This window comes from Arthrobacter sp. TWP1-1, from assembly GCF_049897845.1.
Taxonomy (GTDB): Bacteria; Actinomycetota; Actinomycetes; order Actinomycetales; family Micrococcaceae; genus Specibacter.
Genome location: NZ_JAFCXC010000003.1, coordinates 169274 through 284616, shown reverse-complemented (window position 1 = coordinate 284616; position 115343 = coordinate 169274). Strand labels below are relative to the sequence as shown.

Below are 115343 nucleotides of genomic sequence, written 5' to 3'. Positions count from 1 at the left end.
GCCTGAATGGCGGCCAGCGCGTATTCGTCCAGATCAAAGGTTGTCAGGACAACAATTTTCAGCTCTGCAAGCCATGACCCCGCTGGGGCCGCCTTGGTCCGTTCCATGAGCTTGCGCGTGGTTTCCAGTCCGTCCATGCCGGGCATGCGCACGTCCATGAGAATCACATCAGCGGCGGTTGCCGAGAGCCCCGCCAGGGCCTCGATGCCATTGCCGGCCTGCAAGACAACGCTGAGATCCGGCTGGGAATTGATCAGCATGCCCAGGCCCGAGCGGACCAGCTGCTGATCGTCCACGAGGGCGACGCGGATGGGTGAAGAAGATGTCATAAGGGTTAGTTCTCCGTGTAGGGGATGAAGGCCGTGATGCCGAAGCCGCCGCCGGCCAGCGGGCCGGCCGAAAGGCTGCCATCGTAAAGTTTGACTCGCTCAGCCATGCCACGCAGGCCGTTTCCGCCGCCTGCGCTGGACTGCGCGGCATCAGCCTCCGTCGAGACGAGAGTGGCAGGAGTGGTGGCACTCGAGCTTCCACGTCCGGCCGGCAGGGGCACGGTGAGAATGCCCGCCGTCGAAAGGGCTGCGGTGGCTCCGTGGCCGTCGTCTTGGACAGAAACGGTCAGGCCGCGGGCGTTCCAACTGAGGTTGACGCTGGCCTGAACCTTGGGGCCGGCATGCTTCATGACGTTTGTCAGGCCTTCCTGGACGGCGCGGTAGGCGGTCAGCTCAGCGCCCGGCGGGAGCTGACGCCTAGCCTCGCCCGTGACGCTGTAGTCAACGGGCAAGCCCGCGGCCCGGATGCCGAGCAGGAGCTCGTCAAGGTCCGTCAGTCCGGGCAGTGGGCGGGTGGAGGCTTCATCGTCACCGCGCAGCACGCCCAGCAGACGGCGCATTTCCTGCAGTGAGGTTCGGCCCGTGGCAGCGATCGTAGCCAGCGTTTCGGGCGCGATTTCTGGACTGGCCACGGCGGCGTAGCGGGCGCCGTCGGCCTGGGTGATGATGACGGAGAGTGAATGGGCAACAATGTCATGCATTTCGCGGGCAATATGGGCGCGCTCGTCGCTGGCGGCCAGTTGACGCTCATGCTGCGCCTCAATTTCCAGACGGCGGGCGCGGTCGGAAAGGGCTTGTTCACGCAAACGTTTGGTGCGCGTCAGGTCTCCGGCCGTCCAACTGAACAACACCAGCACCCAGACCATGATGATCATGACAATGCCGTAGGGGATGTCGGCCATCGAGAGGGAGGTGAGGTTGTAGAAGTACCGGGTGACCAACATGATCGCGCCAATGAGCGCCAGACCCAGTCCACCCAGACTTGCCCATCGTGGCCCGAAGGCTGCCAGAGCATACACAATGAGCGGAACGGCAATGTTGGCAGGCACCGGTGGTATATGCAGGGCCCACTGAAGAATGGCGACGCCAGCAATTAAACTTCCGGCAGGGACTGTCCGGGTCCGGCGCCAGGCTAGGGGCACAATGAGTGCCGTGGCGAATAAGCCCCTCACCACGTAATTGGAGGTGGTGTCCGTGTAGCCGCCGTCGGTCACGCTAAAAGGCATGGCCGTGAGCCACAGCACCGCCATGAGGACAAAATCCACGGCGAAACGGTGCCGGCGGAACCAGTCGTAGATGGAATGCGTGATCACACCCTTAACCTTAGGGGGCGTGGCGGCCTAGTGCCTCAGGCTGAGGGTGGAGATTCCAGTTTCCGGAGCAGTCCTGAAAGCCGGTGACTAGCGGCGGCCGCCAGCAGCGGCCGTGATCCGGCTGGCCATGCTTTTGAAAATAATCCCGTGGAACGGCAAAACCGCCAGCCAGTACAAGCGGCCCCAGAGTCCGCGCGGGAAAAAGATCGCCCGTTGACGAAATACGCTGCCGACTCCGGCCGCGTCTGGAGTCACCTCAAACTCAAGCCAGGCCCTACCTGGCACTATCATCTCTGCCCGCAGGCGGAGCAGATGGCCGCGCTCTAAGGATTCCACTCGCCACCAGTCCACGGTGTCGTTGAGCTGTAGGCGGTTGGGGCTGCGCCGTCCCCGGGCCAGGCCAGCGCCGCCGGCCAGCTTATCCATCCAGCCACGAACACTCCATGCGAATGGCAACGAGTAGTAGCCGTTTTGGCCCCCAATTCCTTCAACAACATCCCAGACCTGGCTGGCGGGAACATCAGTACTCTTACTGCGTTCATCCGTGAAGACGGTCAATCCGGCCCAATCGGGGTCGCTAGGCAGGGGTTCTGCCGGTGCACTGAGCGCGTGGGCGCCTGCCCAGGTGGTTTCAACCGCGTCAGCCTCGATCTTTTTCAGGGCAAGTTCCACCGCACGCTTGTAGCTTGTTAGTCCGCCGACGGGGTCCGGAATGTAGGCAGCAATGTCCTTTTCGGCGGCCACACATGAATGCTGCAGCGATTCAACCAGTGGTACGGCCAAGCTTCTGGGAACGGGCGTGACCAGATTGACCCATTGGGCCGCAAGCCACGGCGTCAATACGGGGAGCGGGATGATTGTTGGGCGCCGAAATCCCGCCGCTTCGGCATAGCTACGCATCATGTCGGCATAGCGCAGGACCTCCGGTCCGCCAATATCGAAGGTTCGGTTGAGCTCTGGTGGAAGCGTAATGCTACCAACGAGGTAGTGCAGATCGTCTCTAATGGCGATGGGCTGAATTTTATTCATGACCCATTTGGGGGCTGGCATCACGGGAAGAATGTCTGTGAGATGTCGGATCATTTCAAAGCTGGCCGAGCCGGAGCCAATCACCAGACCGGCCTGCAGCACCACCGTAGGAGTCCCCGATGCCATAAGAATCGCGCCGACCTCCGTGCGCGAGGCCAGATGACGGCTGAGTTCGCCTTCGGGATGGAGACCGGATAGATACACCAGGCGTTGGACGCCTTCCTCCCGGGCCGCTTGACCCAAATTGAGGGCGCACAGACGTTCAACTGTCTCGAAGTCTGCCATCGCCTTTTGCCCTCCGGACATGGAATGGATCAGATAGTAGACAACCTCGGCCCCGGTGCACAGCTCATGCGCTGTCTGAACATCCTCCATCGAACCTTCGATGATGGTGACGTGCTCGCTCCACGGAACATCCCGGAGTTTGTCTCGGTGACGGCTCAGGACCGTGACCTCATGTCCCGCCTCCAGCAGCAAGGGAATGAGCCGCCCGCCAATGTATCCGGTAGCTCCTGCAACGGCAATCCTGGTCATGTTCCTAACCTTCCGCTCGACAAAATCTATTTGTTCCACCATTATGTAGTTAGATTTTCTTATTATCAATCCATGGAGAGACGGATGAGCGATCGTCACGAAGTCCCCCAGAGGGGCAAGATGCACCAGGCCTCGGTTCTCGTGCGGCAGGTTCTTGTGCTCAACGAGGAAATGGAATTCATCATGCGCCGCGAGATGGATATCAATGAAACTGACTTTCAGGCCATGCAGCACCTCATGAAGCAACGCACCATGTCGCCTGGCGAATTGGCGAAGTTGCTGCACCTGACCCCGGCGGCCACCACAACCGTGATTGACCGCTTGGTACGCAAGGGGCATGTCCAGCGAGCCCCTCATCCAACCGACAGGCGGCGTTGGCTCATTAGCCCTAGCGAAGACTCTGTTCGCGAGGCCATGGAGAAACTTATGCCGATGATTCTGGAGGTGGATGAAAAAGTCCGCGGCTATGACGACGCTGAACAGGCAGCGATAGTCGACTTCCTTGGCGCCGTGGTTGGCTCCATGAATAGCCGTATCACGGCACTGCAGAACTCCAACCCTGGGCCGGGAGGTCCAACGGAACCCAGCAACGTTGAAAGGTGAGATGCGATGACGTCAACCAAGCAAAGCCACAACCCCCTTCAATCGGAATATCTGACTGAGAACAATTGCAGGCACCGGACTGGGCCTGCCGGTGCGGGGGGCGGCTGCTTGCTCTGCGAGGCTGATCCGGACTGGGAAGCGTTAAGGGATCAGGTTCAGCTAACCCTCGATGAGTACTTTCAGGGCCAAGAGAAACGCGCCCGCAATTACTCGGCGGCTTTTAGCGATTTGTGGGCCAAAATGGCCCGAACCACTAAGGGTGGCAAGTGGATGCGGCCCCGATTGGTGTACATCACGTACTCGGCCTTTGGTGGAGGTGACACGAGGGCGTGTGGGGAGATGGCGGCAGCCTTCGAGATCCTCCACGCTGCCCTTCTGGTGCACGACGACGTTATTGACAGGGACTTCATCCGTCGGGGCGCTGCAACGATTGGTGCCGGATACCGTGACATGGCCTCGACTCTCGGACGAAATCTTGCCGATGCCGAACACGCCGGTTTTTCTGCGTCCATAATTGCTGGCGATCTGCTGCTGACAGGTGCTCTGCGTTTGGCCACGTCGGCATCGATGGGCCATCGCCACAACGTTACGATCCTTGAAACCATGCATGAGGCAATTTTTGCTGCGGCTGCCGGTGAACTTGATGATCTGTTGTTCTCTCTCGGAGACACCAACGCTCAGTTACCCGAGGTCCTGAAGATGGAACGGCTAAAAACGGCCGTGTACTCCTTTGAAATGCCGTTGCGCGCTGGGGCTTTGTTGGCCGGGCAAACACTAGAGACCGCTGACGCGCTGGCGGCAGTCGGGCGCGACATTGGCACTGCCTACCAGATCATCGACGATGTATTGGGAACGTTCGGTGACGCAGCTGAGACCGGGAAATCCATCGATTCGGACCTGAGGGAAGGCAAGCGGACCATTTTGACGACCTTCGCCGCGGAGGCAGAGGAATTCACAGCCGTTGTGGAATCGTTTCGTGGTGGACGTGTGGACGCAGATGCCGTCCGGGATGTCCTGCGCAATTTGGGGGCCGAAAAATTTGCGGTAGGGCTAGCACAATCGCTTGTTTCCGACGCACTGGACAGAGCCCAGGATCTGGCCCTGCCGGCATTGCTATACGCCGAACTTTCCGACATTTGCGATTACGTACTGATGAGGAGGAGCTGACCATGGGAATCGACCCGCTGGGCCACTACTCTGACACCGCCACTCGAAGTGCTGGCGTAGTCATAGGGAGCTATTCGACGTCATTCGGGCTCGCTTGCTGGATTCTAGGAGCCAAAGAGCGTCGACACGTCGAAAATATCTATGCTCTGGTTCGGGTAGCCGATGAGGTGGTTGATGGGGCTGCTGCTGCTGCCGGGCTCGACGCGGACGCAGTCTGCTGGCAGCTCGATAATTTGGAACAGGAGACGGAGCGGGGCATGGAATGTGGGTACAGCACTAACATGGTGGTCCACGCCTTCGCCCTGACTGCCCGCGCAACCGGGATTGACACGAAGCTGACCAAACCATTTTTTGAGTCGATGCGAACTGACGTGCACAAAACCCTACATTCGCCGGAAACACTGACTGAGTACATTTATGGCTCAGCAGAGGTGGTGGGGCTGATGTGCCTACAAGTATTCAAGGTCATGAAAGGCGCCAAAGCAGGCCATGATGCGGAACTAGCCCATTCTGCTCGCAGCTTGGGTGCTGCCTTTCAAAAGGTGAACTTTCTCCGGGATCTTGGTGCCGACAGCGCTGATCTTGGACGATATTATTTCCCTGGACTTGACCCGGCGGCCTTCAACGAAATGCATAAACGGGAACTTCTCGATGAAATTCGTCAGGACCTTTCTGCCGCCCGCGCAGGAATGGTCTATCTGGCCCCGGCTGCTCGACGCGCGGTGCGGCTTGCCCATGATCTGTTTCTTGCACTCGTTGAAAGAATCGAACGAGTTCCTGCCCAGGAACTGGTGCAGGGGCGAGTGCGAGTTCCCGGCTGGCACAAGGCCTACATCGCCTTGAAGGTCTTCACAGGAGCTAGTGCCGGAGGCAACGCACTGCCGAGGGAAGTTCTCCGATGAGTAAAAAGTTGAGCAGAAACGGAACAACGTTCCGGACGTCGAGGCGGGGGCCCAGATCGGAGGAGAACCGGTCCATGGGTCAATCCTGCGTCGTCATTGGTGGTGGAATATCAGGCTTGGCCACGGCTGCATTACTAGCCCAAGATGGGAACACCGTCACCATCTTGGAAAAGGAGCCGCAAGTGGGAGGCCGCGCAGGCCGGTGGGAACGCCATGGCTTCACTTTTGACACCGGTCCCAGCTGGTACCTCATGCCCGAGGTGATCGACCACTGGTTCAAACTCATGGGAACCAGCACCGCAACAGAACTGAAACTGACCCCTCTCGACCCTGCTTACAGGTTGTGGGGTAACGGCGCAGCCCACAATGTCACCGAGGTCCGCACCGGCCGTGGCGACGCCGTCGCACTTTTTGAGTCGCTGCAACAAGGTTCGGGACAGCAACTAGGCCGGTACTTGGATTCAGCGAAGATGGCCTATGACCTCGCGAAGAAACACTTCCTCTATGATCCGTTTGTTACCCTACGCGGCTTCCTCAATCCTGCGGTGCTCCGTCATGCCCCGCGGTTGGCTGCCCTTCTGACCCGGAATCTAGACAGTTTTGTGGCGGCACGTTTCACGCATCCCCTCCAGCAAAAGATCCTGGGCTACCCCGCCGTCTTCCTAGGTACCAGTCCCTACAAGGCCCCTTCGATCTACCACCTCATGAGCCATCTGGACCTGCAGGACGGGGTCCTGTATCCGCAAGGTGGGTTTGCCGCAGTCGTCGATGCCATGGAACGCGTGGCGCGGCGAGCTGGTGTGGAAATCATCACCGGCGCCACGGCAACCCAGATACTCACTGAGTCTTCGGACAGGCGGGACCGCTGTGAGGGTGTCGCATGGCGTGACTCCAACGGCGAACAACACAACATTCCTGCCAGTTTGGTGGTGGGTGCTGCCGATCTGCACCACGTAGAGACGGCACTGCTTCCCGAGCGGTTGCGCATGCACAGTGCCAAGGCTTGGGCCGAAGCGGATCCTGGCATTAGCGCCGTTCTCGTCTGCTTGGGCGTCAAGGGCACGCTGCCCGACTTGGCGCACCACAATCTTTTGTTCACCGAGGACTGGCAGGACAATTTCGCCCGGATTACCGATGGCCGGACGCTGGACAGCACCACGTCTTTGTATGTTTGCAAGCCCAGTGCCACTGATTCCACCGTGGCACCGGAGGGGAGCGAGAATCTCTTCGTGCTGATTCCCGCACCTGCCCTGACGCGGTGGGGGAAGGGCGGGTACGACGGCGCAGGGTCGCCGCAGGTTGAAAAGGTCGCCGACGCGGCTATCGCCCAGGTGGCGGCGTGGACCAATACCCCCGACCTCGCAGAACGCATTGTGGTACGGCGCAGCTATGGCCCCGCCGATTTTCAAGACAATTTTAATGCGTGGCAGGGAAGCGCTTTGGGCTTAGCTCATACCCTGCCCCAGAGCGCATTCCTTCGCCCGGGAAATTCGAACTCGAAGGTTGGTGGGCTCTACTATGCAGGAAGCTCGGTCCGTCCTGGTATTGGTGTGCCCATGTGCATGATCAGCGCCGAGATCGTTCTTAAACTGGTGCGCGGTGACAGCAGTCCTGGACCCTTGCCCGAACCGGAATTCCTCAGTGAGAGTATGGATCCCAGCAATCGCACGTCCGCGGTGGATGCGCCATGATTTATCTGACTATTCTGCTGCTCTTGCTTGGCTGTATGGTTCTGCTCGATGCACGGTGGAAACTTTTCCTTTTTGGCCGTCCGTTGGCAGCCGCGTTGGTTCTGGTTCTTGGCATGGCATTCTTCTTGACCTGGGACGTGGCGGCCATCCAGGCTGGCATCTTCCTGCACCGGGATTCAGAGCTCATGACGGGGATCATGCTTGGACCTCAACTTCCCTTGGAGGAAGGGTTCTTCCTGTTGTTCCTGTGCTACCAAACCATGATTCTCTTCACCGGTGTAGAACGCTTCCTGCGTCAAGACCGCAGACGGGGACGGAAACCAAAGGGGTGGAAGCTGTGAATTTTGCCCAGCTCAACGCCATCTTCCTTGTACTTGCCGCGCTTATCTTTGCCGCCGGCCTCTGGCGCAGCAGAAAACCGTACAACGTGGTGATAGCCGCATCGGTTTCGATCCTGGTTCTAGTGGTGCTGACGGTCATCTTCGACAACGTCATGATTGCCTCGGGACTTTTTGACTACGGAGGGCATACCCTCAATGGGCTTCGACTAGGACTTGCCCCGATCGAGGACTTCGCTTATCCCGTGGGTGGGGCGCTGCTGCTGACCGGCTTCTGGACGATGTTCACCCGGAAAGAGACCCAATGAAAAATCTGTTCATAACTTCCCGCCCGGTGTCCTGGGTGAATACGGCCTATCCCTTCGCGGCAGCATACTTCCTGGCCACGCAGAGAATTGACTGGGTTTTTGTGGTGGGAACATTTTTCTTCCTGATTCCCTACAACCTCTTGATGTACGGCATCAATGACGTCTTCGATTACGAATCGGACCTGCTCAACGCCCGCAAGGGCGGAGTGGAGGGGGCCGTCCTAGATCGCCGCCATCACCGATTTGTCCTGTGGGCCTCAGTGCTCTCCGTGGTCCCCTTCGTAACTGTGCTTGCGACTCAGGGAGGTCTACTGGCGAATGGTGTCTTGGCTGCATCGTTGTTTGCCGTTATCGCCTACAGCGCCCCACATTTGCGCCTCAAGGAGCGCCCCTTCCTTGACTCCTTGACGTCCAGCACCCATTTTGTGTCCCCGGCGCTCTATGGACTCGTGTTGGCTCAGGCCCACTTTTCGATAGGCATGTGGTCGGTGCTACTTGCGTTCTTCATTTGGGGCGTAGCTAGCCATGCCTTTGGGGCCGTTCAGGATATTGTGCCGGATCGTGAAGCAGGAATCGGCTCGATCGGCACAGTCCTGGGAGCTCGGTTAACCGTCTGGATTGCGTTGAGCGCTTACCTCGTTGCGGGAGTTTTGATGCTCTGGACTTCAGTCCCGTTGGCTGGTTTGTTGGTCTTGCCATATGTGGCCAATGCGGCGCCCTTCCTCAGGCTCACTGACACAACCTCGGCCCGAGCCAACACAGGATGGAAGCGCTTCTTGTGGCTGAACTATTTGACTGGATTCCTAGTGACGATGACCTTGATTTGGCTGGTCATGCAGAGGATACCTTGACATACGTCTGGTTTCTGCACAGCTCACGGTCCACACTGATTCACTCGCTCCAATGAAAGGTCACCTCATGAATGCTTCCATTATCTGGTTTCGCGACGACCTGCGCGTGGCCGACAATCCTGCCCTCCTCGCTGCCGCCGCTGACGGTGCGGTCGTGGCCCTCTACGTTCTCGACGAGCAATCTCAAGGGATCCGCCCCCTAGGTGGCGCCGCTAGATGGTGGCTGCATCATGCGTTGGAAGACCTGCGCAGTGACTTGCAGGAACTGGGTATCCCGCTGATCCTGCGCCGCGGGCCCGGGGCGCAAGCAGCAGAGGAACTCATCACCGCGCTGGGGGCAGATGCAATCTATTGGAACCGCCGCTATGGGGGACCGGAGCGGGAGGTCGACGCGGCCGTGAAATCCCGTGCCCTCGAGAACGCCGTTCATGCGGAAAGTTTCCAAGCCAGCCTTCTGCACGAACCCTGGACCGTCACCACCGGCGCCGGCAATCCCTACCAAGTCTTTACGCCCTTCTGGCGCTCAGTCTCCGCCCACGATTTCCGGGCACCGATGGAGCGTCCCGCCGCCGGTCGCGGTTTTACCGGCAAGCTGCCCGACGGCGACATTCTGGAAAGGTGGGCCCTGCTGCCCGTCGAACCCGACTGGGCCGGCGGACTGCGTGAAAGCTGGCGCCCCACGGCTGCTGCAGGGCACGAGTTGCTGGCCGATTTCCTCGAAGGTCCAGTGGGGGAGTACTCCGAGGAACGCGACCGGCCCGATCGCTCAGGCACCAGCCGGCTCTCGCCCTATCTGCGATGGGGACAGCTAAGCCCCTTCCAAGTGTGGGCCGCGCTCGCAGCCAAGCGCCACAGTAACGAGCTCGCCGGATCACCCGGTCCTGCCATCTTTGCCTCGGAACTCGGTTGGCGAGAATTTTGCTGGCACCAGCTCTATCACCACCCGGATCTGGCCACAGCCAATCTGCGTGGGCAGTTCGACAACTTCCCGTGGCGAACAGCCGGCCAGGACGCCTTGGCCGCCGAGCACCTGTCGGCCTGGCAGCAGGGGAGAACCGGAATTCCGTTGGTTGATGCGGGGCAACGCGAACTTTGGCATACCGGCGTCATGCACAACCGGGTGCGCATGGTCGCAGCCAGTTTTCTGATCAAGAATCTTGGCTTCGACTGGAGGATAGGTGAGCAGTGGTTTTGGGACACGTTGGTTGATGCCGACGCCGCCTCCAATCCGGCGAACTGGCAGTGGGTTGCCGGGTCCGGGGCTGACGCCGCACCCTACTTCCGCATCTTCAATCCGCTCACCCAGGCCAAGAAATTCGATCCCTCGGGGAAATACGTTGCCCGCTGGGTTCCGGAGCTTTTGACGCCGCTGTATCCGGATCCCGTCGTCGACCTGCAGGAGAGCCGCCGGACAGCATTGGAGGGTTACGCGTCCATCAAGGCGTGATCTCATAATATGAGATGCTTTGCCCATCATGTGGATGGTTTCGTTAGGCTGAATTCATGAGTGCATCGAATAACACAGCTGTTGTAGACATCGCCGTCATGGACATTGCTGTCATTGCCGGGGACGGCATTGGCCCCGAGGTCACCGCAGAGGCCGTCAAGGTCCTGAAGAAGGTTTCAGCCTCCGAGGGCCTCGGGCTGAAGCTGACCGATTACAAGCTTGGCGCCGAGCACTGGTTGGCCACCGGCGAGACGCTCCCGGACGCCACCATCGAGGCCCTGCGCGGCCACGATGCCATCCTCTTTGGCGCTGTTGGCGCGGCACCCGGGGACACCTCCATCCCGTCCGGTCTGATCGAGCGCGAAATGCTCCTCAAGCTGCGTTTCGCCCTTGATCACTATGTGAACCTGCGGCCCTCGTTCCTGTACGACGGCGTTGCCTCACCCCTGGCGAACCCCGGCACCATCGATTTCATTGTGGTCCGCGAAGGCACCGAGGGGCCATATGTTGGCAACGGTGGCGTGCTGCGCAAGGGCACTCCGCAGGAGATCGCCACGGAGGTTTCTGTAAACACCGCCTACGGCGTTGAGCGCGTGGTGCGTGACGGTTTCCGCCGTGCCAGCGAACGCCCCCGCAAAAAGCTCACCTACGTTCACAAGCACAACGTGCTGGTCTATGCGGGCCACCTCTGGAAGCGCACGGTCGAGGCCGTAGCCGCCGAATTCCCGGACGTCAGCGTTGACTACCTGCACGTGGATGCGGCCATGATCTTCCTCGTCACGGACCCGGCACGCTTCGATGTCATCGTCACTGACAACCTCTTTGGCGACATTGTCACCGACCTGGCTGCGGCTGTTACCGGAGGCATCGGCCTGGCCGCCTCTGGCAACATCAACATGGACCGTACCGCGCCGTCCATGTTTGAGCCGGTCCACGGCTCGGCTCCGGACATTGCCGGCCAGCAAAAAGCAGATCCGACGGCGGCCATCCTTTCGGCCGCGCTGTTGCTGAACCACCTGGGCCACAGCGATGCCGCTGGGAAGATCGAGGCGGCCGTTGCCGCCGATATTTCCACCCGTGACGCCGCGTCACCTCGGGCGACCAGCGCCGTCGGTGACGCAATCGCGGCGGCGCTTTAACGGCGTCGCACATCAATAGAGGACACTCTGGCGCCGCGGCCCGCCAGCCCGGCGATTGGCTGGGCGGCGGCGGGAGTAGGCTTGAGTGTATTGATAATGAGTGCGCGACGGGGCCGATCAATTTCGTGGCCGTTCCGACACTCAACAGGGCATACAAATGTGGAGGAAGCATGACCCAGATCGCCAATGAGCTGAGCTTTTCGCAGACGCTGAACGAGAACCCGACGTCCGTCACCGAGCGGGACGCCATTTTGGCCAACCCGGGCTTTGGCGATTACTTCACGGATCACACGGCCGTCGTGGACTTCAAGGTCGATGCGAACGGTGACGGCGGATGGCAGAACGCTCGCATTGAGCCGTACGGCCCCATCCTCATGGACCCGGCCGCCGCGGTTCTGCACTATGGCCAGGAAATCTTCGAGGGCATGAAGGCTTACCGCCACGCGGACGGTTCCATCTGGACGTTCCGGGCCGATGCCAACGCCGCCCGCCTGAATGCTTCGGCACGCCGCTTGGCCCTGCCCGAACTTCCAGTCGAGACGTTCCTGGAATCACTGCGCCAGCTCGTTTCCATCGACCAGGATTGGGTCCCCACCAACGACGGCGACGCCCTGTACCTGCGCCCGTTCATGATTGCCACGGAGGCGTTCTTGGGTGTCCGCCCGGCCCGCGAGGTGTCCTACCGTGTCATCGCCTCGCCCGCCGGCAACTACTTCGGTGGCGAGCTCAAGCCCGTTTCCATCTGGCTCACCACCACCTTTGCCCGCGCCGGCGAAGGCGGAACCGGTGAGGCCAAGTGCGGCGGCAACTATGCTGCATCGCTCGCGGCTCAGATGGAAGCCGAAGCCAACGGTTGCAAGCAGGTCCTGTTCCTTGACCCGCACAACGACAACGCGGTTGAAGAGCTCGGCGGCATGAACATCTTCTTCGTCTTCAAGGACGGAACGCTGGTCACCCCCGAACTCAACGGCCACATCCTGCACGGCATCACCCGCTCCTCGGTCATGCAGCTCGCGGCCGATCGCGGAATGCAGGTTCAGGAACGCAAGATCACGATCGATGAATGGCGTGAAGGCGTTGCCGCCGGAGACATCACCGAGGTCTTCGCCTGTGGCACCGCCGCTGTCATCACCCCGATCGGCGAGCTCAAGACGGCCGAGGGCACCATCGGCTCGCCCGCCGACGGCATCGGCGAGGTCACGAACGCTATCCGCGAGCAGCTCGTGGGCATCCAGACCGGCGTGGTCGAGGATCTGCACGGCTGGCTGACCCGCCTGGCGTAACTTCTCGGCAGCCGCTGATCGAGATTGTTAGCCGCTGATCGAGCTTGTCGAGATCCGCGCACGTTCCCCCTTTTCGCACCTGTCCGTAGGTGCGCGAAAGGCGGGGACGTGCGCGGATTTGTTTAAGTACGACGGCGGATCGCTCACCAGCCGCTGTGGTCGCCACGGAAATTAGTTTCAGAAAACTGTAACGTATGTCACCAATCCGGAAACTACCCCTGCATAGCGGCCTTTTGACCGTGCGAAGTTATCAAACTGAGCAGCAGGAGGATCAATCATGTGGAAGCGAAAAGCAGTAGCGGGACTTGTATTGGCAGGTGGAATGGTGCTGGCGCAGACCGCGGGGGCGCAGGCGGCCCCGGCGCAGCACCCACTCGAAGGTACCGACCCGCTCACCACGGGCTGCAACGTCGGCGCCTACGTGGTCAAGGCGTGGGACATCTTCAACGTTGTCTATGGCGAGGTTCAGGGCCTGGCCCAGCTGGTTTACTCACCGTCGTGTGGCACCAACTGGGTCAACGTCTACGGGTTTACCGCGGGCAATAACTATTCCGTCGTCATCTCCAACAACTACAACGGCGGTGGATTCGACGCTTCCGCTGGCGGCGGCGGCAGTGCTGCCACGCTCCAGACCTACGCGCCCGGCGACACGTGTGTGACTGTGGACTGGAGTGTGCAGGACATTGCAACAGGCAACGGTGAAGGCAGTGGCCGCAGCCTGATTTGCTGACACGCCTGGCGTAATTCTTGGCAGTCGCCGATCGAGTTTGTCGAGATCCGCGCTCGTCCCCCCTTCGCACATGTTCGTAGCTGCGCGAAAGGCGTGGACGGGCGCGGATTTGTTTAAGCCCGACGGCGGACGCCAACCTCATGCGCCCACGGCGCCATGGAAATTCTTTTCACAAAAATGTAACGTGAGTCACCAATTCGGAAACTACCTGTGTATGGCGGCCTTTTGACCGTGCGAAGTCATAAAACTGAGCAACAGGAGGAAAAATCATGTGGAAGCGAAAAGCAGTAGCGGCACTTGTTTTGGCAGGCGGCATGATGCTGACGCAGACCGTGGGGGCGCAAGCAGCCCCTGCCCAGCACCCGCTCAACGGCACCGACCCCACTGAGACCGGCTGCAACGTCGGCGCCTATGTGGTGAAGTCTTGGGACATGCTTAACCCCGTGTACAACGAGGTGCAGGGAAAGGCGCAGCTGGTTTACTCGCCGAAGTGCGGCACAAACTGGGTCAACGTTTACGGGTTCACGACCGGCTACACCTACACGGTCTTCATGCACGCCAAGGCGGAGGGCAGCTGGTTCTTTGACACTACTGTCGATGCCGGCGACAGCGCCGCGACCTTGCAGACATACGCGCCCGGCAGCACCTGCGTGGAGGTGTCGTGGCACATCAAGAATTCGACCAGCCTGTTCCGCGAAGCGTGGGGCACCAGTACGATCTGCTGAACAAGGGCAATCGGGCTTTTGAACCAGGACTACGGATGGAGGGATCCGGTGACACTGACACGGCAGGACAGCTTTCTAGCTTTGCATGAGGCGTTCAAACCGCGCGTGCTCGGCTATGTCAGGCGCCGGATTTCCTCCGACCAAACGGCGGAGGAAATCGCCGCAGATGTATTCCGCATCGCGTGGCAAAAGAGGGAGAGCGATCCTGATCCCTCCATCGGCTGGCTGCTGAATGTGGCCCGGAACCTGATCGGCAACGAGTACCGGAGCCGGGCCCGCACCGTGCAACTGCAGGACCGGCTCAGAGACAGTGAGGCGGTCAAGTGCCAGGGCGGCGATGACGACGGCGCACGGGGCACCATCGCGGCAGCATTGGGGCGGCTGCGGGAAAAGGACCGGGAGATCCTGCAATTGATGTATTGGGAAGAGCTGACCTTGGCGGAGGTCGCCCAGGTCCTTTCCTGCAAGGAAGCCACCGCAAGGGTCCGGCTGCACCGGGCCCGCAAATCATTTGAAAAGGCGCTGCCTCAGCAGTTACGCCCGACAGGGAAGGACTGAGATGGACCCCATCGAATCGATGCTTCGAAGCATCAATCCTGTTCCCGACGAGTCTGTGAGCATGACGCCTGGGCTGCCACCGGGGCTGGTTCTCGCGGAGGAATCCGATGCCCGCACCGGACACCGGGATTCCGCCGGCACCTCCCGCGCACGTACACCGGTATTCGCCAAGACACGGGCCATGGCCCTCGCAGTAGCCGCCGTGGTCCTCATCGCTGCGGCAGGCATCTTTGGTGTCCTGGCCCAGGGCATGTTGAAGCCGCAGCCTGCCGCTCCAACGCTCCTGCCCTCGCCAAGTTCGACGGCGGAACCCACCCCGACAGTCACACCGCAGCCTTCCCCAACACCTTCGCCAAGCGCGACGTCGGGCCATCCTCCCACCGACCCGACAACCGGAGCGGCCTGCCTGTTCCGCAACGTCTTGACCAGAGGGGTGGCCGGTCAGATACCGCGCAACATGGAAACTTACTCAGGCGACTTCAACGTGCTCGGCTGCACCGACTACATGCTGGCATTTGAACTGACGGACACCGGCTACCAGCGGCTTCTGGCTCAAGGGGAAGGGGAGGGCGCCTTCGGGACTATCTACATTGCTCGGTTCAACGTCGATGGCTACGTCTACGACCCAGAGGTGGCGCTCTCTGGCTGGGCGGCCTTAGAACCCCTCGACGGCACGATGGAGGAAAAGGCAGTAGAAATGGACAGAGTGGTGCTGGAGGAACTGAACGTCATGCCGATCCATCGACCGGCGCTAGTGGGTGGGCCGCCGGCCAGCCCCGACGCAGCCCCCGCAATCTCCTTCCCACCGGCGGATGACCCGAACAGAAGCCCGGCGTGCAGCATCGCACAGATGACAACCGTAGGAGGCTCCGAGGACTGGATCGTGAAGGACCTTGCGGCCCACAAGGAGAATTACCAGGTGGCGCACTGTTTGGGAGGCTGGTTGGCCTTCGAACTCAGCGACACCGGCCACCAGAGTTGGTTCGACGACACCCAGACCAGCGGTCAGGTCCATGAAGGCAGCGATTCTTTCTACTTCGCGGAGTTCAGCGTCAATACCTACGATTTCACGCCGGGGACGTCCGTGCCAGGGTGGGCATCCCGCCAGGGACCCGGTGTCACCCCGGAGTCCATGATCGAATCCATGGAGGCGGACCTGGAGGCGGTGGGAATTCCGGCTAGGTTCCGGCTGGGGTTGGTGGGCGAGCCGCCGGAGTGATTGCTTCTCCGCGGCGGATGGTGGCTTCGAGGCTCGCCAACCGCGACGGAGCCGATACACTGATTCCCATGCGTATAGCCCGATTTGTTGTAGATAATGACCCCATGTACGGCATTGTGGAAGGAGCCCCCGGCAGTGAATTTGTCACTGTTATCAAGGGTGACCCCTTCTTCAACGGAGTAGAACGGACCAGCATCAAGCACGCGCTGGTAGATGTGCGCCTCGTCGCTCCCATCATCCCGCGCAGCAAGGTGATCGGCGTTGGCCGTAACTTCGCAGATCATGCCCGTGAATTGGGTAACGAGGTTCCGGAAAGCCCGTTGCTGTTCCTCAAGCCCAACACCTCCGTGGTCGGTCCCAACGAGCCGATCATCTTGCCCGAGTTCTCCGAGGAAGTCTCCTACGAAGCAGAGCTGTGTGTGGTTATTGGCCGCATCTGCAAGGACGTTCCCGAGTCCCGTGTCGACGAGGTCGTCTTCGGCTACACCTGCGGCAACGACCTCACAGCCCGCGACGTCCAGGCCAGCGACGGCCAGTGGGCCCGCGCCAAGGGCTTTGACACCGCAGCGCCGCTGGGCCCGTGGATCGAAACCGATCTTGACCCCGATGACCTCGACATCAAGGGCTGGCTCAACGGCGAACTTCGCCAGGATGGCAACACCAACCAGATGGTCCGCAGCGTCCGCGAACTCGTCTCTCTCGTCTCGCACGCGTTCACCCTGCTGCCGGGCGACGTCATCATGACCGGCACGCCCGCCGGCGTTGACCTGCTCACCGAAGGCGATCGTTACGACGTCGAAATCGAGGGCATCGGCCGTCTCTCCAACCCGGTCGTCCGCCGCTAATCCCCAGCCGCTCCCAGAACTCGCAAGCTCGTTCCGGGGCCCTCGTGGCCGTGGGCCCAATCCGAAGAGCGGCCCGGGTGCCGCCGTCGTCAGTCCCCACCCGTTCCCTAGCGTTGTTCCTCAGTCAGGGAACCCTGCGGGCGTGGGCCCAGACGGCGGCACAGCAGTTTTACGTTAGATGAGAGTTGGGCCGGGGGAGGGCTGTGCAGAAGTGACAACTTTAGTTGGATGTGGCTGCACCGGGGGGATATTTAGGCTCGAAGCATGAACATAAAAACTTTGCCGATCAGCAGTCATTGGCGCACAGTAGTACTCGTTGTTGTGGTGGCGGCGGCTGATTTCCTGCTCTCAATCATGAACCTTGGCTTCAGCCTGTACATCGGGACCGTGCCTACTGACCCCACCGCCCCCGAATTCATCCGCTACGCAGGGCCACCAGTTCTTGCTGTCTTGGGTGCCGTTGCGCTTATCTGGCGCAACAAGTTTCCCAAAACGGTGGCCGCGGCGGCCGCCGTTCTTGGCGCACTTTCGTTCAGCGGCATTGCGTTCCTGGTGGCGTTCTACCTTCTGGCCAAACGCCGCTTGGACTGGTGGGTCGCCGCGCTAATTGCCCTGTGTATTGGTGCCGAAGCTCTCGTGGGCATAGAGCCGCTCGGTTGGGAAGGCTCGTTGCTTGCCGTGGCCCTGCTCGCAGCCATTGCCGCTTGGGGTGCCTACCGAGGGCAACGGGCCAGAGGCCTTGAAGCGCGCCTGCTCTCGCTTCGGGATCGGGCCGAGCTGGCCGAGACGGAACGCGCCGCCGAAACAGAACGCAGCAAGTTGGCTGAGCGGCACCGGATTGCCCGCGAAATGCACGATACTTTGGCCCATCGGATGTCGCTCGTGGCGGTTCAGGCTGCGGCGTTGCAGGTTGATGCTCCGGACGCTGACACGGCCAATGCTGCCAGGGTGATCCGTGAAACGGCACATGCCGCACTGGGTGAATTGCGTGAGGTGCTTGGAGTTCTTCATGAGGAGGAAACTGCGCAAGGCCCGACGGCGCCGTCCGGCATGGCGGATATCCCCGCCTTGGTGGATGAGTGGCGCCGGGCCGGAGTGGCTGTGGTTTATGCGCCTCAGTCAGGGTTGGCTGACGGCATTCCGGATGCGGTGAGCAGGGCCGCATTCCGTGTGGTTCAGGAAGGGATTACGAATGTGGCCCGCCATGCTCCCGAGGCTAAGGCCACCGTCAGCCTGGAACGGGTCGGCGCCGAACGGCAGAGTGCCGAAACGTCGCGTGCCAAACACGAACTCGGCGTCACCGTTGTGAACGGTCCCAGTGCTCCCGGCGAAGCTGCTCCGGGAGCTGGACTTGGTCTCATTGGGCTGGCCGAACGCGTTCATCTTCTCGGCGGAAGCCTGGAACACGGTCAAAGAGCGTCAGGGTTTGAACTCAAGGCGCGCATCCCCTTCACTTCGCTGGCAGAGCAGCAAGATATCGAGGCAGCCAGTTGATGGAGAAGATCCGGGTCATTGTCGTGGACGATGAGCAACTGGTCCGCGCGGCCTTGGTGAAGATGGTCAACTCCCGCACGGACATGGAGGTGGTGGGTGAAGCTGCCAACGGTCCGCAGGCGGTGAGGTGCGCGCAAACGCAACGCTCCGACGTCGTCCTTATGGATGTGCGGATGCCCGGAGGCGACGGGATTACAGCCACGGCTCAGCTGCGAGCCCTGGCAAGGCCGCCGCAGATACTGGTGCTGACAACGTTTGATGTGGACGATTATGTTTTTGCAGCACTGGAAGCCGGGGCTGCAGGTTTTCTGCTCAAGGACACGGATCCGGACCGCTTGTTCCATGCCATCCGGGCTGTGGCTGCGGGGGAGGGTATGTTGGCTCCGACCGTGACCCGGCGTCTGATAGAGAGGACGCGGGAGCGGGCGGTCGCCTCAAAATCGAAGGTGGCGGTGGCCAGATTGGAGCTGCTGACGGCGCGCGAGGCAGAGGTATTGGATGCTGTGGCTCGGGGTATGAGCAACGATGGCGTGGCGCAGCTGCTGTTCCTGAGCGAGGCCACCGTGAAGACGCATGTCTCGAGAATCCTCGCGAAGCTGGAGCTGGACAACAGGGTCCAGGCCGCGCTGCTTTTTCGCGACGCCCATCACTGAGCCGCGTGATGTTGGAGCTATGTGCCCGATACTCGCGGTTTCGACAAAGTTTTTCGCCGAATTTATGACTTGTCCGCCCGGCGCGGAAACATGCGGAAGAAGGCGTCCAGCCCCGCACATTTTCTGAAATCCCAGACAATGTGCGGAAAATTTGGGCTGTGATTGGCATCACGCACATATTTCGTCGTAGTACGCTTGGTAAGCCCTTTGAGACTGTTTTTGTGGCAAAAGTGCGAATTTTAGACATTTGCAAGTGGGGCGACCCCCGATTAAAGGATCTTGCGTGACAACTGAAGCAACTGACACAGCAACAACGCTTGCCAGCTCAGATAATCTCACCGCCGAGGGATACCAAAAGACGCTCAATCGTCGCCAGGTCACCATGATCGCGATGGGCGGAGCCATTGGTGTTGGCTTGTTCATGGGCGCCGGTGGCCGACTCGCGTCAACCGGACCGGCACTCATCTTCTCCTACGCCATCGCCGGCGTCATTGCCTACCTGCTGATGCGGGCACTGGGTGAGCTCATCATGTACCGCCAGACCTCTGGATCGTTCGTTTCTTATGCTGGTGAACTCTTCGGCAAGAAAGGCGCGTTCCTTTCCGGCTGGATGTACTTCATTAACTGGGCCATGACAGGTGTGGCCGAGCTCATCGCCATCGGCCTGTACTTCCAATACTTCTTCCCAGGCGTTCCCGTTGAAGTGAGCGCCTTCTGTGCCTTGATCTTGCTGGTGGCGGTGAACCTGCTCAGCGTGAAGGCTTTCGGTGAGTTTGAGTTCTGGGCCTCCTGCCTCAAGGTCGGCGCCATCTTGATCTTCCTTGCCGTGGGCGCGTACATGGTCATCACCAACGCCTCCGTTGGCGGCGGGCATGCCAGTGTTGGCAACCTGTTCCACGAACAAGGCGGTATGTTCCCCAAGGGTGGCTTGGTGATGATCCTGGTTCTGAACGCCGTGATCTTTGCCTACAACGCCATTGAACTGGTGGGTATCACCGCCGGCGAGATGAAGAATCCCGAGCGTGAGGTACCCAAGGCGATTCGCGCCGTCGTACTTCGAATTGTGGTCTTCTACGTTGGTTCGGTGACACTGCTGGCCATGATCATGCCGTCGGATCAGTACAAGTCAGGCGAGAGCCCGTTCGTCACCGTCTTCTCCGCAATGGGGCTGGACTGGGTGGGCTCGGTCATGAACTTTGTGGTGATCACGGCGGCACTGTCCTCGTGCAACTCGGGCCTGTACTCGATTGGCCGGATCTTCCGCACCATGGCCAACAACGGCCACGCACCGCGCTGGCTGACAAAGATGTCCTCGCGCCATGTGCCGTACACGGCGATCTTGAGCATCGCGGGAGTGTATGTGGTGGGCGTGCTCGCCAACATTTGGCTCGGCGGCTCGCACGCCTTCGATCTAGCGTTGAACACCGCCTCGATCGGTGTGATCTTCACCTGGGGATCGATCTTCGCCAGCCAGATCATGCTGCGGAATAAAAAGGGCAAGGTCTCCTCGCTGCCCATGCCGGGCTCTCCCTGGACCAGCTGGGTTGGCCTGATTGCCCTGTTCATCATCACGGTGCTGATTGGTTTTGACACCATGACGGCCCCGGATGGCAGCGTCTTCCTGCTTGGCCTGTGGACACTGTGCACCGTCCCGGTCTTTGCCGTGATCTTGTGGTTTGGGTGGCAGTTCGTGAAGAACAACGAACCCAAGAACGAGCTGTTTAGCTGACCCACTAAAGGACGGCGTTCGCGCTTTCGGCCAGAGGTGTACCTGTGGCTGAAAGCGCGAACGCCGTCCCTTTTTCGTGTCTTGCTGGTGAAACTAGTCCCGCCGTATTGAAGCCCGACGGCGGAGCATGATCGTCAGGACGATCGCCACCAGGAGTGCGCCGATGATGGCCAAGATGGGTGCCGGTGATTTGACTGCACCGGCCGGAGTTACTGCCGAAACACCGGAATACAATTCCGAGGTGCCATCGGCGACTTGGCTGTTGCCTGCGGCCAGTGCGTCCGCCCCGTCAGCCATGAGGCTGGCTCCCGTGGCCAAGGCCGAGGAGCCGTCGGCGATTTTGGAATTTCCGTCGGCCAGTGCCGTGTTGCCTGCGGCAAGTTTTCCGGCTCCATCGGCCAGTGCCTTGCTTCCGGCCAACAGACCTGAACCTTCCTGACCCGGTGTCCCGGCGACGCCGTCATTGAGGGCCTGCGTTCCGGTGGCGAGCTTTTCCGTGCCATCTTCCAAGGTCTTGGTTGCGTACAGCAGTCCGGGACGTTCTGGATCCCCGGGCGTGCCGTCCATGCCGAAGACCAACAGCTGAGTGCCGGCGGAGAGCTTCTCCGTGCCCGCTGAGATCTTCGAGCTGCCGGCAGCCAGTGCAGCGGTGCCGTCAATGAGCCCCGTCTTGCCCTCGGCTCCGGTCAGTCCGGCGGCGATTTGTTCGGTGCCGGCGGAGAGCTTGCCGGTGCCGGTGGACAGCTGCGTCGAACCAGCTGCCAATGACTGCACAGCGCTGACCAGGCCAGGCTGAGCAGGATCATTTGGTACACCCTGGAAGCCAACCACTAGCTGCTGACTTCCCGCGTGCAGTGCCGTGGCACCGTCAACGAGTTGCTTGGTTCCGTCGGAAAGTGCGACGGCGCCTGCCGCAAGCTGTTGGTTGCCGGCAACAAGACCGGGCTGTGCGGGATCGTTCGGCACGCCGTTGAGGCCAGCCGAGATTTGCGTTGTTCCGGCGGCAAGTTGCTTGGCACCTGCCGATAGCTGCTGTGCGCCGGCAACAAGACCGGGCTGTGCGGGATCGGTGCTGTTGAGCTTCTGGCCCAACACGCCAAAGCCGGCCTGAAGCTGCTGGGTTCCGCCAGCAAGTTCGTTGCTTCCCGCCGCTGCCTTCTGGGCGCCCGTGTCCAAGGCGGCCAGCTGTTCCAGCATCAGACCTACTGGCGTCAAGGGGTTGGCCTTGGCGTAGGCCAGCAGCTGTGCCGTTCCCTCGCTCAGGGCCCCCATGCCCTCAGCTGGAGTACCGGCAGAGGAGCCGTGTCCTGCCAGCTGGGTTGCTCCTGCTGCCAAGCGGTTCACGCCATCGGCTAGGTTCTGTGGTTCCACACCGGTGGAAGAGGCAGTGAGGCTCGCCGAGAGCTGAGAAGCTCCGGCCGCCAATCCCTGCGCGCCAATGCTTAGCTGCTGGGCTCCGGCGTCTGCCTGTGCGGCACCGGCGCCAAGAGCTGCCGCGCCGGCTGATGCTTTTTCGGCACCGGCGCTCAACTGCTGCGCGCCAGCGTTAAGTTTGCCTGCGCCTACTTCCGCTTCGCCGAGACCCTTGTCCACGGCGGCAATGCCGGGTGCGAGCTTCGTCGTTACGCCGTCGGCCACGGCAGCGGCGCCGGACTGGAGTGCTTTGGATCCGGTGAAGAGTTCCTGTGCGCCGGTGTTGACAGCAAATACGCCCGGGGCGAGCTGGTTCTTGACGCCGTCGGCGATGGTCGAGGCGCCGGTAAACAGATCCGATCCTCCCGCGGCCAATTGATTGGCGCCGTCGTCAACCGAATAGACGCCGGGAGCGAGCTTGTTGCGGACGTCGGTGGCCGTTTTGGCGGCTCCGGCGGACAATGCATGGGCGCCGTCATTGGCGCCTGCTAGTCCTGGGAGCAGCTTTTCCTCAATGCCCTCGCTGAGCGTCGATGCTCCGCTAGAGAGTTTGCCGGCGCCGACACTGGCATCGGTGGCGCCCTTGGCTGCTTTGGCTGCGCCCGCGGATAAGGCGGCTGCGCCTTCGTCCAAATCGGTGGCACCTTGCTGGAGCTTGTTGGCTCCGGCAGAGGTGAGTTTGGTGCCGTCGTTGAGTTGTGAGGCGCCGGTTGCGATCTTGGTTGTGGTCAGCGCAAAGAACACGATCAGCCCAAGAATCAGCAGGCCAAGAACAGCGTGGGCAATGTAATGATTTCTGACGGTCCTGTGCAACGGCGCGCCTGAAGTGCTGCGGGTCATGGGCAGTTCCTCACGAAAGTTGGAAGAATGTGATGTAGCTAACAACTTAAGCTACTGCCGAGTAACATACAGGAGAGAGTGGCCCTTAAGTCAACCGTTACGTAAATGTGACCTTAAAAAGATTGCGCAAGCGGCGCCAGGCGGTGCCAAAAAGGGAGATCTATTCGGCCAAAATGGCGTCGATCTGACCCATGGCCTCGCGCATTCCTTCTTCCATGCCCATAGTCAGCATCTTTTCCATCTGCTCCTCGTTCGCAAATGAGGTGGTGACCGTCATGAGCGTGAGGCCGCCGCGGTCCTCCAGGTCCTCCAGAATCACAGTCATCGTGGCGGAGCCCATTTCGGTGATGGGGTCGCCATTGTCGTCCGCGAAGCCGTCGTTGAGTTCCAGTCCTGTCGGGGCGGAAATTGAGACGAACTTCCACCAGCCGCGGCCCTTGGTGCCGTCCGGGCCGGTCATGTAGTAGGCGGCCATGCCGCCGGGCTGGAAGTCATAGTCTTCGAACGTGGCCGGCCAGGTGGGTGGGCCCCACCAGCGCTCCAGCTGGCGTGGATCCGCCCAGATCTGCCAGACGCGTTCGACGGCGGCGGCAAATTCGGCCGTGATGGCCAGCTGTAGAACCTCGGGGGTCTTGGTGGAGTTGGTTACTGTCATGGCAATGCATCTCCAAGCTGTTCGTTTTCTTCTGCCAAAATATCTGCGATCCGGTCGGAACGCTGCCGCCAGATCGCTTCATACTCATCGAGCAACTGGCGCGCACGCTGCAGACCTTCACGATTTGCCCGCACCACCTGCTCCCTTCCGCGCTTTTCCTTGGTGACCAGGGATGCGCGTTCAAGTACGGCCACATGTTTCTGGACCGCGGCGAAACTCATGGCGTAAAGAGCGGCCAGTCCGGACACCGAGGAGGGTGCACTGCTGACCCTGCGGACTATGTCCCGCCGGGTGGCATCCGAGAACGCCTGAAAGAGGCGGTCGGTGGAGTCTTCGCTGAGCTGATCTACAACCATTTGGTTGTAGATTACTCCCGTTGATTCCACGCCGTCAAGGGGTTGCGGACGCCGCGGCCGCTCGGTGACCGGCCGCAAAAGGTGAGCGGGTCCGGCGTCGTCCGCGCGGCGGGAACATTGGGCAGGGGCTAAACTGAGATTCATCATGACTAAAGCTGCCCTAATCCCCACTGTCACCGCTGAAACTCCTGTCCGGGTGCGTTTTTGCCCGTCACCAACAGGCACGCCCCATGTCGGGCTGATCCGCACGGCCCTGTTCAACTGGGCCTACGCCCGCCACACCGGCGGCAAGATGATTTTCCGCATCGAGGATACTGATGCCAAGCGTGACAGCGAGGAGAGCTACCTGCAGCTGCTCGATGCCCTGAAGTGGCTCGGCATCACCTGGGATGAGGGTGTTGAAGCGGGTGGCCCGCATGAGCCGTACCGCCAGTCGCAGCGCGGGGATATTTACACGGACGTCATTGCGAAGCTGGTTGCTGGTGGCCACGCATATGAGTCCTATTCCACACCCGAAGAGGTGGAGGATCGTCATAAGGCGGCCGGCCGTGACGTTAAGCTTGGATACGACAACTTTGATCGTGACCTCACCCCTGAGCAGATTGCTGCTTTCAAGGCCGAGGGTCGCCAGCCTGCTTTGCGCTTGCGCATGCCGGATGAAGACATCACGTTCAACGACTTGGTCCGGGGCGAGATCACCTTTAAGGCAGGATCAGTCCCGGACTACGCAATTGTCCGTCCTAACGGTGCGCCGCTGTACACGCTGGTAAACCCCGTTGATGATGCCCTCATGGGCGTCACTCACGTGCTGCGCGGCGAGGACCTGCTGTCCTCCACCCCGCGCCAGGTTGCGCTGTACAACGCGTTGTTCGATATTGGCGTTGCCGAGTACATGCCGTTGTTCGGCCACCTGCCTTACGTCATGGGTGCCGGCAACAAGAAGCTCTCCAAGCGCGATCCCGAGTCCAGCCTCTTCCTGCACCGCGATCGTGGCTTCATTCCTGAGGGCCTGTTGAACTACCTGTCCCTGCTGGGCTGGTCGCTCTCCGCCGATGAGGACATTTTCACTGTTGAGCAGCTCGTTGAAAACTTTGACGTCCACGACGTGCTAGGAAACCCGGCCCGCTTCGACATCAAGAAGGCCGAGGCCATCAACGGAACCCACGTGCGCATGCTCGAGGCCACCGATTTCCGCAACCGCTTGGTCCCGTACCTGCAGGCTGCCGGCCTCGTAGGTTCCGAGCTGAGCGACCGTGAGAACGAAATCCTCACCGAGGCTGCCCCGCTCGTCCAGGAACGCATCACGCTGTTGGGTGAAGCTCCCGAGATGATTGCCTTCCTTTTCAAGAAGGACGACGCCGTTGACGTCGCCGAGGATGCGCTCAAGGGCATGCCCGAGAACCTGACCGAGGTCCTGGATGCCGCATTGGTGGCTCTGGAAGCTGAACAGGAATGGACCGCCGAGAATATTCAGACGGCGCTCAAGAGTGCCCTCGTGGAGGGTCTGGGCATCAAGCCCCGCCTCGCCTTCGGTCCCGTGCGCACGGCGCTTTCGGGCCGCAAGGTTTCACCGCCGTTGTTTGAGTCCATGGTGATTCTGGGCAAGGAATCCTCACTGACCCGCCTGCGCGCGTTCAAAGGCTAAATCTTGACGCTCAACGCTTCACAAGACACCGTTGACTCCGCCCCTTTTGCAGGGCGGGTCGGCGGTGTTTTGTTTGATATCGATGAAACCCTCGTAGATCTCGTAGCGGCTATGAAGGATGCCATGGTGTTTGCTTCTTCGGCACTATTGCCGGACTTTACAGCCCCGCAGTGGGATGATTTCTCGGCCCTCTATATGGCGGATCCGCATGCGTATTACGACCGCTACGTGGCTGGCGAATTCACCTTCGGCCAACAGCGCGGCCTGCGGGCCCGGGTAGTTTTTGACAGGTTGGGAGTGGCCTTTGATTCCGCAGCCGAGCAGCAGTGGATCAAGGACTTTGAGCTGGCACAGCCTCGTTCCATCCGGGCGTTTGCTGACGCTGTGCCGTTGCTGGATTCCTTGGACGAGGCTGGCATTCCCTACGGCGCCGTGAGCAACAATGTCCATGACTACCAGCGGGCCAAGCTGGACCAGGCAGGGCTGGCTCGCATCAAGGTGCTGGTGGGCATCGATACCGTCAACGTGGCCAAGCCAGACCCGGCCATCTTCCTCGAGGGTTGCCGCCAGCTGGGTACCACACCGGGGGAGACCGTGTACGTGGGGGACAACTACATGGTCGACGGCGTTGGTTCCGTTTCGGCGGGGCTGCACGGCGTGTGGCTGAACAGGGAAGGCAAGGCAGCGCCGTCGGACGCTGAAGGGGTCATGACCGTCGCGGATCTAGGCGGACTGGCCCAACTGTTGTTCAATCGCTGAGTTGCCCGAAAGTGGGTGTGACGCACACCGCACCCAAAAAGGGCATTCTCGTTTTGGTGTTCTGCAAACTCTCGGGTATAGTTTTATCCCGGCGCGAGAGCCGCTGAAAGCCCGGGGAAACCCGCGGATTTCAAGGCGAAATGCGCAGCCATTGGGATATGGTGTAATTGGCAACACATCGGTTTCTGGTACCGACATTCTAGGTTCGAGTCCTGGTATCCCAGCGCTTGCAAAAGCCGCCTTTCATTTGGCGAGCGAAGCGAAGATCGAGTATTATTCTTGATGTTCGTTGAGCAATAAATGAATGTAACTAGGGCCCCATCGTATAGCGGCCTAGTACGCTGCCCTCTCACGGCGGTAACGCGGGTTCGAATCCCGCTGGGGTCACAAATTGAAGGTCGGGAAGCTGAAAAGCTTCCCGACCTTTTTGCGTTCCCGATGGCCGTGCTCTAGTCCGTTCAGGATCTCGACAAGCTCGATCACCGGAAGTCGAGACCCGGCCTGGAACAAATAAATTCGCCATTCTTTGCACGCCACGCCTTTGCTGCGGGCCACTAGCTGGCATGATGAAGCTGTGAACCCCTCCGAATCGAGTCTTTCAAGCGACAACGGCGCGGCCGCCTTGGTACAAGAGGCAGCCGTTGGGTTGTTGGAAAATGTGCGCACCGAGCTAGCCGCGCTGGAACTTCCCCTTGCCCTGCCCGGGGTGGACGAGGCCCGGTCATCGGCTGCATCCGCCCTAGGCCAGTTGGATGATTACATCCTGCCGAGGTGGCGCAGCCTTGAAGCGCCCCTGCTGGCCGTGGTTGGTGGGTCGACGGGCGCAGGCAAGTCGACCCTCGTCAACGCGTTGGTTGGCCATCCCGTGACGCGTTCCGGTGCCATCCGGCCAACCACGCGCCAGCCGATCTTGCTGCACAACCCCCATGACGCTCCTTGGTTTACCTCAACACGTGTGTTGCCCACGCTTCACCGCGTTCAGGGCGAGCTGGTCAAGGGCAACACCCCCGCGTCCCGGGCCGGCGCCGCTCCCGATGCCAGCGCCATGACGTCCCTGGTGCTTGTGGCTGATACCGCCGTGCCTTCTGGAATTGCCCTCCTTGACGCTCCCGATGTTGACTCCATCTCGGATGACAACCGGCAGCTGGCCGGGCAGCTCCTCGCGGCCGCAGATCTCTGGCTTTTCGTCACCACTGCCAACAGGTACGCCGATGCCGTGCCGTGGAAGCTCCTCCTCGATGCTGCCTCCCGGGACATTATGGTGGCGGTCATCCTTGACCGTGTCCCGCCGGGTGCCGAACAAGAAATCGCCGCAGACCTGCAGGAAATGCTGACGCGAGAAGGCCTATCCGGAGCGCAACTTTTTGTTGTTCCCGAGGCGCCCCTCGACGAGCTGGGCATGCTACCCGCGGACATCGTTGCACCCATCAACAGTTGGTTGGCCAGCATCAGCGAGGACGCCACTGGACGTGCTGAGATCGTCCGCCGCACGCTCAACGGAACTGTTCGTTCCCTTGCTGGCAAGGTAGAAATGCTCTCCGGAGCCGTTCAGGCCCAGCACGACGCCGGTGAGCAGCTTACCGAGGACGTCGAGGCTGCGTTCGCGGACGCCGCGACGCGCATCAACAGGGCCACCAGCGACGGCACGCTCCTTCGCGGCGAGGTGCTGGCCCGTTGGCAGGACTTTGTGGGAACAGGGGAGTTCTTCCGTGCGCTGGAAAACGGGATTGGCCGGTTGCGCGACAGAATTGGTGCGTTCTTCAAGGGCCAACCGCCGCCTGCCGTCAAGGTTGAGGTTGCCATCGAAACTGGATTGCAGGCAGTCATTGTTGACCAGGGTGGCCGCGCTTCCGAGGACGCCGATCAACGGTGGCGGGCCGATCCGGCCGGGCGCCAGCTGCTGGGTATAGATGACCTTTCCGGCGTCAGTGCCGAATTCCCGACCGAGGTCGCCGCAGAAATTCGGGCATGGCAAGGAGAAGTCATGGCGCTCATCCGAGCTGAAGGAGCCGGCAAGCGCTCCCAGGCCCGGTGGCTCTCGCTCGGTGTCAATGGACTTGGCGTTATCTTGATGATCGTGGTCTTCTCCTTTACCGGGGGACTGACAGGCGCAGAGGTCGGCATCGCTGGCGGCACCGCAGTGGTCGGTCAAAAGTTATTGGAAGCCATCTTTGGCGAGGATGCCGTACGGCGCCTTGCCCGCGAGGCAAAAGAAGCGCTCGATCTACGCTGCACAAGTCTCCTCGAACGCCAGAAACGGCGCTTTCTAGACCGGCTTGGCCCAGTGGACAGCGGAACGTTGGTGCAGCGCCTCGATTCATTGGCCGGTCAGTTGGTTGACCTTGGCGGCAAGGAGCCACGCGCATGAGCCGGTATCGTCAGGCGCGCGCCGAATCAACGCTTGAACGCCAACTTGCCGCGCTTGATGACGCCCGCGAACTCGGTGAGGGCCGGCTCGATGATGCCGCGCTGTCCGAGGTATACGCTGTTCTTGAGCGGGCAACATCACGCCGATCCCTGAGTGCCGATCACACAGTGGTTGGGTTCTTTGGGGCCACGGGAAGCGGAAAGTCGTCGCTCTTCAATGCGGTGGCTGGCACGGATGTAGCGCGCGTTGCCGTCCGTCGTCCCACCACCAGCGAGCCGCTCGCCATGGTCTGGGGCCCCGTGGGCAGTTCGCCGCTGTTGGATTGGCTGGAGGTCGCAGATCGTCGTGAGGGCACAGCCGTGCCAGGACTGACGGACGACGACGGTGGGCTGGTTCTGCTCGACTTGCCCGATTTTGATTCAATTCAGTTGAGCAACCGCCGCATTGTGGAGCGTTTGGCCGGCCAGGTTGATGTTTTGGTGTGGGTTGTTGATCCGCAAAAATACGCCGACGCTGCAATTCATAATGATTTCATTCGGCCCTTTTCAACGCATGCCGCCGTGACGCTGGTAGTTCTGAATCAGGTGGACAAGCTGGCCTCCTCCGAGGTGAAGCCGGTGCTGGAATCGTTGTCGTCCATTCTGGATCGCGACGGCCTGGGCAATGTTGCAGTCTCCGGCGTTTCGGCCCTGACTGGCGAGGGTATCCCCGAACTGCGGCGCCGTATTGCCACCGTGGTCAAGGCAAAGGCAGCCAAGTCGGCACGCCTTGCCGCCGATGTTGCCGTGGCCGCACAGCGACTCGCAGTGGTCTCCGGAGACGGCGACGCTGCTGGCGTTCACCAGCACGACCGGAAGTCATTGGCCGCAGGGCTGGCCGGTGCCGTGCACGTTGAAACTGTGGTCTCCGCCGTCCGGACATCGTACAAGCTGGACGCCACAAAACAGACTGGCTGGCCCGTGACGCGGTGGCTTTCGCGGTTCCGCAAGGATCCGCTCCGGCGGCTAAGTCTGCGCCGCGAGGGAACATCTGCGGTCAACAGAACCTCGATGCCACCGGCCGGTCCCGCGGAACTCGCCCAGATTGATTCATCCGTCCGCGATTTTGCTGATGTTGCCAGCGATGGATCCTCCGGTCCGTGGCGGGCATCCATCCGGGCGGCCGCGCGCAGCAGCCGTACCGAGCTGCCTGAAGCTCTCGATCAGGCCGTGGCCAGCACCGACCTCAAGGCCAACACCCGTGCATGGTGGTGGCCGGTGTTCAACGTGATCCAGTGGTTGGCGTTGCTCGTAGCTGTGGGTGGACTGCTCTGGTTGGGTGCACTGGCCGCGCTGGGCTACTTCCAGATGCCCGTGCCCGAGACTCCCAAAGTTGAGGATTGGCCGCTGCCAACGCTCATGGTGATTGCGGGTGTAGTGTTAGGAATCTTCCTTGCCATTACGAGTAAATTCCTCGCCATGGCGGGCGCCGGCGGTCGTGCAACCCAGGCCCGACGGCGTCTGCGTGAGAGTGTCGCCGAGGTGTCAGAGACGCTTGTGGTGACTCCCGTCGAAGCCGAGATTGCCCAGTACCGTGCGTTCCAGGAAGCCCTCGCCGTCGCCGTTGGTTGAGCCTCTCGAATCCGGGGATCAAGCACCGAACTAGCCCATTACAGGGCCAAGGTGTCGCGGCACTTGACGAGCGTGCGCAAGTTGCGGGTCGTCGTCGTACTTTTATAGCGTGGGCGGGCCGAAAGCTTGCTGAACGGGCTGTCAAGGGTGCCACCCGTCGCGGCCGGCCAGGCCAAGGCTTCGGGGCTGAGCCTCGCCAGTTCGACGCCGGCAATCTCGCCACCGTGGCGCGCGAGCTCATCCAAGACCGCGGGATCCGAGGATAGCGTGATGTAGCTGTGGGTGGCCGGGTCATCGGCCGGCCAAGGGCAGGTGTCGATGATGTTTTCGAGCTGCGGCAAATCCATGATGACCACCCACGCCTCGTAGCCAAAGGTTTCACGCAACAAGGCCTCCACCATGGATTTCAGATCCGTGGGGGAGGCCTCTGCCGTGCAGACCACGTTGCCCGAGGCCAGCAGCGTCTTGACGCGGGTCAGGGGGAGTGTGGCAAGTGCTGTGCGAAGATCAGCCATCTTCAAATTGATGCCGCCGACGTTGATTCCACGAAGGAACACAGCGTATTTAGTCATGCCCAAACACTAGCCGAACACCCTCATGCGCCGCTAGATTGTCCCGCCATTAGGCGTTCTTGCGCAGTGCCTCGGTCAGGATGCGGGACGCGTTGCACACGATCTCCGCGTGCAGGCGTCCCGGCTGACGGGTCAGGCGTTCGATCGGGCCGGAAATGGAAACCGCTGCGATGACGCGGCCGGAGGGGCCACGCACGGGAGCGGAAACCGAGGCGACACCGGGCTCACGCTCGCCGAGTGACTGGCCCCAACCGCGACGACGGACACCAGCCAAAACGGTCGGTGTGAAGCGGGCATTGTGCAGGCCCTCGAGCAGGCGCTCGTGGTCTTCCCACGCCAGAAGTACCTGAGCTGCTGAACCGGCCTTCATGGTGAGCTGCGTGCCAACGGGAATGGTGTCGCGCAAACCGATGGGGCGCTCGGCCGAGGCCACGCAAACGCGCGAATCTCCCTGGCGACGGAAAATCTGAGCGCTCTCGCCGGTGGAGTCGCGCAGCTGGAGCAAAACGGGACCGGCTGCGGCGATGAGCCTGTCCTCGCCGGCGGCAGAAGCCAGCTCAACGAGGCGGCTGCCGAGCACAAAACGGCCCTGCATGTCGCGGCTGACGAGCCTGTGATGTACCAAGGCAAGTGCCAACCTGTGCACGGTAGGCCGCGCCAAACCGGTGGCCGCAACAAGCTGAGCCAGGGTGGTCGGGCCGGCCTCCAATGCATCCAGCACAAGAGCCGCTTTATCGATGACGCCAACGCCACTAGAATTGTCCATGTAATGATATTGACGTCTCAGCATGTGAGATGCAAATCGACTGGCTGGCCTAGGTGTTGGGCTGACTGGTTCAGTAAGAGATATACAAACCACCGAGCAAGGGTTCTGGCGCTAATTATACGTCCGGATTCCATGCTCAACAGATGAAGGGAGCTGGCCGTGACCGAGGCAACCACACCCGAAGCACACGACTCAGCACAGGTGCCGACCGTTTCGACATCGACTCCGCGAAAGACCGCGAAGACGCTGGCCGAAAAGGTATGGCGCGACCACGTTGTAAAGCAAGGCGAAGGTGATGGCGACGCTGCCCAGCCTGACCTTCTGTACATCGACCTTCACTTGATCCACGAGGTCACCTCGCCGCAGGCCTTCGAGGGCCTGCGCCTAGCTGGTCGGCCGTTGCGCCGCCCGGACCTGACCATCGCCACGGAGGATCACAACACTCCAACGCTGGCCATCGACAAGCCGATTGCCGATCTCACGAGCCGCACCCAGATCCAGACGCTGCGCAACAACTGCGCCGAGTTCGGTGTCCGCCTGCATTCGCTCGGCGACGCCGAGCAGGGAATTGTTCACGTGGTGGGCCCGCAGCTGGGTCTGACCCAGCCGGGCATGACAGTTGTTTGCGGCGACTCGCACACCTCAACCCACGGTGCAGTTGGCGCCCTGGCATTCGGAATCGGTACCTCCGAGGTTGAGCACGTCATGGCAACCCAGACGTTGCCGCTGAAGCCGTTCAAGACCATGGCCATCAACGTTGAAGGCACACTGCGCCCCGGCGTCACGTCCAAGGACATCATCCTTGCCGTCATCGCCAAGATCGGCACCGGCGGCGGTCAGGGCTACGTGCTCGAATATCGCGGTTCCGCCATCCGTGCACTGTCCATGGACGCCCGCATGACCGTGTGCAACATGTCCATCGAGGCAGGCGCCCGTGCAGGCATGATCGGCCCCGATGAAATCACCTTCGATTACCTCAAGGGCCGCGCCCATGCACCCGAGGGTGACGACTGGGATGCCGCTGTTGAGTACTGGAAGTCCCTGAACACCGAGGCCGACGCCGAATTCGACGCCGAGGTCTTCCTTGACGCCAACACGCTGGATCCCTTCGTTACCTGGGGAACCAACCCGGGCCAGGGTGTTTCCTTGAGCGACAACGTGCCGAACCCGGAGGACTTTGGCGATGAAAACGCCAAGGCCGCTGCCGAACGCGCGTTGGCGTACATGGATCTGGAAGCCGGCACACCGATGAAGGACATCCGTGTTGACACGGTGTTCCTAGGTTCCTGCACCAACTCCCGCATCGAGGACCTCCGCGCAGCAGCGGACATTATCCGCGGCCGCGAAAAGGATCCCAACATCCGCATGCTGGTTGTTCCCGGATCTGCACGCGTCCGTCTGGAAGCAGAGGCTGAAGGCCTCGACAAGGTATTCCTTGACTTCGGTGCAGAATGGCGTTTTGCCGGTTGCTCCATGTGCCTGGGCATGAACCCGGACCAGCTGGAACCGGGCGAACGTTGTGCCTCCACGTCCAACCGTAACTTTGAGGGCCGGCAGGGCAAGGGTGGCCGCACACACCTGGTTTCTCCTGTTGTGGCAGCTGCTACCGCTATCCGCGGAACCCTCAGCTCGCCGTCGGACCTGTCACCTGCAAGCACCGTAGCGTAAGGAGCTAACACCATGGAAAAGTTCTCCACCCACACCGGCATTGGTGTCCCGCTGCGCCAAAGCAACGTTGACACCGACCAGATCATTCCGGCCGTCTACCTCAAGCGGATCACCCGCACCGGCTTCGAGGACGCACTGTTCTCCAGCTGGCGCAAGGATCCGGAATTCATCTTGAACCGCGAGCCCTACGTTGCAGGTTCTGTACTGGTTGCTGGTGCCGATTTCGGTACTGGTTCCTCACGTGAGCATGCAGTTTGGGCCCTCAAGGACTACGGCTTCAAGGCCGTGCTGTCCTCACGATTTGCCGATATTTTCCGCGGCAACTCGGGCAAGCAGGGACTTGTTGCCGCCGAGGTGGCTCAGGATGACATCGAGCTGATCTGGAAGGTCCTGGAAAACGCTCCAGGCACCGAGATCACCGTTGACCTGGTGGCCAAGATGGTTACGGCGGGCACTGTTGTTGCCCCGTTCCAGATTGACGACTACACGCGTTGGCGCCTGCTCGAAGGACTCGATGACATTGGTTTGACGCTGCGCGACGAACCGGCCATCACCGCGTTCGAGGCCACGCGCCCGTCGTACAAGCCCACCACGCTGCCGGTGAAGGTCTAACCGCAGTAGCTTGGCAGCCGGCCCGTCCCTCAAAGGGGCGGGCCGGCTTTGTTGTATGGCGCCCTCAAATGCCCTGAAACTGCTGCGAGGGGGCCGTTGTGGACATCTGCTGGCGGCCTGCCGGGGGCGAAAGACCACCTCGGCCCCCTGAGCTCGTGAGACTGTCCAAAACGATGGCGGAAGTCCACTTTCGTCCCGCCCGTCAGGCATCTATTTCGAGGGCAACCCTGCCTCGTGGAGCAGGGCGATGAGTCTCTGGGGGTACTTGAGATCATCCCAGGTCCAGCGGACCACGTTGTAGCCCAAGGCCCGTAACCTGTTTTCACGATTCTTTTCCTCCACCACCACCTCGGAGGGTGTCTTGCCCTTGAGATACTTCTGGGCGGAGTACTTTTCGTAGCCATCAAATTCGCCGAGAGTCTTGTACTCTTCCCAATCAAAGTCGGGAAAACCGATGCGGCCCCGCCCATCTCTGAATTCCACCTGCAATGTGGGCCGCGGGAAACCGTTAAGGATCATGAATGCTCTGCTAAGGGACTCTCCGGCGGATTGAGATAGTCCGTTGGCGGCCTCCAGAACTCTCATGACGCGGCCACGTTGCGTTTCGTTGGGCAGAAGTGCGACAGAGTCGATAACGTGTTGCTCTGTGAAGGTCAGGTTCATCTGGGGTGGCGAACCAGGAAACACCTTGCCTTGCAGCAGTCTGTCCATCGCGGCCAACGACTTGGTGAGGGGGAGCCTGACGGCCATGTCACGTGCCGTTTGCACAGGCGGGGTGACCAAGAGGCCGAACATTTCCCACGGTTTCGGGTCCCGATCGATCCCGTTCAGACGATGCACGCCATTGCTGCTTTGACCCCCGATCCTGCCCCGAGGAACTATGGTCTGTACATCCTTCGGTGTGCCAATCAAGGGCAAGCCAATGATTTGTGCTGCGGATTCCCGAGCGAAAACCGGCTTGCCGACAGCAGTTTCATGAACCGACTGAATCTTCACTCGGTATTTGTGCCAAGGAGTCAATGAGCTCCAGACGTCGGCGGGTAAATAGAGCCCTCGACGGACTCGAATTAGGGCCCCGGACTTAGCCAGGCGGGACAGCCTGCGGGCCGAATGCTCGTCCTCGTATTTGCTTTCGGCTGTGATGAACGATGGGAGCTCAAAAGTATTCACAGTCCAAGGTTGCGCGTCTCCAGGCCGGATTCGACGTCGGCGGGGTGCAATTGTGGACAACAGGTGCCGCCATTGCCCCTGTGGAGGAGCCGCCGGCACAATCCCTATCGGAAGTCCATGGTTCCGACGTGTCCTCCTGACGCTGCCATTCGTTGTGGGGGCTGTCGCGGTCATTCGACATGGGTCGGCCACAGGCGGATGACCGCACTGGCCCCCGGGGCTCCCGGAACCGTCCAGAACGACGGCGGTTGTCCGGCCCAGCCCCCGGACTCACCTGCGCAAGCTGGCGCCCAACTAGCGCGCGTTCATTTCGGCATACGTAGCGGAGAAACTATGCTTGACGGAGGCTGCCGTGCTTTGCGGATGCTGGAATACAGGTATAGGTGACGATGAGCGGAATTCTGACAGTTCGAGGTGGTGTCCCGCTCAAGGGACGTGTCCAGGTGCGCGGAGCCAAGAACTTGGTTCCCAAGGCCATGGTGGCCGCATTGCTGGGAAATTCCCCATCGACGCTGCGCAATGTCCCTGAGATCAAGGACGTTGAAGTAGTTACCTCGTTGCTGCAGATTCACGGCATCACCGTGGAAAAGGATTCTGTCACCGGAGATCTGACCCTGGACCCGGCCAACGCCAAGAAGGCCTCCAGCTCGGAGATCAACACCCACGCCGGTGACTCCCGCATCCCGATTCTGCTCTGCGGACCGATGATTCACTCCATTGGCCACGCCTTCATCCCTGACCTCGGTGGCTGCAAAATTGGCGACCGCCCCATCGACTATCACCTTGAGGTCCTGCGTAAGTTTGGCGCCGTGGTGGACAAGACCGGTGGCGGAATTCTCATCAGTGCGCCCACAGGTCTTAGGGGCACCAAGATCTCATTGCCGTACCCCAGCGTCGGGGCAACCGAGCAGGTACTTCTCTCGGCCACACGCGCCGAAGGCATCACCGAACTTTCCGGTGCCGCAACCGAACCGGAGATCATTGACTTGATCGCCATCTTGCAAAAGATGGGCGCCATCATCTCTGTGCAGACGGACCGGACCATTCGCATTGAAGGCGTCAGCGAGCTCACCGGTTACGATCACACGGCCCTGCCTGACCGCAACGAATCGGCGTCCTGGGCCTCGGCGGCCTTGGTAACCGGCGGCGACATTTACGTTGAAGGCGCCAGCCAGCGTGACATGATGACGTTCGTGAACACGTTCCGCAAGATCGGCGGCGGCATGGACATTCACGATGACGGCATCCGCTTCTTCCATAAGGGCGGGGCGCTGAAGCCCTTGGTCCTGGAAACCGACGTTCACCCGGGCTTCATGACCGATTGGCAGCAGCCTCTCGTCGTGGCTCTCACGCAGGCCGAGGGCGTCTCAATCGTCCACGAAACCGTTTATGAGAACCGCTTTGGATTCACCAAGGCGTTGACGCGGATGGGTGCCAGCATCCAGCTCCACCGCGAGTGCCTAGGCAGCATCCCGTGCCGTTTTGGCCAGCGCAACTTCATTCACTCCGCCGTCATCTCCGGATCCACCCCGCTCAAGGGTGCCAAAATCAATGTCCCCGACCTGCGCGGTGGCTTCAGCCACATGATTGCCGCACTGGCCGCCGAAGGGACCTCAACGGTGACCGGCATCGACGTGATTAGCCGCGGCTATGAGCGCTTTACTACCAAGCTTCAAGGACTAGGTGCCGATTTCGACGTCCACGACTCCAAAAAGTTTGTAGGGTAAGGACCATGAGCGCTGATCAGTCTGGCAAGTCAACTTTCAAGCGCGCCTTTAAGCCCCAAGGAATGAGCCTTCGGACCAGGCTGTTCTTTGCGCTGCTGGCTGGTGTAGCGCGGTCGCTCATGAACGTTGTCCTTGGCAAGGAATGGTACGGCCTTGACCGCCTGCCCCGTGATGAAGGCTTCATCGTGGTTCCGAATCACTGCACCGAGATCGATCCTATTGTGGTGGGGCACATGCTCTACAACCAGAACATCATGCCGCACTTCCTAGCCAAGGATGGGCTCTTTAAGAACCCGATTCTTGGTGCCGCTTTACGCGGCGCGAACCAGATTCCTGTGGAGCGCAGCGGTGCGGGTGCCGGTAAATCTTTGGTTGCCGCGCAGGAAGTGCTCGACGGCGCCGGCGCGGTTGTCATCTACCCCGAAGGTACGCTCACCCGCGACCCGGAGCTGTGGCCTATGAAGGGGCGCACCGGCGCTGCCAGGCTCGCCCTGGGGACCGGCGCCAAGGTGATCCCCGTGGTCCATTGGGGTGCGCAGGAAGTCTTCCCGCGATACGCCAAGGGCTTCAAGATCTTCCCGCGCAAGAAGGTGAAGGTTGTTGTCGGCAACCCCGTGGACCTGAGCGCTTTTGCGGGAATGCCTGCTGACAAAGAAACGCTTGAGGCTGTCACCGAGGTCATCATGGCTGAACTCACGTCCATGCTGGAAGAACTCCGCGGCGAGCAGGCTCCGGCCGAGCGTTGGAACCCCGCCGCTCATCAGCAGTCGGCTCACGGCCGATTCGTTGAGCGTGGCGCCAAGGGTGACGAGCAGGAACAGACCAAGAACGACGTCGGCACAACAGAAAAAGGTGACCTCCAGTGAGCTATGTGGATGGCAAAGCGCCGGCCAAGATTGCTGTGTTGGGCGCTGGCAGCTGGGGAACCACATTCGCGAAGATCCTCGGTGACGCGGCGGCTGGAACGGACCGCAAGATTGTGTTGTGGGGACGTCGGCAGGAAGTTGTTGACCAGATCAATAATCTCCACCGCAATCCGCGCTACCTTTCCACAATCGAGCTGCCGGCGAACATCACGGCCTCCAGCGACGTGCTGGAAGTGCTGAAGGACGCCGAATTGGTGGTTCTGGCGGTTCCTGCGCAGACTCTTCGTGAGCAGCTGCGGAGCCTGGCCGGGCACCTGGCCAAGGACGCCGTCGTCATTAGTTTGATGAAGGGACTTGAGCTGGGTACTGACCAGCGCATGTCCCAGGTGATCGAGGCCGAACTTGGTTTGAGCCCCGAGCGCGTCGTGGTGATTTCCGGGCCCAACCTCGCCATGGAAATTGCGCGTCAGGAACCAACGGCCTCTGTTGTGGCGTGTTCTGACGAGAACACGGCCAAGTGGGTCGCGACGGTTTGCAAGCCCAAGTATTTCCGCCCGTACACCGTCGATGACGTGGTGGGCGTGGAGATCGGCGGGATCGTGAAAAACGTGATTGCGCTGTGCGTTGGCATCTGCGAGGGCAAGAAGGTTGGCGACAACACGAAGGCTTCCGTCATCACCCGCGGGCTGGCCGAGACCACGCGTTTGGCGCTGGCGTTGGGCGGCAAGGCTGAGACCATGTCAGGTCTGGCCGGTCTGGGAGACCTCGTGGCTACGTGCTCGTCCTCGCTGAGCCGCAACCACACCGCTGGCCGCATGCTCGGCGAAGGCTTGACCCTTGACGAGGTCAACAATCGCATGACGCAGACGGCGGAGGGCATTAAGTCCGGCCGTGCAGTGTCGGAGCTTGCCGCCAAGGTGGGCGTGGATATGCCGATCACCAACGCGGTGGTGGGCGTCCTTGAAGGTAAACTGACTGTCGATGAACTGGGCCCGCTGCTGCTGGCCCGCCAACTGAAATCCGAAGGCGATTAACGCGTGACTACCGATTCCCCTGCCACAACTGCGCCCATTCGCGTTGCCATTCTCTTTGGCGGCCGCTCCAGTGAGCACGCCGTCAGCTGTGTGACTGCCGCCGGTGTGCTGGCTGCCATTGACAGGACCAAGTACGACGTCGTCCCCATCGGTATCGCAAAAAGCGGCCAGTGGGTTTTGGCTGGCGAGGAGATCGAAGGCTGGTCACTTAAGTCGGGTGCCCTGCCGGAGGTTTTGGCGGGGGACAAGACTGTTTCCTTGGCGCACCTGGGCGGTGGGCACCAGCTGGTGGTTTCCGAGGCCAGCTCAGTTCCGCAGGAGTTGGGTTCGGTTGACGTGGTGTTCCCACTGTTGCACGGACCGTGGGGCGAGGATGGAACCGTTCAGGGACTGTTGGAACTCAGCGACACCCGTTATGTTGGCGCCGGCGTATTGGCATCGGCCATCGGCATGGACAAGCACTACATGAAAGTGGTTTTTGAGGCGGCAGGGCTGACCGTCGGCCCGTATGTTGCGGTTACTGACCGCGAATGGACCGTGGATCCGGACAAGGTGCGCACCCGTGTAGAGGCCCTTGGCTTCCCTGTGTTCGTGAAGCCGGCCCGCGCTGGATCGTCCATGGGCATCTCCAAGGTGGATTCCCTGGACGGGCTGGACGCTGCCATCGAAGAGGCGCGCGAGCATGACCTGAAGCTCGTCATTGAGGCCGGTATTGTGGGCCGCGAGATCGAGATCGCGGTCCTAGAGGGCCGGGGGAGTGACGCCCCTCGCGTCTCCTTGCCTGGTGAGATCGCCATGCTGGGCAATGAGCACGCGTTTTACGATTTTGAGGCCAAGTACGTTCAGGGCAGTGCCGTGAACCTCAGCTGCCCGGCCGACATGCCGGACGGCGATGTTGCACGCATTCAGGAGCAAGCGGCTCTGGCGTTCGACGCCGTTGGTGCTGAGGGCTTGTCCCGAGTGGACTTCTTCTACACAGAAGCCGGGGAGCTGATCATCAACGAGATCAACACCATGCCGGGCTTCACGCCCAGCTCCATGTACCCGCAAATGTGGGCAGCAACCGGACTTGCTTACCCGGAGCTGATTGATGAACTCCTGCAGCTGGCACTGAACCGCAAGGTCGGCCTCCGCTAGTCCCTGCTCGCCGCGGGTCGAGACACGCAGCTGGTCGAGCCTGTCGAGACCCTGAGCCTGTTCCCGACTCAGTCGTTGGGCTTCACACCAAGGAGTCCCGTTGTTTTGAACTGATGCACGAGCCGGCGGATTGTCCCGATCAGGCACACCACTCCGCCGCCAACCACGGCAACGAGCAGAACCAGCAGCACCGCCGTGTTTTCGCTGCTGCCTGGAAACATCGGCGTGGCCATTAGTCCGGCGATCCCTGCCACCATGATGAGCCCGCCAATCAGCATGAGTTTCAGGCCGGGGCTAAAGCGTGTTTTCGTCATGGACCGAATATAGCCCCAGCACGCAAATTCCACGCGCTGTACACGGGCTAAACTGGGGCCTTACTGATTTTGCGGAAGCACTAGTCCGCACACTTCGAGGAGCCCCACCACCCATGAGCACCCAGCCACTGCAATCGGAACCTACCCTGAGCTGGACGCAGGCGGACGTCGAGGAGACTGCCCGCTGGTTCTCCGCCAGCGGTGCGTCGGCACCCAAAAAGGTGCAGGCAGTGGATGATTCCCTCACAGCTGATGAAGCTTATCGTCTCGCCGCTCAGGGGACAGCCATGTTGTGGCAGGGCGATTACCACAATGCCCGCCAACTGCTTTCTGCCATGGCCCGGCGCCTGCCCACTTTTGCAAGGAACGACGGCGAAGACGTCGCCAAGGCTTTCTACCGCTACCGCCAGGGGCGCACGCAGCGGGCAAGGATGCTGGGCCAATTACTGGTTCCGTTGGAGCCAGGTCCGGCCGTGGCACTGCGCCGGGCACCGGATGTTTCGCAGGCATGGTTGGCAGCAGCCGGCCCCGTTGAGGAGCCAACGGTTGCAACGCTGCAGGATGTTCTCGGTGCCGTTGGAGCGTACGAATGGCGCCGCAATGGCTTGTTTGTGCAGGAACTCGATGCCGTCATCCACCCGCACTATGGGACGTTTGCGCCCATCCGTAGTGAATATCTTGCGCTCGTGGCGCAGGCAAAGCTTCCGTCAACGGAGTTGGCGTTTGATATCGGCACAGGAACTGGAGTGTTGGCGGCAATTTTGGCCCAGCGCGGCGTGAAGCGCGTCATTGCCACGGACAGTGAACCCCGCGCCATTGCGTGCGCACAGGAAAACCTTCAGGCGTTGGGTTTGGCAGATACGGTAGAGGCAACGCTGACCAACATGTTCCCGGAAGGTCGCGCACCGTTGGTGGTATGTAACCCGCCGTGGCTGCCGGGAACCGCAAATACCTTGCTGGACAACGCTGTCTATGATCCCAAGAGCCGCATGCTCAAGGCGTTCCTCACGGGACTCAAGGGTCATCTGGAACCCGGGGGAGAGGGCTGGCTGATCATCTCCGATTTGGCCGAGCACCTGGGCTTGCGTACCAGGGCAGAGCTTTTGAGCTGGATTGAAAACTCCGGGCTCACGGTCTTGGACAAGCTGGACACACCAGCCCGTCACCCGCGTTCCATGGACAGCAGCGATCCGTTCTTCGACGCCCGATCGCAGGAAGTTACATCCCTGTGGCAGCTGGGCGTCAAGGCCTAAGCCAGGAGCTACCCCGCCGAGGTGCTTGGTGCTGCAGTCTCTACGTCGCCCACGCCCACGCAGCCTCCAGTGGAGGGAATTTTGGAGACGGCTGCGGAGATTTCCGTCAAGACGGTGTCTGAGGGAATCGTGTTTTCTTCCAACACCAGCTCCGTGGCTGGATTGCGTCCGTAAGACGTGATGGTCCAGGTCGTGTTTTTTTGCTTGAGGACCCAGTCCACACCGTTGACCGTGACGCACTTGTCGGTGGTCGGCCCAAGCACCTGAACACCGCAGCGCAGAACCACCAGAGATGGATCGCCCCAGGCCGCGGTCGCCTGACTTGAGGTCGTGCGGCGTTTTGCATCGGCCAATGAATCTGGCAGGGCCACCATCATAGGAGCGCACGCCGGGTTGTTGGCGTCCTTGGCTTCGTTGATGGTTACCGACGGGGAGCAGGCGGTCAAAACAAGCAGTGCGGAGGCGGCAAAAGGCACAGCAATCCGCCAGGACCGAGAATTCAAAGGCATGGAATCAAGCTTATCGGTGAAAGCTGGGAGCATGCCCCAGCAAGTGAGCAAAAGCCAGGGATCAATAGCCGGAAGCGAAACGGGACGTTCAATCTTCGCTGGCATCACGACATGTTGATCCCGAAGGCGCTTTGCGTCTCACCGCTGGTCGAAGCGTTCGGGAGCATTCATCCGCCGATTAGTCCGTCAGGGCACCGCCCGTGACGGTCACGGGCGCCCGGTGCGCTCCGGACCTGCCGCCCACGCCGCAATCAACTCGTTGTGCTGTCCCAACGTTGGTGCGGGGGAGGGCGCAACCGAACCTGTGAGTCGCAAGGGTGAAGCGAGAGTTCTGAACCCGTCGGACTCAGTGGCCACATTGCCACGGTGCTCGGAGTGTTCGCTGGTCAGGGCTTCGTTGACCGAGTAAACCTTAGACACCGGCACCTGATGGGCTGACAGTAACTCGATTGCATCGTCGTCGGTAAAAGGGATCAGGGCCTCCTCCAGTGCGGCCCGGAATTCGATGGGGAACTTGTTGCGGCGGGTTTGCTCCATAAAGCGCTCATCCTCGAGCCACTCCGGCCGGTTCAATGCCTGCGTCAATCGGGGGAACAAGCGGTCTCCAGCAATGGCGATGGCAATGGATCCACGCCCGGTTTGGTAGGTGCTGAACGGGGTGGACATGGCATGGTCATTGCCGCAGGCTACAGGGTCCTCACCGTGAAGGGCGCGCATGCCTACGGACTCCAGCACCGAGACCAAGCTGTCCAGCATCGCAACGTCGATGTGTTGGCCCTTGCCAGTGTTCTGACGTTCATTGATAGCTGCCAGTGCTGCGATGGCGCCGTATAGACCGGGGATCACATCGCCGATGCTGATGCCGACCCGCGTTGCCTCCCCTCCAGGCCAGCCCGTGATGGACATCAGCCCGCTCATAGCCTGGGCGATGAGGTCGTAGGCCGGAGCCGATTGCAGCGGCCCGGTCTGCCCGAAGCCGGAGATGCTTACGATCACCAGCCGAGGATTTTCTTCCATGAGGCGCTCGGCGGAGAGGCCCAGCCGGTCCATGACGCCAGGACGGAAGTTTTCGATGACAATATCCGAGCGGCGAATCAGATCAAGGAGTTGCTCGCGTTCGGCGTCCGCCTTGAGATCCATGGTGACCCCGTACTTGCTGCGGTTGAACAGCCGGTAGTAGGCGGACTCCCCGTTGTACCAGGGGCCGAAGTGGCGGGAATCGTCGCCGTCGGGACTTTCCACCTTGATGACCTCGGCGCCCAAGTCCGCCAGGATCATGGCACAGAACGGTCCCGCCAGTACGCGCGATAGATCCAACACCCGCAGTCCTTCCAAAGATCCGGGCCTATTCAAGGCGGCAGGCTCGGTGGCGAGGTTTGCGGGGCTGGCGGAGGTCATCACAAATACGATCCTTTGGGAGAGAACAGCCCGGCTGTCCCGGGAGGTGTAACTACCATCACAGCATCGAATGCCAGCGATCGGCGGTCTCACCGCTCGGATCACGTCTGTGATCACAGACGTGATCCGGCTAACATAGGGTCATGGGTTCACAGATTCTGCCGCAGGTGCCGGCCGCCAAAAACGTCTTGTCGGTGCTTCGCTACATCGCGTCCCAGGCAGGTCCTGTGGGAGCCGCAGCCATTGCCCGGGATATGGATCTGCCCCGCTCCACCACCTACCATTTGCTAACAGCCCTGATAGATGACGGCTTTGTGGTGCACCTTCCCGAAGAGCGCAAATACGCTCTGGGAGTTACCGCCCACGAGCTCGGCACGGGCTATTCGCGCCAGGTTCCGCTGCAGCGCCTTGCCCGCTTTCCCTTGGCGCAATTGGTGGAGCGGACCAAGCGCACAGCCCACCTGGCCGTCATGCACGGCCGGGAGGTCATCTACGTCATTGAGGAGCGCGCCAAACGGCAAAGTGCTCTGGTGACTAATCCGGGTGTTCGGCTGCCGGCGCACCTGACGGCAAGTGGCAGGGCCATGTTGGCCGCCATGTCTGCTGACCAGCTGGCAGCCCTGTATCCGGGGCCGGAGGCCTTCGCCACACGGTACGAGTCGGGGGTGCAGTCGGTGCCTGCGCTGAATGAGCTTCTGGCGCGGATCCGGGAGCGGGGTTTCTCGTGGGAGCAAGACGAAGTGACAGATGGCTTCTCCAGTTTGGCTGTGGCCGTGCTGGACCGCACCGGCCTGGCCGTTGCCAGCGTGACCTTGACAGTTGCCAATCGACCGCCACTGACACCTGCGGCGGCTGCGAGGAATGCAGCTGAAGGCGTTGTTCAGGAACGAACAGTTCATTTGGAGGAGCTGGCTACCCTATGGTTGCCGGAAGTGACTCGCTGCGCGACGGAAATTTCGCGGCGACTGCGTCCCAGCGGCTAGAGCGGCAAGATTCGTCTGGCAAACCGTCTCGGATCTGAGAATCCATGGGAAGGGCTACTATTCGCCCCATGGAGTGGGTCTTCATGGGTAACGTGGCGATGAAGCCCCGTGCGTGCGTCGCGGTACCGCACCAACATCACGAAGGAAACTCCTACATGAGCGCTCACACTGCCAATCTGAAAACGTCGGTGCTAGAAGACCTCCGGGCATCGCTGGGCAACAAGGTCACCACTGATGACGCCGTCCGATCAGCCCGGGGCCATGACCGCTCCCACTTGCCGTGGGAAGCGCCCCTGGCCGTGGTGCAATGCGCCAGCACCGAGGATGTTTCCGCCACCCTCGCCATTTGTTCACATCACGGTGTCTCCGTTGTGCCGATCGCCGCGGGTACGGGACTTGAAGGCGGGGCCAACAGCACTGCCGGCTCCATTTGTCTAGACATTTCCGGCATGGACAAGATCCTGCGCATTGAGGCTGATGACTTGGATGCCACTGTCCAAGCGGGCGTCATGAAAAGTTCACTCAACGAGGCCTTGGCGCAGCACGGGCTCACGTTTCCTGTAGGTCCCGGAGTGGATGCCAGCGTCGGTGGCATGGCCTCGACAGGTGCCAGCGGAACTACTGCCGTGCGCTATGGAACCATGAAGGAAAACGTCCTTGGCCTGACGGTGGTGCTCGCCGATGGCACTGTCATCAAGACCGGCGGCCGCTCGCGCAAGTCGGCGGCAGGCTACGACCTGACTCACCTGTTCGTGGGGGCCGAAGGAACCCTGGGCATCCTGACAGAGGTGACGCTGCGGGTCTACGGCATCCCACAAGCCAGCAGCGTCGCGATTTGCTCCTTCGCCACCTTGGAAGAGTGCATCGCCGTCGTCCAAGCCACTCTTGAATCAGCAGTGCCCATCTCCAGAGTTGAGCTGCTCGACGACGTCACCGTCGACGCCGTCAATCGCTATAGCAGCCTGGGGCTGCCCGTCATGCCGACGCTGATTTTCGAATTTGAGGGATCTCCTGCCAACATCGCCGAACAAAGTGAAACGGTGCGCGGACTTGTCAGCCAGCACGGCGGAATCGGTTGGGATTATGCCAGCGATCCCGAGCAGATGGCCCGCATTTGGCGAGCCAGGCACGACGCCCTGCCGGCTTACACAGCATTGATCCCCGGCTCGAGCACCTGGTCAACGGACGTTTGCGTGCCCGTCTCCAGACTGGCAGAGTGCATCACCTTGACTAAGGCTGACACCGACAACGAAGGGGTGCTGGCACCTATTGTGGGTCACGTGGGAGACGGCAACTTCCACCTCGCCTTTGTCCTCCCTCCCGGGGACGACGACGTACTGGCCAAGGCTGCGGCCATCAACAACCGACTCGTGGAACGGGCCTTGTCGATGGGCGGGACCTCAACGGGGGAGCATGGCATTGGCTTGGGCAAAACAGCTTCTTTGGTTAAGGAACACGCCACCGCGATTCCTGTCATGATGGCCATCAAAAACGCCCTGGACCCACAGGGCATTCTGAATCCGGGCAAGGTACTAGCCGCCTCCTGACCCAACACAAGAAGGACCGGCACGGAAACTCCGTGCCGGTCCTTCTTGTCGATATCGGTGATGCCAGTGCTACGCCGCTAGCCAACTATCCACGGATCGGAGCACAGCAGCTTCTGCCGCCCGGGACCCGACAGTGACCCGAACACCCTCGCCAGCAAAGCTGCGAACACTCACGCTGTGGGCTAAGCAGGCCGCCTCGAGCGCGCTCGCAGATTCGCCCACGGGAAGCCATAGGAAGTTCCCGCCACTGTCCGGCAGCGCTAAGCCGCGGGCGGCCAGTGCGTTGTGCAGGGTAGCGCGGCCTTCCTGAACCGTTGACACATTCGCTGCCAGCGCCTCAGTGTCATCGAAGGCGGCGACGGCTGCTGCCTCGGCAATGGCGTTCAGTCCAAAGGGAGGCGAGACTGCCCTGACGTGGGCGGCCAGGTCAGGGTGTGCCACCATGTATCCGGCCCGCAACCCCGCCAAACCGTACGCCTTCGAGAAGGTGCGCAGGATGACGAGATTGGGGTGAGCGCCCAGCAAGGCGAGACTGTGCTGGGAGGAGGCCTCGGCGTCGTCCGTGAATTCTACATACGCCTGATCCAAAACCACCACCACATGGGCGGGGATACGAGCCAGAATCTCCGCCAGCTCCTCCGCGCCCAAAACAGTACCCGTGGGGTTGTTGGGACTGCAGAGGATGAGCGCCGCGGTGGTGTCAGTGACGGCCTCGGCCATGGCGGCCAAGTCATGGCGATGATCCGGCCCCAACGGCACCTGAACGTCCCGGGCCCCTGTCTGCCGCACCAGTATGGGGTAGGCCTCATAGCTGCGCCACGCAAAAACCACCTCCGTGCCCGGGCCGGCGAACGCCGTCAGCAGCTGCTGAAGCACGGCGAGTGAGCCAGCACCAGCAACTATCTGTTCCGCGGCGACCCCCAAACCCCGGCTGAGCGCCGCAGTCAGGTGATCTCCCTGAAGGGTGGGGTACTGCTGGCAGTGCTTTGCCGCAGTGTCAATGGCGTCCAGCACTGCCCGGGACGGATGCAAAAAGGACTCGTTCGACGACGCCCGCCAGGTAGGCGGGAGCTGCCCGCCCGCCTTGGAATAGACGGGCAGCGAAGCCACCAAATCCCTTGGCCGGGGAAGGGCGGAGCGCTCAGCAGCGGCGTGGATCGTGTTCAAGGTGAGGTCCTTTGGGTACTGGGTCTCTGTCTCGGTCTCAGGGTCTCTGGCGCAGCTAGCGGACGGTGACGGGATCGGGGGAGATATCGCCGTCGGCCGGGTAGATCATCTCTGCAGGCGGGTGGTTGAAGCGCTTGGCCACCGGGTAGTAGACAAGGGCTGTGATTACTAGGCCCACGATCCAGGAGATGTCGGCACCGCCCAACAGGGGAGTGATGGGGCCGGTGTACATGTGCTGGGCCAGGAACGGGATCTGCACGATGACGCCGAGTACGTAGGTGAGCAGTGCCGGAACATTCCAGGCGCCGTAGCGGCCCTTGGGATCGTAGAGTGCCGGGACGTCCACCTTTTCCTTGGAGGAGAAGTAGAAGTCCACCAGGTTGATGGAGCTCCACGGGATGAAGACCATCAGCAGCAGGAGCACAAAGTTCTTGAAGTTGGAGACGAAGTCATCTGATGCTGCGATGGCGATGATGACAGAGACAGCGATGAAGCCGATGACGTAAGCGAAACGGACCCACGGGGCGAAGCGGAGCTGGCGGGTGAAGGCGCTGACGGAGGTCAGGATCGTCATGTAGCCGCCATAGGCATTGAGTGTGTTCACTGTCAGTTTGCCGACGACAACCACGATGTACATCAGCACGGCGACGGCGCCGCCACCGGCCAGCTCACCGACGAAGGCAACCTGTCCGTCCAGGAACTCGTGACCGGCGGCCATGGGGATAGCTGCGAACAGGGCGCCGAGGGTCATGGACCACTGGGAACCCAAAACCGAACCCGAGAAGCAGGCCAGGAACGTTTTGCGAGCAGGCGTGGTGGCCGGCAAGTACCGGGAGTAATCGGCAACGTAGGGGCCGTAGGTCAGCTGCCAGCCGGCGCTGAGGGAGATGGCGAGTAGGAACGTGGGGAAGGCAAAGCTGCCCACATTCATGACAGCGCCGACGTCGTGCTTGATGAAGAGCTGGATGGCTAGGTACGTGAAGCCGATGATGCCAACGATCGTGGAAATTCGGCCCAGCATGTGTATGTACTTGTAGCCCATGGTGGCCACGATCACTGTCAGGACGCCGAAGACGATCACACCAAAGGCGGGGTTGCCCGTGGGGATGATTTGCTCCACTGCTTGGCCGGCTAGCACGGCGCCGGTGGCTGCGAAGCCGAGGTACATGACAATCACTAGGACCAGCGGGATGACAGCACCCAACACGCCGAACTGGGCACGGCTGGAGATCATCTGCGGCATGCCGAGCTTGGGGCCCTGAGCTGCGTGCAGGGCCATGACGGCGCCACCAAGGATGTTGCCGACGAACAAGCCGATGATGCCCCAGAAGGCGTCGGAGCCAAAGATGACTGCCAAGGCGCCCGTGACGATCGCCGTGATCTGCATGTTGGCCCCAAACCACAGGGTGAACTGTCCGAAGGGCTTTCCGTGGCGCTCGCTGTGCGGCACGAAATCGATGGATCTGCGCTCAATGGCGGGTCCGCTCTTTCTAACCGTTTGAATTCTTGACATGGCATTCCTCCGATGGAATCTGCTTGGCTCAGTGACCTTGTTTCTTCATCTATCTGAGCATGAATGCCCCCGGCCCGAGTGATCTGATTCACCAATGTCGTCTGTGATTCGAGACGAGCTGCCGGTTTGTGTGATCTGACCCACCATCTGGCTTGGGGTCGGGTTATGTTCGAAGGGTGCCGTCCCGACCACCCCTTGGAGGAGATTTCTCTTGACCGCCACCACCGACGCCGCCGCCGCTTCAGCAAAGTCCGCCGCGGCAGCTCAGTCCGAGCTGCCGTACCTTGACGGCGACTTCTTCTTCTTTGAAAGCCTGCTGCCCGCGAATGAGCTAGCCCGGCTCAACGAGATCCGCGACTGGATGGAAGCTAACGTCCGCCCCATTTCCCGCGACTTCTGGAACCGCAGCGAGTTTCCCGTCCACCTGATCCCCAAAGTGGCCGAGCTGGATATGATCAGCCCCGTCCGCCGCCAGGGCCACTCCCACCTGCTGGCCGGCATGATTACTGCCGCGATCCACCGGGTGGACGCCTCCTTCGGAACCTTCTTCAGCGGCCATGACGGTCTGTTCACCGGTTCCATCGAGTTACTGGCCTCCGACGAGCAAAAGGCGGCTTGGCTGCCTGACATTTATGCGCTTCGGAAAACCGGCGTTTTTGCCATCACCGAACCGTTGGCTGGCTCAGACGTTGCCGGTGGCACACAGACCACTGCTGTGCAGACAGGGGATTCATGGATCTTGAACGGGGAGAAGCGTTGGATCGGCAACTCGACGTTCTCCGACTACGTCATTGTCTGGGCCAAGGACGTTGCTGACGACCAGGTCAAGGGCTTCCTCGTGGACACGGCCACCGCCGGCTTCACGGCAACCTTGATTGAAAATCGTATTGCCTTGCGTGCGGTCCAAAACGCCGACATTGTCCTCAAAGATGTGGTGGTTCCTTCCTTCTTTAAGCTCGCCAACGCCAACAGCTTCCGCGATACCAACAAGGTGCTCAAGACCACCCGCGCCACTGTGGGCTGGCAAGCCGTGGGAATTCAATTGGCCGCTTTTGATGTTGCGCGCAAATACGCTGTTGAACGCCACCAGTTCGGCAAGCCGATCGCCAGCTTCCAGCTCATTCAAGAACAGCTGGTCACCATGCTGTCCAACGCGCAGGCGTCCATGGGCATGATGGTGCGGCTGGCCCAGATGGAAGACGAGGGTACTACGCGCAACGAACATTCGGCCATGGCCAAGGCCTTCGTGACCAAGTGCATGCGCGAATCGGTGGCCCTGGGCCGCAGTATCCTGGGCGGCAACGGTATCTCCGTGGACTATGAGATGGCCAAGATCTTCTGCGACGCCGAGGCAATCTACACCTACGAGGGAACCTATGAGATTAACGCCTTGGTGGCCGGGCGCGCGATCACCGGGATTGCGGCCTTCGTCTAAGGGTTACTGAGGCAATAGACGCGGCCTCGATAATCGCCTGCTGCGACTACGACTTCCGCCGCTGCGACGACTTCTTCGGCGGCGGCAATTGTGGCCGCTGTAACCGGACGACAGACCTAGGATCTCAGGCCGCTGTGGATACTGCTGGGCCGTCGTCGGAGGACGTACTGGCACGGACCGGCGCTCAGACAGCACGGCCGCTGGTCGGCGGCGTAGCAGTGTTGATGCTGGGCGGTTTGGCCTTGATGTTCATCCGTCGCGGAAACCACGCGTAGGACTTAACTGCACGAGTCTCTCGCCCCTGGAGGCTGAATTTCGTGGGCGCAAGGCAGCCACAGCGTCCGTGTCACGTACCTACTTGCTGGTGCCCGCCGTCGGCCATCTAGGCGATCCGTATGATATTTGCATGAGCCCTGACACTGAGCAGTTCCACAGCCGGTTGCGCATGAGGATGCGTGCCCGCGCCACCGATGAGCCTCACCGCGCATCGAGCCAGCTAGAGCTGCTGTTCGATCTGACGTTCGTTGTGGCGATCGCCAGCATCACAGCGCAGTTGGCGCACGGCATCACCGACGGGCACGGATTTCAGACAGTCATCCCGTTCCTGCAGGTGTTTTTCGCCATCTGGTGGGCGTGGATGAACTTCACCTGGTTCGCCTCGTCATTCGATACGGACGATGCACCATATCGGGTGTTGACGATGGTGCAAATGGGTGGGGTGCTTGTCCTTGCGGCCGGTGTTCCAGCTGCATTCAACGATGGTGACTTCCTGCTCGTGACGCTTGGCTATCTCCTCATGCGGCTCGGCCTGATCGTCCAGTGGGTCCGTGCGGCCGTGGAAGACCCGGCCAGTAGGAGGACTGCATCACGGTACGCCATTGGCATCGCCGTGGTTCAGCTCGGGTGGATCCTGCGACTGCTTTTGGATCAGGCCGGTCTGCTGCCCAACCTGTGGCAGGTACCGGCGTTCATCGCACTCGCGATGGCCGAACTCCTCGTTCCCATGTGGGCTGAACGCCATCACAGCACCAATTGGCATCCGCATCACATTGCTGAGCGCTACGGACTTTTCGTGATCATTTTGCTCGGTGAGAGCGTTCTGGCTACGTCAACGGGTGTGGCGGCGTCGCTGGATGCTGGGGGAGTCAGCGGGGCATTGGTCACCATCTCGGCGGCAGGACTAGTGATTCTATTTGCGCTCTGGTGGATCTACTTTCTGGAACCCACCGGGAACGGGCTCTCCTCGAATCGCGACAAATCCTATGTCTGGGGATACAGCCACTACGCCATTTTCGCTGTGCTGGCGGCACTGGGAGCGGGACTCGAAGTCGCTGTCGAGCAGACCGGCCACCATCTCGACGTCTCGGCAGCGACTGCTGCGTACGGTGTCTCGATACCCGCCGGCCTGTTTCTGCTGTTGTTCTTGGCTGTCCATCGCCCGATCGTCGAGCACCCTGTGGTTCGCCCGTCAGTGATACTCCCCGCTGCGGTGGTGGTTCTGGCGTTGCCGCTGAGCGTGGGCCTCATCGGTGTTGTTGGCGTCGTTGCGCTGATCGCTGTCATCTGTGCACTGGTAGTAGTGGTGAGCGTTCTTAGACGCACAAGCGTCCACTTTTCGAACTGAACAGGAGCCATGCACGGGTGCTGGATCTAACCAGATAACAGCGTTCTGCCTCAACGACAGTGCGTCCGTCAATCATTTGGACGATACGTCGTGCTATTTCTCGTCCGGCCCGAGGTCGGGGCCAGCCACGAACCGAATGTCAGTGGTGCTGCTGCCGTGTAATTCGAGAATGGCGAGCTCGTTGTCGCCTGTGCGGATCAGTGGACCGGGCACGTATAGGGTGCGCTGCGGTCCCCGGCTCCAATACCGGCCGAGATTGAAACCATTGACGAACGCATTGCCCTTGGTCCATCCGTCAAGACGGAGGAATCTGTCACCTGGGCCGTCCGCCTGAAAAGTACCGAACGACACTGAGGGGCCGGGTATCGCTTCGGAAACGCCGACGGCAACGGAGTCCTGGGCTGCCTCCCGGTACTTGTCCAGTGACCCTAGACCCATGGCCTGAAGGTCCCAATTGAGGAGTTCTGTGCCGTTGAGGATCGCCGGTCCCATGAGACCCTTGGCCTCGCCAATACGTTGCCCGTAGTTCACTCGGCCCTGGTCCTCGAGCAGAATCTGCAGGTGGCCCGCCGCCGGAATGACGATAGAGCGTTCGCCTAGTTCCCGGCTCAGAACGCCCACAGGGGCGCCGTCGAGGAAGAACTGTGCACGGTCCCGAATCTCGTCGAATGAGAGCACCCCGCCCTGGTCCAGGGTGGTTTCGTACAAATAGAATCCGCGGTATTGGCCGGTGACTTCCACCCGCGGCACAGCACCGGGCACCCGGGTTGTTGGCGTGCCGCCAGCGGACAGCAGCGGTACGTAATGAGAAACGGTCACAGCTGCGGTCTCTGCAACGGGGCGCTCAGGCGGCACGTCCGAGGTGACGGGGAAGTGCTTGGCAATGACATCCCGAAACGCAAAGTATTTAGCCGTTGGCTGCCCGTCTTCGGACAGCGGAGCGTCATAGTCGTATGAGGTGATGGTCGGCTCGTAAATGCCCTTGTCATTGGCACCATTGGTGAAGCCGAAATTGGTCCCGCCGTGGAACATATAGATATTGACGGAAGCCCCCGCCGACAGCAGCGCATCAAGTTCTGCCGCGGAGTCAGCGGCGTCGGTGGTGTGGTGATGGGTGCCCCAATTATCGAACCAGCCATTCCAGAACTCAGCACACATCAGCGGACCGGTGGGTTGGCGTTCGCGCAGGAACGCAAGCCGTTCAACCGACCGCGATCCAAACGTGCCGGTCTTGTGCAGCTCCGGCAACGATCCGTCCTCGACCATGGTCCTGAACGGCTGATCACAGCTAAACAGGGGCACATCAATACCTAAGCGCTTGGTGAGGTCCACCAGATGCCGCAGGTAGACCTTGTCGCTGCCGTACGCGCCGTACTCATTCTCAATCTGCACCAGAATGACGGGACCACCATGCGTAATCTGCCGCGTCACTACGATGGGAAGCAAGGCCTCGAAGAATGAGCCGACGGCGGCGAGGTAGCCGGGCTCGCTGCTGCGCACCCCGATGGTGGGGTCAGTAAACAGCCACGCTGGCAGGCCCCCGTTGTCCCATTCGGCACAGATGAACGGGCCTGGCCGCACAATGGCACGCATGCCCTCGGCCGCGACGAGATCGAGGAAGTGGCCCAGATCCAGGTCGCCTGCGGTATCGAAGCGGCCGGGAACCGGCGAGTGCTCGTTCCACGGAACATACGTCTCAATTGTGTTCAGGCCCATGAGCCGGGCCTTGCGGATGCGGTCTGCCCACAGATCCGGATGGACACGAAAATAGTGGATGGCGCCGGAGAGAATCCGGAACGGTTCGCCGTTCAGGAGGAAGTCCTGCTCGCCAATGATGAAGGTGTCCGCGGCGGCTGCATGGGGTTCTAACACAAGCTGGTTCCTGTCAAAGATTGGTATCCGTCAAAAGCTATGGGGCTCGCAATGCCGCATGGAAAGAGTATGAGGCGTTGCTCCAGATTACGAAAAGCAGCGGCGCCGGCGCCAGTGCGACGCCCAGAACGGGCTGCAGCACCGCGGCCGACACGATGATACCCAGCAGGACCAACATGCCCAGGCTGAGATACCAGCGCTGGACCACAAAATACAGGGCGGCCTTCAGAATGCTTTTGAGATGAGTTTCAGGCAGAAGTACGACGCCGGCAATCACCGTCACCGTCAGGCACACCGACACTGCGGCAAGGACGACGAGTAAGGGCATAAGGACTGCCGCCCCCGGCATCGCCTGAACGGCTACCAAGTCCACACCGAGGAACAACAACAGTGCAACGGCAGCCACACCAAGCAGTGCGGTCCGCTTGAAACTACGCTTGTAGCCCTTGAGGAAAGCCGCCACCGGCTTGACCGTTCCGGCGTCGTCATTCAACGCGCGGAAGGAGGCGAAGATACCTCCGAGGGATGGCGCAATGGTGACCGAGAGGAGCAGGAAGAACGGCCACGCAGCTGCCGGATCCGCTACCAAGGCCAGGCAGAACACCAGCGGAGCATTAGCTAGGGCTAGCAGAGCGTTCCCGGCTAGGAAGGTGTAAACAAACGCGAACATGCTCCCAAAGGTTTCAAATCCAGGACCAACCCACCGGCGCTTCCGTGGCTCCGTCATGTGCCCGCTGACGGCACTCATCCTTTCATTCCGCTCGTGGCGATGCCTTGGATGAAGTAGCGCTGACCGATCAGGAAGATGATGAGGATGGGCACCACCGAGATGACCGAGCCGGTCATGATCATGGCGTATTCGGCGTCGAACTGGCCCACAAAGGAGCGCAGACCCAGCTGAACAGTCCACAAGCGGTTGCTGGTGAGGTAAATGAACGGACCCATGTAATCGTTCCAGGTGTTCACGAAGGTCAGCAACGCCAGGCTGGCTAGTGCCGGCTTGGACAGTGGCAGAATCACGCGGGCCCAGATGCCGTACTCGCTCAGGCCGTCAATGCGTGCGGCCTCACACAGTTCGTCCGGGATGGTCATGTAGTACTGGCGCATCAAGAACACGCCAAACGCTCCAAAGGCTTGCAGCAAGATCAGTGAGGTGAAGCTGTTCGTCAGGCCCAGCTTTTGCATCATGATGTACTGCGGCACCATGTAGGCCTGCCACGGCACGGCGATGGTGCCGATGTAGGCCAGGAACAACACATCACGGCCACGGAAACGGACCTTGGAGAAGCCGTAGGCAGCCAGCGAGCCGGTGAGGACTTGCAGAATGGTGATGATGACGGCCAGGTACAGCGAGTTCTGCAGGTACCCCATCATGGGAATCCGGGTCCAGATGTCCGTGTAGTTACTCCACACGAACTCTTGCGGGATCCATTGAATAGGAACTGTGAGAACCTGATTGTTTTCCTTCAGCGAGGAGGAAACCATCCAGAAGAAGGGAACAAGGAGCGCAGCCACCAGCACAACAAGAACACCGTAGATGATCACGTTGGCCATGCGCGATTTCTGTGCTCGCGTTTTGGGCCGGGATGACCTTGTTTTCTGGGGTGCGCCCCGGCCGAGGCGGCCTGTGTGCAGCGCGGAGCCAAGGAGAGGCGCTTCGGCTTTGAGATCTTCTGCCATGTTAGTCATTAGCGTTCCCCTCGCTGTTGGATTTTAAACTGCAGGACGGTCACCGTCAGGACGATGAGGAACAGGACCAGAGAAATCGCCGAGGAGTAGCCAAACTTCCCTTCGCCAATTCCTTCCTGGTAGATCAGCTGGGATAGGACGGTGGTGGACCGGCCGGGGCCGCCGTCGGTCATGACCACGATCAGGTCAAAGACCTTGAAACTGGAAACGGTCAACATCACCAAGACGAAGAAGGTGGTGGGCCGCAGCGACGGGATCGTGACATTCCAGAACCGCTGCCAGGCACTTGCGCCGTCAACTTCGGCGGCTTCATAGAGTTCGCTCGGAACTGCCTGAAGGCCGGCTAAGTACAGGATCATGTAGTAGCCCATGTCGCGCCACACGCTGGTGATAATCACGGCGGGCAGGGCCCAATCGGAGCTGGACGTCCAGCCCGGGGGATTGGCCACGCCCACCGTTTGCAGGAACTGGTTGATGGGGCCTGTCTCCGGGCTAAAGAGCATATTCCAGACGACGGCGACGGCCACCAGCGAGGTGACGTAGGGGAAGAATATTGCCACACGGAAAAAGCCAATGCCTTTGAGCTTGCGGTTGAGCAGCATCGCTAGGGCAAGGGCCAGTCCCATGGTGAGCGGCACATGGCCGAGCGCGTAAAACAGCGTGTTGCGCAGGGCAATCCAGAAGGAGTCGCTGCCGAGCATGCGCTGAAAGTTCTCAAGACCTACCCATTTGGGGGCGCTGAATGAGTCCCACTCCATGAAGGAGAGAGCAAAGGCGGCCAGCACGGGTATGAGTGTGAATGCCAAAAAGCCAAGGAAGTTCGGCAGGATGAACGACCAGCCGATGAGCGTATTGCGCCTAGCCTGTTTCCTGTTGCCACGGCTGAGCACTGGTGCCGTAGCCGGAGTAATTGTTTCAGTAGTCATGATGACCGCTCCCGGGCTGGGAACGTTCCTCCATTTCAGAATCCGGAGTGTTCGGGCCAGATACGGTGCCGCGCTGGGCTGAGAAGCCAAGGCGCGGCACCGTACCGGTGGGAGTGTTACTGGTTGAGAACTTCTTTTTTGACGCGCTTATCCATCTCGGCGATGCCGTCATCAACGGAGGTTTCGCCAACCATGATCAGGTCATGCTCTTGGTTGAGGATGGTGTCCGTGGCAGCTGACTTGTCACTGACGGGCATTTCCAGCGCGGTGGTATCGGGGGCGAAGGCCTTCTTCGACAGATCATCCGTGGGCATGCCGTCCAAGTTGAAGTAGGCCTCGGTCACAGACGAATCCTGCAGCGCAGGCACTACACCAATCGCGGAGATTGCCTTGGCTCCATCGGCACCGGCGGCCCACTCAATGAACTTCTTCGCTTCATCGGAGTGCTTCGCATTCTTGTTCACGGCGAATGCCGTGGGCGAACCAAACGTGGTGATCTCGCCGTCGGCCGTCTTCTGCGGCATGGGGGCCAGACCCCAATTCACATCCGTCTTGCCACCTTTTTTCGCCTCGAGGATTCCGGCGATGTACCAGGTACCCATCGGCATCATGGCGGCCTGTCCGGTCTCAAACATGGTGCGGTAGCTGGTCTTTTGGCTCTTGGCTGTGCCGTATTCGAGGGTGGCGCCGCTCTTCTGGAGATCCAGCGTGGTGTTGTACTGATCCTTCATGAAGGCGTACTCGCCGCTGTTCTGGTCGGCGCCATTCTGGGCCGCTGCAATGGCCTGAACAACTGAACGCCAAGTGTGCTGGTAGGTTCCATAGACCTTTTTGCCGTCCTTGGTTGTGCTCAGCTTCTTGGCTATGTCCGAGTACTGCTCCCACGTCAGGTTGGTGGGGTCGGCAATACCGGCGGCCTTGAACATGTCCTTGTTGTAGTACATGAGCCAGAAATCCTGACGATATGGGGCGGCATAGTATTTGCCGTCCATATCGAAAGCATCGATGCCGGCGAGCTTGTCCTTGCCGACTGCGTCAACTACGCCGTTGATTTCCTGCAGCTGGCCCTTGTTGGCGTAGCGGGAGTAGTCAATGACGTTCTTCATGGTCAGTACGTCCGTGGTGTCACCGCCGGCCAGCATGGTGGTTACCTTCTGTGGGTAATCGTCAGCCAGGATGTCTACCGGTTCAATGTGGATGTTGGGGTTGGCAGCCTCATAAGCAGTGAACAGGGCTTTGAATTCCGGTGTGCCCTCGTAGTTCCAGACGGATACGCTCAGGGTGGTTTTGCCTTCCTGATCGCCACCATTATCGGCGGGACCGGCAGCCCCGGCACAGGCTGAGAGGCTCAGCCCGGCCGTCAGCGCCAGCGCCATTGCGGTGAAAGTTCTGCGCTTCATTGCGTTTCTCCTTGGTGTTTTTCGTGTTGCCGCTGCTGCGGCCTGGTAGATGTTGGTCTTGGCGGAATCATGCGGACGTTCGGGGCGAGCTACGCGCTCAGTGAGAGGTCGTCGTGGAGTACCTGAGCCACAAGGTCCTTGCCTGAGAGGTACCGTTCGAGGTCGTTGAGGGCGGCATCGGACATCCTTCTGGTTTCCGTGCCGAGTGACCCCGCAATATGCGGTGTGAGCATCACATTGGGCAGATCGTAGAGGATGGAGTCCGCCGGGAGGGGCTCCGGGTCGGTGACATCCAGCAATGCTTGGATACGTCCCGTGGCGCATTCAACTTCGAGGGCCTTTGTGTCGACCAGCGCTCCGCGGGCCGTGTTGATCAGCGTCGCGTTGTCCTTCATCATCTGAAGCTCTGCCGTGCTGATCATGTTCCGCGTTTCCGGCAGATCCGGTGCATGGATGGTGACAACATCGGAGTTGCTCAGGAGCTCTTTCAAGGGGACCAGCTTGCCACCGGCAGCCGCCACCAAGAGGGGGTCAACGTGAGGATCGCTGACGAGGCATGTGACATCTTGGAGCTGCTGGACCAACTTGACCACACGGCGTCCGATGCGTGAGAAGCCCACCACTCCGATGACGCGTCCGATGTTGCCCAATTCGCCACGGCCTGAAACGTAGTTCCAGTCTTCACGGAAGGTTCGAGCATCGTTGGCTAGCACCTGAGCCTTTTTGCCTGCCAAGACAATCGAAGCAAACGTGAACTCAGCGACTGGGATGGCATTCGCGTCAGCGCCGTTCGTGACCGTGATGCCCCGGTCCCACAGTTCGTCGGTGACGAAGCTCCGGACGGTTCCGGCGCAGTGGAATACTGCCCGCAGTTTCGGCATGCGCTCTAACCGCTCGGCATTGAGCTGGGGGACACCCCAGCTGGTCAGCAAGATTTCCACATCTTCCAGATGCCCAGACATTTCGGGATCTTCCAGGGAATCAGTCCACGGTTGCGTTCCCAGATCGACTAGCTCTGCCAGCCGTTCGAGCCGTGTGGAATCGAATTGATCGGCAAAGGTTTCGCGATTCATGACCAGCAGGGCGTGAGGCTTTTGCGTCATTGGCGGAGTCTCCCTTCGGGTCGTGGCCGGAATGTTCGACCAGTTATTTATGTGTTGCGTCACATCTAATAATCAGTACATACTGATAAACGAGATTGTTCAATCAAGATAATCGAAGTTGAACTAAAACATTCAAGCTCGAACAATTGAGAGGGAATTGCGATGGCGGAATACCCCGGAACCGCATCCGCAGATGAATTGCATGTGGTGTCATCCGGACCTCTCAGTGCTACTGGACCCCTCGGCGCAATTTGGGGTCGCAAGGCCACTCACGATTCTCTGGAGTCGCTTTTGGCTGGTGCGCGGGATCGGCTCAGCATCCGCCCGGCAGATGATGTCGCCTGGCGAGGGGTGGCTCCGGCTTCGGTTGAGTTGCTGGTTGATCAGGCATCAGCAGAGCGCGGTTCACCGTGGCCGCACCCGCTGGTATCGCACTATTCCCGTTACTTCCGTGACGGAAACCGCACCGCATATGAGGGAATGGTGGGAGCGAGGCAGCAGCGCCTTACACGAGCGGTGGTGATGTCGGCGCTGCACCGCGATGCCGAAGAGTGGCTCGACGAAGTTGTTGACGGCGCCTACCTGTTATGCGAGCAGAGCTCGTGGAGCTGGGCGGCGCACGATGATGTTTTCGCTGTCTCGGGCGATGTTGTTCCCGATCCGGACCGACCTTATGTGGATCTTGGCGCCGGTGAGGTCGCTGCCCAGCTTGCATGGATTGATCTGGTTCTCGGGGATCGATTAGACCAGAGGGCACCAGGCCTGAGGCGGCGTCTTCGCTATGAGACGCAACGCCGGGTGATCCAGCCCTTTGTGGATCGACTCGACTGGCACTGGCTCGGTCTCGACGGCGATGTTCACAACTGGAACCCTTGGATTCATTCGAACATCATCACCGCAGCCCTGCTTCTAGTAGATGACCCGAAGCTCCAGGCGCACACCATTTCCAGGTGTATTGAGGGACTGGACCGTTTTTTGGCATCGATCCCGGACGACGGCGCCATTGATGAAGGCTTCGCCTATTGGTGGAACGGTGCCGGCAGAGCACTGGAAGGACTGGCCGTCCTGGACGAAGCGAGCGGCAGGGTTCTGGCCGCTGATGTCCCGGTAGTCCGGGAAATGGTCGCCTTTCCGCACCGGATGCATCTGGGCGACCGGTGGTTCCTGAATGTGGCCGATGGTCCAGCCCGTGCAGCTGAGGGATTGCCGTGGGACATGCTGTATCGCGCGGCCATCCGCACCGGCGATACACAAGCGGCGCAAAACGCTGGCGCGTTCGTTCGTGAACAAGTGGATTCAAAGGCCGGACTTGGCCGGGTCCTTCATTCCTTGCTCCAGCCTGTGCCCGGGCCTGTGTCAAAAGCTGTGCCTGGGCTCGAACAGCCGGAACGGCTCGAACAGCCGGACGAGCAATCGCCCCAGCCTCCACTTGCTGCGTTCACTTACCTGCCGTCGGTGCAGATCATGGTTGCCCGGCAAATCGCTGGCAGCGCTCGCGGACTGACGCTGACGGCCAAGGGTGGGCACAACGGCGAACACCACAACCACCGCGACGTCGGATCACTTGTGGTGGCAGTCGATGGTGTCCCGTTGCTCGTTGACGCGGGCCAACCCACCTACACCGCTCAAACGTTTGGTCCGGACCGGTACCAGATCCGAGCCATGCAAAGTTCTTGGCATAGCGTTCCGGCACCCTTTGGGCTGGAACAGGGGACGGGTGCGGAATTCGGCGCCACCGTCATCGAGGAACCAACCGCCGCTAGACCAACACTAACCTTGGGACTCGGCACTGCTTACGGGTTCGCCCGGGCTGAGCAATGGATTCGCACGGCGGCCCTGAATCGCGAGGTTGGTTCCATTGTGATCGGGGACCGCTGGGAGTTGCCCACGTCCCCGAACCACCAGGAAACGCACCACCCCGACATCGACATTGCCTACCTCATCGCCGGAACGCTGCAACTCGGTAATGGCGGCACAGGTGAGGACGGCACAGCGACGGTCTGGCCGGAGGGCATACCCGGGATAGACACGAGCGGGGCCGCTCCCGTACCCGGCCACAGCAGTGGCTTGAGGCTGCGCTGGAAGCCAAGGTCCGCCGTCGTACTTGTGGATGAATGGGTACTTGATGACCCGCTTTTGAAAGAGATTTGGGGAACGAAACTGACTCGCCTGCGGTTCCGCCTGCCCGTCGCAACACCCGCCACCGGCGAATTCACTGTGAGCATGGAGGCAACTAATGAGTAACGACTCGAGTCAGCAGGGCGGCGGGAAATCGCTGTTCGCGCTGCAACGCCGTGAACTGGTCATGGACGAACTTCGGGCCCACGGAGCCATCACGGTGCGTGAGATTGCCGTCAAACTCGGCGTCAGTGAATTGACCATCCGGCGCGATGTGAACAGCCTCGCCGACGCCGGCTTAGTCTCCCGGGTCCACGGCGGCGCCACGCTGCGCAGCCCGCTTGACCGGACGGCGGTCGCGGGGAAGCCGTCGGCGCACAGCTATGCGATTGGCATGGTGGTGCCATCGCTGGATTATTACTGGCCGCAGGTCATCAGCGGGGCGAGGGAAGAAGCCGAGGGTCAAAACCTGCGGATCTTGGTGCGCGGATCGGCCTATGATGCCACGGACAATCGCCGCCAGGTTCAGGCGCTGCTCGATACGCAAAACATCGACGGGCTCATTGTGGCTCCGGACATGGAGGGCGCTCCCGGGCGCGACCTGCTGCGCTGGCTCAATGCCCTGCCGATTCCCGTGATCTTGGCCGAACGGCGCACTCCTTCGGACATCCCCGCGCACCGGCTGGAATGGGTGGCAACCGACCACGCGTTTGGCGCCGGCATGGCGGTGCGGCATCTATGGCAGGAAGGCCACCGCGCGATTGGCTGTCTGACGGATTCGAGCAGCCCCACGAGTCCGCACGTCGTTCGCGGATGGGAGCAGGCCATGGTCGCTTTGAACATCCCTATTGAGAATCAGTTCTCCGGTGAATCCGCGAAACTGGGCAATGATGAACGAGCACAGCACTTTGACCATGTTCTAGAACGCTGCCGTGAGACCGGGACGACGGCGCTGCTGGTCCACTCCGATACACAGGCTTTGGCGTTCGTGCAGCACTGCGTGGACAAAGGACTGCAGGTGCCGGGCGATATTGCGATTGTTGGCTACGACGACGAGGTAGCTTATCTTGCCGAGCCTGCCATTTCCGCCGTCAAACCTCCCAAACGCTATGTCGGCAAGGTGGCGGTGCAGCTGATGGCGGCCCGCCTCGCCGAAGGCCGGACGCGACCGGTGCACCGAATTCAGCTGAACCCGGAACTGATTCTGCGAGAGTCCTCAGTTGGGGCTCCGCGCACAACCCAAGAACCCTGAGGAAGCCATGCCGCACACTGTTTTAACTCTTCCTCCGCTTGACCATGACCTGTCCCCGCGCACCGGTCTGACGCGGGAGCATTGGTCGGCCTACGCGGATTTCCTGCTGCGCTCAGCTCAACGGTTCGGCACGGCGGACCACGCGAATCTCCACCTGCCCGGTGCTAACAGTGTTTACGGCCCCCGCAGCGACGCGTTGGAGGCGTTCGCCCGGACCTTCCTGCTGGCGTCTTTCCGCATCGCTGGGGATCCCGAGAGGACCGGCTGGATTGCACAATGGTACGCCGAGGGACTGGACGCCGGGACAAATCCTGCGAACCCCGACCGCTGGCCCACTCCCGGCGAGCTGGGGCAGGCCAAGGTTGAGGCGGCATCACTGGCTGTGGGGCTGGCGCTGACCCGGGACGTGCTCTGGGACAAGCTTCCGCAACGGGTCCAGGAGCAGCTGATCGCCTGGTTCGAGACCGTTATTGGCGAGGAATACCCGCCCATCAACTGGGTGTGGTTTCAGATCGTCGTCGAGACCTTCCTTGCCAGCGTTGGCGGACGATACTCGGTTGCGGACATTGATGCTGGCCTGGCCATCCACGATTCCCTCTACCGCGGGCACGGCTGGTTTGCCGACGGTCCGGAGCGCGCCTATGACCACTACAACGGCTGGGCCTTCCAGGTCTACCCACAGCTGTGGGCGCTGATGGCGCCAACGGATCCGCGGGTACTTGCCCGTTCCGCGGTCGACGGCGAGCGGCTGGCGGACTATCTCGACGACGCCGCCTACCTCGTGGGCGGCAACGGCGCGCCGCTCATTCAGGGGCGCAGCCTTATTTACCGTTTCGCCGCGGCCGCACCTTTCTGGGTGGGCGAGCTGTCCGGTCAAACGAGGCTTTCTCCTGGCGTGGCACGTCGCGCGTCCTCAGGCATGCTTGACTACTTTATCCGTCGCGGCGCCATCAACGACGACGGCCTCCTCACCATTGGTTGGCACGGCGAATTCCCGGGAATGCGGCAGGCCTACTCCGGCGCAGGCTCACCGTATTGGGCAGCTAAGGGATTCCTAGGCTTGGCACTGCCAGCTGCCCACCGTGTCTGGACGGCGGTCGAGGAACCGTTGCCGGTGGAGGTGGCAAATACCCGGCGGTTGATTGCTGCGCCCGGCTGGCAAGTCGACGGCACGGTGGCCGACGGCGTCGTCCGGATCAGGAACCATGGAACTGACCACGCCAATCCCGGTGCGGCCGTGGCGGACTCGCCACTTTACGCGCGGTTGGGCTACTCCACGCACACGTTCCCGGACCTTGAGAGCGAATCTCTGGACAACGCCGTCGTGCTGGTCAACGGTGCTGACGAGTTGACGCACCGGACCGGATTCGAATTCCTTGGCCAGGCCGACATCCTCGGTGAGACCGGCATGGCCGGGGTACTGGCCGGAGCATCACGGGCCACCACCAACTGGATCACTATTAATCCCGACGCCGGGCCGGATCACGGCAGTGGCGTGGAAGGTATGGCTGTTCCTGGCCCGGACGTGACAACTGTGTCGCTGACGCATGGTGCTGTGGAGCTGCGCCTGGTTCGAGTCCGCGGCTGTTCACCGGAGTTGCTGGCCTCCCTGCGGATGGGCGGCTGGCCCATGGATGCTGAGTCAACGCTCATCAGCGAGATTCGCCCCTTGCCGGGTCTGGGTTTCGCGCTTGACGACTCCGGAACGTGGAGCAGGACGTCGCCCCATCCCATGGGGGAGTGCCTGACGATTCCGTGGATTGGTACCGCCGGTCCAGCGGTGGACGGTGACTATGCCGCCGTTGTTGGTCTGGGCGGTGAGGGAACGCGTGCGGAATTGGACGGAGCCCGCTGGGGCGACGACGGACAGTTCCACTTTGCAGATGGCGTTGTCATCGATCTTGCCGCGATCTGGGAGAGGTTCCAGCCCGCGGGTTAGCCGCCGAGTTGTCCGCCGACTGGGGGCCAATGCACGGCCTGCATCCCGAACTCGTCGGGGATTTCTACCTTGTCTCAGATGCGAGGATCTCGAAACCTCGGATGGCAGTCCAATCGAGCTCGCACGCGATTGATCGCATTCGAACCTCAGATGCCTCGCCCGCCGTACTGACGGCAAAACTAGCGGAGGTCGTTTTCACGTGAGTCTCACACCGCTCCGGCGTGGGCATCCCGCAGGAGGTGACGTTCCGCCGTCGTACTTCCGTATTGTCTTGGATCACAGACAGACCAAACAGTGAACCCCTAGGATTGCGCGACCGCCGGGGGTTGGATAAGAACATAAGAACTTTCGCCAGGACTTCCCGTCCTCGGCGATGATCCAACAGCTAAGGAACATCATGGCAACGATGCATGACCCCTCCCGCACCATCCGTGCAGCCCGCGGCACCGAGCTTTCTGCCAAGTCATGGCAGACGGAGGCTCCCTTGCGCATGCTCATGAACAACCTCGATCCGGAGGTTGCCGAGCGCCCCGAGGATCTGGTGGTGTACGGCGGGACCGGCCGCGCTGCCCGTTCCTGGGAAGCCTATGACGCCATTGTCGCCACCCTGAAGACCCTGGACGACGACGAGACCCTCCTCGTGCAGTCGGGCAAGCCGGTTGGCGTGTTCCGCACCAACGTGTGGGCGCCGCGTGTGCTTCTGGCCAACTCGAACCTTGTGGGGGACTGGGCAACGTGGCCCGAGTTCCGCAAGCTCGAGGCCGAGGGGCTGATGATGTACGGCCAGATGACGGCCGGTTCATGGATTTACATTGGCACCCAGGGAATTCTTCAGGGGACCTTTGAAACCTTCGCAGCGATTGCCGAAAAGCGCTTCGGTGGAACGCTGGCCGGAACGCTGACGCTGACCGGCGGCTGCGGTGGCATGGGTGGCGCACAGCCACTGGCCGTCACCCTCAACGGTGGCGCCTGCCTCATCGTGGACGTGTCGGCCGAGCGCCTGCAGCGCCGTGTGGGCAAGCGCTACCTCGATGAGCTGGCTCCTTCCCTCGACGCTGCGCTGGAGCGGGTCCTGGAGGCGAAGGCGTCCAAGACGCCGCTGTCCGTGGGTGTTGTGGGCAATGCCGCCGAAGTGTTCCCGGAGATCCTGCGCCGCCACAAGGCTGGAGAATTCACGGTGGATATTGTTACCGACCAGACAAGTGCGCACGATCCGTTGTCCTACCTGCCCACCGAATACTCCGTGGAGGAGTGGGCTGCCGAATCTGAAGCTGATCCCGAGGGGTTCACGAAGAAGTCCCAGAATGCGATGGCCCGCCACGTACAGGCCATGGTGGAATTCCAGGATGCCGGTGCTGAGGTCTTCGATTACGGCAACTCGATTCGCGACGAGGCTCGCAAGGGCGGCTACGACCGTGCCTTCGAATTCCCCGGCTTTGTTCCGGCCTACATCCGCCCGTTGTTCTGCGAGGGAATGGGCCCGTTCCGCTGGGTTGCGCTCTCCGGTGATCCCGAGGATATCCGCGTCACCGATGAGGCGCTCAAGGAGCTGTTCCCGGAGAATACGCACCTGCACCGTTGGCTCGATGCCGCCGCCGAACATGTTGAGTTTGAAGGCCTGCCGGCCCGCATCTGCTGGCTCGGTTACGGCGAACGCGCCAAGGCTGGCGTGCTGTTCAACGAGCTCGTGGCTTCGGGCAAGGTGTCAGCGCCGATCGTGATTGGCCGCGATCACTTGGATTCGGGTTCTGTTGCATCGCCCTACCGTGAGACCGAATCCATGAAGGATGGCTCCGACGCCATCGCCGATTGGCCTTTGCTGAACGCCATGCTCAACACGGCATCGGGCGCCACCTGGGTCTCCATCCACCACGGCGGCGGTGTGGGCATTGGCCGCTCCATTCACGCCGGGCAGGTATCCGTTGCCGACGGTTCGGCCCTGGCGGGCGAGAAGTTGGCACGGTTGCTGACGAATGACCCGGGCATGGGCGTCATTCGCCACGCCGACGCCGGTTACGAGCGGGCCATTGACGTCGCCGCCGAGCGCGGGGTCCGGATCCCCATGCAGGAGCAGTAGCCTCGTCCCTGACAGTCATGACGCCGATACGGTCATTCGCGCTGGAATTACCAGCGGCGAATGACCGGATCGGCGTCATTTTCATCCTTGACCCCGGTCTGGCCCCAAGTTCATAATCGGGCTACACGCAACATGGCGTTGCGGCGAAGAGCTGAGGGATGGTGCCGCAGGAGCAGAGGAGTCCTCGAATGACGAAGTACTTGATCTCGTTTCCCGGTGAAGCCATGGTGGTCCCGGAGGAAGAATTCGAGGCGGTGGTTGAAACCTCACATGCAGCCATCGAGGAGGCCAAGTCAGCGGGCGTGTACGTCTTTGGCGGCGCCATCAACGATGGCGTAGAGCCGGTGCTCGTTGCCGGAGACGGCACCTTCACCGAGGGGACCTACCCGGGTCACAAGCTGCCCAACGGCGGCTACCTCATTCTTGAGTTACCTTCGAGGGAGGCAGCCCTCGAGTGGGCCGCGAAGATAGCCGTCGCCTGCCGCTGCTCCCAGGAACTCCGGGAGTTTCATTACGACCCCGTCAGCTGACGGCCAAGTTCGGGAGGGGACATCCCGCCGTCGTACTCTAGCGGCGCCAGTTGGAGGGGGTGGTGGTGGAGACCTTCAGCAGCCCTGAGCGTTCCAGAATAGGGCGGGAGTATTCCGTGGAATCGCTGTGGACCAGTTTCTTGCCGGCGGCGAGTGCAGCGCGGGCGCGGCCGGCCGTCAGTGCACGGTAGATGCCACGGCCCCGGTAGGCCTCGAGCGTGGCGCCGCCCCAAATGCCCACGAAGTCCGTGCTCGGGACAGGCTCGAGCCGGCCTGTGCTGACGATCTTGCCGTCAGCCTCGGCAACCCACAGCTCCATGCCATCTTCCCTTGCCAGACGGGCTATAAGTGCATCAGCCGTGCGCGTGCTGGCGGGGTCGCCGAAGGCCTCGTCCGCCATGGCGCTCATGGCCCTGACGTCTGCTTCGGAGGTGACCGTTCGCAGCGTCACGCCGTCGGGCAGTGGGACGTCCTTGGCCAGCGCTTCGAGCGGGCCGATCATGATGGATTCCGGGTCATCGGCCTCGAAACCGTTCGCGAGGAGAGCCTCGTGGAGGCCGGGTGCGTGATCGTGCCCGCGGGATTTCCATTCGACGGCGGTGATCTCCGAATCTGCCTGAAAATGAGCTAGCGCCTGCGGGACCATGGCCGTGATTTCTTCCGCCGTGGCGCCGGCGAGATCTTGGTACGTGATGAATCCGCGGCCGCCAGCGAAGGTGACCAGCCGCAGTGGACCCGATTTAGTCACGCTGAGCGCGCTGGGTGTTTCAGCGTCGGTGCGGAGTTGCTCGTCGTAGGCCCTCAGGTACTGCTCTTGAATTGTCATCGGCCTTAGCCTTTCAGGCCTGGGCGCCCGGTGCAAGTGGCCTGCGCCACCCGAGCCGGCGGTTTCAGCGATGCGGGGATGTCCTGCGAGTAGGGGCGTAGCCTGATCCCATGGGATCAGTGGTGAGGAAGCTGTTGCTAGAAACCGGCATCTCGGTGCCCTGCTTGATCCAGGGTGGTGCAGGGGCAAAGCCGCTGTTGCTGCTGCATGCGTGGGGCGAGTCCCGGCGCAGCTTCGACCGGCTGTTGCCGTGTCTGGACAGTTTCAGGGTCTACGCCCCTGACCTGCGCGGACAGGGCGATGCAGACAAGCCGGAGGGCGGGTATTCCTTGGCCGAACAGGCGGAGGACGCCGCGGCAATTCTGGCCGCCCTCGAGGTGCCCCGGGCCTTTGTGCTGGGATCTTCCAGCGGCGGATATGTGGCGCAGCAACTGGCGCTCATGCACCCGGACCTTGTTGCCGCACTTGTGTTGGTGGGCTCTCCCGCTAGCCTGCAGGGGAGGCCCGCCTTCGCCGCAGAGGTCGAGGCCCTGACGGACCCTGTCGAGGAGGACTGGGTACGGGAGTCGCTGTCCTGGTTTCCCCTGGTGCAGGACGTTCCCCCGTGGTATTTCCAGGACCGTGTGGCCGACGGGGCCAGAATGCCGGCGAACGCGTGGAAACGTATTCTGGCGGGATTGTGTGCAGCGACGCCGCCCACTGCGGCTGGGGACATCCAGGCGCCCACGCTGATTCTGTGGGGCGCTCGCGACAACCTGCTGCCGCGCTGGCAGCAGGACATCCTGGTGGAGCGCATTGACTGTGCAGTCTTGAAGGCCTATCCCGAGGCGGGACACCTGGTGCTCTGGGAATGTCCGGGGCAGGTGGCCATGGATGCCACGGCGTTCCTGCTTGCCCTGGGTTGACGCCAGGCCTCGGGTCGCCAGCACCAGCAATGTCCCACCATGGCGCTACGGTTAAAGCATGACCCTCACCGTGGCCCAACTCTCCGAATCCGAGCTCCTGGCCCGGATTTTCCCGCGCCTGCACGCCGGCAGCTCCATGCTCCTGGGTCCCGGGGACGACGCCGCCATCATCGCCACCCCCGATGGCCGCACCGTCATCTCCATCGACACGCAGGTTCAGGACAAGGATTTCCGCCTTCTCTGGCCCAACGGCAGCACCTCATCCGGGTACGACGTCGGTTGGAAAGCTGCCGCCCAAAACCTCAGTGACATCAACGCCATGGGCGCGGTTGCCACGGCCATGGTCATCAGCCTCACCCTCCCGCGTACGACGCCGGTCACCTGGGTTGAGCAATTGGCCGAGGGCTTGAGCGCGGCAACAGTTGCGCTCGGGGCGCCACAATGTTCCATGGCCGGCGGCGATCTCTCCGGCGGAAGTGAATTGGTCATTACGGTGGCCGTGACAGGATCGTTGGACGGCTTGGCTCCGGTGCTGCGCAGCGGCGCCCAGGTAGGGGACCAGATCGCTGTCTGCGGCAACATGGGTATCTCAGCCGCAGGCTGGGCCCTGCACGAGAGTTCAATTCTCCCGTCTGCGCACACTCCGGCACTGGCCGCCGCAGCAGCACTTTTTGTCCGCCCCGAACCGCCGCTGGCGGCCGGCCCCCTTGCTGCCCGCTCCGGTGCAACGGCCATGATGGACATCTCCGATGGATTATTGCGAGATGCGAGCCGGATCGCCGCGGCCAGTGGCGTCGGCTTGGATTTGGACGGCACCGTGCTGCGCGAGATAGCCCGCGGACTTGAGGAATGCGCCGTCGTACTGGGTGCCGATCCGCTGTCCTGGGTGTTGACAGGAGGGGAGGACCATGGTCTGTTATCCACATTCCCGGCCGGTGCGACACTCCCGGAAGGCTTCGTTGGGATAGGCTCAGTAGTGTCGATGGACGCTGCCGGACCGGCCGTGACCATGGACGGACAGTACTTCAAAAGCGCCGGGGACGGCGCTCTGGGATGGGATCATTTTGCAGTCTAAGATCGCCGCAACTGCGCCCGTAGTTCGCCGATGGTTGGCCATGGCCGAGCAGACGTTGGCCAATCACAGCGACCGGCTGAACGCCATCAACATTTACCCGGTGGCCGATGCCGACACCGGGACAAACCTGTACCACACCATCAGGGCGGCAGCACAGGCCATGGCCGAGCTCGAGCCGTCGGACGTGGGCGTGACCATGGCCGTTGCCGGGCGTGCCGCCATGGAACAAGCCAGAGGAAACTCGGGGACACTGCTGGCGGTTTCCCTCGTTGCTATGGCCGAACCGCTCGCCGGTGCTCAGCGACTCAGTGGACCGCTGTTGAGTGCGGCCCTGCAGCGCGCGCAATTGCGGGCATGGAGTGCCCTGAGTGAGCCCATGCCTGGCACCATGCTTTCCGTGCTTGAAGCCGCGGCGATCGGCGCCAGTTCGGTGGAGGGTGCCCAGCACGGCGATGAATCCAATCTTGCCTTAGCCGAAACCATTGACCAGGCCGTGCGCTCCGCCCGCGAGGCAGTGGTCCTCACCGAGTCCCAGCTTGACGTGCTCAGCAATGCTCATGTGGTGGACGCCGGAGGCGTCGGCCTGCTGCTCATTCTCGACTGCCTCCGTTCGGTCATTGTGGGCGAACCGCTCCAGGAGGACCTGCTGGACGGGCTCTCCGGCTACAAGGTCCAAGACCCCAATATTGCTTTGTCCATGCCCGAGCAGGAAGGCGTTGAGGTCATGTGCACTATTTCCCTGACTCCGCTAGCGGCGGCCGGGCTGCGCATGAAATTGGATGATCTGGGGGAGTCGGTCATCATGAGCGCCGTCTCGGAAGAGGCTGATGAAACCGGAGCCTACCCGTGGCGCCTGCACGTCCACGTCCCATCGGCAGCCGTGGCACTTGATGCCATCCAAGCTGTGGGTGATCCAAGCAATGTGAGTATCTCGGCGTTGTCAGCTCACGTCACCGAAGACGCCCATGGTTTCCTCTGACGCTGGCGTTCCGCAGCCTGCCCAGGCGTACTCCGATCTTGCCCTGGAGCTGTCGCGCTTGGTGGGTGCAGCCACAGCCAAACAGGTAGCCAAAGGGCTCGACATCACCACCGTAGGTCAGATGCTCCACCAGTTCCCCCGCCGTTATATTGCCCGGGGCGATCTTACGGATCTTGACCAACTTCAGGTCGATGAGGATGTCACCATCCTTGCCCGTGTGGTGGACCTGCGGACACGCTACATGCAATCCCGCAAGGGGACCATTAGCGACGTCATTATCACCGACAACTCGGGCCGGCCATCAGCTCTGGTCATCAGTTTCTTCTACGGCTTCAAGGCTAAGCAGGAATTAAAACCGGGCGTATTGGCCATGTTCTCCGGCAAGGTGGGCACCTACGGAGGGAACAAGGTGCTGACCAACCCCGGCTACGTCTTGCTCCCGGATGATGAAATGGCTGAGCTTGAGGTCGAATTCCATGCCTCCAAGCCCGTCCCCGTTTACCCCGCCACGGCCAAGTTTCCCAGCTGGAAAACCCAACATGTCATCGACGTACTCCTTCCGGTTCTAGACCTGAATAAGATTCCCGATCCCGTCCCTGCGGACATAGCTAAACGCGAGAAACTCATGGCTCTCGCCGAGGCCTACGAGGAAATTCACCAGCCTACGAGCATGGACGCCTGGCCACGCGCCCGCAAACGCTTCCGTTTTCAGGAAGCACTGGCGCTGCAGACTTCTCTGGCGCAAAAGCGTTTCGAGGCCATGAGTCTGGATGCCACGGGCCGTGCCCCTGTCCGCGACGGGCTGCTGGATGCCTTCGACGCCCAGCTGCCCTACACGCTGACCGCCGGGCAGCAGGATATTGGCGGTTTGATCTCCTCGGAGATCGCCGCCGGGCACCCCATGCATCGGCTGCTCCAGGGCGAGGTAGGTTCTGGAAAAACTGTCATCGCCCTGCGTGCAATGCTTCAGGTGATCGATGCCGGTGGGCAAGCCGCGTTCCTTGCTCCCACCGAGGTGTTGGCCGCTCAGCACCTGCACTCCATTTCAGCCTTGCTCGGGAGCCTTGGCGCCGGTACGTTGATCGGCGGCCCCCACGCCACTCAGGTGACGCTGTTGACGGGTTCCATGCCGGCCGCTGCCAAGAAGAAGGCTCTTCTGGCCGCGGCTTCCGGTGAAGCGGGCATCGTCATTGGCACGCACGCGCTCCTGTCAGACAACGTCCAATTTGCTGATCTGGGCCTGATTGTTGTCGACGAGCAGCACCGCTTTGGTGTGGAGCAGCGTGATTCCCTCAGGGCCAAGGCCCTCAAACCACCGCACGTGTTGGTCATGACGGCCACCCCCATTCCGCGCACCGTGGCTATGACCGTGTTCGGTGATTTGGAGGTCTCCGAATTGACCGAGCTTCCGTCCGGACGTGCGCCCATCGTCACCCACATTTCGCCCCTTGCCGAGCATCCCGGCTGGGAGCCACGGGTGTGGGCCCGTACGCGTGAAGAGATCGACGCCGGACACCAGGTGTACGTGGTCTGCCCGAAGATCGGCGATGATCCGCACCCGGTCCCAACCCTTGCAAGTTCGGAGCGGGAACCTCACGGGCGTGGGCCCAACGATGAAGGGCTTGAGATCCAGGGCGGTGACGCTCGCCCCATGGCTGGGGTACTCGACGTCGTCCAGTATTTGCGCGGCGTCCCGGCGCTGGCCGGCAAACGCATCGAGGTCCTACACGGGCGCATGGATTCGCCGGACAAGCAGGGCACCATGGCCGCGTTTGCCCGCGGTGAGATTGACGTGCTGGTGTCAACCACCGTCATCGAGGTGGGTGTTGACGTCCACAACGCCACGCTCATGGTTATTCTTGACGCCGACAGGTTTGGTATTTCGCAGCTGCACCAGCTTCGTGGCCGCGTGGGGCGAGGCGGCCTCGATGGTACGTGTCTGTTGGTGACGAACCTTGAAAAGGATCATCCCAGCCGCAAACGCTTGGATGCCGTGGCCGCAACTGTCGATGGATTTGTGTTGGCCAGACAGGATCTGGAGATGCGCCGCGAGGGGGATATTTTGGGTGCACGGCAATCCGGTGGCACCAGTGGGCTGCGCATGCTCAGCGTGCTGCGGGACGAGGACCTGATTGAACGGGCCCGCCAAGACGCCACCGACATTGTTGCTGCGGATCCCGGGCTAAAATATCATCCGGCTCTCAAGCTGGAAATTGATATGTACGTGACCGAGAAGAATGAGGCATTCCTTGAACGTGGCTAGTAAAACCGGGGTTGGCGCATGAGCCGGATTGTTGCCGGCGCGGCAGGTGGCAGCCCGTTGGTTTCGGTTCCTGGAGACGGCACCAGGCCCACCACTGACCGGGTCAAGGAAGCGTTGTTTTCCAGGCTCGAATCCATGAACATGCTCGCCGGCACACGTGTGCTGGATCTGTACGCGGGTTCGGGTTCGCTGGGCGTTGAGAGCGCCAGCCGAGGTGCTAAATCGGTGGAGCTCGTTGAATTCAACGACAAGGCCGCGGCCGTGTGCCAGCGCAACGCTGAGTTGGTCAACAAAGTTGTTGGCTCCAAGGTGGTGCGCGTGCAGCGTTCCAAAGTGGAATCGTTCTTGGAGCGGGCCGCCGAGGCCGGTGTTGACCAGTGGGACCTCGTGTTCATGGATCCGCCGTACCCGCTGACCGAGGATGAGTTGTCCCTGGTTCTGGAACTGTTGGGTCCACAGCTGAGCTCCTTTGCCGTGGTGGTTGTGGAACGGTCGGCGCGATCGCCGGAACCCGTCTGGCCCGAATCCTTGGATCTCCTTTCCGATAAGAAGTACGGCGAAACAAGGCTCTGGTTCGCCGAGCCAGCGGGCGACGAATAGCGGTGACCGAGCTGAGGATTGGCCTCATTGGTGCTGGTGTCATTGCTGGAGTTCACATCGCCGGGTGGCAGCAGCTGGGTGCGCAGATTACCGTCTATTCACGCTCCGGCGCCGCGCACCTAGTCCGTGACCATGGCATCACCGAGGTGGATTCCCTTGAGGCACTGCTTGCTGCCTCGGACCTGGTCAGCATTCTCACGCCTACCGCCACGCATCACGAATACGCCATGGCGGCCATAGCCGCCGGCAAGGACGTGATCTGCGAAAAGCCGCTGGCCGAGAACACGCAGCGGGCGGCGGAGATCGCCAATGCCGCCCACGCTGCCGGGGTCCGTCTGTTTCCCGCCCATGTGGTGCGTTTCTTCCCGGAGTATGTGGCGGCCAAGGAGCAGTTGGCTGGCGAACCGAATCCCGCGGTTCTGCACCTGAGCCGCTCCAGTGCCGCTCCGGCTGCCGGATCCTGGTTCTTCGATGAGGCGCTTGGCGGTGGAATCGTCCCGGACCAGATGATCCACGACATCGATCAGGCCCTCTGGCTGGCCGGCGATGTGCAGCGCGTATTTGCCGTTCAAAACCCGCCAAGCGTTGACGGGATCTTGCCCCGGCCCGTCAATGCCCGAATTGTCCTCATGCACAACAACGGTGTGCTCAGCCGGCTTAGCGGCGAGTGGGGCCCCGACGGTTTGCCGTTCAGCACCAGCATCACCATCGAGGCGCCGGACGGAAGCACCGTGTACTCACGGCCGGACGGTGAGGTTGCCAATGCTCCCGGCGATTACCTGCCCGCACAAACGCCCGCTGATAGCCCTTACACACTACAGATTGCCGAGTTCGCCGCGGCCCGCGCGTCGGGGCAGCCCTCCCGCGTGACCCCGTACGACGGCGTCATGGCAGTTGCGCTGGCAGAGGCGGCTGCCGCGTCCATCAAAACCGGGAAGCCGGTGGAATTTTCAGCGGTAGATGTGGCGGCGCTGCTGGAAGGTGACGGGGCCGGCGTCGAACTTTAACGGGTGCCTTAGCGGTTGAAGAGGAGCGGCTTTAGTGAGGGAGCGAAACGGGATTAAGCCCCAAAGGTGAAGGAGCGTTGAGGGGGTTTAGCCGTTCTAGCCGGTGAGATCGTCCAGCTCCACTCCCGTGAGGACTGTTGCCGGGTGCGGGCCTGCCGCAACCAGTTGCTTCGCCCAACCCTCCGGCCACGGGCTGTTCTTGCCCAGCAGGATGATGTTTCCGGGGTAGCGACGGCTAAACAGCATGCTCGTGCCATATGCGGCCACATGGCCCATGGCCTCCTGCAATGCCTTGCATTGGCTCGTGACCAAGGTGAAGCCGGGCTCGTCGCCGACGTTGATCGCCAGGATTCCGTATGGAGCCAACAATGCCGCTGCCTCTTGGTAAAAGTCTGAGCAGGCCAGATGGGCCGGTGCCTCCGGACCACTGAAAATGTCCAAAATGATCACATCGAAATGTATGCCCTCGGGCAGTTCGGTGAGGGCCTCGCGGGCATCCCCCACATGACTGGTCAGAAGAGTCCCGGCGGGCATGGGCAGCTGATCGAGGACAAAGTCCAGGAGTTCGCGTTCCAGTTCGACGGCGTGCTGAACTGATCCGGGGCGCGTGGCTTGGATATACCGGGCCAGCGTCAGCGCACCAGCACCTAGATGCAGAGCCGTGATGGGCTCGCCGGCCGGCTTGAGGAGATCAATGGCGTTGGCGATGCGGCGCAGATATTCGTAAAACACCTCCCGAGGCTGTGCCACATTCACGTGCGACTGCTCCGCGCCGTCAATACTCAACACAAACGCGTTGGTATGCCACGGATCAGGCTCAACGGTGGCGTGCACTCCGCTGGTCCGCAGGAATCGGCTGGACATCAAAGTTTATCCTGCAACGTTGAGAGCCGTTCGGCGGCCTGCTCGAGCAGAGGGACCTGCTTGCAGAACGCGAACCGCAGCAGCGACCGTGTGCGCTGGGCACCCTCGGGATGGCAGAACACCGGGACGGGGATGGCGGCCACGCCGATGAGTTCCGGCAACCGGCGGGCCAAGGCTGTGGCGTCCGTGATGCCCATCTTCGAAGTGTCCGCATTGATGAAGTAGGTGCCCTGCGGCAGGTAAACATCGAACCCCGCTGCGCGCAGGCCCTCGCCCAGGATGTCCCGTTTGCGGGCCAACGTTGCAGCAGCGTCGGTGAAGTAACTGGCATCCATCCGCAATCCTGCGGCGATGGCACCTTGGAACGGGGTTCCGGAGGAGTAACTCAGGAACTGCTTGACGGTGCGGGCCGCGGCGACGAGCTCCGCCGGTCCCGACAGCCAACCGATCTTCCAGCCCGTGAAGGAGAAGGTCTTGCCTGCTGAGGAGATGGTGAGCGTGCGCCCGGCGGCACCCGGAAGCGTGGCCACGGGTATGTGCCGGGGACCAAACGTCAGGTGCTCATAAACCTCATCGGTGAGGATGACGGCGTCGAACTTGATGGCGAGGCGGACGATCTCGGTGAGCACGGTCTCGGGAAACATGGCCCCGGTGGGATTGTGCGGATTGTTGATGATGACCATCTTGGTGCGCGGGCTGAAGCTGTTCTCCAACGTGCTCAGATCCGGCATGAAGTCAGGAGCGAGCAGCGCGGCCGTGGTGTGCTTGGCGCCGCTGAGCGCGATCATGGCGCCATAGGCATCGTAGAACGGCTCGAAGGTGAGTACCTCATCGCCCGGTCCCGTCAGCGCCAGCACGGCCGCGGCGATGGCCTCGGTGGCGCCGGTGGTGATGATTACTTCATTTTCCGGGTCCAGAGCGATGCCATAAAAGCGATCCTGGTGCTCGGCCACGGCACGGCGCAGATCCAGAATTCCCTTGCCGGGTGCGTACTGGTTATGGCCGGCGGCGATGGCCTCCTGAGCTAGGCGGCTGAGTTCCGCCGGGCCGTCCTCATCAGGGAATCCCTGGCCCAAGTTGATTGCCTGGTGGTGGTTGGCGAGGGTGGTGATCTCCTCGAAGATCGTGACGCCGAGGGAGCCATCCGGGCCCATCAGGTTTGCTCCGTGGGCTGTCCGCTGCCAGGGCGTGCTCATTATTGCTCCTTCGTTGCGTGCATGTCTGTTGGCTACGTTACCGGCCGCGGCGGCCTTCGCCCTAGCGGGTGGGATGTGCCATGGGGCTGCTACTTGTCGGTAATTGCCGGTAAACCTTGAAATGTGACAGTACGGGGCCAAATCATTGGCCACGTGAGGGGAATCTGGACTAGATTCTCTTGTATGCGACGCGCCGTATGCCCCGGATCCTTTGACCCCATTCACAAGGGCCACATTGAGGTGATCGCCCGGGCCGCGGGACTTTTTGACGAAGTTATCGTTGCGGTCTCCACCAACTACGCCAAGAAATACCGGTTCTCACTCAATGAGCGGCTGGAAATGGCGAAGAATACTTTCTCCGCACTATCGGGCATTGTGGTTGAACCCATGGGGGAGGGGCTGCTCTCGGAGTATTGTCACGCCCGCGGCGTCTCAGCGATCGTGAAGGGGCTGCGGTCCTCATCTGATTTTGACTACGAACTGCCCATGGCCACCATGAACCGTCAGCTGTCCGGCGTCGAAACCGTCTTTCTGCCAGGCGACAGCAGGTACCTCCACCTTTCCTCGACCTTGATCAAGGAAGTCCACACCCTAGGCGGAGACGTGGCGGATTACGTTCCCCGGGCTGTATTACGCAGGCTCCAAGGTGATGTTGGGCCGGATACCCGGCCGGTTCCGGTGGTGCCGCCGAGGCGATAGCCTCCTTGCCCAGCGCAAGCCAGCCGTCCGACGTCGGGCATCCCTAAAGTAGCCACAAAAGCGGCCACAAAAGTAGTTGAGAGTTACATCACGCACGGCACACGCAAATGGGGTCGCCTTGAGTGGGGCAACTGTCGTAGACTGGATAAGGCCGATTTGGTCTGGTACCGCTCGTTTTGATGCCCGTGAGCTTTCGGGCTAAGATAGTGCGTCGGTCATATGTTCTTTACAGGAGTTCTCATTAGCGAAACCACGTTGGGCAATAAGTCCAACCATGGCACGCCCCTCAACGTAAGTGTGAGGGAGCTTGGGCGCAGCCCCGGCAGCATGTGGAAGTTCGAAGAACATATACCTGTGCCGGAAGCATTTGGCACTCCGCTCATTGGCGCGACGCCTGGATCCAATTTGGATCTGGAACTCCGTTTTGAGGCCGTCCATGAAGGAATTCTGGTGTCGGGTAATGTATTTGTCGAAGTAACTGGCGAATGCTCCCGCTGCTTGGAGACTTTCGAGGATGACCTTGAAGTCGATGTGCAAGAACTTTTCTTCTACGAGGAGCCGTCCGCGGAATTCCTTGAACAAGAAGAAGATCAGCAACGTTGGGTCGAGCACGATTCTATCGATCTTGAACCGGTGTTGCGGGACGCAGTGGTAACCGCCCTGCCGTTCCAGCCGGTGTGCCGGGAAGACTGCGAGGGTCTGTGTTCCGAATGCGGAATACACCTTGCGGATGAGCCGGGGCACCATCACGAGATCCTAGATTCTCGGTGGGCTGCCCTACAGGGCTTAACCGGCGAAGAAAACTAGCAAATAAGTTTTTACTTGTGGGCACATGCCTGTGAGTTATCGAGAGAAAAGAGTTTGCCGTGGCTGTTCCGAAGCGGAAGATGTCCCGTGCCAATACGCGCGCACGCCGTTCCCAGTGGAAGGCCACCGCGCCTGCTCTGGTAAAGACCATTGAAAATGGAGAGGTTGTTTACAGCCTCCCGCACCAGGCCAAGGTCGTTACCGACTCAGCCGGTACCGCACTGTTCTTGGAATACAAGGGCCGTAAGGTTGCTGACGTCTAAAGACGTCCGTGCGGCCAATTGGTCCGTTCGAATTAATTAATATTTAGCAGGAGTGTCATGTCCGCAGAAATTCCATCACCGGAACTCACGGACGGACACAAACTGCTTTTGAAGCGTCTCGGTGTCAGTATTGATGCCGGGACGCTTCGTCTTGCCCTCACACATAGGTCTTACGCCTATGAAAACGGTGGCCTCCCGACCAACGAGCGCCTCGAGTTTCTCGGCGATTCAATCCTTGGATTCTCCGTCACCGACGCGCTATACCGCGATAACCCGCTGTTGCCTGAAGGGGATCTGGCCAAGCGCCGCTCCTCTGTGGTCTCCACGCGGGCCCTCGCCTCGATTGGCCGCTCCCTAGGTATTGGTGAATTCATTTACCTTGGCCAGGGTGAACGGCTCACCAAGGGCCGCAACAAGTCCTCCATCCTGGCTGACACCATGGAGGCCCTCATCGGCGCCACCTACCTGACGCACGGCATTGAAGTTGCCCGCCAGCTGGTCATGCGCCTAGTAGGTCCACTGCTGGCCGATTCCGCCGTTCTCGGCGCCGGCACCGACTGGAAAACCAACATCCAGGAAATCTCGGCCGCCAAGCACCTCGGCACCATTGCTTACGACATCACCGGCGTTGGCCCCGACCACGACCGTTCCTTCACCGCGCGCCTGATCATTGGCGGAGAGCATTACGGCACCGGCACGGGTCCCTCCAAGAAGGAAGCCGAGCGCACCGCTGCTGCTGAGGCCTGGATTGAACTGCAGAAGCGCTTCGGTCCGGAGTCTTCCTCCGCTACTTCCGCCGCTGAATAATGCCCGAGCTGCCTGAGGTTGAGGTAGTTCGCCGCGGTCTGGAACGCTGGATCGCAGGACGAAGCATCACGGATGTCTCCGTTCCCGATCCACGATCGATCCGCCGGCATACTTTAGGCCTTGAAGATTTCCGCGGGAATCTTATGGGTGCCACCGTATTGGACGTTGTCCGGCGCGGAAAGTTTCTCTGGATGCCCCTCAGCGATGACGCGTCATCTTCTTCCACCCCGCACACAGCACTTGTGGCCCACCTTGGCATGAGTGGACAGCTTCTGGTGGAATCGCCGGAGCAGCCCCACGAAAAACATCTCAAGGTACGCTTATCCTTTTCTCCGCGGGCCGATGCTCCCGAGGAACTACGCTTCGTTGATCAGCGGATCTTCGGCGGCATGTTTGTCACCTCCCTGGTTCCCACTGCCGATGGCCTGCCGGGTGGCTGCGGCATGGTGACTGATGGTGGCCTCGCGCTCATCCCGGAGGAAGCTGCCCATATTGGCCGTGACCCCTTGGATCAGTTCTTTGACATGGAGGCTCTCCATCAAAAGCTGCGTGCCCGCAAGACTGGGCTGAAGCGAGCCTTGCTGGACCAAGCCTTTGTTTCTGGAATCGGCAATATTTACGCTGATGAGGCGCTCTGGGCTGCCAAGATGCATTATGCCCGGCCCACCGAGACCATGCGCCGGCCCGATACCGAGCGGATCATTCATGCGGCCCGTGACGTCATGGAGCGGGCACTTGACGCTGGCGGGACCAGTTTTGACTCGCTGTACGTGAACGTCAACGGCGCTTCAGGGTACTTTTCCCGTTCACTGAATGCTTACGGTCGCGACGGCCAGCCGTGCCCGCGCTGTGGCACGTTGATGAAGCGTGAGACCTTCATGAACCGTGGCTCGCACTTCTGCCCGCTGTGCCAGTCGAAGCCACACAACGCCCGGCTGTAGCCCCAAATCCGTTTGGTAGGTAGTTAGTCGCAGAAATCGCTGGCTAACTACCTACCATGCGACGTGCACCAGCACACGTGAGCTGAGCAGGCGGAATTGCCGCAGATGTTATCCACAGATTTCCCGATTTCAGGATTTTGGCCTTGAATCAGCGGACTGAAATTTCGAGAATCAGATCATGGAACGTACACAAGTCGAGGCCCTCTTTGATCAGTTGTGGCCGCCTGATCGTCGCATTGCCACCACGGCGCAACTGCACAAAGCTGGTCTGGATGGCAGAACGATAGCCTATGGGGTCAAGCGTGGTTTGCTTCACCACCTGCGCCGCGGCGTCTACATGCCAATGCGTGGTTGGCAGGGGAGCAAGCCCTGGATTCGGGAGGAGCTAGTCCTACAGGGACATATTGCTGCTGCCAACGGCACAGTAATCTACTCTCATTTCAGTGCTGCCCGGCTGCACAAGCTTCGGCTCTGGAACTGTCCGCAACGGATACACATCAGTAGCGGTTACCGTTCGTCCACGCTGAAGGGCGCCCGGGACGTTGTACAGCACGCAAGAACAATTGATCCGCAACATCTTGTGCGCGCCGTTGTGCCGGGTGTTGGTGTGGCCGTCTTTACCGATCTGGCCCATACAGTTTTGGAATGTTCAATGTCGGCACCCTTTGAGCAGGCCGTGATCATAGGGGATTCAGCCCTCAATAGTGGGCTGACAATGGAGGCTTTACGGGAGCTTCTGGAGTCTTCCGCCGGCCGCAGGGGAGTCAAGAAGGCGCGAATGGCGGTGGAAGGGCTCAATGGCTTGTCCGAATCGGCCGGGGAAACCCGCACCAGGCTCATTGTTGCCGAGCTGCCCATCGAGCAGCCAGAACTTCAGATCACCATCAGCACACGCGGTGGTGCGTACAGGGTCGATTTCGCCTGGCCGGGTATCCGCCTGATTCTGGAATTCGATGGTGATACCAAATACTTTGACTATGGAGTGACTACCGAACAGGCCCTGATCAATGAACGCGTTAGGGAGAACGCCCTGATCGAAGAGGGGTGGAGGTTCATCAGGGTGAAGTGGAGCGATCTGAACGCTCCCGAAATGCTCAAGGCCCGGATCATGAAGGCCTACTGGGCGGCCGGCCGCGCCGCCGCCTGAGCGAGTCAGGCAGCGTTTGTGCTGGTGTTAGCCGCTTGGTAGGTAGTTAGAACGGCGAATTTGCCACTAACTACCTACCGGGCGTTGGATGCTCCTGGTAATGCTTGGCCAGCAGGGAGAGACCTTCGTCCAAGGACACTGCGGGTGTCCAGTCGAGGACGGCCTGCGTGTGGCGCTGATCAAACCAATGGGCCGTGGAGAGCTGCTCGGCCAGGAAACGGGTCATGGGTGGTTCGTCGTGGACCCAGCCGCGCGAACCGGCAGCCGTCCACGCCTTCTCAATGACGGATCCGGCGCCTCGCGCCAGCCACCCCGGCACCGAATAGCCCGGCGCCTTCACGCCGGCGGCGGCACAAATTCCGGCAATCAGTTCGCCCACAGGTCGCGGCTCGCCATTCGTGACCACGAGGGCCTGGCCGTGAGCGTAATCCATGCGTTCGAGCCCTCGCACAATGGCCTCGGCGGCGTTGTCTACATAGGTGGTGTCGATGAGTGCCCGGCCGCCGTCGAGCAGTGGCAGCCGGCCAGCTCGGGCACGCTCCACCACACGCTCGACCAGCTGCGTATCGCCGGGGCCCCACACAATGTGCGGACGGATGGCCGTGACTCGGAATTCGGGGGAGTCCGCGGCCAGCGCGATCTCCTCGGCAGCTGCCTTGGACCGTGCGTAGTGACCGCGGGCCAGCGCAGGATTCGCAGATCCCGCGGAAGCGCCAACAATGGAGGAACCAAAGTGAGCTACGGACGGTGACGAGACAAACACAAAGTCCCGCACACCCTCATGCTGCGCGGCGGAAATAAGCTGACGCGTGCCCACAATATTGGTGGAGACAAATTCGCTCCACTCGCCGGTGAAGGAAACTTTTGCAGCCAAATGCACTACGGCGTCCACACCGGCCACGGCACGGGCTGCCACATCCGGATCCACCACGGAACCCTGAATGGAGTCCCACGGAGAATCCACGGCCCGGCGCTGCAGAGTCCGCACCTTGAAGCCGCGGTCATGGAGCAGTTGTGCAACGGCTCTGCCTAAAAGCCCGCTGGTGCCTGTTACCAAGACCGTGGAGCTCATGGCTTGCCGGCCTTCTTGCCTGCCAACATGAGCCCAGCCCATTGGGAGAGCTTGGCGCGGTCGATCTTCGAGTTGTGCCTAACATCAGTGGGCATGGCGTCAATGACCAATACAGAGGAGAGCTGCAAACCCAGGGAACGTGCTGCCGCGCGCACATCAGCGGCAAGCGCCATGGGAGCCAGGCCCGAACGCTTCACGGCGGGCAACGTCTCAACAATGGCCACCGCCGCCTGTGTACCGGCCGGGCCAACACCAACAATGGCGGCACGAGACACGGAGGAGACGAGTTCCACGGCCTGCTCAGCAGCAACCGGCGTCTTGACGCCGTCGGACGTGGTCAGGATGTGTTCCATCCGACCCTCAACCCACAAGCGTCCCTCGGCGTCCAGATGCCCAACATCGCCGCTGCGGTGCCATCCTGGAATCGAAACGCTGCGTTGTTGTGTGATCCACAAACGGTCGTAGCGATCTTTGACATGCGGAGCGCGAATCAAAATCTCACCCGTGATACCAGCGGCCGTGCTCGGCTCGGGCACCACAACACCATCGGGTTCGACGGGCGCAATGGCCACCGTGGCGCCGCTGACGGGCGTGCCAACGCAGACGCCATTGCCCACGCCCGCGTCACGAATGCCCGGCAGGTCAATGTCCGTCACGGGCAAGGCTTCGGTCATGCCATACGGGGTGTGCAGGGCAGCGTTGGGGGCCAGCTGCTGAACCCGCTCAAGCAGCGGCAGAGCCAGTGGCGCGCCCGCGGACAAGACAAGTCCGACGTCGGCCAGCGCCTTTTGCTGTGCAGCCGAAAGTTCCGCCGCGGTCGCAACAACGTTGACCAGCGCCGCCGGGGAGGCAAAAACAACAGTTGCGCTGATTGCAGCCGCCGCATCGGCGAGAGCCCTAGCCGTCAGTGTCCGGGGCGCCGTGACATCCATGTCGGGGGTGACGGTGGTGGCGCCCAAGGCCGGGCCCAACAAGGCGAACGGTGCGAAGCCTGCGACAAGAGCTGTCCCCGCTTCCAGATGGTAGCTCGCCTTCAGGGTGTCCCGCATGGCGGCCAGGCGGCGGTTCGTGTAGACAACGCCCTTGGCCGGCCCCGTGGACCCTGAGGTGAACAAGACGGCTGCATCAGTGTCCGGGGCGGGCGCGACGAAGGCCGCGACATGGCCGGCAATGCGTGCCACTCGACCGTTGGCCATGAGCTGTGGAATCGTGGCCGCAACATCAAGAAGTGCCTTCTTGGCCCTTGCTGAGGACGGTGTGAAATCGTCGGCGGCGATCCGAATACCGGGCCAGTTGTAGATCCGCGCACCGGCCAATGCCCGTTCGATTCCGATCAAGTAATCGGGGCCAGCACCCTTGATGGCGCGGCTCATGCCGGCTGTACCGAGACCAGCATCGGCCACCACAATGATGGCACCGAGACGCAGGCAGGCGTAGATCAAGGTTGTCAGGTTGATGCCTGGCGGAACCAGAAGGCTCACCCGGTCGCCAGCCTTGACGCCGAGTTCGCGGAGTCCGGTGGCAAGGTCGTCGACATCGCGGGCCAACTGCGCCCATGAGAGTTCGCGTGTTCCCTGGCCAGCGGGCAGCATGTCCACGATAGCCGTCGAGGTGTCCTCGCGGCGGGAATCAAGCTCGCTGAGCATCGATGTGTCGTCGGTGGTCGCGGCGACGCCCGTGGTCGAGCCTGTCGAGACCTCGTCAATGGGGCTCGAGAACTCGGAACCAAGCACGTTCTGCGCCAACCACGCAAACGTCGGGGTGGCGATGTCACGGTCTTCTTGGACCAGATGGCTGGCACCTTCGAAGCGGTGCACATCGGCCTGGGGGAGACGAGTCAACAAATCGCGCAAATAGCGGTCCGAGAACACGGGGTCCTTGGGGCCCCACATCATGAATGCGGGCACGCCAAGGGTGCGGATGTCCTCGGAAACTGCATCCAGGGTGGGTCGCGAGGGGTGGTCGGCCGTGAACGGAATATCCGCCACAAAATTGCCAACGCCAGCCCGGCGAGTAACGGACTTGTAGGGCGCCATGAACGCGTCACGGACGTCGTCTGCCAAGGAGGGCTGGCCCAAACCGTGCGTGATGCGCAAGAAGGCGGACGACGTCGTCGTACCCCACTTGTGAACGGCGGGGTGCAGTGCCAGTTTCAGGGCAGGGGGCAGGGCGAAACCTGCCGGGTGCACTGCCGTGTTGGTCAGGACCACGGCCGCGAGCTGTTCGCGGTGGCGGGTGGCCCAGCCGAGGGAGATGAGGCCGCCCCAGTCGTGCCCGACGCTGACCACGGGGCCGGTGAGGGCAAGCGCGTCGGTGAAGTCGGAGAGGTCGTTGATGCGATCGGCCAAGCGGCGGAAAGTGCCGGTGCGCTCGGAGAAGCCCATGTCCAGCTGGTCAACGGCAATCACTCGCCACGGGCCACCCGCCGCGAGGGTGGCGGTGGAGGTGGCGCCGGCCAAAAGGGTGCGCCACAGGTAGGACCAGGTGGGGTTGCCGTGTACACAGAGCAGCGTGCCAACCGGCTCTTGGCCCGTCGCGAGGACGTCGGACTCGTTGTCCAAGTAATGCCACTGGCGGTTGGTGCCTGCGGGATCAACGGCGGAGGTCGAGGGAACCGAAAGGGTCCGCTGCCATTCCGCCTGGACGCCGGGCCACGGTGCGGGAACTTCAATGTCTGGCGACACCACTGCTACCACGCAATTTCCATCATGGCGGTGTTCAACCCCGAGCCGACGCCCATGCACAGTACACGGTCGCCGGGGTTGAGGCTCTGGGATTCCTGGGCCAGCGTCATGGGAAGTGATGCCGGGCCAACGTTGCCCCACTTGGGGAAGGTGATGGGTACACGGTTCTTGACAAGGTTCACGGCCTTGATGATGGCGTTCGTGTAGGAGTTGGAGACCTGGTGGGTGACGTAGCGGTCCATGGAGCGCCAATCCCAGCCGTCGGTGTGGGCTTCATGCCACGCGTCGGTGACTAGTTCAAGACCGTTGTCCAGCAAACCCTTGGTGTCCGTGAACATGCCGTCCGGGCCACCAACGCACAGTTCGTGGTGCTGGGTGCCGGCACGGGAGACGCCGCCCAAGATGCGGTGTCCGCCGGGGTGCAGATCGGCCGGGCCGATCACAGCAGCCGCAGCGCCGGAGCCAAGGGTCAGTGTTGCAAATTCCTTCAGGTAGTCCTCGCGCGTTGACGTCTCGGCGTTCAAACGGCGGAACGTGGTTTCCTGCGTAGCCTGGGCGTCCTCGCCAGCCACGATGAGCGCGTACTTGATCTGGCCCGAATCAATCATGTTGGCGGCCAGCGTCATGCCATTAACAAAGCCGAGGCAGGCATTGGCCACGTCAAAGTTCATGGCCGAGGAGGGCAATCCCAGACCGTTGTGAACCTTTACGGCAACGGAGGGTTCAAGGTTGCGGCGCGTCACGGAGGTGTTGATCAGCAAACCAACCTGGCCAGCTTCAATTCCGGCCTCGGCAAGTGCCTTGGCGCCTGCCTCGATGGCGGCGTCGTCAAAGTCGGTTCCGGGGGCCCACCAGCGGCGTTCCTCCACACCAGCCACACGCTCCAAAAGACGCTTGGAGAGTTTCAACCGCTTCAGGCTTGGGGCCAGCCGGGCGTCAAAGTCGCTGGATTTAACCACCACCGGTGCCTCAATGCTGGAGACCGCAAGCAAGGCGGTGTTGTGGTGACGAAACGTAGCGTTGCCGATCAAGAGCCAGCCTTTATCTTGGGGTGTTCGGTGTCAGATGGCACTGAAAAACCAGTGACCTGGCCTGGATTTGCGCAGGTCCAGCCTAGATTGGCCCCCCGCGCTGATCAAGACCCAACCTTAACTATGCACCTTTAAGGGGTCATCACGCACATGCACCGCGGTGCATACACGCGCCCGGGATGGGCCGGTGCCCGGGTGACTGGGTCGATTTCACGGTAGATTGGCATCTGGGAAATCATCGTGCGCAGGAGAAGAAAACAGTTTGCATCTAAAAAGTCTTTCCGTGCGCGGATTCAAGTCATTCGCCTCGGCCACCACCTTTGACTTTGAACCGGGCGTCACGGCCGTCGTGGGCCCCAACGGTTCGGGCAAGTCAAACGTGGTTGATGCGCTCGCCTGGGTCATGGGCGAACAAGGCGCTAAGACCCTGCGCGGCGGCAAAATGGAAGACGTCATCTTTGCCGGCACCTCCGGCCGTCCGCCCCTTGGCCGCGCCCATGTTGCCCTCACTATTGACAACGCCGACGGCGCCCTGCCGATCGACTACGCCGAGGTCACCATTTCCCGCACCCTCTTTAGGGCTGGCGGATCCGAGTACGCCATCAATGGCACCTCCTGCCGCTTGCTGGATATTCAGGAGCTTCTCTCCGATTCCGGATTGGGCCGGGAGATGCATGTCATAGTGGGCCAGGGCCAGCTGGACAAGATTCTGCACGCAACACCGGAGGATCGCCGCGGCTTTATTGAGGAGGCTGCCGGCATTCTGAAGCACCGGCGTCGAAAAGAAAAGACGCTGCGCAAGCTCGATGCCATGGGTGCAAACCTAGCCAGGCTTTCAGACCTCACGGCGGAGATCCGCCGCCAGTTGACCCCCTTGGGGAAGCAAGCCGCCGTGGCCAGGCGCGCCCAGTCCGTGCAATTCGACGTCCGGGACGCTCGGGCCCGCCTGTTGGCCGATGACATCGTGAGCCTGAGCACCGCCGTCGAACGTGACGAGGCCGCCGAATTGGCGTTGAAGAACCGACGCGAGCTGGTGGAAAAGCAGCTCCAGGCCGGCCGGGAGCAGCAGGCCGGGTTGGAACAAGCTGCGGCTGCCGCAACGCCCGTGCTTAATGCTGCGCGGGACAACTGGTATCAGCTGTGCGCCGCCCGTGATCAGTTCAAGGCGCTCGGTGTCCTGGCCGCCGAACGCCAACGCCATTTGGGTGCACCGGACGCCACCCCGGATCCCAGCCGCGACCCGGACCGGCTCGCCGAGCAGGCCGCCCGGCTGCGCGTTGAGGAAGCCGAGCTGGATCTGGCCCTCGAGGAACGGCGCTACGGGCTGGAAACGGCCATGGAGATTAAGGAAGATGCGGAAGCGGCCGTCCGCGCCGAGGAACAGCGGGTCCGTGAGCAGATGCGGGCAACGGCCGATCGCCGTGAGGGACTGGCGCGTTTGGCCGGGAAGGTTGCCTCTGCCCGTTCCCGCGTGGAGTCAGCCGAATCGGAAATCGGCCGCCTCCACGAGGGCAAAGCCGCCGGAGCCGATCGCCATAGCGCCGCGGCCCAGGAGTTTGCTGCGCTGGAATCCCAAGTAGCCGGTGTGGAGGCCGGTGAGGCGCGCCTTGACGCCGACTATGAGGTTGCCGCCGAGGCGCTGGCCGAGTTGGACGCCAAGATTCAGGCCGTGACCGAGGACCAGCTCGCCGCCGAACGTGAACGCGATTCGCTCACTGCCCGCCGCGACGCTCTTGCCGTTGGCCTGCTGCGCAAGGATGGCAGCGCCCATCTGCTCGAGGCCCGTCCCGACGGTGTAATGGCCTCCATGGCGCAGCTCATTCAGGTGGTCCCGAGCCACGAAACGGCCATCGCCGCAGCCCTGGACGCCGCAGCCGAGGGTGTTGCCGTGACGGATGCGGCCGCCGCGCTCAGCGCGCTGGAACTTGTCAAGGAGAACGACGGCGGCCGCGTCACCCTGGTGGTGGCGGGCACGACTCCCAGCTCCGGCAGCGACGCCGTCGCCAAGCAGGCCGCGGCGGTTGTGGCGGCCGGCGCGGTGGCGGGTGCCGCCGTGGGACGTTCACAGGTGAAGGGGCCGGCGGAACTTGAGGACGCACTCGATGCCTTGTTGGCGGGCGTTGTGCTGGTTGCCGATCTGGACGGTGCGCGGCAAGTCCTTGCACACGATTCGCGGCTGACCGCCGTGACGGCCCAGGGCGATGTCATCACCACGTTTTACGTCAAGGGCGGATCCGCCACGGCGCCGTCGTTGTTGGAGTTGCAGGCCGCCGTTGATGAGACCGAATCGGCGCTGCGGGCTGCCACGGCGCGTGGCGAGCAGTCACGGTTTGCTTTGGCCGGATTGCAGGGTCGGCGCGGGGACCTGGCTGCGGCCGAGGCGGATGCGCTGGCTTCCCTTCACGAGTCCGACGCGCGCTTGGCGGCAGTTGCCGAACGGCTGGGATCGCTGGGGGCGACCTTGCGGTCGGCGGCGGGGGAGTCGGAACGGCATGCTCAGACGTTGAACGCGGCCACGGAAAATCTTGCCCGGGAGCAGCAGGCCTTGACAGAGATTGCCGCGCGGTTGGCGAAGGCCCAGGAGGCTCCGGCGGAGGTGGAGCCCTCCATGGAGGAGCGCGACACCTTGGCGGCCGCGGCAACTGCGGCCCGTACCGTGGAGATGGAAACGCGGCTGTCGTTGCGCAGCACGGAGGAGGCGCTGAATACCGCAAGGACCCGGGCGGCTGCCTTGGAGCGTGCCGCGGCAACTGAGCGGATGGCCCGGGAACAGGCCGCTCAGCGGGCCAACCGCAGGTTGTTCCAGGCGAAGAAGGCCGCGGCGGTGTCGCAGGCAACCAAGCACATTTTGGGGTTCGTGGAAGTGTCCATCGAGTTGGCTGAACATGCCCGGGATGAGGCCGAGGAACAGCGGGCCACCCGGGAGGTCGAACTCATGGCTGTCCGGGCCGCAACCGTGGAGGCCGAGAAGGAACTGGCACGGCTCACCGACACAGTCCACAAGGATGAGATGGCCCGGGCTGCCCAACGCCTGCGGATTGAGACGCTTGAGAACAAGTCGATCGAGGAACTTGGTCTGAGCGTTGACCACCTCATTCGTGAATACGGCCCCGAGACGCTCGTGCCGCTAGGCCCTGGCGTTGTCACCGACAAGTGGGCGGCGTTGCGCGTCGAGGTGGATGATTCCGGTTCGGAAATCCGTGAGGGAACGCCCTTTGTCCGCGAGGAGCAGGAGAAGCGGCTCAAACGTGCCGAACGCGATCTGGCCGCATTGGGCAAGGTGAACCCGTTGGCGTTGGAGGAATTTGCCGCGCTCGAAGAACGCCACCAATTCCTGTCCTCGCAGCTGGAAGATTTGAAGTCCAGCCGCAAGGACCTGATGGACATCATCAAGGAAGTGGACCAGCGCGTGGAGGAAGTCTTCACTGCCGCCTATGCCGACACCGCCGTGCAATTTGAGCGCGTGTTCGGCAGGCTCTTCCCTGGCGGTGAAGGCAAGCTCATCCTGACCGACCCCACCGACATGCTGACCACAGGCATCGAGGTAGAGGCCAGGCCCGCAGGCAAGAAGATCAAGCGTCTGTCCCTGCTTTCCGGTGGCGAACGCTCGCTGACCGCCGTGGCCCTGCTTGTGGCGATCTTCAAGGCCCGGCCCTCGCCGTTCTACGTCATGGATGAGGTAGAAGCCGCGCTGGATGACACGAACCTTGGCCGGCTCATCACCATCTTTGAGGAGCTGCGCGAATCAAGCCAGCTCATCATCATCACGCACCAGAAGCGCACCATGGACGTGGCCGACGCCCTCTACGGCGTGTCCATGAGGGGCGACGGCGTCTCCACAGTCATCAGCCAGCGGATGGACCGCGCCGAAACGCTCGCGTAACCCGCCCCCGGCACGGGCTAAAAAGTGACAACCACCTTATCCGCAGCACCAGGCGTCGCGGCCAAGGTGAGCGCTTCCTGCACGCGATCAAAGGGAAGGGTGTCGCTGATGATCAGCGCATAGCGTTCCCATGCCGCGATGATGTCGGTGGTGACCTCGAAAATTTCCGTGGGATAGCCGCGCGAAAGAGAGATGGTCAATTCCGTTGACAGCAAGGCGCCGAAGTCGACCTCGACAGGCTTCTTGTGCACGGCCGGGATGCTCAGCCGCGCCCCGTGCTTGGCGATCTTCTGAACGGTGTCGATGACGGCAGGCACCCCGGCGGCGTCAATATAGATGTCTGTTCCGGGCCGTGAGTCACCGGGGCGCAGAGGTGCGTCGCCGTGAAGTTCAAGGAGCCGGGCCGCCACATCCTCCTCCGCGGAGTTGATGACTGCGCTGGCGCCTACGGCCAGAGCCTTAGCTAGGCGCTTGGGCTGAATGTCCACCACCACCACGTCCACTCCTCGAAGCGAGAGGTCGATCACCGCGCCCAAGCCGATGGGTCCGGCACCAAAGACAACGGCTTTTTCGCCCGACGTCGGATTGGCGCGGTTTACAGCATGCCTCGCTACCGCCATTGGCTCGTTGAGAGCGGCCACTTCCCAAGGGATGTGCTTGGGCATGATGGCGAGGCTTTCGCCTACCGTGACGTTTTCCACGAGGAGGAAGTTGGCGAGTCCGCCAGTGGAACCGCCATTACCGATGATGCCGGTGGGGGCGCCCATGGGATTGATGACCACGTGGTCCCCGATGGCCAAGCCGGTGACATTCGCGCCGAGTTCGAGAACTTCACCGGCAATTTCGTGGCCTAGGGGAGTGTAGCCCTGGCGAGGGGGAATGCCGCCGATGTGGATGTAGAACGCATCCGAACCGCAGAGGCCGCAGGCTTTTACTGCCACGAGGGCGTCGGTTGGCCCAACCGTGGGCGCCTCGACGTCCAACACGCTCACCTGCTCGGCTCCGGTCACAACAACTGACTTCATGGTGGACATGGACTGCTCCTTTTGCGCCAAGCCATAGGGTATATTTTAAGTAGTCGCTCGGCTAGTTAAAGGATCTTACACGATGACTGAAACAACACAAGCTGCCCCCAGGCGTCGCAGTCCGCGGGGGCAGGGCAAGGCAAAGGTTGTTGAGGCTGCAGCACAGCTGTTTGCCGAATACGGCGTTAGCGGGACGTCGTTGCAGGCGATTGCCGGAAAAATGGGTGTGACCAAGGCTGCCGTCTTTCACCAGTTCGCCTCCAAGGAAGACATCGTCCTGGCTGTGGCTGCTCCCGTCATCGCTGTCTTGACGTCCATAGCCGACACTGCCCAGGCTCTGCCGGCGGAACAGGCCCGAGCGGCCGTGGTCGCTGGGTTGGTTGACCTTGCCCTTTCAGAACGGGGCACGGCGGCAATCATCAAGCGGGATCCAATCATGGCCCAAACCCTGGATGCCCATAAGCCCTACACGGAGCAGATCGCCCGCATCGATACGTTGCTACTGGGCCCAAACCCTTCGGTGGAGCGGCGTATTGCCATGATGTTCACCGGTGGCGGCATCATGGCACTGGGCGCACTGCCTGAACTCGATGTGCCGCCGGAGCAGTTGCGGATGGGCCTCATCGCCGCCATGTCGCGGGCCCTGGACGCTGGAGCGGCGCCCTTTCTAGCGAACGACGGCGGCTGAACTGTCAGCCGTGTGACGGGAGCGGCAGGTCCTTGCTGAACGCTAAAAAGGGGAGCGACTCGGGCGCTGCGTCAACGTCGAAATGGGCTTCATAGCCGGTATTGAGGTACAGGCCCCTAGCTTCGGGCTGACGAGGCCCGGTGGTCAGATACACGCGGCGGTATCCGAGTTCAACAGCTTTGGCCTCCAGTTCGGTCATGACACGGCGTGCAAGCCCACGGCGGCGATGCTGCGAATGAGTCCAGATGCGTTTAAATTCGGCGGTGTCGGGGGAGTAGCGACGGAAGGCACCACCGGCAACGGAGACACCATTTTCTTGAATGATGAGCACGGCGCCGTCGGGGGCGGCAAATTCCTCGGCCGGGTATCTGTTGAGCTCGGCGGCTGCGTTGCCTGCGCCAAATAGATCTGCATAGCGCGTCTCATATTCCACGGCGAGTTCATCCAGGAGCGGGCGGACTCGAGGGTCATCCAACGGAAGAGATAAGACGGTGATGCCCTCGGTGTCTACTGTTGTGCTCATGACTGGGTCCTTCCAATAAGCGTGAGATCGGCTTTTTCTGCCAGGGTGTGTAGAACCAACCGCGCCAGGGCATCGTTGTCCCTAAATGGGGCCGCGTTGCTGTGAGGGCGGGCAAATGCTCCGGAGGCCCAAGCTGAAGTCCCAGGGCCGACGGCGAAAAGTGTCTCGTGCCGCTCGCCCCGCGACCCCACGAGCTGGTGGGTTTCTGTCACCAACAACCTTCCGGTGGACACTGTACCGTCGGCGGTCAGCAAATGCTGTTCGGAGCCGCCGCCACTTGCATGAAGGCTAGCCAACACCGGATTGGCGGAGTTGGCCACGGTAGGGGCAGGCAGCCGGGCTTCGATGAACGCCGCAGCCTTGACCCCAGAGACGCCCCGCGCGGCCGCAGCAACGAACAAGCCGCTTGCTTCCTCAGTTGTCACGGTGAGATCGGGGCCCAAGAATTCCAGGAGCCCGGCCCGGTGGAGGGCCAGAATCTGGCGCAATCTGTGCGGCGGTGGCCCCGAATCAACGTAGCTGAAGAAGCCATGCCACCAACCGTGGACCGCCGCATGCGATCCGGCCGTCAACCGTTCCGCGGGAACAATCGAAGCAAAATTCATATAGGCCCTCAGTAGTCCAAGGAACAGGGCCAAGGTTTCCGGGTTTTCTGAGCCGTCGCGTAATTTAAGGTCCTCGGCAATATGTGAGGCCACGGCCTCAGCAATCGAGGCACTGTCGGTGAAAACGACCCCAGCCAAGGGCTGATCCAACGCTTCAAAGTCCAGCCACAGAGAGCGATCCGGAACGGCGGCGGCGACGAGTTCTGCTCTTGCGGGACTGTACCAATCCAACCCACCAAAAGCGGCCGAGAAATCCGCCCAATTCGTCCTCACCCGAGCCGGGCTGCCGGTGAACAATTCTTGGTAGTACGCATGTGCCGTGTCCTTGGCGATGAGCGGCCACAGATGAGTTCGGAAATCGAGTTCATGGTGTTCAGCCAGCAGCTGCTCAACGGCTGCGGCCGTGAAGAACGGCGCCAGCCCGGGAGCCTCGCCGCGCAAACGCGTCGAAATTTTTGAATGGTACGGAACTCCGCGGCGCGAGCCCGCCCACAACCTCGGTTCCCGGCCGGAGGGCACATAGGCAAGTTCGCCGTCGTCCTTGTCCGTGAACCGGCCGCCCCGCCCCTCCATGAGCAAGACGACCAGGTCAACGAACGCCAAGCCCATGCCCGAGACGATGACGTCCTGACCCGGAGCCAGCGCGGAATAGTCCACATCTGTGGTGTAGGAAGGCGCGGCATGGAACCCACCATGGCGGGCGGCGAAGGTGGCGAATTCGGCTGAACGGCCGTGCACCCGGGCATCCGTGTGACCAACGGCAAGCACGACGGCGTCGGCCCGCAACTGAGTGCCGCCGGCGAGAGCGACCACGTGGCCGTCCTCGCCGGCGGCAACAAGCTCGATTGCGGTGTCGCGATGGATCGTGACTGTGGCGTGCGGGGCAAGCGCGGCCACGGCACGCCGGAAGAACCACTCCAGATAGGCGCTGTGGAGCTGGCGGGTGGGGAAGGATTCACGGGTCAGTGCCGCAGCCTGCACCGCCAAGTTGTGTGGCAGTTCAGGCGCATCGTCCAATGTTCCAGCCGTGATCGCGGAAGCCCATTGCGCCAGATCGGGCCCATCCGCGGTGGGACCCGTGCACACCACGGATGAGTCGGTAAACATGGTCACATCCCCAGCCATGGAATTGAGCATGAGTCCGGGGTCTTGGTCGAGGCGCCAGATCCGTCCGGAACCGGCTTGAAACGGCTCCACGACATGGATGGTCAACGGATCCGTAAGGAGTTCCGGCGCATTGGCGCCGAGACGCTCCAGCACACCGGCTGTGCGCGGACCCCCGCCAATGAAGGCGAGGGTCGTATCGTGGCGAGGCATTGGGACTCCTGTTTCTGGCTTCGCTGGCCTAGCCGGCCTGGGCTTCGTGGACTGGCCTACGGAGCACCTCCGTGGGATGGGTAGATGCCTCATGTTATGGCGCCGTGAAGGGCCCAAAAAAGGCGGCTGTCACGTCGGTTCACGGCCGTTCACAGTGCGTCATTGTGCGTTCATGAAAGGACATGTGACGCAGTGCGTCCGATCATGAAGCAGTGCAACGGGGGCCTTGGAAGACGCTCGCAAACGCGCCTAGATTTGCAGCCATCGAGGAAGTAAATCTTCAATCAACCACGGGAAGAATCGAGGTGGCGCATGAGCACCGCACCGACCGAGGTGGAGCAACCGGCCACCCAGACACATGAGCCCACACAGGCTAAGTACGACGCCGGAACTGCCGGAAGCGATGACGGCACCACCGTGCCGCCGCGCGCAGTTGCCGACTACTCCGGCTACAAACTGGTGGCCGCCAAACACCCATGGCGGTGGGTTGGCACGGCAGTGGTGGCCCTAGGCCTTGCTGCGGTTCTGTGGTCCCTGGCCACCAACCCGCGCTGGGAATGGGATGTGGTGGCGCAGTGGTTTACGGCCGAATCCGTGATTCGCGGGTTGGGGGAAACCTTGAAGCTGACGGTCATCGCCGGAGCCCTTGGATTTGTGTTGGGTTTCATTCTGGCGCTGATGCGGCTTTCGGCCTCCCCGTTGCTGGTCTCGGTGTCATGGACGTTCTCGTGGATCTTCCGCTCCACGCCTCTGCTGGTGCAGATGCTGCTCTGGTACAACCTCGGGTACCTCTACGAGAAGGTCAGCCTTGGTATTCCTTTCACCAGCGTGACGTTCTTCGAGGTCCAGACCACCACCCTGATCAGCCAGTTTGCCGCGGCCATCCTTGGCTTGACCCTGAACCAGGCGGCGTACTCTGCGGAGATCATTCGCGGCGGCATTCTTTCCGTGGATCAGGGCCAGTTGGAGGCGGCGTCGGCGCTGGGCATTCCGGCGTGGCGCAGATCCACGCGGATCGTTTTGCCCCAGGCCATGCGTTCCATCTTGCCGACGGCGTTCAACGAGATCATCGGGCTGGTCAAGGGCACCTCCATTGTGTATGTCCTGGCGTACTCGGAACTGTTCTACACCGTGCAGGTCATTTACAACCGCACGCAACAGGTTCTGCCGCTGCTGCTGGTTGCAACCCTCTGGTACATCGTGATCACGTCTGTGCTGAGTGTTTTCCAGTACTACATCGAACGGCACTATGCCAAGGGTGCTGTACGCACCCTGCCGCTGACGCCGTTACAAAAGGCCAAGAAGTTCTTCACTCTCCGCACTACCGCTAAGGACTTGCGATGACCATCACCGAAACACCCGCCCCTGCCCTGCCCTCGACGCGAGGTTTGGTGGAAATCACCGACGTTCACAAGAGCTTTGGCGCATTGCACGTGCTCAAGGGCGTGTCCCTGACGGTTGAGCCTGGCGGCGTTACAGCCATCCTCGGTCCGTCAGGATCAGGAAAGTCAACGCTGTTGCGCACCATCAACCACCTGGAAAAGGTGGATTCCGGTTACATCGCCATTGACGGATCCCTAGTGGGTTACAAGAAACGCGGACACACCCTGCATGAACTCCGTGAAAAGGAGATCCTCAAGCAGCGCACCGAGATCGGCATGGTGTTTCAAAACTTCAACCTCTTTGGTCATCTCACAGCACTGGAAAACGTGGCGGAAGCACCCGTCGTGGCGCAGGGCAAGACCAAGGTCGAGGCCCGCCGTCGTGGTTTGGAATTGCTGGAACGGGTGGGCTTGGGCGATAAAGCCGAAACCTATCCCCGTCAACTGTCCGGCGGTCAGCAACAGCGCGTGGCCATCGCCCGGGCGCTGGCCCTTGACCCGAAGATCCTACTTTTCGACGAGCCCACCAGCGCCCTGGACCCGGAACTCGTCAACGAAGTCCTAGACGTCATTAGGGAACTGGCCACCTCCGGCACCACATTGATCATCGTCACGCACGAGATGGGGTTTGCCCGCGACGTGGCAGACACCGTGGTGTTCATGGATCAGGGCCAGATTGTGGAACGTGGCACCCCGGCGGAGATCTTCGCCAACCCCCAGCAGGAGCGCACCAAGAGCTTCTTCTCCAAAATCATCGAACCAGCCTTCAACATCTAAGGAATCCCTCATGTCACAGTCTTCCCCACGCCTTCGCACCCTCGCCGTGCTCCCCGCCGTCGTCCTTGCCGGCATGGCGATGCTGACCGGCTGCTCCGATCCCGGGGCACAGGCCGCGAGCGGAGATTCGACGACGGCGGCCGCCAACGGTGTGATTTACAACAGTTCCCCGGAGCAAAACCGGATCCGCGCCGAGAAGGACGCCGCCCTTGTGGCTGAGGTGCCAGCTGCCATCGCCAAGGATGGAAAGCTCACGGTCGGGACCACGGCCGGGGCGGTGCCGCTAAGTTTCTATGCCACGGACAATAAGACGCCCGTCGGCTCGGAAATGGATATTGCCCAGTTGGTGGCAGACAAGCTCGGCCTGGAATTGGATGTTCAGGTGACGGCCTGGGAGAACTGGCCGCTAAAGACGCAATCAGGTGATCTGGAGGCTGTGTTCTCCAACGTGGGTATCAATGCCGACCGTGTGAAGCTCTTCGACTTTTCCACCTACCGGGCCGCATTCATGGCCTTCGAAGCCAAGAGCACCTCCAGCTATGACATCAAGGACTCCGACAACATCTCCGGGTTGAAGATCTCCGTAGGATCAGGCACCAACCAGGAAAAGATCCTGCTCGCCTGGAACAAGGAGCTTGTTGCCAAGGGCAAGGCACCTGCGGAACTGCAGTACTACTCCTCGGATGCGGACACCATCCTGGCCTTGGGCTCAGGACGCACCGATGTCAACATCACGCCCTACCCCTCCGCCGTGTACCGCACCAACACCCGCGATGATCTGAAGATTGTGGGCAAGGTCAACGCGGGCTGGCCCAATGAAACCCTCGTGGCAGCTACCACCCTCAAGGACAACGGCCTGGCACCTGCCATCACCGACGCCCTGAACGCCGTGATCAAGGACGGCTCCTATGGAAAGGTCCTGGCCCGCTGGGGTCTGTCGGAGGAAGCCCTTCCTGCCGCCGAAACCATCACGGCGTCCAACTACAAGGCAGGTGCCAAGTGAAATTTCAGGTCCTTGACATCATTCCCCACCTGAAGAATCCGGTGACGGGTGACATAGTCTCCACAGCAGAGCGGCTCAACCAGGTTGTGCAGACCGCGCAACTGGCCGAGGAGCTTGGCTATGACAGCTTCTCCGTGGGTGAGCGGCACGCAGGGGAGTTCATCTCCTCATCACCCACCACGGTGCTTGCCGCCATCGCCGCGGTGACCTCAACCATTCGGCTGCAGAGCGGTGTCACGGTGCTCTCTGTCCTTGACCCTGTCAGGGTTGCCGAGGACTATGCCACGATCGACCAGCTCAGCAGGGGACGCCTGGAATTAGTCATCGGCAAAGGCAACGAGGCGCTCCAATATCCGCTCTTTGGCTTGTCTCTGGATAACCAGTGGGACCTGCTTGAGGAAAAGTACGCCCTGTTGCGCCGGCTGTGGCGTGAGGAAGATGTCACCTGGTACGGACACTTCCGTTCTCCGCTGACCGATCCAACAACCACCACGCCGCGCCCCTTTGCCGGCGCACCCCGCGTGTGGCACGGCTCGGCCACGTCACTGGCGTCTGCCGCGCTCGCCGCGCAATGGGGAGATCCGTTGTTTACGGCGAACGCCATCCAACCACGCGAAAACTACAAGGGACTCATTGATCACTACCGTGAGGAATATGCGCGGCACGGCCACGATCCGCAGCACCAATACCTAGGATCTGGCAGTGGCGCCGGGGGAGTGTTCCTCGCGGACACCACCCAGGAGGCCAAACGTCAGTATGGCCCCGTCTATGAGGCGCTGACCGTTGGACGCAATGTACCCGGTAACAACTCGCCGTACCGGGACATAGACCACGCAGTTGCCGAAGGACCCGCGCTTGTGGGCAGCCCGGAACAGGTCATTGACAAGATCCTGAGCTACCACGAGCTCTATGGCCATGATCTGCAATCCATCTCACTGCCAACCACCCTGCCGTTCGAGCAACAGCTGGAGCTGCTGGCACGCTTCGCCACAGAGGTCATTCCCGCTGTCAAGGCAGCGGCGCCAACAACGCTCTGGGAAACGAGTGATCCCTACGCCGGACGTCCGGCCTTCGCCGGTGCCCACGTCAGCGACGCCGCCACCATCATCTCCGCAGACCACCTCACCCACAGGAGCAACCATGTCTACAGCAGCCACTGAAACCCGCAAAACTGCTTTCAACACCGACTGGCAGCAATGGCACGAGGCCCACGAAAAACTTCGCAGCGATCCCCATGGATTCCTTGCCGTCACCGAGCTGCACTGGCTCACCGCTGACGCAACAGCGCTCGCAGGGGCGCCCGGGACATGGCGCGTTGAGGACGACGCCGTTCATCTCACCTTGGAGTCTGGCATCAGCCTGCTCCGTGACGGCGCCGAACTGAACACCCCTGAGGGATTGAATGCGAACGGGGAACTCGTGTTCGGTCCCATCGCCGAACGTGACGGCATCAACCTCAGCTATGGCGACACCGTTCTGGAGCTGGCCAAGCGCGGGGGCGAATACGTGCTCCGGCCGCGGAACCCCAGCAATGCTTTACTCCGCGAATACCATGGCACGCCCGCTTACACGCCGACCCTGTCGTTTGCGCTCGCAGCACAGTACGTCCCGTTCCGCCGGCCAAGAGAGACGACCGTTGGCGCCGCCGTCGAAGGTATCCAGCACGTCTATCAGGCACCAGGGACGGTGAAGTTCAGGATCGACGGCCGGGAGCTGGAACTCACGGCGTTCAATGGATCGGCGCCGGGCACGTTCCTGGTGCTGTTCACTGATGAAACCTCCGGGGACACCACCTATGTGGCCAACCGGTCCCTGACATTTTCTGCCCCGGAGGCAGGAGGCGCGGCAACCCTTGATTTCAACCGAGCCGTGAACTTGCCGTGCGCCTACACGGATTTGGCCACCTGCCCCTTACCCCCGGCCGAAAACCATTTGCCCGTGGCCATTGCCGCCGGCGAGAAGACACCCTTTGAACGAGAGGCCGCCAAATGAGCGCCGCAGATCAGCATCGACCCGGTTTCCTGGCCCTTGAGCTCGACGGCGACGGGGCGCACCCGGCCGCGTGGCGGGCTGCCCGGCACACACCCGCGGAACTCTTGAGCGGTGAAAGAATCCGCTCCACGGTCCTTGCGGCTGAATCGGCCGGGTTTCACATTGCAACGTTTTCCGATGGGCCATTGGGCGGCGGAGAAGACATTGGGGGTCGGCTCGATGCCGTCCAGCGGGCAGCTTTTGCCGGTCCAATAACCCACAGCATCATCCTGGTTCCCGAGGTGGACACCGTCTACACGGAGCCTTTCCATGTGGCGACTCAGTTGGCCAGCCTTGACTATGTTTCCGGCGGACGGTCCGGCTGGCTCGTCGCCGCCGAAGGCACTGAGCGCGAAGGGGCCGCCGTAGGACGAGGAGCAATTGAGGGTGATGCGCGTGCTTTGGAGGCCGCCGCCTCTGTGGAGGTAGGCCGCCGGCTTTGGGACAGCTGGGAGGATGACGCCGTGATCCGCGACGTTAACTCCGGCCGGTACTTGGATGTCGACAAACTTCACTATGCCGATTTTGAGACTGGCCCCGATTTTCCCGGTCCGGGATATTCGGTCAAGGGGCCGGCCATCATTCCGCGTCCCCTACAAGGACAACTGCCGGTTCTGGCTCCCGCGGAATTGGTAGCAGACGGCCTGCCCTTGGGTGGCCCCGAGTCCGGAATCGATGCCGTGCTGGTGACGGCTGCCTCCGCGGAGCAACTGCCCGCAGCGGCAGCGCAGGTTCGTGAACGCTCTCAAGGCGCCGTGGCCGTCATCGCCGAGCTGGACGTGGTGCTCGATGCCCGGGGCCAGTGCGCCGCGGAACGCGTTGCCCACCTCGATGCCCACACGCCGTGGATCAGCAGCCGCGCCCGGTATGCCGGTGGGGCCGAAGGCCTGGTGGAACTGCTGACCGAGATTCTGGCAACGGCCGATGGCGTCCGGCTACACCCGGCCGTATTGGACGTAGACCTCGATGAACTGTCCCGGCTGGTGCTCCCAGTTCTGCGCCGCAAGGGCGTGCTGGTCCCGATTGAAGCGGACGCGACCTTCCGGGACTTGCTGGGGCTTGGCCGTGCGGCCAACCGCTATGAAACCGTTGGAAACTAAGGAGAGACCATGAGTGAAAACAGCGAGATCGGCAACGGATTCATCCCCACCGGGCAGCTACAATTTGGCGTCTTCTTTCAAGGCGTCAATTCCGGCACCATTTGGAAAGCCGAGGAATCCGGATCGCAAACGGATTTTGATTCATTCCGGCATCTGGCACAGACGGCAGAGCGCGGGCTTTTTGCGGCGTTCTTCCTCGGCGAAGGCCTGCGGCTAAGGGAGCACCTGGGGCGCCCCCACGCGCTCGATGTGGCGGGGCGGCCCGACGCCCAAACCATGCTGGCTGCCCTGGCGGGTGTGACCAACAAGATTGGGCTCGTGGCCACCCAAAACACCACCTATAACGATCCCGCCCATCTGGCACACCGGCTCTCTTCCCTGGACCTGCTTTCGGGCGGCCGGGCTGCGTGGAACGTTGTCACAACCGACAATGCGTGGACGGGGGAGAATTTCCGTCGCGGCGGGTACCTGGACCATGCCGACAGGTACCGTCATGCGGAAGCTTTCGTGACGACGGCAAAGCGGATCTGGGACAGTTGGGAAGACAGTGCCATCGCCGAATCCGAAACTGAACCTGCATGGGCGAATCCGGGCTCTGTGCGGCAGGTTCGGCACGAGGGTCAGCACTACTCGGTTGACTATGCGCCGCGCCTGCCCCGCAGCAGCCAGTACCGGCCGGTGTTGTTCCAAGCCGGCGATTCTCCTGAAGGGCGTGACTTTGCGGCCCGCCAGGCCGACGTTATCTTCTCCGCCCACCCGGCCTACGCGGCTGCCCTAGAGTTCCGTCGTGACATCGTTTCCCGAAGCGTCAACGCAGGCCGTGGACCGAACGATGTCCAGATTATGCCAGCAAGCGAGTTCATCCTTGCCGCCACGGCGCAGGAAGCCAACGACAAAAAGGAATGGGTCCGTAGCTTGCAGATTGGTCCGCAACAGGCCATTGCCTATCTGGAACAGTTCTGGGGACGGGAGCTCTCAGAGTACGATCCCGACGGGCCGCTGCCGGAGATCGATCCCGTGGTTGCCGAAACGTCCGAGACCCGGGGCAGCGGTTTTCACGGCGCCAAGGCCCGCCAACTGGCGGACCAGTGGCGGGCCGAGAGCAAGGATAAGGGGCTGTCCATCCGGCAGTTCGTTTCCGGCAAGACCAGCAGAGTTGATGCCACCTTCACGGGTTCCTACACTGACGTAGCGGACACTCTTGCCCGCTATGCCGCCACGGGTGCGGTCGACGGATTCAACATCTCACCGTGGCTGGTCCCCACCGGGCTCGATGACATCGTCAATCACCTTGTCCCCGAACTGCAGGCCCGAGGCGTCTACCCCACGGAGTATGCCGGAACCACGCTGCGTGACCATCTGGGCCTGCCCGTGCCCAAACGCCCGGAGGCTGCACAAGGCGACAGCTACGGTGATCCTTCCAGTGAGATAAGGCTGGAACTGGCCGCCCGCCAGCTCCACCTCTAGCAACGCTCGCTCACTTACGGGGCACTTTCGGGCAACGCTCGCTCACCAGGTGCAGGAGGGTTCCGGATAATGGCCCCATAAGTGAGCGAGCGTCTGGGTGGGTGCGCTTAACGGACGACGGCGGGAGGTTCCCTTTCATTCGAAAGGGAACCTCCCGCCGTCGTACTGTGATGTGGAGGTGTGGAGGTGTGGACTTAGCTTGCCGGCAAGCCGGGCGGGTTCAGCTCGGACTCCTTGACGGCCTCGCTGGACAGTCCCCACTTCTCCAGGATCTTGGCGTAGCTGCCATCGGCGATGAGATGGTTCAGACCCGCCTGCGCCGCAGCTGCCAGACCGTTGCCCTTCAACGTGGTGGCGGCGATGCTCGCTTTCAAGGGCCAACCGCCGTCCACGAGTCCAACAAGCTTGGTCTTACCGTCGGTGGCTGCCTTGTAGGCGGACGTTGCATTGGGGCCGAAGGTGAGATCTGCACGGCCGGATTGCAGGGCCAAAGTCGATGCGGAATCATCGTCGTAGTACTGGAAATCCACGGGCGCCAGCCCATTGGCAACGTTGGTCTTGTTCCACGCGAGCAAGATGGACTCTTGGTTGGTGCCGGAACCGACAATGACTTTCTTGCCGGCGACGTCGGGTGCAGATTCCACCTTCGTGATGGTGCTGTCTTCCTTGGCATAGAAGCCGAGCTTGTCTTCACGGTAGCTGGCGAAGTCGAACTTGAGCTTGCGTTCCTCGGTAACTGTCACATTCGTGAGGGCGGCCTCGTACTTGCCGGAGGCCACGCCCAGGGGCCAGTCTGCCCAGGCGGTGGGGACGATCTCAGCCTCCAAACCCAGAGTCTGGGCCAGGGCAACGGCGATGTCCACCTCGTTGCCTACCGGGGTCTTATTGTCCGTGGCGTACACGGCCAGGGGAGCCGCGAACGGGCTGACGGCAACAGTGAGCTTGCCGTCTTTCTTGATCTCGGCGGGGACAAGTGCGGCCGCTGCCGGGTCCTCGGCAACGGAGACCCGCTCCTGATTTGGCGTCAAGTTGAACGTCTTAACTGCCGTGCCATTTGCAGCGGCTGCGCCCGCGGCCGGTGCCGCACTGGCGCCCGGATCTGAGCACGCTGTCAGGCCAAGGAGCGCCGAGGCGGCGACAGCGATGGAAAGAGCTGACTGGGTGATGGGATGCTTCATGTTTTCCTCTGCCAATTGATGATGGATTGTTGTGGTGACAGCAACTATCCGGCAGCCTGTAGAGCAGTTCCAAAGCGCAGGAAATGCGCGGATACACGGGTTCACGGTGCGTCGTGGGGCGTCTCATCGGGACATGCGAAGGTGCCGCAGAAGCCCGCAATGTCAGGGATTTCTCCCCGAGGAAGCCGGCGAATATTACGTTGTGCAACATGGTCACCGCGGGCTTGTGAAACGCTCTAGACACGAAGCTGCCAGCCGTCCCGGCCAAAGATGCACGGGACCGGCGTTCCTCACCGCCCCAGTAGAAAGACACCATGAAGAACATCGACGCACCTCAGGCCGGATTCACTCCAACGGGCCAACTCCATTTCGGGGTGAGTTTGTTGGGGCCGGCCGCAGAAATGAGTTTCGATGAGCTCCGCACCCTGGCACAGACGGCCGAACGTGGCTTGTTCTCGCTCCTGACCTTGGATGAACGGTATTGGCTCCGCGAAGATCCCGGAGCTGTATCGGCGACGGATCCGTCCGGCAGTAACGATGTTTCGACGCTGCTGGCAGCCCTAGCGGCCGTGACCACAAATATTGGGTTGGTTGCGGCAGCGGCTCCAAACTATGACGACCCCGCGGACCTCACCCACCGAATCGCGTCCTTGGACAAGATTTCCGCCGGACGCGCTGCGTGGCACATCCTCGCCAATGGCGCCGTATACGGGGAGATAGCCCTCGAATCGGATGAGGAAGGAATCGCCTCTGCTGACGGGCGACACGGTCTGATTGAATCCACACAGCGAGCCTGGGAAACGCTGAACAGGGCTGAGCCCCGCGGTCCGGTGGAAACGCTGGGCGCCTTCGAGCGTGGCGGCCAGCTCTACAGTGTTGGCCTTGGTGCGCTCCGCCAGCCGGAAGTGCGTCGCGGTCCAGTCGTGATCCACGAGGCTGAATCTACTGACGATGTCACCAAGGCTGTCGGGTCTGCCGATGTGTTCATCTCCGCAGCCGCGAGTCTCGAGGAGGCACTGGCGTTCAGGCGGGATGTGGTTACGCGCAGCTTGGATGCCGGACGGGGCGCTAACGATGTGAAAATCATCCAGGCCGCTACCTTCGTTCTGGCCCCCACCGCCGAAGAGGCAGCCGAAAAGGCGGACTGGATGCGCGGGCAATTGCCTGAATCGGTGTGGGACGGGCGGGCGTTCGTCGGCTCTTATGCGGGCGTTGCAGATCTGCTGCTGGACTTTGCCCGCTCCGGGGCTGTGGATGGATTTACGCTCATGCCTTGGCTGTTCGCGGATGAACTTGCCGACATCGTGAACCACCTGGTGCCGGAGTTGCAGGCCCGCGCCGCCTATCCCAGTGACTATGCCGCCAGCACGCTGCGAGGCAATTTGGGCCTGCCGGAACACGGGACGGGTGCATCGGCGAAGGCCACCCACGCCCTTCCTGTCATCGAGGTGGGGGATCTTGACGATGTCCGCCTGGATCTCGATTTGCGCATGGAATTGATAGTGCAAAAACTGTAGCTCTGGCGGGGGCGGGTTTGTTACGCCCCGTCACGTCATGTTGAGTGTCGTTGAGCAGTGTTGCCGAGAATGTCAGCGGTATTGGCCGCGGCCTCGCCAAGGTGATGTTGTAGCAGGACAGCCACGAAAGGAAGCGCCATGACACCCCAACCGTCCGTCACACCACACCAGCTGCGCAACGTACTGGGCCACTTCGCCACAGGACTGACCATCATCACCGCAGCGACTCCGGAGGGGCCTGCCGGCTTCACCTGCCAGTCCTTTGCCTCGCTGTCACTTGATCCGGCGCTCGTGACGTTCAGCCCGGCCCGCACCTCCTCCACCTGGCCGCTGCTGCGCGCTACCGGCCGCTTCACCATCAACATCCTGCCGGCCGAGCACCAGCACCTCTCGGCACAATTTGCCCGCTCCGGCGCCGACAAATTCGCTGGGGTTGGCTACACCGATTCGCCCCTGGGTAACCCCGTGTTGGACCAGGCGCTGGCCTGGGTCGACTGCGAGCTCCACCAGGAGTACGACGGCGGGGATCACACCATTGTGGTGGGTTCCGTGCACGCCTTGGAGGCTAGGACTGAAGCCGAACCCCTGCTGTTCTATAAAGGAGCGTATGCAAGGGTCCAGTCGGCTCCGGCACTCGTTGGGGCTCGCGCATGATCGTTGTGGGCATCGATGGCAGCCCTTATGGGCCAGGCAAGACCGCGGCCGCAGTCACGGCAGTCCTGGCCGGTGCGGCAGACCGCGGCCGCAGTCACGGCAGTCCTGGCCGGTGCGGCAGGCCGCGGAGCAGAAACGGAGCTGATCCGTCACGACCACCCGGACGTTGTGGCCCGCATTGCCGAGGCGGACGCCGTCGTGCTTGGAAGTCCAACATACCGGGCTACCCACACCGCGGCGTTGCGGACCTTGCTGGAAAAGATCGGTAGAAAGCCCGGCTCAGAGCCGCTGGCTGGAACTCCTGTGGCCGTTGTCATGACGGGAGCCTCAGGGGAGCATTTTCTGGGGACACGTGAGCTGTCCGCAACGCTGGCCGGGTTCTTTGGCACACAGGTTTTGGCCCCTGATCTGTACTTCCATGGCAGCGATTTCGACGACACGGGGCCGCCGACCGGCAGGGCCGCCGAACTGTCCTTACGGCATGGGGAAGCGCTGGTGGATCTGGCGGCCGCCGTCAAGGGATCGGCTGCGCTCGGGGCGTTGCGGCCGCTCGTCTAAGCGGAACCGGTCAATTTCGTATCCTTGGCCGGTAGCCAGAACAAGAAACTGATGAGCGCGACGGCGGTGGCCATGAGGAACGCCGGCCCGTAGGAGAACGCGTCCACCAGGAAACCGGCGGCGATGGGGCCGATAATGGCGCCAAGGTCCGAGCTCATTTGGAATGTAGCCAGGACCTTGCCGCCGGAGCGGTCGTTGCCGATCACGTCAGCCACGGTGGCTTGTTGGGCTGGGCCCATGAGTCCGCTGCCGAGACCGGCAATGGCTGAGACAACGAAGAACCAAAATTCGTTGCCGGTGAATCCTAGGACGCCCATGGCAATGCCGTTGACGGCCAAGCCTGCAAGGATCATGGGCTTGCGACCCAATGAGTCCGTCAGCTTGCCGGAGAAGGTCAGGGCCACACCGGTTCCGATGGCAAAAACAGCCAGGGAAATACCGGCAACTTCCGGTCCCGCTCCCAGAGCTGCCGTGGCGAACAACGGGACGAGCGCCATGCGGATTCCGAATGCTGACCAGCCATTGGCGAATCCCGACGTCAACACGGCACGGTAGGCCGGCAGGGCCAGGGCTGTGCGCAGTGGCAGGATTTCCTTGACGGCCGTGGACCGCGCCTTGGACGGGACAACGGCCGGCAGCATGGTGGCAACAAGGATCGCAACCAGGACCAGCGCGGCTGCGTAGACCAAGAACGGCAGGTGCAGGCCAAGCCCGGCCAACAATCCGCCCACGGCGGGTCCGGCAATGTTGCCCAACAGGAATGATCCGGCGTACAGGCTGGAAATCCGTCCCCTGGCCTGCGGGGGAGCCAATCTGATGAGCAACCCCATGGCAGCGACGGTGAACATGGTGGAGCCGATGCCGCCAAGACCGCGGTACAGCAGCAGCTGCCAGTAGTTTTGGGCAAAAGCACACGCGGCAGATGACGCCGCAACAATCAGGATGCCCAATATATAGGTGCGCCGTTCGCCCATCCGCTCCACGAGCCAGCCACTGAGCGGTGCAAACATCAGCCGTGTGAAGGCGAATGCGCTGACCACCACGGCAGCGGCGGTGACGCTGACATCAAAGCTTTGGGCGAATTGCGGCAGCACGGGTGCCACAATGCCAAAGCCGATGGCGATCATGAAGGCGGCTGCAACCAGCACCTTGATCTCGCGGGGAAGTTTCACCGGAGCCGGTTTGGCGGAACTGGGGGAAGCGGAGCTAGTTAGTGACATCAGCTAAGAGTTTGTCACAAGGTGACAGAATCCGGTGCCCCGCAGCCGTCGTGAGAGACTGGGGGTGTGAACGATCTTCTCCCCATCATCCTGTCCATTGTTGTTGGGCTCGCCGTCATTGGCGGGCTCATTCCGGTCTTCCTGAAGAGCCGCCGCAGCAGTCAGAACTACACTGGTCCGCGCGATGCCAATGACCCGGCCCCGCTGGATACTGCCGACGCCCAAGGCGGCGGCACCCTGGTGGCGGACCGCCCGGAAACCCAGGTCCCGCCGTCGGACATTGAAGACCTTGAAGCAGTCGAGGTAATCCCGGAAGCACCGTCGCTGGAAACTCCGCTTCCCGTTGAAGGCCGTCTGGTACGCCTGCGTGCGCGCCTTTCCAAGTCAAACAACGCGCTGGGCAAGGGCCTGCTGGCGCTGCTTTCGCGCGACACGATCGATGAAAACGTGTGGGACGAGGTCGAGGAGACGCTGCTGCTGGCGGACATCGGCACGGATTCCACCATGGAGCTTGTGGATACGCTGCGCGATCGCGTGAAGGTATTGGGGGTGCGGAGCCCTGAACATGTGCAGGCGATGCTGCGCGAGGAACTCATCAAGCTGATCGATCCCACCATGGACCGCACGCTGAATATTGAGCGCCACGAGGACCGTCCGGCCGTGCTGATGGTTGTTGGCGTCAATGGCGTGGGCAAGACCACCACGGTTGGCAAGCTGGCCCGCGTGCTGGTCGCCGAGGAAAAGGACGTGCTCCTCGGTGCCGCGGATACTTTCCGTGCCGCCGCCGCCGAGCAGTTGGCCACGTGGGGTGCGCGCGTGGGTGTGCCCACTGTGAAGTCCGACGTCGATGGTGCAGACCCGGCGTCCGTCGCCTTTGAGGCCGTGAAGGCAGGCATCGACCAGGAGGTGGATGTTGTCATGATTGACACCGCCGGGCGCCTGCAGAACAAGGTCGGCTTGATGGACGAGCTCGGCAAGGTCAAGCGCGTCATCGAAAAGCAGGCCACGGTTGATGAGGTGCTGCTGGTGCTCGATGCCACCACGGGACAGAACGGCTTGACCCAGGCAAAGGTCTTTGCCGAGGTCGTCAACATCACCGGAATCGTCCTGACCAAGCTTGACGGAACTGCAAAGGGTGGCATCGTTGTTGCCATTCAGAAGACGCTGGGCGTTCCTGTAAAGCTGGTTGGCCTCGGTGAAGGCGCCGACGATCTGGCCCCGTTTGATGCAGAGAGCTTTGTGGACGCACTTTTGACCTAAAAGCGCTGCTTAGCTGGTGTTATGAAGGGTGTCCGCTTCGGCGGGCACCCTTTTGTGCAAGGAACTCCGAGCCGGTTCGGGCTCGTGAAACACGCCCGAAACATGGGTGTCGTTTGACCTTAACAAAGAGGCCAATAATGTAACGTGCTGGAAATCTAGTGAGCTTCACCATGAAACATCAAGGACCCAACATTGTAAGAGTCCACATTGCACGGGCCCAAAGAGGCGGCCGGCAGTAACTCTCGCAAAGAAAGGCCAGCTGATGAATACTGGCGATACAGCTTGGGTCCTAGTCTCCGCATCCTTGGTGCTGTTGATGACTCCCGGACTCGCATTTTTTTACGGTGGCATGACCCGGGCCAAGGGTGTGCTGAACATGATGATGATGAGCTTCGGCGCCATCGCCGTGGTCGGCGTCATTTGGATCCTGTTCGGCTACTCGGCAACATTCGGTAGCGATGTTGGCGGCGGCCTCCTGGGCAACCCGTTCGAAAAGTTCGGTCTCCAGGGAGTCCTTGATACCGGCGACACCATGCCGCTGGTGGGCACCATCCCTGAGATCGCCTTCGTGGGCTTCCAGGGAGTGTTTGCCATCATCACCGTCGCCCTTATTACGGGCGCAATTGCAGACCGTGCCAAGTTCGGCGCCTGGATGCTTTTCGCAGCCATCTGGGTCACCGTTGTCTACTTCCCTGTGGCTCACTGGGTCTTCTCCTTTACCGAGGACGCTGACGGCAACCCCACAGGCGGTTGGATCGGCCAGGGCCTTGGCGTTATTGACTTTGCCGGTGGTACCGCCGTTCACATCAATGCCGGTGCAGCTGCACTTGCACTGGCCCTGATCTTGGGCAAGCGCAAGGGCTTCGGCAAGGATCCGAGCCACCGCCCGCACAACCTTCCCTTCGTAATGCTCGGCGCTGGCCTGCTCTGGTTCGGCTGGTTCGGATTCAACGCTGGTTCCGCACTGGGCGCCAACGGGGTTGCCAGTTACGCCTGGATCAACACGCTTGCCGCACCGGCTGCTGCAATCTTGGGTTGGCTCTTGGTTGAGAAGCTTCGCGACGGTCACGCCACCTCACTTGGTGCCGCCTCGGGTGCCGTAGCCGGTTTGGTTGCCATCACCCCCGCATGCTCCGCCCTGACCCCTGTGTGGTCGTTGGTTCTCGGCCTGATCGCCGGCATGGTCTGCGCCTTGGCCGTTGGCCTGAAGTACCGCTTTGGCATTGACGATTCGCTTGATGTTGTAGGTGTTCACCTCGTCGGCGGTATTGTCGGCACCTTGTTCATCGGCCTTGCGGCCGACGAAAACTCACCGGCAGGCGGCCAGGGTCTCTTCTACGGCGGCGGCTTGGAACTCCTGGGTAAGCAGGCCATCGGCGCATTCGCTGTTATGATCTACTCCTTCGTGATCGCGTTCATCATCGGTTGGATTATCAACAAGACCATGGGCTTCCGTATCTCCAGCGAACATGAAGCAGACGGGATTGACGTCGCAATTCATGCAGAATCAGCCTATGACCTGGGTGGCCGCAACTCCGGCAGCTTCTCACCCCTCCTTGAAAAACTCCCCAAGGCTTCAGGGTCCAAGGAATCGAACACCGTGGAAGCGAAGGTAGACGCATGAAACTTATTACGGCGATCATCCGACCGGAACAACTAGACGATGTCCGTAACGCGCTGGAAAGCTACGGCGTCCAGGGCCTAACGGTCAGCGGGGCTCACGGCTACGGACGCCAGCGCGGCCACACCGAGGTTTATCGCGGTGCCGAATACACGGTCGACCTTCACCCGAAGATCAGGATCGAGGTCCTCGCCAGCGATGAGCAGGCCTACGATCTCATGGACATCATCGTCGCCAGCTCCAACACCGGCACCGCCGGCGATGGCAAGGTCTGGATGATCGAAGTGTATGAAGCTGTCCGCGTACGGACCGGCGAACGCGGCGTAGCCGCGATCTAAAGTACTTCAACGGACGACGGCGGCCCCTGAGGTGAGAAATCTTCTCACCTCAGGGGCCGCCGTCGTTCGTCTGCAGTTAATCGTTACTGGTGGCCCAGGTCTCCGGGCCCATGGACCCGGCGGCGTATTCCTCCATGGGGACCTCGTTGGCCTTCCATGCGGCAAAGGTGGGTTCGACGATGCGCCAGCATTCCTCGGCCGTGTCGCCGCGGACGGAGAGGAGCGGATCCGCGCTGAGCACGCCGTCGAGCACTTCACCGTAAGGCAGCAGAGGATCGCTGGACAGCTTGGCATTCAGCTGAACCCGGTCGAGCGTGAAGAGGTCACCTGGGCCATTGACGTCCAGATCCAGGGTTAGCGTCTCCGGGCCAAATCCAATGTGCAATCGGGTGGGGGAGTCAGTCCCCTTGAAGCCGATGGGGAGATGCGGGACCGGCTTGAAGGTCACAACAGCCTCCTTGCGGGCACGGCCCAAGGCCTTGCCAGATCGCAGGATGAACGGCACCCCGGCCCAACGCCAATTGTTGACGAAGACTTCAACCTCCGCCAATGTCTCGGTGCCATTGGCCGGATCCACGCCCTCCTCGTCCAGATAGTTGGGCACGGCACGCTCGGCAATAGCCCCGGCGGTGTAGCGGGCCCGACGGGTGTGCTGAGCCAGGTCGCCGTCACGGCCAACGCTGCTGGCCCGAAGGACAGCGGCAATGCTGGAGCGGACATCGTGCTCGTCGAGCGTGGCCGGCGGTTCCATGGCCATGATGGCCATGATTTGCAGCAGATGGCTCTGAATCATGTCGCGGCCCGCTCCGGCATGATCGTAATAGCGGGCCCGGTTCTCCAGTGTCAGGGGTTCGTCAAAAACAATCTCGACCTTTTCAATGTGGTCGCCATTCCAAGAATGCTCCAGCAACCTATTCGCGAAGCGCAGCCCCATGATATTCAGAACCGTGGACTTGCCCAGGAAGTGGTCCACGCGGTGGATGTGATCCTCGGGCACTAGGCGGGCCAAGGTGGCGTTAAGTTCTTGCGCCGATTCGGTACTTGAGCCAAACGGCTTCTCCATGACCAACCGGGTGCCGGCAGGCAGATCCTTCTTGGCGAGAATCTCGCAGGCCTTTTGGCTGACGGCCGGCGGCAGGGCAAAGTACAGTGCCACTGGCCCCTCAACGTCCTTCAGGAACGCACCCAATGCGCCCTTGGCCGTGACATCGAGCTGGTGGTACGTGCTGTCCTTCTGAACCGTCTTTAGCTCGGCAATTCCTGCCTCCGTTGAGGCGCCACCCGGGGCAAGTGCATCGGCAAAGCTCTCCGTGAGCCTGTCCTGCCACTGTTGGGCAGGCCACGCATCGTTGCCAGCGCCCACTAATCTGAGCCCGGGCGCACGGCCCGAGGCGATCAGGCGGGCAACACCGGGCAGCAGCAGCCGGCCGGTCAGGTCGCCGGAGGCGCCCAAAATTACCAAAGTCTTGATGCGCCCACCGGGGCTGGGCGCGTTGGCCGGGGACCCGGCGTCGTGCGTGGCAGTGGACTGGGGGTCTGATTCAGAAGAGGTTTTCATCACGCAATCAGCATGCCACTAAGGAACTGGAAATTCAGCACCCTTGCGCAGGGAACGATCGAATTTTTGTTGACGGAAAGTTCATGGGAAGCCAATCGGAATCCGTTGGCGGCGCGTGCAGCGAAGGAGCTCGCAAGTTGGTACCCTTGATAGTTGAGTCCCTCAGGAAAGGGAGTGGGGTGGCGCAAAACGCCCTCCGCCGGTCTCATCCTGAAAATCGAAATTGCCGCGCCGTATGCGCGGGCAGGCCTTATGGCCGGTCCGCGCGGGCGTCGGTTAATCCCTGACGAAAGAAGTACGCGGCGCGTGTTCAACTCCCTATCTGACCGGTTGACAGCAACCTTCAAAAACCTCCGCGGCAAGGGCCGGCTCAGCGAGGCCGACGTCGATGCCACAGTGCGCGAGATCCGCCGTGCCCTGCTGGATGCCGACGTTGCCGTTCCGGTAGTTCGCGAATTCACCGCCAAGGTGCGCGAACGTGCGCTCGGCTCCGAGGTCAACGAGGCGCTGAACCCGGCGCAGCAGATCGTCAAGATCGTCAACGAGGAACTCGTCACGATTCTCGGTGGGGAAACCCGCCGCATCAACCTGGCCAAGAACCCGCCCACCGTCATCATGCTGGCTGGTTTGCAGGGTGCCGGTAAGACAACCCTCGCCGGAAAGCTCTCCAAGTGGCTCAAGGGTCAGGGCCACAGCCCCCTTCTGGTCGCCGCAGATTTGCAGCGCCCCAACGCCGTCAAGCAGCTCCAGGTCAACGGTGAGCGCGCAGGCGTCCCCGTTTTCGCACCGCACCCGGGTGTGTCCAGCGAATTTGAGTCAGCCACAGGCGATCCCGTAGCCGTTGCCATGGCCGGTTTGGCCGAGGCCAAGTCCAAGCTGTACGACGTCGTCATTGTTGACACCGCCGGCCGCTTGGGAATCGACGCCGAGCTGATGAAGCAGGCCGCGGACATCCGCGCCGCCATCAACCCGGACGAGGTCCTCTTCGTCATCGATGCCATGATCGGCCAGGACGCCGTCAACACGGCCCAGGCGTTCAACGAAGGCGTCAACTTCACCGGAGTTGTGCTGACCAAGCTCGACGGCGACGCCCGCGGTGGTGCAGCCCTCTCGGTCGCTTCCATCACCGGCAAGCCAGTCATGTTCGCCTCCACCGGCGAGGGCCTGGACGACTTCGAGCTGTTCCACCCCGACCGCATGGCCAGCCGCATCCTTGACATGGGTGACGTGCTCACGCTCATCGAGCAGGCTGAGAAGAACTGGGACAAGGGCGAAGCCGAGCGGATGGCGAAGAAGTTCGCCGACCAGGAAGACTTCACCCTGGATGACTTCCTGGCCCAGATGCAGCAGATTCGCAAAATGGGCTCCATGAAGAAGATGCTCATGATGATGCCCGGTGCCGCCGGCATGCGTCAGCAGCTGGAGAACTTCGACGAGCGCGAGATCGACCGCGTCGAGGCCATCGTCCGCTCCATGACCCCGCACGAGCGTGTAGCCCCGAAGATCGTCAACGGTTCACGCCGCGCCCGCATCGCCAAGGGTTCTGGTGTCCACGTTTCCGAGGTCAACGGCCTGCTGGAGCGTTTTGGCCAGGCCCAGAAGATGATGAAGAAGATGGCACAGGGTGGCGGCATTCCGGGCATGCCCGGCATGGCCGGCCCCGGCGGCTTCAACAGCGCCCGCAAGGGAAAGCAGAGCCCCAAGAAGAAGGCCAAGTCAGGTAACCCGGCGAAGGCTGCTGCCGAGCTGAAGGCCGCGCAAGAGAAGGCCAACGCGCCCAAGGGCTTGCCCACGGGAGCAGCTTTTGGTGCCGGCGCAGGTGCCGAGGACTTCGATCCCAGCAGCCTGAACCTGCCCAAGGGTTTTGAGAAGTTCCTGGGCAAGTAGTTTTGCTTCAAGGCCCCGTCCGTGTTGTCGAAAGTTGTTGAATTACGACGCCGGACGGGGCCTTTCGCTTTTTGTGGCCTTCGGCTCTGCGGCGAAATCGGGCAATTTGTCAGGGCCATCCGGTAACCTGCACCAATGAGTAAAACCCGGATTGTGTTTGTGCACGGCATGGACGGCTATGGTGTTGCAGCCTGGCCGGCCCAACATCTCTTAGCCGGGAACTACGATTGCCTCTTTCTCAAGCGGACCGGTTTTGACGCCGTCGAACCTCCCGTGGCCACGGATTTTGAGGCCGATGCCCGTATTGTCATTGACGCCCTGGGTGAGGGTGGGCACATTGTTGCCCACGCACAAGGCGCCATAGCGGCCGTGATGGCGGCCGTGGAACGTCCCGAGTTGGTGAAGTCACTGATTTTGGTGGAGCCGGCGCTGCTGTCTCTCACGGCCGAACTCCCGGCCACCGCCGCGTACCGCGAGTACGTTGAGCCACTGTTTGCCCGCAGCGCGGAACTGTCGGATATGGCCTTCTCTGCGGAATTCCGACGAGTGACAGCTTCCATGGCTGGGCCCGGCCGGGCCGGATACAGCCCCGGTGCCGCAGGTGTGGTGCGGCCGGTCCCGGCCGAGTCTTCGGCCAGGATCGCAGCACGCATCCACCTGCAGGCGCCTCAGTGGGAAGCCCCGTTGCATATTGTTCCCGGAGTTCCGACGCTGGTGCTGACCGGTGGCTGGGAGCCCCTCTATGAGGAGATCGCGGAGTATCTCACCACAACAGGGGCCGTCCACCGGGTGGCCCCCGGTGGCCACCGCCCGCATGACAACCCCCAGGGCGCGGAGATGATCTCCGCGTTTGTTGCCGCCCAGGAAGACGCCCTGCACGCCTGACACCGCTAGCGCCTGACGCCTGACGCTGGCAGCCCCCAACGCTGCCAGCGCCTGACGCAGCGCGTCTATCGCAGCGCATTTAGCTCCGGGGGACCACCAATTCAGGCAGGTACACCTTGGCTCCGGCGGCCAGGAATTCTGCACTCTTGCTCGCCATGCCGCCAACTATGTTCTCTTGTTGCGCGGCCGTTCCATAGGTATCCCTGATGTCTTGGCTGATCTTCATGGAGCAAAACTTCGGACCGCACATGGAACAAAAATGCGCGGTCTTTGCAGGTTCTGCAGGGAGCGTCTCGTCGTGGAAGGCCTCGGCCGTGGCAGGATCCAATGACAACGAGAACTGATCGCGCCAGCGGAATTCAAAGCGGGCCTTAGACAATGCGTCGTCGCGGTCCCGGGCGCCGGGATGCCCCTTGGCCATATCGGCCGCGTGGGCAGCGATCTTGTAGGTGATGACACCGGTCTTGACGTCATCCTTGTTAGGCAATCCCAGGTGTTCCTTGGGCGTCACATAACACAGCATTGCCGTACCGTACCGGGCAATTTCGGTCGCGCCGATCGCGGACGTGATGTGGTCATAACCCGGCGCAATGTCAGTGACGAGCGGCCCCAATGTATAAAACGGCGCGCCATCGCAGAGCTCTTGCTGCCGCTCAACGTTCTCGCGGACAAGGTGGAACGGGACGTGGCCCGGCCCCTCCACCATGACCTGGACGTCGTAGCGCCAAGCCCGCTTCGTCAGTTCGGCCAGGGTATCCAGCTCGGCAAATTGGGCAGCGTCATTGGCGTCGGCCGTTGAGCCGGGACGCAAGCCATCGCCCAGGGAGAACGCGACGTCGTAGCGGGCAAAAATTTCGCACAGCTCATCAAAGTGCGTGTAGAGGAAATTCTCTTGATGGTGGGCAAGGCACCATCCGGCCATGATGGATCCACCGCGGGAGACAATGCCGGTCACCCGGTTGGCCG

General features: G+C 61.6%; 101 protein-coding genes and 2 tRNA genes (2 of these 103 running past the window's edge). 70 read left to right on the top strand and 33 right to left on the bottom strand.

Going from position 1 to position 115343, the window contains the following annotated elements; all coding sequences use genetic code 11:
* The 3 genes from ACP7B9_RS07750 to ACP7B9_RS07740 form a co-directional block, all read right to left on the bottom strand.
* Window positions 1-329: the 5' portion of a response regulator gene (locus tag ACP7B9_RS07750; protein ID WP_425862250.1), read on the bottom strand. The gene continues 379 nt to the left of window position 1, outside the view; 329 of the gene's 708 nt are visible here — the first part of the coding sequence; it begins with the start codon at window positions 327-329; its stop codon lies off the left edge, out of view.
* A gap of 5 nt (window positions 330-334) precedes the next feature.
* Entirely contained in the window at window positions 335-1642 is a 1308-nt protein-coding gene (locus ACP7B9_RS07745; RefSeq protein WP_425862248.1) for a sensor histidine kinase, read from the bottom strand.
* Window positions 1643-1729: 87 nt separating this feature from the next.
* On the bottom strand, window positions 1730-3205 hold the full coding sequence (locus ACP7B9_RS07740; protein WP_425862246.1) for an SDR family oxidoreductase: 1476 nt from the start codon (window positions 3203-3205) through the stop codon (window positions 1730-1732).
* Between the two features lie 84 nt (window positions 3206-3289).
* On the opposite strand from ACP7B9_RS07740, the gene ACP7B9_RS07735 reads away from it, so the two are divergent.
* The 18 genes from ACP7B9_RS07735 to ACP7B9_RS07650 all read left to right on the top strand — a co-directional run bounded on the left by ACP7B9_RS07735 (window position 3290) and on the right by ACP7B9_RS07650 (window position 20887).
* Window positions 3290-3808 (top strand): MarR family winged helix-turn-helix transcriptional regulator, encoded by a 519-nt coding sequence (locus ACP7B9_RS07735; RefSeq protein ID WP_425862244.1) that lies wholly within the window; start codon window positions 3290-3292, stop codon window positions 3806-3808.
* A 108-nt stretch (window positions 3809-3916) separates the two neighbouring features.
* Window positions 3917-4975 (top strand): polyprenyl synthetase family protein, encoded by a 1059-nt coding sequence (locus ACP7B9_RS07730; protein ID WP_425862242.1) that lies wholly within the window; start codon window positions 3917-3919, stop codon window positions 4973-4975.
* A gap of 2 nt (window positions 4976-4977) precedes the next feature.
* Window positions 4978-5877 (top strand): phytoene/squalene synthase family protein, encoded by a 900-nt coding sequence (locus ACP7B9_RS07725; protein ID WP_425862240.1) that lies wholly within the window; start codon window positions 4978-4980, stop codon window positions 5875-5877.
* Between the two features lie 74 nt (window positions 5878-5951).
* On the top strand, window positions 5952-7568 hold the full coding sequence (crtI, locus tag ACP7B9_RS07720; RefSeq protein ID WP_425862238.1) for a phytoene desaturase family protein: 1617 nt from the start codon (window positions 5952-5954) through the stop codon (window positions 7566-7568).
* Window positions 7565-7909, top strand: a complete 345-nt coding sequence (locus ACP7B9_RS07715) for a lycopene cyclase domain-containing protein (RefSeq protein WP_425862236.1) — start codon at window positions 7565-7567, stop codon at window positions 7907-7909. Before crtI ends, ACP7B9_RS07715 begins: the two co-directional genes overlap by 4 nt.
* Window positions 7906-8214, top strand: coding sequence for a lycopene cyclase domain-containing protein (locus tag ACP7B9_RS07710; protein WP_425862234.1), 309 nt, complete (start codon window positions 7906-7908; stop codon window positions 8212-8214). Before ACP7B9_RS07715 ends, ACP7B9_RS07710 begins: the two co-directional genes overlap by 4 nt.
* Window positions 8211-9065 (top strand): prenyltransferase, encoded by an 855-nt coding sequence (locus ACP7B9_RS07705; protein ID WP_425862233.1) that lies wholly within the window; start codon window positions 8211-8213, stop codon window positions 9063-9065. The genes ACP7B9_RS07710 and ACP7B9_RS07705 overlap by 4 nt, the downstream gene beginning before the upstream one ends.
* A 67-nt stretch (window positions 9066-9132) precedes the next feature.
* On the top strand, window positions 9133-10512 hold the full coding sequence (locus tag ACP7B9_RS07700; RefSeq protein WP_425862231.1) for a cryptochrome/photolyase family protein: 1380 nt from the start codon (window positions 9133-9135) through the stop codon (window positions 10510-10512).
* A gap of 56 nt (window positions 10513-10568) precedes the next feature.
* Entirely contained in the window at window positions 10569-11651 is a 1083-nt protein-coding gene (locus tag ACP7B9_RS07695; RefSeq protein ID WP_425862229.1) for a 3-isopropylmalate dehydrogenase, read from the top strand.
* Between the two features lie 170 nt (window positions 11652-11821).
* Window positions 11822-12934 (top strand): branched-chain amino acid aminotransferase, encoded by a 1113-nt coding sequence (locus tag ACP7B9_RS07690; RefSeq protein WP_425862228.1) that lies wholly within the window; start codon window positions 11822-11824, stop codon window positions 12932-12934.
* Window positions 12935-13211: 277 nt separating this feature from the next.
* Window positions 13212-13664: a hypothetical protein gene (locus tag ACP7B9_RS07685; protein WP_425862226.1), complete on the top strand. Its 453-nt coding sequence runs from the start codon at window positions 13212-13214 to the stop codon at window positions 13662-13664.
* A gap of 269 nt (window positions 13665-13933) precedes the next feature.
* Entirely contained in the window at window positions 13934-14389 is a 456-nt protein-coding gene (locus ACP7B9_RS07680) for a DUF2690 domain-containing protein (RefSeq protein WP_425862224.1), read from the top strand.
* A gap of 48 nt (window positions 14390-14437) precedes the next feature.
* Window positions 14438-14947, top strand: a complete 510-nt coding sequence (locus ACP7B9_RS07675; RefSeq protein ID WP_425862222.1) for an RNA polymerase sigma factor — start codon at window positions 14438-14440, stop codon at window positions 14945-14947.
* A gap of 1 nt (window position 14948) precedes the next feature.
* Complete coding sequence (locus ACP7B9_RS07670) at window positions 14949-16166, top strand: hypothetical protein (protein ID WP_425862220.1); 1218 nt, start codon at window positions 14949-14951, stop codon at window positions 16164-16166.
* A 68-nt stretch (window positions 16167-16234) separates the two neighbouring features.
* The gene (locus ACP7B9_RS07665) at window positions 16235-17011 is read left to right on the top strand and encodes a fumarylacetoacetate hydrolase family protein (protein WP_425862218.1); all 777 of its coding nucleotides are present in this window, start codon (window positions 16235-16237) and stop codon (window positions 17009-17011) included.
* 264 nt (window positions 17012-17275) lie between these two features.
* Complete coding sequence (locus ACP7B9_RS07660; RefSeq protein WP_425862217.1) at window positions 17276-18505, top strand: sensor histidine kinase; 1230 nt, start codon at window positions 17276-17278, stop codon at window positions 18503-18505.
* The gene (locus ACP7B9_RS07655; RefSeq protein ID WP_425862215.1) at window positions 18505-19158 is read left to right on the top strand and encodes a response regulator; all 654 of its coding nucleotides are present in this window, start codon (window positions 18505-18507) and stop codon (window positions 19156-19158) included. Before ACP7B9_RS07660 ends, ACP7B9_RS07655 begins: the two co-directional genes overlap by 1 nt.
* A gap of 283 nt (window positions 19159-19441) precedes the next feature.
* Window positions 19442-20887, top strand: coding sequence for an amino acid permease (locus ACP7B9_RS07650; RefSeq protein ID WP_425862213.1), 1446 nt, complete (start codon window positions 19442-19444; stop codon window positions 20885-20887).
* A gap of 93 nt (window positions 20888-20980) precedes the next feature.
* On the opposite strand, the gene ACP7B9_RS07645 is transcribed toward ACP7B9_RS07650, so the two are convergent.
* The 3 genes from ACP7B9_RS07645 to ACP7B9_RS07635 form a co-directional block, all read right to left on the bottom strand.
* Window positions 20981-23140, bottom strand: a complete 2160-nt coding sequence (locus ACP7B9_RS07645) for a hypothetical protein (RefSeq protein ID WP_425862211.1) — start codon at window positions 23138-23140, stop codon at window positions 20981-20983.
* Window positions 23141-23300: 160 nt separating this feature from the next.
* A complete protein-coding gene (locus tag ACP7B9_RS07640) occupies window positions 23301-23795 on the bottom strand; it encodes an SRPBCC family protein (protein WP_425862209.1) in 495 nt (164 codons plus the stop codon).
* Complete coding sequence (locus ACP7B9_RS07635) at window positions 23792-24151, bottom strand: ArsR/SmtB family transcription factor (protein WP_425862570.1); 360 nt, start codon at window positions 24149-24151, stop codon at window positions 23792-23794. Before ACP7B9_RS07635 ends, ACP7B9_RS07640 begins: the two co-directional genes overlap by 4 nt.
* Window positions 24152-24296: 145 nt before the next feature.
* Here ACP7B9_RS07635 and gltX point away from each other — a divergent pair, with 145 nt between their 5' ends.
* From gltX to ACP7B9_RS07605, 6 genes are all read left to right on the top strand, one after another.
* The gene (gene gltX, locus ACP7B9_RS07630) at window positions 24297-25796 is read left to right on the top strand and encodes a glutamate--tRNA ligase (protein WP_425862199.1); all 1500 of its coding nucleotides are present in this window, start codon (window positions 24297-24299) and stop codon (window positions 25794-25796) included.
* 3 nt (window positions 25797-25799) lie between these two features.
* Window positions 25800-26555 (top strand): HAD family hydrolase, encoded by a 756-nt coding sequence (locus tag ACP7B9_RS07625; RefSeq protein ID WP_425862198.1) that lies wholly within the window; start codon window positions 25800-25802, stop codon window positions 26553-26555.
* A 152-nt stretch (window positions 26556-26707) separates the two neighbouring features.
* Window positions 26708-26779: transfer RNA gene (locus ACP7B9_RS07620), tRNA-Gln, on the top strand.
* A gap of 90 nt (window positions 26780-26869) precedes the next feature.
* A tRNA-Glu gene (locus ACP7B9_RS07615) sits at window positions 26870-26942 on the top strand.
* Between the two features lie 187 nt (window positions 26943-27129).
* On the top strand, window positions 27130-28923 hold the full coding sequence (locus ACP7B9_RS07610) for a dynamin family protein (RefSeq protein WP_425862196.1): 1794 nt from the start codon (window positions 27130-27132) through the stop codon (window positions 28921-28923).
* Window positions 28920-30533, top strand: coding sequence for a GTPase (locus ACP7B9_RS07605; RefSeq protein WP_425862194.1), 1614 nt, complete (start codon window positions 28920-28922; stop codon window positions 30531-30533). Before ACP7B9_RS07610 ends, ACP7B9_RS07605 begins: the two co-directional genes overlap by 4 nt.
* Before the next feature lie 38 nt (window positions 30534-30571).
* Here ACP7B9_RS07605 and ACP7B9_RS07600 read toward each other — a convergent pair whose 3' ends face one another.
* Together ACP7B9_RS07600 and ACP7B9_RS07595 are read right to left on the bottom strand one after the other, a co-directional pair.
* The gene (locus ACP7B9_RS07600; RefSeq protein WP_425862192.1) at window positions 30572-31105 is read right to left on the bottom strand and encodes a DUF1697 domain-containing protein; all 534 of its coding nucleotides are present in this window, start codon (window positions 31103-31105) and stop codon (window positions 30572-30574) included.
* Window positions 31106-31154: 49 nt separating this feature from the next.
* Entirely contained in the window at window positions 31155-31871 is a 717-nt protein-coding gene (locus tag ACP7B9_RS07595; protein WP_425862191.1) for an IclR family transcriptional regulator, read from the bottom strand.
* 201 nt (window positions 31872-32072) lie between these two features.
* On the opposite strand from ACP7B9_RS07595, the gene leuC reads away from it, so the two are divergent.
* Window positions 32073-33539: a 3-isopropylmalate dehydratase large subunit gene (leuC, locus tag ACP7B9_RS07590; RefSeq protein ID WP_425862569.1), complete on the top strand. Its 1467-nt coding sequence runs from the start codon at window positions 32073-32075 to the stop codon at window positions 33537-33539.
* A 12-nt stretch (window positions 33540-33551) separates the two neighbouring features.
* Window positions 33552-34151, top strand: a complete 600-nt coding sequence (leuD, locus tag ACP7B9_RS07585; protein WP_425862189.1) for a 3-isopropylmalate dehydratase small subunit — start codon at window positions 33552-33554, stop codon at window positions 34149-34151.
* Between the two features lie 210 nt (window positions 34152-34361).
* Here the strand turns inward: leuD and ACP7B9_RS07580 are convergent, their stop codons facing one another.
* Window positions 34362-35321, bottom strand: coding sequence for a hypothetical protein (locus ACP7B9_RS07580; protein ID WP_425862187.1), 960 nt, complete (start codon window positions 35319-35321; stop codon window positions 34362-34364).
* 389 nt (window positions 35322-35710) lie between these two features.
* On the opposite strand from ACP7B9_RS07580, the gene murA reads away from it, so the two are divergent.
* The 4 genes from murA to ACP7B9_RS07560 are packed head-to-tail and all read left to right on the top strand — an operon-like array spanning window position 35711 to window position 40085.
* Window positions 35711-37048 (top strand): UDP-N-acetylglucosamine 1-carboxyvinyltransferase, encoded by a 1338-nt coding sequence (gene murA / locus ACP7B9_RS07575; protein ID WP_425862186.1) that lies wholly within the window; start codon window positions 35711-35713, stop codon window positions 37046-37048.
* A 5-nt stretch (window positions 37049-37053) separates the two neighbouring features.
* Entirely contained in the window at window positions 37054-37914 is an 861-nt protein-coding gene (locus tag ACP7B9_RS07570) for a lysophospholipid acyltransferase family protein (protein ID WP_425862184.1), read from the top strand.
* Window positions 37911-38948 (top strand): NAD(P)H-dependent glycerol-3-phosphate dehydrogenase, encoded by a 1038-nt coding sequence (locus ACP7B9_RS07565; RefSeq protein WP_425862182.1) that lies wholly within the window; start codon window positions 37911-37913, stop codon window positions 38946-38948. Before ACP7B9_RS07570 ends, ACP7B9_RS07565 begins: the two co-directional genes overlap by 4 nt.
* 3 nt (window positions 38949-38951) lie before the next feature.
* Window positions 38952-40085 (top strand): D-alanine--D-alanine ligase family protein, encoded by a 1134-nt coding sequence (locus ACP7B9_RS07560; RefSeq protein ID WP_425862180.1) that lies wholly within the window; start codon window positions 38952-38954, stop codon window positions 40083-40085.
* Window positions 40086-40153: 68 nt separating this feature from the next.
* Here ACP7B9_RS07560 and ACP7B9_RS07555 read toward each other — a convergent pair whose 3' ends face one another.
* Window positions 40154-40399 carry a hypothetical protein gene (locus ACP7B9_RS07555; protein WP_425862178.1) on the bottom strand — a complete coding sequence of 82 codons (246 nt, stop codon included), beginning with the start codon at window positions 40397-40399 and terminating at the stop codon, window positions 40154-40156.
* A 113-nt stretch (window positions 40400-40512) separates the two neighbouring features.
* Here ACP7B9_RS07555 and ACP7B9_RS07550 point away from each other — a divergent pair, with 113 nt between their 5' ends.
* On the top strand, window positions 40513-41652 hold the full coding sequence (locus ACP7B9_RS07550; protein WP_425862176.1) for a methyltransferase: 1140 nt from the start codon (window positions 40513-40515) through the stop codon (window positions 41650-41652).
* Between the two features lie 8 nt (window positions 41653-41660).
* Here ACP7B9_RS07550 and ACP7B9_RS07545 read toward each other — a convergent pair whose 3' ends face one another.
* Window positions 41661-42161, bottom strand: a complete 501-nt coding sequence (locus tag ACP7B9_RS07545; protein WP_425862174.1) for a DUF3515 domain-containing protein — start codon at window positions 42159-42161, stop codon at window positions 41661-41663.
* Between the two features lie 207 nt (window positions 42162-42368).
* Complete coding sequence (locus ACP7B9_RS07540) at window positions 42369-43559, bottom strand: CaiB/BaiF CoA transferase family protein (protein ID WP_425862172.1); 1191 nt, start codon at window positions 43557-43559, stop codon at window positions 42369-42371.
* 143 nt (window positions 43560-43702) lie between these two features.
* On the opposite strand from ACP7B9_RS07540, the gene ACP7B9_RS07535 reads away from it, so the two are divergent.
* Together ACP7B9_RS07535 and ACP7B9_RS07530 are read left to right on the top strand one after the other, a co-directional pair.
* Window positions 43703-44542, top strand: coding sequence for an IclR family transcriptional regulator (locus ACP7B9_RS07535; protein WP_425862170.1), 840 nt, complete (start codon window positions 43703-43705; stop codon window positions 44540-44542).
* Between the two features lie 155 nt (window positions 44543-44697).
* On the top strand, window positions 44698-46089 hold the full coding sequence (locus tag ACP7B9_RS07530; protein WP_425862168.1) for an FAD-binding oxidoreductase: 1392 nt from the start codon (window positions 44698-44700) through the stop codon (window positions 46087-46089).
* Between the two features lie 69 nt (window positions 46090-46158).
* Here ACP7B9_RS07530 and ACP7B9_RS07525 read toward each other — a convergent pair whose 3' ends face one another.
* Both ACP7B9_RS07525 and ACP7B9_RS07520 read right to left on the bottom strand, forming a co-directional pair.
* Window positions 46159-47256, bottom strand: coding sequence for a histidinol-phosphate transaminase (locus ACP7B9_RS07525; protein ID WP_425862167.1), 1098 nt, complete (start codon window positions 47254-47256; stop codon window positions 46159-46161).
* 55 nt (window positions 47257-47311) lie between these two features.
* Window positions 47312-48769 (bottom strand): purine-cytosine permease family protein, encoded by a 1458-nt coding sequence (locus ACP7B9_RS07520; protein WP_425862165.1) that lies wholly within the window; start codon window positions 48767-48769, stop codon window positions 47312-47314.
* Window positions 48770-48980: 211 nt separating this feature from the next.
* Here ACP7B9_RS07520 and ACP7B9_RS07515 point away from each other — a divergent pair, with 211 nt between their 5' ends.
* The 3 genes from ACP7B9_RS07515 (at window position 48981) to ACP7B9_RS07505 (ending at window position 51828) form a co-directional block, all read left to right on the top strand.
* Complete coding sequence (locus ACP7B9_RS07515; protein WP_425862163.1) at window positions 48981-50204, top strand: acyl-CoA dehydrogenase family protein; 1224 nt, start codon at window positions 48981-48983, stop codon at window positions 50202-50204.
* A gap of 134 nt (window positions 50205-50338) precedes the next feature.
* A complete protein-coding gene (locus tag ACP7B9_RS07510; protein ID WP_425862161.1) occupies window positions 50339-50479 on the top strand; it encodes an LPXTG cell wall anchor domain-containing protein in 141 nt (46 codons plus the stop codon).
* Window positions 50480-50610: 131 nt separating this feature from the next.
* Complete coding sequence (locus ACP7B9_RS07505) at window positions 50611-51828, top strand: low temperature requirement protein A (RefSeq protein ID WP_425862160.1); 1218 nt, start codon at window positions 50611-50613, stop codon at window positions 51826-51828.
* 93 nt (window positions 51829-51921) lie between these two features.
* Here the strand turns inward: ACP7B9_RS07505 and ACP7B9_RS07500 are convergent, their stop codons facing one another.
* The 6 genes from ACP7B9_RS07500 to ACP7B9_RS07475 form a co-directional block, all read right to left on the bottom strand.
* Window positions 51922-53700, bottom strand: coding sequence for a beta-galactosidase (locus ACP7B9_RS07500; protein WP_425862158.1), 1779 nt, complete (start codon window positions 53698-53700; stop codon window positions 51922-51924).
* Between the two features lie 37 nt (window positions 53701-53737).
* On the bottom strand, window positions 53738-54370 hold the full coding sequence (locus ACP7B9_RS07495; RefSeq protein ID WP_425862156.1) for a DUF624 domain-containing protein: 633 nt from the start codon (window positions 54368-54370) through the stop codon (window positions 53738-53740).
* Window positions 54371-54444: 74 nt separating this feature from the next.
* The gene (locus tag ACP7B9_RS07490; protein WP_425862154.1) at window positions 54445-55254 is read right to left on the bottom strand and encodes a carbohydrate ABC transporter permease; all 810 of its coding nucleotides are present in this window, start codon (window positions 55252-55254) and stop codon (window positions 54445-54447) included.
* 134 nt (window positions 55255-55388) lie between these two features.
* Complete coding sequence (locus tag ACP7B9_RS07485) at window positions 55389-56315, bottom strand: carbohydrate ABC transporter permease (protein ID WP_425862152.1); 927 nt, start codon at window positions 56313-56315, stop codon at window positions 55389-55391.
* A 116-nt stretch (window positions 56316-56431) separates the two neighbouring features.
* Window positions 56432-57715 (bottom strand): ABC transporter substrate-binding protein, encoded by a 1284-nt coding sequence (locus ACP7B9_RS07480; RefSeq protein ID WP_425862150.1) that lies wholly within the window; start codon window positions 57713-57715, stop codon window positions 56432-56434.
* 89 nt (window positions 57716-57804) lie between these two features.
* Window positions 57805-58818 (bottom strand): hydroxyacid dehydrogenase, encoded by a 1014-nt coding sequence (locus ACP7B9_RS07475; RefSeq protein WP_425862148.1) that lies wholly within the window; start codon window positions 58816-58818, stop codon window positions 57805-57807.
* A gap of 162 nt (window positions 58819-58980) precedes the next feature.
* On the opposite strand from ACP7B9_RS07475, the gene ACP7B9_RS07470 reads away from it, so the two are divergent.
* From ACP7B9_RS07470 to ACP7B9_RS07450, 5 genes are all read left to right on the top strand, one after another.
* Window positions 58981-61062 carry a heparinase gene (locus ACP7B9_RS07470; RefSeq protein ID WP_425862147.1) on the top strand — a complete coding sequence of 694 codons (2082 nt, stop codon included), beginning with the start codon at window positions 58981-58983 and terminating at the stop codon, window positions 61060-61062.
* Window positions 61055-62188, top strand: a complete 1134-nt coding sequence (locus tag ACP7B9_RS07465; protein WP_425862145.1) for a substrate-binding domain-containing protein — start codon at window positions 61055-61057, stop codon at window positions 62186-62188. The genes ACP7B9_RS07470 and ACP7B9_RS07465 overlap by 8 nt, the downstream gene beginning before the upstream one ends.
* Before the next feature lie 7 nt (window positions 62189-62195).
* Complete coding sequence (locus tag ACP7B9_RS07460; RefSeq protein ID WP_425862144.1) at window positions 62196-64127, top strand: DUF2264 domain-containing protein; 1932 nt, start codon at window positions 62196-62198, stop codon at window positions 64125-64127.
* Window positions 64128-64524: 397 nt separating this feature from the next.
* Window positions 64525-66204, top strand: coding sequence for a urocanate hydratase (gene hutU / locus ACP7B9_RS07455; RefSeq protein ID WP_425862142.1), 1680 nt, complete (start codon window positions 64525-64527; stop codon window positions 66202-66204).
* Window positions 66205-66392: 188 nt separating this feature from the next.
* Window positions 66393-66734, top strand: coding sequence for a YciI family protein (locus tag ACP7B9_RS07450; RefSeq protein ID WP_425862141.1), 342 nt, complete (start codon window positions 66393-66395; stop codon window positions 66732-66734).
* A 37-nt stretch (window positions 66735-66771) separates the two neighbouring features.
* On the opposite strand, the gene ACP7B9_RS07445 is transcribed toward ACP7B9_RS07450, so the two are convergent.
* Window positions 66772-67560: a GNAT family N-acetyltransferase gene (locus ACP7B9_RS07445; protein ID WP_425862139.1), complete on the bottom strand. Its 789-nt coding sequence runs from the start codon at window positions 67558-67560 to the stop codon at window positions 66772-66774.
* A 110-nt stretch (window positions 67561-67670) separates the two neighbouring features.
* Here ACP7B9_RS07445 and ACP7B9_RS07440 point away from each other — a divergent pair, with 110 nt between their 5' ends.
* From ACP7B9_RS07440 to ACP7B9_RS07415, 6 genes are read left to right on the top strand one after another with little or no spacing between them, the layout of a single operon-like run.
* Window positions 67671-68465 carry an alpha/beta fold hydrolase gene (locus ACP7B9_RS07440; protein WP_425862137.1) on the top strand — a complete coding sequence of 265 codons (795 nt, stop codon included), beginning with the start codon at window positions 67671-67673 and terminating at the stop codon, window positions 68463-68465.
* Window positions 68466-68523: 58 nt separating this feature from the next.
* A complete protein-coding gene (thiL, locus tag ACP7B9_RS07435) occupies window positions 68524-69540 on the top strand; it encodes a thiamine-phosphate kinase (RefSeq protein ID WP_425862135.1) in 1017 nt (338 codons plus the stop codon).
* A complete protein-coding gene (locus tag ACP7B9_RS07430; RefSeq protein ID WP_425862133.1) occupies window positions 69530-70519 on the top strand; it encodes a DAK2 domain-containing protein in 990 nt (329 codons plus the stop codon). Before thiL ends, ACP7B9_RS07430 begins: the two co-directional genes overlap by 11 nt.
* Window positions 70506-72782, top strand: coding sequence for an ATP-dependent DNA helicase RecG (locus ACP7B9_RS07425; protein ID WP_425862132.1), 2277 nt, complete (start codon window positions 70506-70508; stop codon window positions 72780-72782). Before ACP7B9_RS07430 ends, ACP7B9_RS07425 begins: the two co-directional genes overlap by 14 nt.
* A gap of 18 nt (window positions 72783-72800) precedes the next feature.
* Window positions 72801-73382 carry a 16S rRNA (guanine(966)-N(2))-methyltransferase RsmD gene (rsmD, locus tag ACP7B9_RS07420; protein ID WP_425862131.1) on the top strand — a complete coding sequence of 194 codons (582 nt, stop codon included), beginning with the start codon at window positions 72801-72803 and terminating at the stop codon, window positions 73380-73382.
* Between the two features lie 2 nt (window positions 73383-73384).
* Window positions 73385-74389, top strand: coding sequence for a Gfo/Idh/MocA family protein (locus tag ACP7B9_RS07415; RefSeq protein WP_425862129.1), 1005 nt, complete (start codon window positions 73385-73387; stop codon window positions 74387-74389).
* 96 nt (window positions 74390-74485) lie between these two features.
* Here the strand turns inward: ACP7B9_RS07415 and ACP7B9_RS07410 are convergent, their stop codons facing one another.
* Together ACP7B9_RS07410 and ACP7B9_RS07405 are read right to left on the bottom strand one after the other, a co-directional pair.
* Complete coding sequence (locus ACP7B9_RS07410) at window positions 74486-75253, bottom strand: spermidine synthase (protein ID WP_425862127.1); 768 nt, start codon at window positions 75251-75253, stop codon at window positions 74486-74488.
* Window positions 75253-76449, bottom strand: coding sequence for an aminotransferase class I/II-fold pyridoxal phosphate-dependent enzyme (locus tag ACP7B9_RS07405; RefSeq protein ID WP_425862125.1), 1197 nt, complete (start codon window positions 76447-76449; stop codon window positions 75253-75255). The genes ACP7B9_RS07410 and ACP7B9_RS07405 overlap by 1 nt, the downstream gene beginning before the upstream one ends.
* 183 nt (window positions 76450-76632) lie before the next feature.
* Between ACP7B9_RS07405 and coaD the strand changes: the two genes are divergently transcribed.
* The 6 genes from coaD to ACP7B9_RS07375 all read left to right on the top strand — a co-directional run bounded on the left by coaD (window position 76633) and on the right by ACP7B9_RS07375 (window position 81113).
* On the top strand, window positions 76633-77148 hold the full coding sequence (gene coaD / locus ACP7B9_RS07400; RefSeq protein ID WP_425862123.1) for a pantetheine-phosphate adenylyltransferase: 516 nt from the start codon (window positions 76633-76635) through the stop codon (window positions 77146-77148).
* A gap of 327 nt (window positions 77149-77475) precedes the next feature.
* Window positions 77476-77955 carry a YceD family protein gene (locus ACP7B9_RS07395; protein WP_425862568.1) on the top strand — a complete coding sequence of 160 codons (480 nt, stop codon included), beginning with the start codon at window positions 77476-77478 and terminating at the stop codon, window positions 77953-77955.
* Between the two features lie 59 nt (window positions 77956-78014).
* A complete protein-coding gene (rpmF, locus tag ACP7B9_RS07390) occupies window positions 78015-78218 on the top strand; it encodes a 50S ribosomal protein L32 (protein WP_054011667.1) in 204 nt (67 codons plus the stop codon).
* 57 nt (window positions 78219-78275) lie between these two features.
* Window positions 78276-79025: a ribonuclease III gene (rnc, locus tag ACP7B9_RS07385; RefSeq protein WP_425862121.1), complete on the top strand. Its 750-nt coding sequence runs from the start codon at window positions 78276-78278 to the stop codon at window positions 79023-79025.
* Window positions 79025-79966: a bifunctional DNA-formamidopyrimidine glycosylase/DNA-(apurinic or apyrimidinic site) lyase gene (gene mutM / locus ACP7B9_RS07380; RefSeq protein ID WP_425862120.1), complete on the top strand. Its 942-nt coding sequence runs from the start codon at window positions 79025-79027 to the stop codon at window positions 79964-79966. The genes rnc and mutM overlap by 1 nt, the downstream gene beginning before the upstream one ends.
* A gap of 178 nt (window positions 79967-80144) precedes the next feature.
* Complete coding sequence (locus ACP7B9_RS07375; protein ID WP_425862118.1) at window positions 80145-81113, top strand: type IV toxin-antitoxin system AbiEi family antitoxin domain-containing protein; 969 nt, start codon at window positions 80145-80147, stop codon at window positions 81111-81113.
* Between the two features lie 70 nt (window positions 81114-81183).
* Here the strand turns inward: ACP7B9_RS07375 and ACP7B9_RS07370 are convergent, their stop codons facing one another.
* The 3 genes from ACP7B9_RS07370 to ACP7B9_RS07360 are packed head-to-tail and all read right to left on the bottom strand — an operon-like array spanning window position 81184 to window position 85900.
* On the bottom strand, window positions 81184-82185 hold the full coding sequence (locus ACP7B9_RS07370) for an NAD-dependent epimerase/dehydratase family protein (RefSeq protein ID WP_425862117.1): 1002 nt from the start codon (window positions 82183-82185) through the stop codon (window positions 81184-81186).
* Window positions 82182-84881 carry an alpha/beta fold hydrolase gene (locus ACP7B9_RS07365; protein WP_425862115.1) on the bottom strand — a complete coding sequence of 900 codons (2700 nt, stop codon included), beginning with the start codon at window positions 84879-84881 and terminating at the stop codon, window positions 82182-82184. The genes ACP7B9_RS07370 and ACP7B9_RS07365 overlap by 4 nt, the downstream gene beginning before the upstream one ends.
* Entirely contained in the window at window positions 84875-85900 is a 1026-nt protein-coding gene (locus tag ACP7B9_RS07360) for a 3-oxoacyl-ACP synthase III (protein WP_044579339.1), read from the bottom strand. The genes ACP7B9_RS07365 and ACP7B9_RS07360 overlap by 7 nt, the downstream gene beginning before the upstream one ends.
* A gap of 262 nt (window positions 85901-86162) precedes the next feature.
* Here ACP7B9_RS07360 and smc point away from each other — a divergent pair, with 262 nt between their 5' ends.
* On the top strand, window positions 86163-89783 hold the full coding sequence (smc, locus tag ACP7B9_RS07355) for a chromosome segregation protein SMC (protein ID WP_425862114.1): 3621 nt from the start codon (window positions 86163-86165) through the stop codon (window positions 89781-89783).
* 17 nt (window positions 89784-89800) lie between these two features.
* Here smc and ACP7B9_RS07350 read toward each other — a convergent pair whose 3' ends face one another.
* Entirely contained in the window at window positions 89801-90817 is a 1017-nt protein-coding gene (locus ACP7B9_RS07350; RefSeq protein WP_425862112.1) for a zinc-dependent alcohol dehydrogenase, read from the bottom strand.
* A 73-nt stretch (window positions 90818-90890) separates the two neighbouring features.
* On the opposite strand from ACP7B9_RS07350, the gene ACP7B9_RS07345 reads away from it, so the two are divergent.
* Entirely contained in the window at window positions 90891-91496 is a 606-nt protein-coding gene (locus ACP7B9_RS07345; protein ID WP_425862110.1) for a TetR/AcrR family transcriptional regulator, read from the top strand.
* Between the two features lie 4 nt (window positions 91497-91500).
* Here ACP7B9_RS07345 and ACP7B9_RS07340 read toward each other — a convergent pair whose 3' ends face one another.
* Together ACP7B9_RS07340 and ACP7B9_RS07335 are read right to left on the bottom strand one after the other, a co-directional pair.
* Window positions 91501-92019, bottom strand: a complete 519-nt coding sequence (locus ACP7B9_RS07340; RefSeq protein ID WP_425862108.1) for a GNAT family N-acetyltransferase — start codon at window positions 92017-92019, stop codon at window positions 91501-91503.
* Entirely contained in the window at window positions 92016-93941 is a 1926-nt protein-coding gene (locus tag ACP7B9_RS07335; protein ID WP_425862106.1) for an FAD/NAD(P)-binding protein, read from the bottom strand. The genes ACP7B9_RS07340 and ACP7B9_RS07335 overlap by 4 nt, the downstream gene beginning before the upstream one ends.
* Before the next feature lie 312 nt (window positions 93942-94253).
* Here ACP7B9_RS07335 and ACP7B9_RS07330 point away from each other — a divergent pair, with 312 nt between their 5' ends.
* The 7 genes from ACP7B9_RS07330 to ACP7B9_RS07300 are packed head-to-tail and all read left to right on the top strand — an operon-like array spanning window position 94254 to window position 101701.
* The gene (locus ACP7B9_RS07330; protein ID WP_425862104.1) at window positions 94254-95285 is read left to right on the top strand and encodes an amino acid ABC transporter permease; all 1032 of its coding nucleotides are present in this window, start codon (window positions 94254-94256) and stop codon (window positions 95283-95285) included.
* The gene (locus ACP7B9_RS07325) at window positions 95282-96100 is read left to right on the top strand and encodes an amino acid ABC transporter ATP-binding protein (protein ID WP_425862102.1); all 819 of its coding nucleotides are present in this window, start codon (window positions 95282-95284) and stop codon (window positions 96098-96100) included. The genes ACP7B9_RS07330 and ACP7B9_RS07325 overlap by 4 nt, the downstream gene beginning before the upstream one ends.
* A gap of 10 nt (window positions 96101-96110) precedes the next feature.
* A complete protein-coding gene (locus ACP7B9_RS07320) occupies window positions 96111-97103 on the top strand; it encodes an ABC transporter substrate-binding protein (protein WP_425862101.1) in 993 nt (330 codons plus the stop codon).
* On the top strand, window positions 97100-98263 hold the full coding sequence (locus tag ACP7B9_RS07315; protein ID WP_425862099.1) for an LLM class flavin-dependent oxidoreductase: 1164 nt from the start codon (window positions 97100-97102) through the stop codon (window positions 98261-98263). Before ACP7B9_RS07320 ends, ACP7B9_RS07315 begins: the two co-directional genes overlap by 4 nt.
* The gene (locus ACP7B9_RS07310; RefSeq protein WP_425862097.1) at window positions 98244-99095 is read left to right on the top strand and encodes a DUF1684 domain-containing protein; all 852 of its coding nucleotides are present in this window, start codon (window positions 98244-98246) and stop codon (window positions 99093-99095) included. The genes ACP7B9_RS07315 and ACP7B9_RS07310 overlap by 20 nt, the downstream gene beginning before the upstream one ends.
* A complete protein-coding gene (locus ACP7B9_RS07305) occupies window positions 99092-100234 on the top strand; it encodes an LLM class flavin-dependent oxidoreductase (RefSeq protein ID WP_425862095.1) in 1143 nt (380 codons plus the stop codon). Before ACP7B9_RS07310 ends, ACP7B9_RS07305 begins: the two co-directional genes overlap by 4 nt.
* Before the next feature lie 9 nt (window positions 100235-100243).
* Window positions 100244-101701 carry an NtaA/DmoA family FMN-dependent monooxygenase gene (locus tag ACP7B9_RS07300; RefSeq protein ID WP_425862093.1) on the top strand — a complete coding sequence of 486 codons (1458 nt, stop codon included), beginning with the start codon at window positions 100244-100246 and terminating at the stop codon, window positions 101699-101701.
* 194 nt (window positions 101702-101895) lie between these two features.
* Here the strand turns inward: ACP7B9_RS07300 and ACP7B9_RS07295 are convergent, their stop codons facing one another.
* Window positions 101896-102879, bottom strand: coding sequence for a transporter substrate-binding domain-containing protein (locus tag ACP7B9_RS07295; RefSeq protein WP_425862091.1), 984 nt, complete (start codon window positions 102877-102879; stop codon window positions 101896-101898).
* A 314-nt stretch (window positions 102880-103193) separates the two neighbouring features.
* Between ACP7B9_RS07295 and ACP7B9_RS07290 the strand changes: the two genes are divergently transcribed.
* From ACP7B9_RS07290 to ACP7B9_RS07280, 3 genes are all read left to right on the top strand, one after another.
* Window positions 103194-104396: an LLM class flavin-dependent oxidoreductase gene (locus ACP7B9_RS07290; protein WP_425862089.1), complete on the top strand. Its 1203-nt coding sequence runs from the start codon at window positions 103194-103196 to the stop codon at window positions 104394-104396.
* A 138-nt stretch (window positions 104397-104534) separates the two neighbouring features.
* Window positions 104535-105050 (top strand): flavin reductase family protein, encoded by a 516-nt coding sequence (locus ACP7B9_RS07285; protein WP_425862087.1) that lies wholly within the window; start codon window positions 104535-104537, stop codon window positions 105048-105050.
* A gap of 27 nt (window positions 105051-105077) precedes the next feature.
* Window positions 105078-105608: an NAD(P)H-dependent oxidoreductase gene (locus ACP7B9_RS07280; RefSeq protein WP_425862085.1), complete on the top strand. Its 531-nt coding sequence runs from the start codon at window positions 105078-105080 to the stop codon at window positions 105606-105608.
* Here ACP7B9_RS07280 and ACP7B9_RS07275 read toward each other — a convergent pair.
* A complete protein-coding gene (locus ACP7B9_RS07275) occupies window positions 105605-106828 on the bottom strand; it encodes an MFS transporter (protein ID WP_425862083.1) in 1224 nt (407 codons plus the stop codon). The genes ACP7B9_RS07280 and ACP7B9_RS07275 overlap by 4 nt on opposite strands.
* Window positions 106829-106894: 66 nt before the next feature.
* On the opposite strand from ACP7B9_RS07275, the gene ftsY reads away from it, so the two are divergent.
* The 3 genes from ftsY (at window position 106895) to ACP7B9_RS07260 (ending at window position 110047) form a co-directional block, all read left to right on the top strand.
* Window positions 106895-108088 carry a signal recognition particle-docking protein FtsY gene (gene ftsY, locus ACP7B9_RS07270; protein WP_425862081.1) on the top strand — a complete coding sequence of 398 codons (1194 nt, stop codon included), beginning with the start codon at window positions 106895-106897 and terminating at the stop codon, window positions 108086-108088.
* A 262-nt stretch (window positions 108089-108350) separates the two neighbouring features.
* Window positions 108351-109712, top strand: coding sequence for an ammonium transporter (locus tag ACP7B9_RS07265; protein ID WP_425862079.1), 1362 nt, complete (start codon window positions 108351-108353; stop codon window positions 109710-109712).
* Window positions 109709-110047: a P-II family nitrogen regulator gene (locus ACP7B9_RS07260; RefSeq protein ID WP_044579315.1), complete on the top strand. Its 339-nt coding sequence runs from the start codon at window positions 109709-109711 to the stop codon at window positions 110045-110047. The genes ACP7B9_RS07265 and ACP7B9_RS07260 overlap by 4 nt, the downstream gene beginning before the upstream one ends.
* Window positions 110048-110123: 76 nt before the next feature.
* On the opposite strand, the gene ACP7B9_RS07255 is transcribed toward ACP7B9_RS07260, so the two are convergent.
* Window positions 110124-111605, bottom strand: a complete 1482-nt coding sequence (locus ACP7B9_RS07255) for a glucose-6-phosphate dehydrogenase (RefSeq protein ID WP_425862076.1) — start codon at window positions 111603-111605, stop codon at window positions 110124-110126.
* A 306-nt stretch (window positions 111606-111911) separates the two neighbouring features.
* Here ACP7B9_RS07255 and ffh point away from each other — a divergent pair, with 306 nt between their 5' ends.
* A complete protein-coding gene (gene ffh / locus ACP7B9_RS07250; protein WP_425862074.1) occupies window positions 111912-113492 on the top strand; it encodes a signal recognition particle protein in 1581 nt (526 codons plus the stop codon).
* 135 nt (window positions 113493-113627) lie between these two features.
* Window positions 113628-114377 (top strand): alpha/beta fold hydrolase, encoded by a 750-nt coding sequence (locus ACP7B9_RS07245; RefSeq protein ID WP_425862072.1) that lies wholly within the window; start codon window positions 113628-113630, stop codon window positions 114375-114377.
* A 79-nt stretch (window positions 114378-114456) separates the two neighbouring features.
* On the opposite strand, the gene thiC is transcribed toward ACP7B9_RS07245, so the two are convergent.
* Window positions 114457-115343, bottom strand: partial view of a phosphomethylpyrimidine synthase ThiC gene (thiC, locus tag ACP7B9_RS07240; RefSeq protein WP_425862070.1) — the 3' portion only. Its footprint extends 856 nt past the window's final position; the window shows 887 of its 1743 coding nt (coding positions 857-1743); the start codon falls outside the window, past its right edge; it ends in the stop codon at window positions 114457-114459.

Coding starts and splice junctions, on each gene's coding strand:
- ACP7B9_RS07740 (WP_425862246.1), bottom strand. CDS start 3,205: ATGACCAGGATTGCCGTTGCAGGAGCTACCGGATACATTGGCGGGCGG.
- ACP7B9_RS07735 (WP_425862244.1), top strand. CDS start 3,290: ATGAGCGATCGTCACGAAGTCCCCCAGAGGGGCAAGATGCACCAGGCC.
- ACP7B9_RS07725 (WP_425862240.1), top strand. CDS start 4,978: ATGGGAATCGACCCGCTGGGCCACTACTCTGACACCGCCACTCGAAGT.
- crtI (WP_425862238.1), top strand. CDS start 5,952: ATGGGTCAATCCTGCGTCGTCATTGGTGGTGGAATATCAGGCTTGGCC.
- ACP7B9_RS07715 (WP_425862236.1), top strand. CDS start 7,565: ATGATTTATCTGACTATTCTGCTGCTCTTGCTTGGCTGTATGGTTCTG.
- ACP7B9_RS07705 (WP_425862233.1), top strand. CDS start 8,211: ATGAAAAATCTGTTCATAACTTCCCGCCCGGTGTCCTGGGTGAATACG.
- ACP7B9_RS07700 (WP_425862231.1), top strand. CDS start 9,133: ATGAATGCTTCCATTATCTGGTTTCGCGACGACCTGCGCGTGGCCGAC.
- ACP7B9_RS07695 (WP_425862229.1), top strand. CDS start 10,569: ATGAGTGCATCGAATAACACAGCTGTTGTAGACATCGCCGTCATGGAC.
- ACP7B9_RS07690 (WP_425862228.1), top strand. CDS start 11,822: ATGACCCAGATCGCCAATGAGCTGAGCTTTTCGCAGACGCTGAACGAG.
- ACP7B9_RS07685 (WP_425862226.1), top strand. CDS start 13,212: ATGTGGAAGCGAAAAGCAGTAGCGGGACTTGTATTGGCAGGTGGAATG.
- ACP7B9_RS07680 (WP_425862224.1), top strand. CDS start 13,934: ATGTGGAAGCGAAAAGCAGTAGCGGCACTTGTTTTGGCAGGCGGCATG.
- ACP7B9_RS07670 (WP_425862220.1), top strand. CDS start 14,949: ATGGACCCCATCGAATCGATGCTTCGAAGCATCAATCCTGTTCCCGAC.
- ACP7B9_RS07665 (WP_425862218.1), top strand. CDS start 16,235: ATGCGTATAGCCCGATTTGTTGTAGATAATGACCCCATGTACGGCATT.
- ACP7B9_RS07660 (WP_425862217.1), top strand. CDS start 17,276: ATGAACATAAAAACTTTGCCGATCAGCAGTCATTGGCGCACAGTAGTA.
- ACP7B9_RS07655 (WP_425862215.1), top strand. CDS start 18,505: ATGGAGAAGATCCGGGTCATTGTCGTGGACGATGAGCAACTGGTCCGC.
- ACP7B9_RS07645 (WP_425862211.1), bottom strand. CDS start 23,140: ATGACCCGCAGCACTTCAGGCGCGCCGTTGCACAGGACCGTCAGAAAT.
- ACP7B9_RS07640 (WP_425862209.1), bottom strand. CDS start 23,795: ATGACAGTAACCAACTCCACCAAGACCCCCGAGGTTCTACAGCTGGCC.
- ACP7B9_RS07635 (WP_425862570.1), bottom strand. CDS start 24,151: ATGGTTGTAGATCAGCTCAGCGAAGACTCCACCGACCGCCTCTTTCAG.
- gltX (WP_425862199.1), top strand. CDS start 24,297: ATGACTAAAGCTGCCCTAATCCCCACTGTCACCGCTGAAACTCCTGTC.
- ACP7B9_RS07605 (WP_425862194.1), top strand. CDS start 28,920: ATGAGCCGGTATCGTCAGGCGCGCGCCGAATCAACGCTTGAACGCCAA.
- ACP7B9_RS07600 (WP_425862192.1), bottom strand. CDS start 31,105: ATGACTAAATACGCTGTGTTCCTTCGTGGAATCAACGTCGGCGGCATC.
- ACP7B9_RS07595 (WP_425862191.1), bottom strand. CDS start 31,871: ATGGACAATTCTAGTGGCGTTGGCGTCATCGATAAAGCGGCTCTTGTG.
- leuD (WP_425862189.1), top strand. CDS start 33,552: ATGGAAAAGTTCTCCACCCACACCGGCATTGGTGTCCCGCTGCGCCAA.
- murA (WP_425862186.1), top strand. CDS start 35,711: ATGAGCGGAATTCTGACAGTTCGAGGTGGTGTCCCGCTCAAGGGACGT.
- ACP7B9_RS07570 (WP_425862184.1), top strand. CDS start 37,054: ATGAGCGCTGATCAGTCTGGCAAGTCAACTTTCAAGCGCGCCTTTAAG.
- ACP7B9_RS07555 (WP_425862178.1), bottom strand. CDS start 40,399: ATGACGAAAACACGCTTTAGCCCCGGCCTGAAACTCATGCTGATTGGC.
- ACP7B9_RS07550 (WP_425862176.1), top strand. CDS start 40,513: ATGAGCACCCAGCCACTGCAATCGGAACCTACCCTGAGCTGGACGCAG.
- ACP7B9_RS07545 (WP_425862174.1), bottom strand. CDS start 42,161: ATGCCTTTGAATTCTCGGTCCTGGCGGATTGCTGTGCCTTTTGCCGCC.
- ACP7B9_RS07540 (WP_425862172.1), bottom strand. CDS start 43,559: ATGACCTCCGCCAGCCCCGCAAACCTCGCCACCGAGCCTGCCGCCTTG.
- ACP7B9_RS07535 (WP_425862170.1), top strand. CDS start 43,703: ATGGGTTCACAGATTCTGCCGCAGGTGCCGGCCGCCAAAAACGTCTTG.
- ACP7B9_RS07530 (WP_425862168.1), top strand. CDS start 44,698: ATGAGCGCTCACACTGCCAATCTGAAAACGTCGGTGCTAGAAGACCTC.
- ACP7B9_RS07520 (WP_425862165.1), bottom strand. CDS start 48,769: ATGTCAAGAATTCAAACGGTTAGAAAGAGCGGACCCGCCATTGAGCGC.
- ACP7B9_RS07505 (WP_425862160.1), top strand. CDS start 50,611: ATGAGCCCTGACACTGAGCAGTTCCACAGCCGGTTGCGCATGAGGATG.
- ACP7B9_RS07495 (WP_425862156.1), bottom strand. CDS start 54,370: ATGTTCGCGTTTGTTTACACCTTCCTAGCCGGGAACGCTCTGCTAGCC.
- ACP7B9_RS07490 (WP_425862154.1), bottom strand. CDS start 55,254: ATGGCCAACGTGATCATCTACGGTGTTCTTGTTGTGCTGGTGGCTGCG.
- ACP7B9_RS07485 (WP_425862152.1), bottom strand. CDS start 56,315: ATGACTACTGAAACAATTACTCCGGCTACGGCACCAGTGCTCAGCCGT.
- ACP7B9_RS07480 (WP_425862150.1), bottom strand. CDS start 57,715: ATGAAGCGCAGAACTTTCACCGCAATGGCGCTGGCGCTGACGGCCGGG.
- ACP7B9_RS07475 (WP_425862148.1), bottom strand. CDS start 58,818: ATGACGCAAAAGCCTCACGCCCTGCTGGTCATGAATCGCGAAACCTTT.
- ACP7B9_RS07470 (WP_425862147.1), top strand. CDS start 58,981: ATGGCGGAATACCCCGGAACCGCATCCGCAGATGAATTGCATGTGGTG.
- ACP7B9_RS07465 (WP_425862145.1), top strand. CDS start 61,055: ATGAGTAACGACTCGAGTCAGCAGGGCGGCGGGAAATCGCTGTTCGCG.
- ACP7B9_RS07460 (WP_425862144.1), top strand. CDS start 62,196: ATGCCGCACACTGTTTTAACTCTTCCTCCGCTTGACCATGACCTGTCC.
- hutU (WP_425862142.1), top strand. CDS start 64,525: ATGGCAACGATGCATGACCCCTCCCGCACCATCCGTGCAGCCCGCGGC.
- ACP7B9_RS07450 (WP_425862141.1), top strand. CDS start 66,393: ATGACGAAGTACTTGATCTCGTTTCCCGGTGAAGCCATGGTGGTCCCG.
- ACP7B9_RS07445 (WP_425862139.1), bottom strand. CDS start 67,560: ATGACAATTCAAGAGCAGTACCTGAGGGCCTACGACGAGCAACTCCGC.
- ACP7B9_RS07440 (WP_425862137.1), top strand. CDS start 67,671: ATGGGATCAGTGGTGAGGAAGCTGTTGCTAGAAACCGGCATCTCGGTG.
- thiL (WP_425862135.1), top strand. CDS start 68,524: ATGACCCTCACCGTGGCCCAACTCTCCGAATCCGAGCTCCTGGCCCGG.
- ACP7B9_RS07425 (WP_425862132.1), top strand. CDS start 70,506: ATGGTTTCCTCTGACGCTGGCGTTCCGCAGCCTGCCCAGGCGTACTCC.
- rsmD (WP_425862131.1), top strand. CDS start 72,801: ATGAGCCGGATTGTTGCCGGCGCGGCAGGTGGCAGCCCGTTGGTTTCG.
- ACP7B9_RS07410 (WP_425862127.1), bottom strand. CDS start 75,253: ATGTCCAGCCGATTCCTGCGGACCAGCGGAGTGCACGCCACCGTTGAG.
- ACP7B9_RS07405 (WP_425862125.1), bottom strand. CDS start 76,449: ATGAGCACGCCCTGGCAGCGGACAGCCCACGGAGCAAACCTGATGGGC.
- coaD (WP_425862123.1), top strand. CDS start 76,633: ATGCGACGCGCCGTATGCCCCGGATCCTTTGACCCCATTCACAAGGGC.
- ACP7B9_RS07395 (WP_425862568.1), top strand. CDS start 77,476: ATGTGGAAGTTCGAAGAACATATACCTGTGCCGGAAGCATTTGGCACT.
- rnc (WP_425862121.1), top strand. CDS start 78,276: ATGTCCGCAGAAATTCCATCACCGGAACTCACGGACGGACACAAACTG.
- mutM (WP_425862120.1), top strand. CDS start 79,025: ATGCCCGAGCTGCCTGAGGTTGAGGTAGTTCGCCGCGGTCTGGAACGC.
- ACP7B9_RS07375 (WP_425862118.1), top strand. CDS start 80,145: ATGGAACGTACACAAGTCGAGGCCCTCTTTGATCAGTTGTGGCCGCCT.
- ACP7B9_RS07370 (WP_425862117.1), bottom strand. CDS start 82,185: ATGAGCTCCACGGTCTTGGTAACAGGCACCAGCGGGCTTTTAGGCAGA.
- ACP7B9_RS07350 (WP_425862112.1), bottom strand. CDS start 90,817: ATGTCCACCATGAAGTCAGTTGTTGTGACCGGAGCCGAGCAGGTGAGC.
- ACP7B9_RS07345 (WP_425862110.1), top strand. CDS start 90,891: ATGACTGAAACAACACAAGCTGCCCCCAGGCGTCGCAGTCCGCGGGGG.
- ACP7B9_RS07340 (WP_425862108.1), bottom strand. CDS start 92,019: ATGAGCACAACAGTAGACACCGAGGGCATCACCGTCTTATCTCTTCCG.
- ACP7B9_RS07335 (WP_425862106.1), bottom strand. CDS start 93,941: ATGCCTCGCCACGATACGACCCTCGCCTTCATTGGCGGGGGTCCGCGC.
- ACP7B9_RS07330 (WP_425862104.1), top strand. CDS start 94,254: ATGAGCACCGCACCGACCGAGGTGGAGCAACCGGCCACCCAGACACAT.
- ACP7B9_RS07325 (WP_425862102.1), top strand. CDS start 95,282: ATGACCATCACCGAAACACCCGCCCCTGCCCTGCCCTCGACGCGAGGT.
- ACP7B9_RS07320 (WP_425862101.1), top strand. CDS start 96,111: ATGTCACAGTCTTCCCCACGCCTTCGCACCCTCGCCGTGCTCCCCGCC.
- ACP7B9_RS07310 (WP_425862097.1), top strand. CDS start 98,244: ATGTCTACAGCAGCCACTGAAACCCGCAAAACTGCTTTCAACACCGAC.
- ACP7B9_RS07305 (WP_425862095.1), top strand. CDS start 99,092: ATGAGCGCCGCAGATCAGCATCGACCCGGTTTCCTGGCCCTTGAGCTC.
- ACP7B9_RS07300 (WP_425862093.1), top strand. CDS start 100,244: ATGAGTGAAAACAGCGAGATCGGCAACGGATTCATCCCCACCGGGCAG.
- ACP7B9_RS07295 (WP_425862091.1), bottom strand. CDS start 102,879: ATGAAGCATCCCATCACCCAGTCAGCTCTTTCCATCGCTGTCGCCGCC.
- ACP7B9_RS07290 (WP_425862089.1), top strand. CDS start 103,194: ATGAAGAACATCGACGCACCTCAGGCCGGATTCACTCCAACGGGCCAA.
- ACP7B9_RS07285 (WP_425862087.1), top strand. CDS start 104,535: ATGACACCCCAACCGTCCGTCACACCACACCAGCTGCGCAACGTACTG.
- ACP7B9_RS07280 (WP_425862085.1), top strand. CDS start 105,078: ATGGGCCAGGCAAGACCGCGGCCGCAGTCACGGCAGTCCTGGCCGGTG.
- ACP7B9_RS07275 (WP_425862083.1), bottom strand. CDS start 106,828: ATGTCACTAACTAGCTCCGCTTCCCCCAGTTCCGCCAAACCGGCTCCG.
- ACP7B9_RS07265 (WP_425862079.1), top strand. CDS start 108,351: ATGAATACTGGCGATACAGCTTGGGTCCTAGTCTCCGCATCCTTGGTG.
- ACP7B9_RS07260 (WP_044579315.1), top strand. CDS start 109,709: ATGAAACTTATTACGGCGATCATCCGACCGGAACAACTAGACGATGTC.
- ACP7B9_RS07255 (WP_425862076.1), bottom strand. CDS start 111,605: ATGAAAACCTCTTCTGAATCAGACCCCCAGTCCACTGCCACGCACGAC.
- ACP7B9_RS07245 (WP_425862072.1), top strand. CDS start 113,628: ATGAGTAAAACCCGGATTGTGTTTGTGCACGGCATGGACGGCTATGGT.